Origin of the sequence: Streptomyces sp. NPDC025273 (assembly GCF_040638585.1) — a bacterium.
In the GTDB taxonomy this organism is placed as follows: Bacteria; Actinomycetota; Actinomycetes; order Streptomycetales; family Streptomycetaceae; genus Streptomyces; species Streptomyces cinereorectus.
In genome coordinates this window covers 1-115,343 of record NZ_JBEZYP010000019.1, presented here as the reverse complement: position 1 = coordinate 115,343, position 115,343 = coordinate 1, and the positions used below count along the sequence as shown (strand labels likewise).

The window sequence follows — 115,343 nt, the reverse complement described above, 5'->3', positions numbered from 1 at the left end:
TCGACCCCTACGACAAGCGCGCCAACCGCGACCCGCGCCCGGTCAAGGCGTTCGGCCGGTTCGCCCACGAGGCCGTCGTCATCGACCCCAAGCGCGGCCACGCCTACCTGACCGAGGACGCCTCGGGCCCCAACGGCCTGCTCTACCGCTGGGTTCCGCCGCACGGCTTCAAGCACGGCCGCGGCAAGCTGCGCACCCTCGCCGACGACGCGGGTGTCCTGCAGGCCACCAAGTGCTTCGACAGGAAGGGCGTGTTCGTCGACGACCTGTCCCGCGCCACGGAGATCGGCACGGTCTACGGCGTGGACTGGGTCGACGTACCCGACCGCGACGCGAAGACGGTCTCCGTGCGCAAACAGTTCGACGACACCCAGGTCACCCGCGCCCGCAAGCTGGAGGGCATGTGGTGGGGCGACGGCGGTGCCTACTTCGTCTCCTCGTACGCCCGGGGCGAGAGCCCGGTCGCACACGACGGCCAGGTCTGGTTCTACGACCCCAAGCGCCGCACGGTGACCCTGAAGGTGCTTCTCGGCGTCAACCCGGACCCTTCCGTGGACGGTGCCTTCGACAGCCCGGACAACATCACGGTGTCGCCCTACGGCGGCATCGTCATCTCCGAGGACGGCGAAGGGATCCAGCACCTCTTCGGTGCGACCGACAGCGGCCGCACCTACCCGATCGCCCGCAACGACCTCAACACGGGCACGGAGGACGACCCGTCCTACAGCGAGATCGCCGGAGTGACGTTCTCGCCGGACGGCAGGACGCTGTTCGCCAACATCCAGAACCCCGGCATCCTGCTCGCCATCACCGGCCCGTGGAAGCGTCAGCCGAACAGGCACTGACACGCCGCACCGTGCGGTACGCGGGAAATCCCCTCGCGTGCCGCGCGGTCGTCCTCCTGGAGTCGGGGTCACGCCCCTCCCGGTGCGAAGGCAGCGGCTCCTTCCTTTCCAAGAAATCACGCCGCAGCCGTCCTGATCTCGGGCACCCCCTTCGCCGTGCCTTCTCCCATGAATTCGGGTGAATTCTTCACATGGCACGCTTCAACACCCGCTCCATCAGGCCCCGCGGCACCTCGCCCGTGGAGTCCACCGGGCGCACCGCGCGTCATCACCAGGGCGCTGCGGGCCGCCGACGCCGATCCGGTGCAGTTCGGTACGGGCAGCTCCGCGATCGCGTACCGCCGGGGCGAGTCGGTGCTCAAGGTCCTGGAGCGCTTCGGCAGCCTGGGCGGCACCCACACCCGGGAGGCGGTCCGCCGGCACTACGAGGGGCACGACCGGGTGCTGATCGTCACCGACGAGCAGGCCTCGTACACCTCGCACGGGGACGCGATCGACGGCATCCCGGGGACCGTGCCGGTCTGCACCTGGAACCTCGCGGGGTACCGGGTCGGGCACGGGCCCTCGGGACGCGAGAACCGCCACACCTTCGGGGGGCTCTCCGACGCGGCGTTCCGCATGGTGCCCCTGCTGGAGGCGGGCAGGAGCGCCGACTGGCCCTGGAACGGCTGATTACGAATCCGGCACTACTGCCGTCCGGGAGCGGCCGGGCATGGCATTGGACGCTCGCAAGGCGCATACTCAATGTAATGAAACAGTCAGCCGGATCCCGGCGTCACCTGCCTTCCAGTCCCTTCAACCGCCCGGCCCAGGCGGCCCCACCGGTCGAATGCTTCGATGTGGGCGACAGGGTGTCGCACGACCAGTTCGGACTCGGCCGAGTCCTTGCTGTCGAGGGCGACAACGACGCAGTGCTCATCGACTTCTCGGGGCGACAGGGGAGGATCCTGAGCCCGTATTCCAAGCTGACCAAGCTCTGAGAGGGAAGACGAGCACGTACAGCGTCCGACCGGACACTCTCCGGACCCGGGGCACCTGAGGAGAAATCCACCAGGTGCCCCGGAAGCCGTTGCGGGGTGCGCGGGCGCTACAGGGCCTTCGCGGCGGGCTTCACCATGCCGCGGACGGTCCTCGACTTCACGAACTCGCCCATGGCGGTCATCTCCCACTCGCCGGAGAACTGCTTGATCAGCTTGGCCATGAACACACCGGTCTGCGGCTCCGCGCCCGTCAGGTCGAAGCGGACCAGCTCCTCGCCCGTGGTGCCGTCCATCAGCCGGCAGTACGCCTTGGCGACCTCGGTGAACTTCTGTCCGGTGAACGAGTTGACCGTGAAGACCAGACCCGTGGCGTCCGCGGGGATCCGGCCCAGGTCCACGACGATCACCTCGTCGTCGCCCGCGCCCTCGCCCGTGAGGTTGTCGCCGGAGTGCTTGATCGCGCCGTTCAGGATGGAGAGCTTGCCGAAGTAGCAGCTGTCCAGGTGATTGCGGTTGGGACCGAAGGCGATCACCGAGGCGTCGAGGTCGATGTCCTTGCCGCGGAACGCGGGCTCCCAGCCCAGACCCATCTTGACCTGCGAGAGCAGCGGCCGGCCGCCCTTGACCAGGGACACGGTCTGGTTCTTCTGGAGGTTGACCCGGCCCTTGTCGAGATTGATCTTGCCGGAGGCGGCAGGGGCGGGCGGCGCGGCGGGCGGGGCCGGGGGAGCGATCCGCGGGTCCACGGGGGAGGCGGCCGCCGGGGGAGCGGCGGGGGCGGCCGGCGCGACCGGCGCGGGCGTGGCCGCCGGGGCGGGCTCCTCCACCGAGACGCCGAAGTCCGTGGCGATGCCCGCCAGCCCGTTCGCGTAGCCCTGGCCGACCGCGCGGGCCTTCCAGACGCCGTTGCGCAGATAGATCTCGATGACCACCAGAGCCGTCTCGGAACCCAGCTGGGGCGGGGTGAAGCTGGCGAGCGCGCTGCCGTCGTCCGCGTTGCGCACCGTGGCGGTGGGCTCGATGCCCTGGAACGTCTGGCCGGCCGCGTCGGGGCTCGCGGTGACGACGATCTTCTCGATGCCGGGCGGGACCGCCGTGGTGTCCACCACGATCGCGTCGGGCGCCGAGCCACCGCCCGAGCGGTACGTCACGCCGGGGCCCGAGGGCTGGTTGTAGAAGATGAAGTCGTCGTCGGAGCGCACCTTGCCGTCGGCGGTGAGCAGCAGGCCCGAGACGTCGAGCCGCACCGGGGCGGCGACGTCCACCGCCACGCGGGCGGCGGAGAGAGGGATGTTCGAGCCGGGGGTCATTGCGGTCATGCACGGGGTAACGAACGACCCGGCTTTGCCGTTCCCTTACCTTCGGGCAGGTGCCCCGTACGGCTCAGCGCCCGCCCGCGGCCCGGTTGCGCGGGTGGTCGCGGGCGGTGCGTTCGTTCCCGTGCTTGTAGGCGCCGGTCCAGCGGGCCATGACCAGCTGGGCGTCGCCGGACACCACCTCGGCCAGGAACCGCTCCGCACGGCCGCCGCGCAGGGTGCCCGCGGGGCGGCCGTGGTGGGTGATCGTGACGCTCGTGTCGCCGTGCTGTTCGTACCGGAATCCGGAAGGTCTGGGCATGGTCCGTATGGTGCCCGGGCCGACCGGCTCCCGTCGCGCGAATTGCGCGCGCCGTGTCAGTACGGCCAGATGGGCGGGTCCGTGACGAAGTGGCCGCCGACGTGGGCGTGCTCGGGGTTCCCCGGATCCAGCTCCCCGTGTGCGGCGACGAGCTTGTCGGCGTACTGCTCCGAGTCGTCCCGCGGCGCGTAGCCGAGGGACCTGGCCGTCGTCAGGTCCCACCACAGGCGGGTGTTGTCGGAGGACCCGTAGACCACGGTGTGCCGGACGTCCGGGGCGGTCAGGGCCGCGTGGAAGAGGCGCGCGCCGTCGCCGGGGCTCATCCAGACGGAGAGCATGCGGACCGACGTCGGCTCCATGAAGCAGGAGCCGATGCGCACGGAGACGGTCTCCAGGCCGTGCTTGTCCCAGTAGAACTGGGCGAGGTCCTCGCCGAAGGACTTCGACAGCCCGTAGAAGGTGTCCGGACGGTGGGGGGTGTCCACCGGGATCAGCGGGTCGCCGGCCGACGGGCGCGGGGTGTAGCCGATGGCGTGGTTGGAGGAGGCGAACACGACGCGCCCGACGCCCTCCTCGCGCGCGGCCTCGTAGAGGTTGTAGGTGCCCTCGATGTTGGAGCGGAGAATCTTGTCGAACGAGGCTTCCAGGGAGATGCCCGCGAGGTGGATGATCGCGTCGACACCCCGCACGGCTTCCCGCAGTGCGTCCTTGTCGCCGAGATCGGCGGTGACGGCGTCCGGTTCGCCCTCGATGGGGGTGACGTCGAAGAGGCGGAGCTCATAGCCGTACGCGGGCAGCAGCCCCCGCATCAGGGTGCCGAGGCCGCCTGCGGCGCCGGTGAGCAGGACGGTGCGGGGAGCGGGCATACGGAGATCTCCTCGGTGCGGGCGCAGGGCGCGGGCGCGGCGTACGCGGACGACGGTGCTGTGCGGTGCGTCCGGACGCCGGGTGCGCGTGGCACGCGGGCTTCGGCGCACCGAAACGCGTCAAATCCATGGATGACATTCACATGCATGGACAAGCTAAGAAGTTCCGGCGGATCACGTCAAGTGTCACCCGGAGTCGGCGGCTTCGCGCCCGGGTCGGGTGTTCTCGTCTTGACCTGCGCCGCGCGGCTGGCTTAGCGTGACAGCGTTCATAAGTATGGACGCCGATCAGAATTGTGCACGTCTGAATCTGCTCAGGGAGCGCCCGTGACCTCAGCCCCCCTTGCCGCCCGACTCACCGATGTCGCCGGGCCGCTCTTTTTCCCCGTCAGCGCCTACGGGCCGGACGGCGCCGTCGACCTCGACACCTTCCGCACGCATGTGCGCAACGGCATCGACGCCGGCGCCGCGGCGGTGTTCGCCTGCTGCGGCACGGGCGAGTTCCACGCGCTGACCCCGCAGGAATTCCGCGCCCTCGTCGCCGCGGCCGTCGAGGAGACCGCCGGACAGGTGCCCGTGGTCGCGGGCGCCGGCTACGGCACGGCGCTCGCGGTCCAGTACGCGCGACTCGCCGAGGAAGCGGGTGCGGACGGACTGCTGGCCATGCCTCCGTACCTCGTCGTCGCCGGCCAGGAAGGGCTGCTGGGCCACTACGCCGCACTCGCCGCGGCCACCGGCCTGGAGACGATCGTCTACCAGCGCGACAACGCCGTCTTCACCCCCGAGACCGTCCTCGCCCTGGCGCGGACCCCCGGGATCATCGGCCTCAAGGACGGCTACGGCGACCTCGACCTGATGCAGCGCACGGTCAGCGCCGTGCGCGCCGGACTGCCGGGCCACGACTTCCTGTACTTCAACGGGCTGCCCACCGCCGAGCTCACCGGCCTCGCCTACCGGGGCATCGGCGTCACGCTCTACTCCTCCGCCGTCTTCGCCTTCGCGCCCGGCATCGCGCTGGCCTTCCACCGGGCGCTGGACTCCGGCGACGACGCTCTCGTCAACGCCCTCCTCGACCACTTCTACCGGCCCCTCGTCGAACTGCGGGCCAAGGGCCACGGCTACGCGGTGTCGCTCGTGAAGGCGGGTGTCCGGCTGGCGGGCCTGGACGTCGGTGAGGTGCGCACCCCGCTCACCGAGCCCCCGGCCGCGCACATCGAGGAGCTGACCCGGATCATCGCGGACGGCCGCGCCCTGCTGGAGAAGCACGGCCAGGAGCAGGGGGAGCGCGGGTGAAGACCTCCGCCTTCCTCTACCCCTGGGACGTCGTCGGCGATCCGGACGCCGCCACGCGCCTCGCTGACCTCGGCGTCCAGCAGGTGACGCTCGCCTCCGCCTACCACTCCACCCGCGCCCTGACTCCACGCCACCCCGGCCGCCGGATCGTCACCGCCGAGCACGCGGCGGTGCTCTACCCGCCGGACCACGGGCGCTGGGCGGGACGCGGGCTGCACCCGTACACACAGTCCTGGGTCCCGGGCGACGACCCGTACGCCGAGGCCGCCGCGGCCCTGGCCGGCGCCGGTCTCCAGGTGCACTCCTGGGTGGTCCTCGCGCACAACTCCCGCCTGGGCGCCGAGCATCCGGGCACCTCCGTGGTCAACGCCTACGGCGACCGCTACCCATGGGCGCCGTGCATCGCGCAGCCCGCCGTCCACACGTACCTCGTGGACCTGGCGGCGGAGGCGGCCGTGCGCCCCGGGGCGGCGGGCACCGAGCTGGAGTCCTGCGGCTGGTACGGCTTCGCCCATCTGCACGCCCACGACAAGACGTCGGGGGTCGGCCTCGGGGACGCGGCGCAGTACCTGATGTCGCTCTGCTTCTGCGCCGCGTGCCGGGCCGGATACGCCGGGAAGGGGCTGGACGCGGACGAGCTGCGCGCAGCGGTGCGCGACGCCCTGGAGCCCGCCTGGGCCGGACCTGGCTCCCGGGGGACCGGCTGGTCAGGAGTCGAGGAGCTGCTCGGCGCGGGTCCCGCCGGAGCCACCCGGCAGTGGCGCGACCAGGTCGCCAGGGGACTCCAGGAGGCGGCCGTGGCGGCGGTCCGGCGGACGGCGCCCGGCCCGGACTTCCAGGTCCTGCTGCACGCCGATCCCGCCTCGTACCGGGCGGGCGCCAACGTCGGGGTGGACCCGGCGCACATCCTGGCCACGGCGGACGGCGTGGTGCTGCCCTGCACCGGCGGTGACGCGGCCCGCGAGGCCGTGCTCGGGCCGTTCGCCGGGCTCCGTGGGGTGCTGGCCGCCAATTTCGGTGTGGTCACGGGCATGGGCGGCAGCCCCGGCACGCTGGAGCGGGACGCCGCGCACGCGCGCTCGCTCGGTGCGACCGAACTGCGCCTGTACCACGCGGGACTGGCCTCCGGACCGGACCTCGACGCCGTCGGCCACGCCCTCTCGCGCATCGGCGGGTGACGGCCGGCCGGCAGGGGCGCCCGCCGGCCGCCCCTGCCGCCCCTGCCGGCCCGCGACCGGCGCCGCCGCCGTGGCGCGAGCACCGCCGGCGCCGCCGGACTGCCCGGCCGGTCGGCGACGTGCCCCGGATCCCGCGGCCGGCCACCTCGCCGACGTACCGGATCCTGAGACGGCCACCCCCGTCAGGCACGGCGGGGCCGTCCGGTCGCCTCCCGCTCCGCGCACCGGCACCGGCCACCCCGAACGGCCGTGACCTGCGCACTCCCCTCCGGAGCGCGTCCTACGGGCCCGGTCCGGCGGCGTAGCGCGCCCCGGCGGCTCGGGCGGACGCCTGAGAACTACACCCAAACATCTTTTGTCAGAAGCGTTGACGAAACATTCAGGACCGCTCTAGCTTCATCGCGTCGTACTTCGTACGTCATATATGAGACGCGATACGCGAGATGCGAGAGCCCTTCACCCATGACCTTTGCGCCTGCCCCGATTCCGTCCCGGACCCAGTACGTGCTGGAGGCGATCAAGCACGCCATCCTCACCGCGCAGCTGAGACCGGGACAGGCGCTCGTCGAGACCGAACTCGCCGCGCAGTTCGGGGTGTCGAAGACCCCCGTGCGGGAGGCGCTGAAGACGCTCGCCGGCACCGGGCTCGTGGTCATGAGCCAGTACAAGGGCGCCACCGTACGGCTCGTGGACGCGGCCATGGCCCGGGAGGTGTACGACGTGCGCCTGCTCCTGGAGCCGGAGGCGCTGCGCCGCTCCATCACCCGCAAGTCCTCGCTGGAGGCGGCCCAGGAAGCCCTGGAGCGGGCCGACACCGCGGTCGACAAGGCCGACAGGTCGCTGGCCAACCGGGACTTCCACCGGGCCCTCTACCTCCCCTGCGGCAACCCGCTGCTCTCCCGGATGCTCGACGAGATCCGCGACCAGGCCGCCCTCGTGTCGACCGTGGCCTGGGCGACCAACCCGTCCTGGGAGCGGGAGGCGGCCGAGCACCGGGAGATCCTGCGGCTCGCCCTCACCGACGACGCGGAGGCTGCCGTGAGGGCTCTGCACGACCACATCGCATCGTTCGTGCGCCGCGCGTTCCCCGACGACGAAGACGGGGGTGACACGGCGTGAACCACCAGCTGGACCTGAACCACCAGCACCTCGACGAAAGGCCAGTCCGCATGGACCTCTCCCCGCTGAAGGCGGCCCTCGCAGACGTTGTGGCGATCCCGGTGACCCCGTTCGCCGAGGACGGAGGCATCGACACCGCGGTGCACCGCGCCCTGCTGCGAAGACTGCTCGACGGTGGAGTCCGCATCGTCACCCCGAACGGCAACACCGGCGAGTTCTACGCGCTGACCCCGGACGAGCGGCGCACCGTCACCGAGCTCACCCTCGACGAGACAAGTGGCCGGGCCACCGTCCTGGTGGGCGTCGGCCACGACGTGCCCACCGCCGTCGCCGCCGCCGAGCACGCCAGGGACGCGGGCGCCGAGATGGTGATGGTGCACCAGCCGGTGCACCCCTACGTCGCGCAGGACGGCTGGGTCGACTACCACCGGGCCATCGCCGAGGCCGTTCCTGAGCTCGGCGTCGTCCCCTACATCCGCAATCCGCTGCTCGCCGGTGAGCGGCTCGCCGAGCTCGCCGACAGGTGCCCCAACGTCATCGGTGTGAAGTACGCCGTCCCGGACGCCGCCCGCTTCGGTGCCTTCGCCCGGGACGCCGGGCTGGAGCGGTTCGTCTGGGTGGCCGGGCTCGCCGAGCTCTACGCCCCCTCCTACTTCGCCACCGGCGCCACGGGGTTCACCTCCGGCCTCGTCAACGTCGCCCCCGGTGTCTCGCTGACGATGCTGGAGGCGCTGCGGGCCGGCGACTACACGGCGGCGATGAAGGTCTGGGAACAGATCCGCCGCTTCGAGGAACTGCGCGCCGACCGGCAGTCCGCCAACAACGTGACCGTCGTCAAGGAGGCCCTGGCCTCGCTCGGCCTGTGCCGGCGCGACGTCCGCGCACCGAGCCGGGTCCTGCCCGAGGCGCAGCGCGCCGAGGTCGCGAACCAGGTCGCCGGGTGGTCCGTATGACCGGGACCGAAGGCGCCCGCATCACCCCCCAGGAGCTGCGCAGCCACCAGTGGTACGGAACGGACGGGCTCCGCTCGTTCAGCCACCGGGCCCGCACCCGGCAGCTCGGCTACCTCCCCCAGGAGCACCTGGGCAAGCCGGTCATCGCGATCCTGAACACCTGGTCCGACATCAACCCCTGCCACGTCCACCTGCGTGACCGCGCTCAGGCGGTCAAGCGGGGCGTCTGGCAGGCCGGCGGCTTCCCGCTCGAATTCCCGGTCTCCACGCTCTCGGAGACCTTCCAGAAGCCGACCCCGATGCTCTACCGCAACATGCTGGCGATGGAGACGGAGGAGCTGCTGCGCTCCTACCCCGTCGACGGCGCCGTGCTGCTGGGCGGCTGCGACAAGTCGACGCCCGCGCTTCTCATGGGCGCCGCGTCCGTCGACCTGCCGACCGTCTTCGTGCCCGCCGGGCCGATGCTGCCGGGCCACTGGCGCAACGAGGTCCTCGGCTCCGGCACGGACATGTGGAAGTACTGGGACGACAAGCGGGCCGGGCTGATCGGCGACTGCGAGATGGCCGAACTGGAGAACGGGCTCGCCCGCTCGCCCGGCCACTGCATGACGATGGGCACCGCGTCCACCCTGACGGCCGCCGCCGAGGCGCTGGGCGTCACGGTGCCGGGCGCCTCCTCCATCCCGGCCGTCGACTCCGGTCACGACCGGATGGCCGCGGAGTCGGGCCTCCGTATCGTCGAACTGGTGTGGCAACAGCTGACGTTGTCGAAGATCCTCACCGCCGACGCGTACGAGGACGCCGTCGCCACCGTCCTCGCGCTCGGCGGCTCCACCAACGCCGTCATCCACCTGATCGCGATGGCGGGCCGCTCCGGGGTGAAGCTCACCCTGGACGACTTCGACCGCATCGCCCGCACCGTCCCGGTGCTCGCCAACCTCCGCCCCGGCGGCGCGTACCTGATGGAGGACTTCCACTTCGCCGGCGGGCTGCCCGGATTCCTGGCGCGGCTCACCGACGTACTGCACCTGGACCGCCCCACCGTCGCGCACACCACCCTGCGCGAACAGCTCGACGGGGCGCTGGTGCACAACACCGACGTCATCCGGGAGCGGGACAACCCCCTGGCCGAGGAGGGCGGCGTGGCGGTGCTGCGCGGCAACCTCTGCCCCGACGGCGCGGTCATCAAGCACATCGCCGCCGAGCCGCACCTGCTGCGCCACACCGGACCCGCGGTCGTCTTCGACGACTACAGGGAGATGCAGCGCACCATCAACGACCCGGCCCTGGCCATCACCCCGGAGCACGTGCTGGTCCTGCGCAACGCCGGCCCCAAGGGCGGTCCCGGCATGCCCGAGTACGGCATGCTGCCGATCCCGGACTACCTGCTGAAGCAGGGTGTACGGGACATGGTGCGGATCTCCGACGCCCGGATGAGCGGCACCAGTTACGGGGCGTGCGTCCTGCACATCGCGCCCGAGTCGTTCGTCGGCGGGCCCCTCGCCCTGGTCCGCACCGGCGACCTGATCACCCTGGACGTCGAGGCGCGGCTGCTCCACCTCGGTGTTCCCGACGACGAACTGGAGCTGCGCAGGGCCCGGTGGACACCGCCGCCCGCACGGTACGGGCGCGGATACGGGGCGCTCTACCAGGACCAGATCACCCAGGCCGACACCGGATGCGACTTCGCGTTCCTGGCACGGCAGGGAGAAGTGCCCGACCCGTACGCGGGCTGACGGCCCGGAGGATTCCGCGCACCGTCTGTCCGGCCCGCCGAACGGCATGCGGTAAGCGCTTGCGCACTCCCTGCACCACACACGGCACCCCCAGCACTTCCCAGAGATCGGAGACGTGTCATGGCCCACACCGCCGCCGTGGCCACACCGCCGCCCGAGGCGCCCCGGCGCCGCTCGGCGAGCCCCCGCCGCCTGCCGTATCTGCTGATCGCGCCCGCGGGCCTGCTGATGCTGGGCTTCATCGCCTACCCGGTGATCAGCGTCTTCTACTACAGCCTGCAGAACTACAACGTCACCAAGCCGTGGCGGAACGGCTTCGCCGGCTTCGACAACTTCAAGCGGATCTTCACCGAGGACGACCAGTTCTGGTCGACGCTCGGCTTCAGCGCCCAGTGGGTCTTCACCCAGGTCACCCTGCAGCTCGCGCTCGGCCTCGCCCTCGCCCTGATCGTCAACCAGACCTTCGTCGGGCGCGGCATATCCCGGGCCATGGTCTTCTCTCCCTGGGCCGTGTCCGGTGTGCTGACCAGCACCATCTGGATCCTGCTCTACAACTCCTCGACCGGCTTCAGCCGCTACCTCGCGGACGCCGGGATCGGCGAGTACGGGACCTCGGTGCTCTCCGACACCGGGACCGTCTTCTGGGCGGCGACCATCTCCGAACTCTGGCGCGGTGTGCCCTTCTTCGCCATCCTCATCCTCGCCGACCTGCAGTCCGTCTCCAAGGAGCTGTACGAGGCGGCGTCGGTCGACGGCGCGGGCCGGATGCGGCAGTTCTTCCACATCACCCTCCCGCACCTGCGGGACGCGATCATCCTCGCCACGCTGCTGCGCGGTGTCTGGGAGTTCAACAACGTCGACCTGCTCTACACCCTCACCGGAGGCGGACCGGCCGGCGAGACCACGACCCTGCCGCTGTACGTCGCCAACACAGGCATCGAGGGTCACGACTTCGGCTACGCCTCCGCGCTCACCACCGTCGCCTTCGTGATCCTCCTCTTCTGCTCGATCGTCTATCTGCGCCTGAGCAAGTTCGGAGGCGACCACAAGTGACTGCCGCACTCGTAGAGAAGGACAACGCCACGCAGCGGTCCGCGCGGCACGGCGCCCCGCCGCCCCCCTCGCGCCGCCCGGCCAGGCGCGAGCGTGCCTTCGACGACGTACCGCGCTGGCAGATCTACCTGCCGCTCGGCCTCTACCTGCTCTTCACGCTCATCCCGTTCTACTGGATGTTCCTGTTCGCCGTACGGCCCGCCGGCTCCACGTCGCTGGTGCCCTGGCCGGTGACGGGGGACCACTTCTCCAAGGTCTGGAACGAGCGCAGTTTCGCCCTCTTCTTCCAGAACAGCATGATCGTCGGCGTCGCCACGCTGATCGCCACGACGCTGGTCGCCCTGGCCGGCGGCTACGCCCTGGCCCGGTTCGACTTCAGGATCAAGGGCGCCTTCATGCTGGCGCTGCTCTGCTCGCAGTTCATCCCGGGCGCGCTGATGCTCGTCCCGCTGTTCGAGATCTTCAAGAACCTCCAGATGATCAACTCCCTGGGGAGTGTCGTCATCGCGGAGACCGTCTTCCAGCTCCCCCTGTCGATCATCCTGATCAGCGGCTTCATCAAGAACGTGCCGGTCTCCCTGGAGGAGGCGGCCTGGGTCGACGGCTGCTCGCGCTTCAAGGCCTTCTGCGCGGTCGTCCTGCCGCTGCTGCGCCCCGGACTGATCGCCGTCGGCTCCTTCGCCTTCGTGCACAGCTGGAACCACTTCCTGTTCGCCCTGATGTTCCTCAGCGAGCAGGACAAGCAGACGATCCCGGTCGGCCTCAACACCCTGATCGGCGCCGACAGCGTCGACCTGGGCGCGCTGGCCGCGGGCGGAGTCATCGCCGCCGTACCCGTGGTGATCGTCTTCGCCTTCATCCAGAAGTGGCTCATCACCGGCTTCAGCGCCGGCGCCGTGAAGGGATGACGGACATGACCGCACGCCGCCCGCACACCGGGCGCCGCACCGCCGCCGAGGCCGCCCGTGAGGCCGGCGAGGGGAGGGCCCGATGAGCACGACACCGCTGCCCGTCGTCCTGGCCGGTGCCCGCGGCCACGGCCGCTGGCACCTCGCCAACCTCCGGCGCCTCCAGCACCAGGGCCTCGTCAGGCTGGCCGGGATCTGTGAGCTGAACCCGCTGACCGACGACGAACTCGCTTCCTTCGCCGGCGAGATGCCCGAGCAGTCCGCCGACTTCGGGGCGCTCCTGGACTCCACCGGCGCGCACGTCGCCGTCATCTGCACCCCCATCCCGACCCACACCGAGCTGGCCCTGACCGCGGCGTCCCGCGGCGTCCACCTCCTCCTGGAGAAGCCGCCCGCCGCGACCTGGGCCGACTACTCCCGGATGGCCGACGGGGTACGGGAGGCGGGCATCGCCTGCCAGGTCGGCTTCCAGTCCTTCGGCTCGCACGCCGTGCCCGCCATCAAGGAACTCGTACGCTCCGGAGCCGTCGGAACCGTGCGCGGCATCGGCGCCGCAGGCGCCTGGGTCCGCGACGACGCCTACTTCCGGCGGGCCCCCTGGGCCGGGCGCCGGAAGATCGGCGGGACCGACGTCGTCGACGGCGTCCTCACCAACCCGCTGGCGCACGCCGTGGCCACCGCACTGGAGATCGCCGGCCGCGGGACGGCGCAGGACGTGGTGTCCATCGAGACCGAGCTGTTCCGGGCCCACGACATCGAGGCGGACGACACCAGCTGCGTCCGCGTCACCACCACCGACGGGCTTCCCGTCACCGCCGCCGTCACCCTCTGCGCCGAGGAGGCCGGGGAGCCGTACGTCATCGTCCACGGCGACCGGGGCCGGATCACCTTCTGGTACAAGCAGGACCGCGTCCTGATCCAGCGCGCCGGACACGGACCCGAGGAGGCCGTGCACGGACGGACCGACCTCCTGGAGAACCTCGTCGACCACCTGGCGCACGGCACCGGACTCCTCGTACCGCCGGAGCGCACCGGCGCGTTCATGCGGGTCGTCGAGGCCGTACGCACCGCCCCCGAGCCCGTCGCACTGCCCGCCACCGCCTGGCACAGCCGGCCCGACGGGCCCGCCGGCGGGGTGCGGCGCGTCGTGCGCGGCATCGACGCCATGGTCGCCGCCGGTGCCGACACCCTCACCCTCTTCTCCGAACTAGGCGCCTCCTGGGCGCGACCCAGCGAGGTGAGCTCCCCATGACCACCGCACTCCTCAGCTGCGCCGGCCGCCCCGTCGCCCGCTACGGCTACGGGCCGGACCCGGACGGCCGCCCCTACCTCCACCCCGTCACCACCCTCGCCGGCATCCCCGTCACCGAGGAACGCCCCGCCGACCACATCCACCACCTGGGCGCCTCCGTCGCCGTACCCGACGTGGCCGGCCACAACTTCTGGGGCGGACGCACCTACGTCCGCGGCCAGGGCCCCACCGCGCTCGACAACCACGGGGTGCAGCGCCACCTCGGCTGGAAACTCCGCGACCCGGACGGCTTCGTGGAGGAACTCGGCTGGGAGGCCGACGGCACCGAACTGCTGCGCGAGCACCGCACCGTCGCCGTCGGCGAACTCTCCGGCACCGCCTGGGCGCTGGACTTCTCCTTCTCCCTCACCAACCGCGGCGGCACGGACCTCTCCATCGGCAGCCCCGCCACCAACGGCCGCCCCGGCGCCGGATACGGCGGCTTCTTCTGGCGCGCCCCCAAGGAGCCCGCGGCACCCGCCGTCTTCAGCGGAACCCACGACGGCGAGGAAGCGGTGCACGGCAGGGCCGCCGACTGGCTGGCCCTCGCCGGGGACGGCTGGACCCTGGTCTTCGCCGGGGCCACCGACGAGACCCGGCGCGACCCCTGGTTCGTGCGGACCACCGAATACCCGGGGGTCGGATCCTCCCTCGCGGCGGACCGCCGGCTGCCCGTCCCCGCCGGAGCCACCGTCGTCCGACGCGTCGTGACCGTCGTCGCGGACGGCCGGCTCGACCGGGACACCGCCGCCGCCTACGCCCGCAGGGCGGCAGCCGCATGAGCAGACCCTGGACGGCCGACCTCGGCGACGGTACGTACCGCAACCCCGTCCTGAACTCCGACTGGTCGGACCCGGACGTCGTGCGCGTCGGCGACGACTACTACCTCACCGCGTCGAGCTTCGGCCGCGTGCCGGGACTGCCCCTGCTGCACTCGCGCGACCTCGTCAACTGGACCCTCATCGGCCACGCGCTGCACCGCCTCGAACCCGCCGCCGACTTCGCCGTGCCCCGCCACGACCGCGGGGTGTGGGCCCCCTCGCTGCGTCACCACGCCGGACGCTTCTGGATCTTCTGGGGCGACCCCGACCACGGCATCCAGCAGATCAACGCCGAGGACATCCGCGGCCCGTGGAGCGCTCCGCACCTCCTCAAGGCGGGAAAGGGGCTCATCGACGCCTGCCCGCTGTGGGACGAGGAGACCGGCGAGGCCTACCTCGTGCACGCCTGGGCCAAGTCCCGCTCCGGGATCAAGAACCGGCTCACCGGCCACCGCATGAGCCCCGACGGACGTGAACTGCTCGACGAGGGCACGGTCATCGTCGACGCCGACACGATCCCCGGCTGGTTCACCCTGGAAGGCCCCAAGCTCTACCGCCACGACGGCCACTTCTGGATCTTCGCCCCCGCCGGGGGAGTGGAGACCGGCTGGCAGGGCGCCTTCCGGTCGCAGGACTTCACCGGTCCGTACGAGGAACGCGTCGTCCTGGCCCAGGGCCGCACCGACGTCAACGGCCCCCACCAGGGCGGCTGGGTGCGCACCACCGCCGGTGAGGACTGGTTCCTGCACTTCCAGGCGCGGGGGGCCTACGGACGGGTCGTCCACCTCCAGCCGATGCGCTGGGACGCGGAGGGCTGGCCCGTCATCGGCGACGGCGGCGCGCCCGTCCGGGTACACACCAAACCGGCTGCTCCCGAGCAGCCCGTGGAAGCTCCGGCCGTCGGTGACGACTTCCCCGGCGGCCGGTACGGCAGGCAGTGGCAGTGGACGGCCACCCCCAGGCCCGGCTGGACGGTCGAGCACGCCGGGGACGGACTGCGGCTCAGCTGCGTACGGACCGCGTACGCGCACGACCTGCGGGCCCTGCCCAACGTCCTGGTCCAGCGGCTGCCGGCCGAGGAGTTCGCCGTCGAGGCGGACCTCGTGCTGAACAGCGACGAGCCCGGCGCCAACGCCGGACTCGCCGTGCTGGGCGACGCCTTCAGCTGGATCGGGCTGGAGGCCGGGGCGGACGGAACGCCCCGGCTCGTGCACCGCTACGCCGAGGGCACCGCCGAACACGAGCGGGACGCCGCGCACGCCCGCGCGGCCCCCGGAGGAAGGGCACGGCTCCGCATCGAGGTCACCGCGGGTGCCCGCTGCCGCTTCCTCGCCGACACCGGCGACGGATTCCGGCCCTCGGGCCAGGTCTTCGCCGCCGCGCCGTGGCGCTGGGTGGGCGCCCTGCTCGGCCTCTTCGCCACCGCACCGGCCGGGACGGGCCCCGCCGGAACGGCCGAGTTCACCGCCTTCCGTACCGGCGGCTGACCCCGGGACCCCACCCGCGTCCCCCTACCGATCACCGCCCCCCACGGCACGTACCGAACAGCACCTGCGACACCAGTGATCCCACCGACAGAACCGAGAGAGAAGAGCCGACGATGACTATCTCGAAGACGCAGCGGGGGCGCGCCGCGGCAGCGGTCTCCCTGGCGGCCGCACTCGCCCTGACGGCCACCGCGTGCGGGGACGACGGCAGCAGCTCAGGCACGGAAGGCAGCGGCAAGGGCGAGATCACCTTCTGGGACAACAACGGCGGTCCACGCACCGCCATCTGGACCGAGATCATCAAGGACTTCGAGAAGAAGAACCCGGACATCAAGGTCAAGTACGTCCCGATCCCGATCGCCGACGTCCAGTCCAAGTACGACACCGCCATAGCGGGAGGCGGGCTGCCCGACGTGGGCGGCATCAGCACCGCCTACCTCGCGAACATCGTGTCGCAGGAGGCGCTCGAGCCGATCAACAAGCGGCTGGAGAAGTCCCCGCTGAAGGGGCAGCTCGTCGAGGGCATGGTCGAGAGCGTCAGAGCCGCGGCCGGCCGCGGCGACGACATGTACTCCATGCCCACCTCCGCCAACAACGGTGCCCTCTGGTACCGCACCGACCTGTTCGAGGCGGCCGGGCTGGAGGCACCCACCACCTGGCCCAAGTTCTACGAGGCCGCAGACAAGCTCACCGACACGAAGAACAACAAGTTCGGCTACACCATCCGCGGCGGGGCGGGCTCCATCGCCCAGGCCCTCGACGCCGTCTACGGCCAGTCCGGGATCACGTCGTTCTGGGACGGCGACAGGACGACGCTCAACGACCCGAAGAACGTCGAGGCGCTGGAGAAGTACGCCGCCCTCTTCAAGAAGACGACGCCGGCCGCCGACGTCAACAACGACTTCACCAAGATGGTCGCCCAGTGGGACACCGGCACCATCGGCATGCTGAGCCACAACCTCGGCTCCTACCAGGACCACCTGAAGGCGCTGGGCGAGGAGAAGTTCGCCGGCATCCCCGCACCCATCGGTGAGGGCGGCACCCGCGTCCAGGTCTCCAACCCCGTCGACGGGCTGGGCCTGTTCCGGTCGAGCAACAACAAGAACGCGGCCTGGAAGTTCATCGAGTTCGCCGCCTCGCACGAGTCGAACAGCAAGTGGAACGAGTCCGCGGGCGCCATCCCGGCCAACACCGAGGCGGCCAAGGACCCCTGGATCAACGAGACCGAGCCCACCGCGCTCGCCGCGAAGGCCCTCACCGACGGGTCCACCAAGATCGTCGACCTGCCGTACTACCTGCCCGACTGGAACAACATCAGCAAGGCGGACAACGAGCCCGAGTTCCAGAAGCTGCTGCTCGGCAAGGTCACGGCCAAGGCGTTCCTGGACAAGATGGCCGACGAGCTCAACGCCGCCAACAAGGAATGGCAGGAGCTGGGCAACGGCTGACCCGGCCGTCCCGAACGACCGCAACCCCGGTGACCGGGGGACCGGCGGCGGTCCAGGTCGCGCTCCGCCGCCGGTCCCCCTCCTCGTGCACCCCGTTCCGCACGCCCTCCGAGAGAGGCAGTCTCCCTGTGTCACTCACCCGCAGACGGACAGCGGCCGCGCTCGTCGCGCTGCCCCTCGCGCTCTCCGCCACCCCCGCGGCCGCATACGCCGGCGGGGGCAGGCCCCGGCCCCGGACCCTGCACATCGCGGGCGACTCCACGGCCGCCCAGAAATACTCCGACGCCGCACCCGAGACCGGCTGGGGCATGGCCCTGCCCTTCTTCCTCGGCCACCACCTCACGGTCGCCAACCACGCGGTGAACGGCCGGAGCTCCAAGAGCTTCATCGACGAGGGACGCCTCACCGCACTCCTGCGGGGCGTCCGACCGGGTGATCTCCTCCTCGTCCAGTTCGGTCACAACGACGAGAAGACCGAGGACCCGGCCCGCGGCACCGACCCCTACACCACCTACCAGGACTACCTCCGCCAGTACGTCGAGGGCGCCCGCGCCCGGCGGGCGGAGCCCGTACTGCTCACCTCCGTCGAGCGGCGGCGGTTCGCCGCCGACGGCACCGCGAAGCCCACCCACGGTGAATACCCCGCCGCGATGACCGCCCTGGCCGCCGAGGAGGGCGTACCCCTGATCGACGTCCAGGCGCTCTCCCTCGCCCGCTGGCAGGAGCTCGGCCCGGACGGCACCGAGGCCTGCTTCAACTGGCTGGAGCCCGGCGAGTCGCCCAACTACCCCGACGGCAAGCAGGACAACACCCACTTCAGGCCGCCGGGTGCCGTGGACGTGGCCCGGACGACCGCCCGCGCACTGCTGGACGGCGGTGTCCTCACCCCGCGTGACCTGCGCCGCCTCGACGAACCGGTCCCCACCGGGTGGATCACCTGGCCGCAGCCGGTCTGACGCGCGCAACCCGCTCCTTCCTCCTCCGTACGACAGTTAAGGATTCGCCATGCCCGCACGCATGCGTCACGTCCGAGCCATCGCCGTGGTGATGGGCTGTGCCTCGGTGGCCCTCGCCGTGAGCGTCCCCGCCCAGGCGGCCCAGCCGCGCCACGGCACGGGGATCGAGAGAGCCGTCCTTCCCGCCGGCGACGGCTGGGCCGCCGCCGGGGGATCCACCACGGGCGGCTCGAAGGCCACGCCCGACCACGTCTACACCGTGACCGACCGCGCCGAGCTGGTCGCCGCCTTCGAGGACGCCGGCGACGCACCGAAGATCGTCAGGATCGTCGGCACCATCCACGGCAACTCCGACGTCAACGGCACCCCGATCGGCTGTGAGGCCTACCAGCAGGACGGCTACACCCTGGAGAAGTACCTCGCGGCCTACGACCCCGAGGTCTGGGGCCGGGACGAGGTCCCGTCGGGTCCCCTGGAGGACGCCCGCGCGGCCTCCGCGAAGCTGCAGGCGGCAGCCGTCAACGTCCAGGTCCCGTCCAACACCACGCTCGTCGGCGTCGGCGAGGACGCCACGGTCATCGGCGCCGGCCTCCAGGTCAAGGGCGTCTCCAACGTCATCATCCGCAACATCTCCTTCGAGGACACCTACGACTGCTTCCCCCAGTGGGACCCCACCGACGGGGACGAGGGCGCCTGGAACTCCGAGTACGACAACCTCGTCGTCCACGGCTCCAGCCACGTCTGGGTCGACCACAACACCTTCAGCGACGGCGACCGCCCCGACGCCGGCCAGCCCCACTACTTCGGGCAGGTCTACCAGCAGCACGACGGCCTCTTCGACATCGTGCGCGGCGCCGACCTGGTCACCGTCTCGTGGAACGTCCTCGAGGACCACGACAAGACCATGCTCATCGGCAACAGCGACGGCGCCGGGGCGAGCGACCGCGGCAAGCTCCGCGTCACCCTGCACCACAACCTCTTCAAGGACGTGAAGGAGCGCGCGCCCCGCGTCCGCTTCGGCCAGGTCGACTCGTACAACAACCACTTCGTCGCCACCCGGGGCAGCGCCTACGGCTACACGTACGGCATCGGCGCCGAGTCCGCACTCGTCGCCGAGCACAACGCGTTCACCGTCGGACCGGACTTCGACAAGGCGACCATCCTCAAGAAGTGGTCCGAGTCCTCCCTCACGGCGGAGAACAACTACGTCAACGGGCGGAAGACCGACCTGATCGCCGTGCACAACGCGGGCGTGCCCACCGAGCAGCTCACCGAGGGCGCCGGCTGGACGCCCGAGCTGCGCACCCGGGTCGACCACCCGCTCGTCGTCCCCGTGCTCGTCGCCCTCAAGGCGGGAGCGGGCAGGACATCGGGCCGCTGACGACGCGCACCTGAGCCGGCCGGAGCGGCACCGCACTCTCCACCACCCCGGAGAACGCCGCTCCGGCCCACCCTCCCGCCCCCGTGAAGGAGTACCGCCATGCTCAGCCGACGCAGTGCCCTGTCCCTGCTCACGGGCGGGAGTGCCGCCCTCGCCCTCGGCGCCCCCGCCGCACACGCACACCCCGCACGCCCCCGCCCCTTCGGCCGCTACGGCTCACCGGCCCGCCGCCTCGACCCCCTGACGCTGTACGTGGACCCGCACGGCCGGGGCGACCACACCGACGTCCGGTCCGCCGTCGACGCGGCCACCGGCACCGGCCGCACCCTGGTGCTCGCTCCGGGCACCTACCGCGGGGCGGTCACCGTCGGCGCGGCCCTGACCGGCCTCACCCTGATCGGCGCGAGCGGCGACCCACGCGACACCGTCATCGTCCACAACCGGGCGGCCGGCACCCCCAAGCCCGACGGCTCCGGCACCTACGGCACCAGCGGCTCGGCCTCCGTCACCGTCCAGGCCGCCGGCTTCACCGCACACGACGTGACCTTCGCCAACGACTGGCTGCGCTCCGACAACCCCGGGTACACCGGCACCCAGGCCGTCGCGATCAAGGTCCAGGGCGACCGGTCGGCGTTCTACGGGTGCCGCTTCCTCGGCCACCAGGACACCCTGTACGCCGACTCCCCCGCGCTCACCGCGTTCGCCCGCCAGTACTACCGCGACTGCTACGTGGAGGGCGACGTCGACTTCGTGTTCGGCCGCGCCACCGCCGTCTACGACCACTGCCACTTCCGCACCCTCACCCGCACCGACCTCGCCTCCGCCCCGTACGGCTTCGTCTTCGCGCCCAGCACAGCCGGAGCCAACCCGCACGGCTACCTGGTCCTGCGCTCCCGCGTCACCAGCACCGCCCCCGACGCGTACTACAGACTCGCCCGCCCCTGGGTGCCCTCCTCGGACCTCACCGCCCGTCCGATGCTCACCGTCCGCGACAGCCGCCTCGGCGCGGGCATCGACGCGGTCACGCCGTACGCCACCATGTCCGCGGGCTTCCCGTGGCAGGACCAGCGCTTCGCCGAGTACCGCAACACCGGCAGGGGCGCGCGCGTCACCGTCCCCGCCGAACGTCCCCAGCTGAGCGACCAGGAGGCCCGCTCGCACACCCCGGCCGTGTACCTCGGCGACTGGCGCCCCTACGCGTGAGCGACGGCATCACGCAGCGGGTGCTGCCCGCGTTCCACGAGCAGCTCAAGGCCGGGCTGACCTTCCCGCTCGCCCGGGAGAACTCGGCGACGCGGGACTTCGCGGCCTGGCGCGCCGCGGCGCGCGCCAGGGCCGCGGAGGCACTCCTGCAGCCTCCAGGCCCCGGCCCCGAGCCCTTCGACCCGGTGACCGTCGACGAGCGCCCGGCCGGCCGCTTCACCGGCCGCACCGTGGAGTTCGCCCTCAGCCGGTACACGCGGGCCCGCGGCTCGCTGCTGCTGCCGCACGGCACCGGGCCCTTCCCCGCGGTGCTGCTGCTGCACGACCACGGGTCCGAATTCTCCATCGGCCGGGAGAAGGTCGTACGCCCCTGGGCGGACCCGGTCCGGCTCCCGCGCGCCACGGCGTGGGCCGGCGCCTGCTACGGCGGCCGGTTCGTGGGCGACGAACTGGCCGCCCGCGGCTACGCCGTGCTCGCCGTGGACACCCTCGGCTGGGGCGACAGAGGACCGCTCGCCTACGCCGACCAGCAGGCCCTGGCCGCCAACCTCTTCCAGCTGGGCACCTCGCTGGCCGGACTCACCGCCCACGAGGACATCCGCGCCGCCGCCTTCCTCGCCTCACTGCCCCAGGTCGACGAACGGCGGGTAGGGGCGCTGGGATTCTCCATGGGGGCGTACCGCGCCTGGCAGCTGTCCGCCCTCTCCGACGGCGTCCGGGCCGCCGCCGCCGTCTGCTGGATGACGGGCCTCAAGGACATGATGGTCCCGGGCAACAACACGCTGCGCGGCCAGTCCGCGTACTTCACGCTCCACCCGGGACTGCACCGCTACCTCGACATCCCGGACGTGGCGTCCCTCGCCGCCCCGAAGCCCGCCCTGTTCCACGCGGGCGGACAGGACCCGCTGTTCCCGGCGGCCGGGGTGGCGGGCGCGTTCGCGAAGATGCGCGCCGTCTGGGACGAACAGGGGGCCGGCGACCGGCTCACCACCACGGTGTGGCCGGAGCACGGCCACGTCTTCACGGCGGACATGCAGGACGTGGTGTACGCCTGGCTGGACACATGGCTCGGCGCCCCCGCCGCGACAGCCTGCCCGGCGGGGGCGCCTCGAACCACCGCCCTCTAGTCGTAGCTGAGGTCCGAAGCGGTGTAGCGGCAGTACGTGCCGTCCGGGCCGCTGCCGGTCTGCTTCGGCTCGGCGCCGGTGTTGTTGCCCGTGTAGCGGACACAGGGCTTGATCTTCTTGCTGCTGTCGCCGTGGATGCGGACCGAGCGCAGCGCGGCCGTGTCCCCGTAGTTGGTGTTGATGCCGACCAGGGACTTGCCCGGCGCCGTCACGTCCACGTCGTTGACGATGATGTCGCGCTTGTACTGCTTGGAGCAGTTGCCGCAGGACCGGACGAGCTTGCCGAAGTCCGCGACCTGGAACTTCGTGATGACCAGCTTGCCGGCCCCGTTGAACTGGAAGACCTTGTCGGAGGCCTTCCGGGCGCCGCCGCCGTACACCGTGTACACGGAGCCGGCCGACGTGCCCTTGAAGGACGCGGCGTCCTCGCCGACGTCCTCCCACCAGACGTTCTGCAGCGTGCAGCTGCCGGAGCAGTGGATGCCGTCCGCGGCGGGCGAGCCCAGGACGACGTTCTTGAGCGTCGCCCCGTCCTTCAGCTTGAAGATCGGGTCCTGGCCCTCGTCCTGGCCCCCGCTGCCGAGGTCACCGCTTCCGTAGAAGCGCTTCAGTCCGCCGTCGTACGTCCCCGAGACCTCGATGGTCGACGGGACGGCCTGGCTGCCCTTGGCCGTGGGCCAGGCGGGCACCGCGGCGGCGGCCGCGCCGGCCGGCTGGAGCATCACGTTGGTGGCCAGGGCGGCGCCGGTGAGGCCCAGCGCCGCTGTCAGCGCGGCGGCCGTACGGCGGCGGCCGGGGCGGCGCCGGTGGGTGGGCCGGAGTGCGGCTCGTTCCCTCATGGTCGGTGTTCCGTTCCTAGGGGGTGGGGAAGTGTTTCGCCTCCTGGTCGCCACCGCCCGGCGAAATGGTTGCCGCCGTTCCGGATCTTTTTCCCGGGCTCCGCGCTCAGCGGGACTCGGAGAAGTCGCCGCCCACCGCGGCCCGTCCACCGGCGGCGCGGGCCCGCACCGTGTAGTCGTCCCGCCCGGTGTCACGGCCGCCCTCCGCGTGGTTGTACTGCCCCGCGAAGGTGTGCGTGCCCGCGGGCACGCTCCGCCCCGGCTTCAGCGTCCACCGGTAGACGAGGAAACCGTCCTCCTCACGGGCCGACGCCGTGAAGTCCTTCGCCGGCAGGGAGCGCCAGGAACCGGTGGTGTTCACCCCGCCGTTCAGCGCGATCCGGAGCTCGACGGTGAGCTCCGGGAGCGGCTGCGTGGCCTTGACCGTCACATTGCTCTGCGCCCAGTACCTGTTGCTGTGGGGATCCGCCGAACCGTCCGACCACAGCGGCCCGTTCTCGGCGGGCAGCGCACCGCCCCGGGCCGGCTCCTGCGAGGCCGGTGCGGGCTGGACGGCCACCCGCCGGCCGCCCTCCGGCTCCCCGGACCCCGCCGAGGCGGCCGCGAACGCACCGGCCGCCAGCACCCCGCACACCGCCGCCGTGGCGCTCGCCACCCGCAGCCAGGGCCTCGGTGTGCGCGGGGCGTGCGGGACGCGGACCGGTGGCTCCCCGGCCATGCCGCGCTCGATCCGGGCCAGCATCCGTTCCCGGTCGGGGCGGTGCGAAGCGGCGGCGGTGTGCAGCCGCTCACGCAGGTCCTCGTCCATCAGTGCCTTCCTCCGGTGCGCTGCGCGGCGACGGCCACCTGAACCCGCGCGGCCGGTGACTCGGGTCCGAGCAGCCGTTGCAGTTCCGCCACACCGCGCGAGGTCTGGCTCTTCACGGTACCGACAGATATCCCCAGGACGAGTGCGGTGTCCCGTTCGGACAGGTCGAAGGCGTGACGCAGCACCACACACGCCCGCTTCCGGAACGGCAGCCGGCGCAGGGCCCCCTGGACGTCCACCACCGCCGACACGTCCGGGTCGTCCACGGCGTACCCGTCCCCGGCCCCGCGCGGTGCCCAGAACAGCGCGATCCTGCGGCGCTCACGCACGGCGCTGCGGATGCGCGTACGGGCCAGGTTGGCTACGACCCCCCGGGCGTACGCCACCGGGTGGTCGGCACCCCTGACCCGGTCCCAGCGGTGCCACAGCGCCATCAGCGCGTCGGCCGCCAGATCGTCCGCCGCGTCGGCCTCACCCGTCAGGAGATGGGCCAGCCGGGCGAGTTCGGCGTAGTGCGCCTCGAAGAACGCATGGAACTCGGCGGCAGCAGCATCGTCCACGACTGTGCCCACGGGTACCCCTTCTCTGCACATGGATCCCTGCACGCTCGAACGGGCTGTGTACGTTCACACTCCCGTCCGCGGGGACGAGAGCGTACCAACGCGCACCCCGGAGGCATCTCGGGGCGGGTGCGTATCCCATTAAGGCGCAACACCACGAAAACCTGAACCACCCGTGACGGGTGAACGATCCAGCTACCGTCACGGGTCACCGTGCGACGAGGAACGCCGCGCCGGGCGGAGCCGCACCCACGTGCGCGAGCTCCCTGCCCGGCCGCGCCGTTGCCGCTGACCTCCGAGCGGGCCGCCCCGAGTCCTCGACGACCACCGCGACCTGCCTGCCCGTCGGTTCGTCCTTAGCGTACGAGGTGAACCAGGTGTAAGGGCCTTGCTGTTGTCCACGCCGTTCCGCGCCGTGCCCGTGCCCTCCTCGGCGGCCGGGCGTCAGCCGGGAGTGATGAACCCCGACTCGTACGCCGCGATCACCGCCTGCGTGCGGTCGCGGGCACCGGTCTTGGCGAGCACCGCCGCCACATGAGTCTTCGCCGTGGCCGGTCCCACCGCCAGCCGTCCGGCGATCTCCGCGTTGGTCAGGCCGGACGCCATCAGCCGCAGCACCTCCGCCTCCCGCTCGGTCAGCCGCGCCACCCAGGCCGGCGCCGCGGCGGCCCGCCGCCTCCCGTACTCGGCGGCCAGCCCGCGCACCGCGGCGGGGAACAGCAGCGAGTCGCTGCGGGCCACCAGCCGCACCGCCTGGACCAGGTCCTCGGCCGCGGCCCGCTTCAGCAGGAAGCCCGCCGCCCCGGCGCGCAGGGCGTCGTACACGTAGGAGTCGTTCTCGAAGGTGGTGACGACGACGATCCGCGGTGGATCGTCCAGCGTGGCGAGGATCCGCTCGGTGGCGCGGATGCCGTCGATCTCCGGCATCCGCACGTCCATGAGCACCACGTCGGGCCGCAGCTCACGCACCACGGACACCGCCTCGGCGCCCGTGGCCGCCTCGCCGACGACCTCCAGGCCGGGTTCCGCCTCCAGGATCACGCGCAGTGCCGTACGGACCATGCGCTCGTCGTCGGCGAGGACGATGCGGACCGTGCCGTCGCTCATCGGTTCTCCTGTCCGGGGTGGTGCAGGGGGAGGCGGGCGGTGATCCGCCACACGCCGTCGGTGTGCGGACCCGAGCGGGCGCTGCCACCGAGCAGCACGGCGCGTTCGGTGATGCCGCGCAGTCCGCGCCCGCCGCCGGGACGGACCGCCGCCGCCTGACCGGGCAGCGGATTGTCCATGGTGAGCCGCAGTTCGCGCGCGTCCACCGCGATCCGCAGCTCCACCCGCGTACCGCTCCCGCCGTGCCGCAGCGCGTTGCTCAGACCCTCCTGCACGATCCGGTACGCCTCCCTGGACACGGCCTCCGGGACCAGCTCCGGGTCGCCCTCGGCCGTGTACGCCACGGGGACCCCGCAGTGTGCCAGCAGCGCGTCCAGGGCGTCGAGCGCGGGACCGTGCGCCTCGTCCTCGCCGCGCCGCAACAGGCCGAGCACGGCGTCGAGTTCGCCGACCGTGCGGCGCGTCGTCTCCTCGATGGCCGCCAGCGCCTCCCGTACGAACGCGGGGTCGCTGTCCAGGACCCTGCGGGCCGCACCCGCCTGGAGCGTGACGGCGCTCAGCGCATGGCCCACCGAGTCGTGCAGCTCCCGGGCGAGCCGGTTGCGTACCGCCAGATCGGCCGCCCGGCGCTCCGCCGCGGCCAGCCGGTCGTCGGGCGTCGGTCCCAGCAGCACCGGGGCCCGTCCGGCCAGCACGGCCCCGGCCACGGCGGCGCAGCCGGCCAGTATCAGCAGCATCGCGAGCCCGGCGAACGGCGCAAGGGCGAGGATCCAGGGCCGGTCCAGCGCCTCCGGCAGACCCAGCATCCGGGAGTTGCGCACCGCGGCGGAGAACGGCAGCGCCATCACGGTCAGCGCGAACGGGATCATCGCGAGTGTCAGCCCGCTGACGAGGCCGCCGAGCGCCACGTGCAGGGTGAACCAGCACGCGGCCCTGACCCGCGCCTGCCGGGTCCTGGCGGGACCGTCGGCGAGCACCCCTGGCGGGATCCCGCACAGGGAGCGGGCCGCCGCCACCGACAGCGGGCGTACGAGCGGGAAGAGACCGGTGAGCGCGGCCATCGGCAGCGCGAACGCGAAGGCGGCGAACTGGTCGGCGGGCGCGGAGAACACGTCGGCCCCGGAGCGGTACGAGCCGACGATCACCGTGCCCACCAGGAAGTACGGCATCAGCAGCGCGCCACCGATGATCAGATGCAGCCAGCGCAGCCGGGCCCGGCGCCCCAGGAGCAGGGTCACGGGCGGGGACCGGCGGTCTTCGCCGCGGCGGCGCGCTCCACGAAGAAGTACGCGCCCAAGGTGACGACGAGCATCCCGACCAGCATCTGCACAGCGTAGGTCACGCTCATCACGGGCGTGGGCAGGTCGGCCGTCTCCGCGATACCGGCGAGCGAGGCGACACTCAGCCAGCCGCCCGAGCAGGCCACCGCCCCGGAGCCGCCCCAGGCCAGCGCGAGCGGCACCTTGAGGGAGAGCCCGCCGGTGCGGCGGAAGGCGAGCAGCAGCACCCCCGCGACGGCGGTGGCCGCGAACACGGCGTCGAGCGCCTGGAGCGCGTAGAAGTCATCGGCGCGATCCGTGGCCGGGGTCCCGTTGAGGCCCGCGGTCGAACCCGCCGCCCAGAGCAGGTGCATCGTGGCGGGTACGACAGCGAGCAGCGAGGCGGCGACGGCGGCGGTGCGCAGGGCGGGGTCGGTGGGGCTCGTGGGCAGATCGCGCAGGGTGCCCTTCCAGAGGTGGCCCCAGCGGTCCCGTGCGTACAGGGCGAACAGTGCGCCCAGGGCCAGGCCCTGTACGACGAAACCGGGGTAGACGACGGCGAAGACCCAGTCGTCCAGGAAGGCTCGCGAGTCGGCGGACGCCGGACTCCTGCCGGTGACGGCGGCGACCAGCAGCTGCACCGGGAGGCCGGCCATGATCGGCAGGAGCAGCCCGCTCGCGATCCACATCGGCAGGACGAGCAGCCAGGCCCGCACGCGCCGGCCCCAGGCCTGGGTGAGCAGCAGGGCGAGGACGATCACGGCACCGTCCATCAGGACCGTCCCGGCGTTGGCCAGGGCCATCGTCATGCGGTGGTCGAGCAGCGCGCTGCCGTCCGGAATGCCGATCTCGCTGCCCGCGACCCAGGCGATCTTGAGCGAGAGATAGGGCAGGCAGGAGACGATCGCGAGGACGCGCAGCAGAACGCGGGCCCGGCCGGTGCGGACCGGCGGCGGGGTGTCGTGGATGCGGGGTGCGAGCCGTGTCTGTGTCATGGCACCCACGATTGCGCGCGGCGCCCGCCCGCACGTCCTGCGCGGCGACGATCCGTCTCCGCCGTACGGCGGAGACGCCCTCGGCCTTCCGGCGGGCGGCGGGCGTCGCGTCGGGCGGGCCGTGCCGGCGACCCGTGTCACGCGTTCCGTGTCAGGCGTCGAGCCGCAGGAGCACCTCGTCGGTCTCCTCGCCGCGCGCGTGGGCGTAGCCCCGGTCCGTGCCGGTCACGGTGAACCCGCACTTCTCCAGCACCCGCACCGAACCCGTGTTGTCGGCCGCCGCCCGCGCGAGCAGCGGACGCTCCGGTACGGCGTCGAGCAGCGCCCGCAGCGCGGCGGTCGCCAGCCCCTCGCCCCAGTGCGCCCTGTCCACCCAGTAGGTGACCTCGCGCTCGGCCGGCGAGCCGTACACCCCGACACTGCCGACCACCACGCCGTCGGCGAGCACCGTGCGCATGATCGTCGTGTCCGAGGCGCGGATGCGCTGCCAGTGTGCGTTGAACATGGCCCGGTCGCAGGGGTCGGCGCTGGTGAAGGCCGCCATCCGGGTCGCCTCCGGGTCGCTCATGAACGTGAAGAACAGCGGCAGGTCGCCGTCCCGCACCTCGCGCAGCGAGATGTGCACCGGTCAGAGCCTCCGGGTCGCGAGGGTCAGCCTGTCACGGGCGTCGAACAGGGCGTCCTTGACCATCTGTTCGTGCGCCGGCGTGAGCCGGGCGACCGGCACCGAGCAGCTGATCGCGTCGCGCGCCGGGGTGCGGTACGGGATCGCGACCCCGAAGCAGCGCAGCCCCAGGGTGTTCTCCTCGCGGTCCACCGCGTACCCCTGCTCGCGGATGTGGTGCAGCTCCTCGATCAGCTTCTCGCGGTCGGTCAGGGTGTGTTCGGTCAGTGCGGGCAGCGTCTCGGGCAGCATCTTGCGGACCTGCTCGTCGCTGTGGGTGGCCAGCAGGGCCTTGCCGAGCGAGGTGGAGTGGGCGGGCAGCCGACGGCCGACGCGGGTGAAGGGGCGCAGGTAGTGCTGGGACTGCCGGGTGGCGAGGTACACCACGTTCGTCCCGTCCAGGCGGGCCAGGTGGATGGTCTCCGTGGTGTCGTCGGAGAGCCGGTCCAAAGTGGGGCGGGCGGCGGCGACGACCTCGTCCCCGTCGATGTACGAGGTGCCGACGAGCAGGGCGCGCACCCCGATCCCGTAGCGCGTGCCCGTCGCGTCCGTCTCGACCCAGCCCAGCTCCACGAGTGTGCGCAGCAGCATGTAGAGGCTGGACTTGGGGTAGCCGACGGCCTCCTGCACAGCGGCCAGCGAGTGCATACCGGGGCGCCCCGCGAAGTATTCGAGGAGCTCCACCGTCCGTACCGCGGATTTGACCTGTGTCCCACCGGACTCGGCAACCGACATCGCCCTATGCCCCTTCCAGCCCTTTTGTACTGCCTGCGCACCACTGCGACTTCTTGCCAACCGGAACGCCCGGAAATAGAGTCCCTTGCGTATTCACGATCAGGAACGTTGTTCAGAATACCGAACAACTCTTGATGTGTGGCAGTGGACCGGAAGGAAACACGGTGGCAGCAGCACCAGTCTGGAGTGTCGACCCCCGAACCGGGAACCCGCGTGAGCAGGTTGCGGTGGAGGCTACAGCGGAGGAGGTCGACCGCGCGGTCCGGGCCGCGCACGCCGTGCGCGACACGCTGGCCGACCGCACGGTGCGCGCCGCGTTCCTGCGGACGGCGGCCGATCTGCTCGCCGAGGCGGGGGAGCACGTCATCGAGGCCGCCGACGCGGAGACCGCGCTCGGCCCGGCCCGCCTCACCGGCGAACTCATCCGCACGGCAGCGCAGTTGCGGGCCTTCGCCGAGGTCGTCGAGGAGGGCGCGTTCCTCGACATCCACATCGACCACGCGGACGGCAGCAGGACCCCGCCCTGGCCGGACCTGCGCCGCTACAAGATCCCGCTCGGTGTCGTCGCCGTCTACGCGGCGAGCAACTTCCCCCTCGCCTTCTCCGTCCCCGGCGGCGACACCGCGAGCGCGCTCGCCGCGGGCTGCCCGGTCGTCGTCAAGGCGCACCCCGACCACCCCGCCACGTCCGAGCTCTGCGCCTCGCTCCTGCGCAGGGCTGCCGCACGGCACGGCCTGCCCGAGGACGTGGTGAGCGTCGTGCACGGCTTCGACGCGGGCGTCGAGCTGGTCAAGCACCCCCTCGTCGGCGCGGCCGGGTTCACCGGTTCGATCCGCGGCGGCCGGGCCCTCTTCGACGCGGCGGCGGCCCGCCCCGTCCCGATCCCCTTCCACGGAGAGCTCGGTTCCCTGAACCCCGTCGTCGTCACCGCGGCGGCCGCCGCCGAACGCGGCGCGGAGATCGGCGCCGGGCTCGGCGGCTCCATGACCATGGGCGCCGGACAGTTCTGCACCAAGCCCGGCTTCGTCCTCGCCCCGTCCGGCGAGGCCGGCGACCAGCTGCTGAAGTCCCTCACCGAGGCGGTCAGCGACACCGGCGCCGGAGTCATGCTCGACCACCGGATGCGGGACGCCTTCGTCGCCGGAGTGGCCGAGCGGGCAGCGCTCCCGGACGTGGACGCCCCCGTCACCCCGGGCGCGGGCAGCGAGCACACCGTCTCCGCGGGCTTCCTCACCGTCCCCGCCCAGCGACTCGCCGAGGAAGGCCCGCACGACGCGCTGCTGGAGGAGTGCTTCGGCCCCGTCACCGTCGTCGCGCGCTACGACTCCGAGGCCGAGATCACCGCCGTCCTCTCCCGCCTCCCCGGCAACCTCACCGCCACCCTCCAGATCGCGACCGAGGAGGCCGACGGCAGCGCGGCCGGCCTCCTCTCGGCGCTCACCCCACTGGCCGGACGCGTCCTGGTCAACGGCTGGCCGACCGGCGTGGCCGTCGCCCCCGCACAGCACCACGGAGGCCCCTACCCGGCCACCACCTCCACCTCCACGTCGGTCGGCGCCACGGCGATCGAACGCTGGCTGCGCCCGGTCAGCTACCAGTCGACCCCCGACGCCCTGCTGCCGCCGGAGCTGCGCGAGGACAACCCGCAGGGTCTGCCGCGCCGGGTCGACGGGCGGCGCGCATGACCGAGCGACTCCCGGAACTGCCCTTCGCCCTGGAGGCGTTCGGCCCCGAGGGCGGATGGGCGTACGAAGCCGGCGTGCTCACCGGCCGGGCGGGCGCCCGGCAGGACCGCTTCGTCCCGCCGGACGGCGACTCCCTGGAGCCAGCCTCCGACGCCCCGCGGCTGCTGGGCGTCGTGCCGGAGGGCGACTTCCGGCTGTCCGCCCGGGTGAAGGTGGCCTTCGCGGCGGCCTTCGACGCGGGGGTGCTCTACCTGCACGTCGGCGAACGGGACTGGGCGAAGCTCTGCTTCGAACTCTCCCCGGCCCGCCCGACGATCTGCACGGTCGTCACCCGCGGACACTCCGACGACGCCAACTCCGCAGAGGTGGAGGGCGACACCGTCTGGCTGCGGCTCAGCCGCACGGGCGACGCGTTCGCCTTCCACGCCTCGGCCGACGGTGAGAAGTGGACCTTCGTCCGCGTCTTCACCCTCGGTACGGAGCAGGAACGGGCCTCGGTCCGCGCCGGGTTCCTGGTCCAGTCGCCCACGGGTGACGGGTGCGAGGTTGCGTTCGACCGGATCGAGTACCGGCCCACCGGCCTCGGTGACCTGCGCGACGGCAGCTGAGCCCGGACCGGGTATCCGGTACTCGGAACCAGGGGACGGTCCGGCAGCAGGAGCCGGCTGCTGCTGATCGTCCTCACCGCCGCGTGCCGGTGCGTGACGTACGGCGACGGGTGCTCCGAGGGGCGTCCCGGCGGGAGTGACCACGGCACTCTTCGCTGCGTCGGCCCTGTTCGCATCCTGGAACCCGTCCCCCGGCGCGGGTCCGCGCGCTAACCGCCGGCCGTGTACCGCACGAAGTGCGCCCAGGGGGCGGGGGAGACGCTCAGGTGGGGGCGGGTGACGTCCTTGGAGTCGCGTACGAGGACGGTGCGGCCGGTGGTGGCGACCTCTACGCATTCGCCGCCCTCGTTGGAGCTGTAGCTGCTCTTCGACCACGAGAGAGCGCTGAGGTTCTGCACGTGTGCGTCGGCAATCATCGCTCTTCCAGCAACCTTTCGATCAGGACCAAGGACTCACGGGGGGTGAGTGCCTGAGACCGAATACATCCGTACCGTGCGGTCAGGATACGGACCTCCTCCACGTCGGTGATCAGTCGACTGATGTTCTGTACCTCAAGGTAGCCGACCTGTGGTCTGCCGGCCGGAGTGAGCAGGATGAACGGCCCACCCATGCCTGCGTGTTCGGGGCGGTCCAGCGGCATCACCTGGAGCTCCACGTTGCGCAGCCGCCCGAGCCGGATCAGCTCCTTGAGCTGCCCCTCGTGGACCTCCCACTCACCTGTCGGGCGGCGGAGGGCGGCCTCCTCGATCACGCAGCTCACCATGGGCGCGGGACGGCTCGTCAGCACTGACTGCCTGGCCAGCCTGGCCACTACGCGCTGCTCGATGGTCTCGTCCTCCAGCAAGGGCTTACGCATGGCGTACAGGGCGTAGGCGTGCTCAGCGGTCTGGAACAAGCCAGGAATGGTGTGGTTGCTGTAATAGGACAGCTCCACCGCCTCCGCCTCCAGCCGCGCGTAGTCCCGGAACCACGCCGGATGCTTCACCCGTGCCCGGGCCTTCGCCCGCGTCACGTCCTCCTTCGCGGCCCGCAGCAGCCCGCCCGCCCCCAGCGCGTCGTCCGCCGCGTCCAGGAACTCCGGCTGCGGCGTCCTGCGCCCGCACTCCAGCGAGCGGACCAGGTCCTCGCTGTACCCGAGCCGCTCGCCGAGCTCCCGCCGGGTGAGATCCGCCCGTTCACGGAGCAGCCGGATCTGGCGGCCGATCACACGGAACAGGTCCGCCGCGCCCTCCGAGTCGTCGTTCTACGAATCCGGACCGCTACGACTACGAGCGCGGCCGGGCGCTGATGACGGCCGAGGCGAACGCCGTGATCGCCGGCGTCCTGGACTCCGAACCCGATGCCGTGGTGCGCGTCGCCGACGCGCACGGGCCGTTCCGGAACATCCTGCCGGAGGACCTGGACCGGCGGGCCCGGCTGGTCCGGGGCAAGCCGCGCCCCCTGGGCATGCTCGGCGGGCTCGACGAGGGCACCGACGCACTGCTGCTCGTCGGCTACCACGCCCGGGCCGGTGAGGGGCCCGGCGTGATCGCGCACACCATGAGCGGCGACCTCCTCGACGTGCGCGTGTCCGGCCGGTCCATGGGCGAGATCGGTCTCAACGCCGCGATGGCAGGCCACCTCGGGGTGCCGGTCGTGCTGCTCAGCGGAGACGACGTCGCCTGCGCAGAGCTGCACGACTTGGTCCCCTCCGCCGTCACCGTCGCGGTCAAGGAGGCGATCGGTGCGGCGGCCGCCGTGACCCTGCACCCCCAGGAGGCCCGAGAGCGGCTGCGTACGGCGGCCGCCGAAGCGATCACGCGGAGCGCGCGGATCCCGCCGCTGACCCTCACGGGACCGGTGGACATCGAGGTCGACCTCAGCAGCCCGTTCTCGGTCGACCTGGCGACGTTGGTGCCCGGGGTCTCACGCGTCGGGGGCCGTACGGTCACCTTCACCGCCGCCGATTTCGCCGAGGCCTACCGCCTGGTCATGCTGCTCGTCCAGCTCGCGTCCATCAAGCCCGCCTGACCGGCAGCCCAGGTGGTCCGGCGGAAAGCCCTCGGATCGCGTCGCGCTGTATCGGGCGGCGGGGAATCAGTCGCCCCGGTCGAACGTTCAATGGGCGGCGGAGAGCGGCTCCGCACCCCTACGGCAGAGCTGGAGAGAAGAAGAGTCATGCGCGTCGAGATCTGGAGCGACATCGCCTGTCCCTGGTGCTACATAGGAAAGGCCCGCTTCGAGAAGGGCCTGGCCGGATTCGCCCACCGCGACGAGGTAGAGGTGGTCCACCGTTCCTTCGAGCTCGACCCAGGGCGTGCCAAGGGCGACACCGAGCAGGTGATCGGCATGCTGGCGCGGAAGTACGGGCGCACCCCCGAGGAGGCCCGCGGGATGGAGGCCAACGTCGCCGCGAACGCGCAGGCCGAAGGGCTCGGGTACCGCGCCGAAGGACGTGACCACGGCAGCACCTTCGACATCCACCGGCTGCTGCACCTGGCCAAGGCGCGCGGGCTCCAGGACGAGCTGCTGAGCCTGGCCTACCGGGCGAACTTCGCCGAGGAGCGCTCGGTCTTCGACGACGCGGTGCTGGTCGAGCTCGCCGTGGAGGCGGGGCTGGACGCCGACGAGGTCCGGGCGGTGCTGGCCGACCCCGAGGCGTACGCCGACGACGTGCGGACCGACGAGCGCGAGGCGGCCGAGCTGGGCGCGAACGCGGTGCCCTTCTTCGTGTTCGACCGGCGCTACGGGATCTCCGGCGGCCAGCCGTCGGAGGTCTTCGTCCAGGCGCTGGAGCAGGCGTGGAAGGACCGCCCGGTCAGCACGCTCACCCCCCTCGGCGGCGAGGCGGCGGCCTGCGACGCGGACGGTGCCTGCGAGGTCCCCCCGGGTGGGTCCGACGGGCACGCATAAGCACTCCTTGGGTATACCCCTTAACTCTTCGTGATTGACGAGAGGTTGAGGGGCGGTCAGGCTGGACGTATGGAGACGTCTACGATTCACCAGGTCACAGCCGCCGAGTTCGCACCGGAGACCACGTATCTCGACACGGCCGCCTGCGGTCTGCTGCCCCGCAGGACCGTGGAGGCCGTCAAGGAACTGGCCGACGACAACGCCGCGGGCCGCCGGGCCGGTGCGGGCAGCTTCGAGGCGGTGGACGGCGCCCGGGCCGGTTTCGCCCGGCTCGCCGGTGTCGCCCCCGACCGGGTCGCCACCGGCGGCTCCGTCGCCGCCCATGTGGGGCTCGTCGCCGCGTCGCTGGAGCCGGGCGCCGAAGTCCTTGCAGCTGAGGGCGAGTTCAGCTCGGTCGTCAGCCCGTTCGCCGTCCGCGGCGACCTGAAGATGCGGTACGTCCCGCTGGAGGAGCTGGCCGCGTCCGTACGGCCGGAGACCGCGCTCGTCGCCTTCTCGGCCGTCCAGTCCGCCGACGGCAGGATCGCCGACCTGGACGCGGTCCGGGCGGCCGCCGGTGCGCACGGTGCCCGGACCCTGCTCGACGCCAGCCAGTCGGCAGGCTGGCTGCCGCTGGACGCCGGGGCGTACGACTACACGGTCACCGGAGGCTTCAAATTCCTGCTGTGCCCCCGGGGCGCGTCCTTCCTGACCGTGACCGAGGAGGCGCAGGAGACGCTGCCCGTGCTGTACGCGGGCTGGGTGTCGGCGGAGGACCGCTGGAACAGCACGTACGGGCCCGTCCGGCAGCTGGCCGTCACCGCCAGGCGATTCGACGAACCGTCCGCCTTCCTCGCGTACCACGGGGCGGAACGCTCCCTGGAGCTGCTGGCCGAGGTCGGGGTCGACGCACTGCACGCCCATGCCACCGGGCTCGCCGCCCGCTTCCGCGCCGGGCTGGCCGGCACCGGGCACGAGGCGGTCCCGGGGGAGTCGGCGGTGGTCGCCGTGCCCGGACTCGGCAGCCGTGAACCCGAGCTGGCGCGGGCGGGGGTCAGGGTCTCGGACCGGGCCGGGAATCTGCGGGCGTCCTTCCACCTCTACAACACCGAGGCCGACGTGGACCGCGCGCTGGACGTGCTCGCCGGCTGACGCCCGCACGTGCCCGGCAGCCGTCACCCCGGGGCCGGGCCCGCCACGGGAGCGGCCCCGGCCGACACGGACGCCACCCCGGTACCGAGGGCACCAGGGGAGCCCGGACCGGCCGGCCCGACCGGCGGCGCTACGCCGAGTCCCGGCGGACCAGTTCGGTGGGGAGGATGACCGCGGCCGGGTCCTCCCCGCCGATCTGGGCCAGCAGCACCCGTACCATCTCGGAGCTGATCCGGTCCCACGGCTGGCGGACCGTCGTCAGCTGCGGGCGCGCCGCGAGCGCCGCGGGGGAGTCGTCGAAGCCGCCGACCGCGATGTCCTGCGGCACCCGGCGGCCCGCCTTCTCCAGTGCGGTCAGCACCCCCTGTGCCATCAGGTCGGACGCGACGAACACCGCGTCCGTGTCCGGTGCCCGCTCCAGCAGCAGCGAGGCCGCCGCCTCTCCGCCCGCACGGCTGTAGTCGCCCGGTACGACCAGCGCCTCGTCGTAAGGGAGCCCGCACTCGGCGAGCGTCGCCCGGTAGCCCGCCAGCCGCTCCACGCCGCCGGGGGTGTCCAGCGGCCCGGCGACCGTGGCGATCCGGCGGCGCCCCGACTCGTACAGGTAGCGCACCATGTCCCGGGCGCCGCCCAGGTCGTCCGCCGCCACATAGCTGACCTTCGACCCCTGGCCCGGGGGCTTCCCGCAGGCCACCAGCGGTACGCCGGCGTCGTGCAGCTGGGCGGCCACCGGGTCGCCGGAGTGGCTGGAGACCAGTAGCACCCCGTCCACGTGCCCGGCGATGTACCGCATGTTCCGGCGGCGTTCGGCCTCCGTCCCCGCGATCATCAGCAGCAGCGGGACGTCGTGCGCGGCGAGCGCCGTGGTGCAGCCGCGCAGCAGCACGTTGAAGTTCGGGTCCTCGAAGAACCGCTCCTGCGGCTCGGTCAGCAGGAACGCCACCGAGTCGGAACGGCCGGTGATCAGGGACCGGGCGTGCCGGTTCACGGTGTAACCGGTCCGGCGAATGGCGGACTGCACCGCGTCGAGTGCGGCCGGGCTGACGTTGTGGCCGCCGTTGAGCACCCGTGAGACCGTGCCCCGGGAGACCCCGGCCTCCCGTGCGACATCGTGGATCGTCGGCGGCCGGCGGCGTCCCGTGCCGTTCTGTTCTGTGCGGCTCAAGGTGCGTGATCTTTCATGGAGGAAGCCCTGTTGAGGAGTTGTCAGGACTTTACGGCGCCGGAGAGCAGGTCGAGGCTCCAGAATCGCTGGATCACGAGGAACAGCGCGATGAGCGGGATGATCGCCAGCAACGCCCCGGTGATGACCAGCGTGTAGAGCGCCGGGGTGTTCGAGCCCTGCTGCAGCAGTGTGTAGAGCCCCAGGGTCACCGGGAACTTCTCGTCGTCGCCCAGCATGATGTAGGGGAGCAGGAAGTTGTTCCAGACCGCCACGAACTGGAACAGGAACACCGTCACGAGCCCCGGCACCATCATCGGCAGCGCGATGGTCCGGAAGATCCGCCACTCGCCGCCGCCGTCCATCCGCCCGGCCTCGATCACGTCGGCCGGTACGGCGGCCGAGGCGTAGATCCGGGCCAGGTAGACGCCGTACGGGGAGAGGATCACCGGCAGCAGCACCGACAGGTACGAGTCGGTCATGTCGGCCTTGGCCAGCAGCAGGTACTGCGGCACGGCGAGGATCACCGGCGGCATCAGCACCCCGGCCAGCAGGATGTTGAAGACGGTCTCCTTCCCGCGGAAGCGGTACACGGCCAGCGCGTACCCGGAGACCGCGGACACCGCCGTGGACAGCAGGGCCCCCGCCCCGGCGTAGAAGGCGGAGTTGGCCATCCACTTCCAGTACACGCCGTCCCGGTACGCCGTCAGGTCGGCGACGTTGTCGGTGAAGCCGGAGCCGGGCAGGAAGGTGAAGGTGGAGAACAGCTCGCTGCCGGACTTGGTCGACGCGACCAGCACCCAGGCGACGGGCAGCAGGCAGTAGAGGGCGCCGAGGAGCAGCGCGGCCGTCGGGACGAGCGGGAACCGCCGGGGGCCGGTGGCGAGGGGCTGCGTACTCATCGGGAGTCTCCCTGCTTCGTACGGGAGTTGGCTGCTTTGAGGAAGCCGAAGGACAGGGCCAGGGTGGCCAGGGCGATGATGACCGCCTGCGCGGCCGCCGCGTAGATGTCGTTGTTGACGAAGGCGTCCTGGTAGACCTTCATCAGCGGACTCCAGGTGGTGGAGAGCGAGTTGGTCAGCGGCTTCAGGGTGGTGGGCTCGCTGAAGACCTGGAGCGTGGCGATGATGGAGAAGAAGAAGGTCAGGATCAGTGAGGGCGCCACCATCGGGATCTTGATCCGCAGCGCGATCTGCAGCTGCGAGCAGCCGTCCAGCCGCGCGGCCTCGAAGATCTCGGCGGGGATCGCCCGCAGGGACGTGTAGATCACGATCATGTTGAAGCCCGTGCCGCCCCACACCGCGATGTTGGCCAGGGACAGGTACAGCGGGCCGCCGTCCAGGAGGTCCGGCCGCGGCAGCCCCGCCTTGTCGAGCAGGTAGAGGAACGGGCTGACGTCGGGCAGGTACAGGAAGCCCCACATCAGCGCGGCGATGACCCCCGGGATCGCGTACGGCAGGAAGATCGCCAGCCGGGTGAAGCCGCGCAGCCGGACCCGCTCGGTGTCCAGCAGCAGGGCGAACAGCAGGGCCAGCCCGAGCATCACGGGGACGACGATCGCGCCGTACCCGAGGATGCGCAGCGCACCGTGCAGCAGCTCCGTGTCGGAGAGCGCGTCGGTGTAGTTGGCCAGGCCGGCCCAGATCTCGTCACGGGCACCCTTGCCGAGGCCGAGGCCCTTGACCTCGGTCCTGCGGAAGCTGAGATAGAGCGCGTAGCCGATGGGCAGGGCGAAGAAGAGCAGGAAGAGGACGGCTGCGGGGACCAGGAAGGCGTACGGGGCGCTCTTGACCCCGTACGGCCTCCTGCGGGGTGCGCGTGTCACTCGGAGACTCCGAAGCCCTGCTTCTCGAGGTCGGTGACCGTGGCGTCCTGCATGGCGGTCAGCGCGGCACCGAAGTCGGACTTCTCCTTGGCGGCCTTCGCGAAGTTGTCCTTGAACGCGGTGTACGCGACGTTCACGTTCGGGCCCCAGGCGGCGGGCGCGGTGCCCTGGGCGATCTTGGCGGCCTGGGTGTAGAAGTCCGGCTGGTTCGAGAAGTAGTCCGGGGCCTGGGACAGCGCCCCACCGGTCTGGGCGGCTGTCGCGGCGGGGTAGATGCCGCCTTCCTTGACGAGGGCGGCGAGCGCCGCCGGGTCCGTGTTCAGCCACTTCGCGAAGGTGGCCGCGGCCTTCTTGTTCCTGGAGTCGTTGGTGACCGCGGTGGAGGAGCCGCCCCAGCTGCCGGTGACGTTCTCGCCGGCCGTCCACTGGGGGAGCGGGGCCATCGCCCACTTGCCCTTCGTCTCGGGCGCCGCGGTGGTCAGGGTGCCCGGCGCCCAGACGGCGCTGACCCAGGCGACCTGCTTGCCGGTGTTGAGCGCCTTGTTCCAGGCCGGGGTGTACATCGGCTGGTTGTCGACGGCGCCCTCCTTGACCAGGCCGCCCCAGAAGTCGGCGACCTTCCGCGTGGCGGGGTCGTCGATCGCGACCTTCCACTTGTCGCCGCCGGTGGTCCACCACTGGGCCCCGGCCTGCTGGGCGAGACCCGCGAACAGGCCGGAGTCGTTGGAGGAGAACGTCGTGAGGTCCTTGTCCGGCGCCTTCTTCTTCAGTGCGCGGGCGGTCTCGGCGAACTCGTCCCACGTGGCGGGCACGGTCAGGCCGTACTGCTCGAAGAGGTCCTGGCGGTAGTAGAACATCAGCGGACCCGAGTCCTGCGGCACGGCGTACAGGGCGTCGGAGCCCAGCGTCGCCTGCTGCCAGATCCCGTCGGCGAACCGGCTCTTCGCGTCGCCCGCCTCCTCGGATATGTCGGCGAGGACGTCGTTGGAGACCAGGGTGGGGAGCGCCTGGTACTCGGCCTGGACCAGGTCAGGGGCCTTGTGCGCCTTGGCCGCCGTGATGATCTTGGTGACGAGGTCGTCGCCCGACGCCTGCTTCTTCACCGTGACCGTGATGCCGGCTTCCTTGCCCGGGCCCTTGTTCCAGAGGTCCGCGACCTTGTCCAGGCCGGGGGCCCAGGCCCAGTAGGTCAGCGAGGCGGGCCCGGCGGCGGCCTGCTCCTCGCCCCCGTCGTCCGACGAGCCGCAGCCCGTCAGCAGGGCGGTGGCGGCGAGCGTGGCGGCGGTGGTCACCGCGACGGTGCGGTATTTCATGGTTCTCCCCTGACGAGACCGGCGAGGCATCGGCCCAGTGGCCGAAAGGACGCTGTGAGCGTTCACAGTAGAGAAACGAAACCGACACTTGTCAATGGTTGTTGCTGTGCGGTTATGTTGGCCCTGCGCCGCCGAGAGTGTGTGTGCACGTTCCCAGAAGTTGTCCAAAAGAGCCAGGAGCTGTCCATGCCGCACTCAGAACCCGCTCCCGCCCCGGTCGGCCTGCACAAGCTGGCCTTCGGCGGCGACTACAACCCCGAGCAGTGGCCCGAAGAGGTCTGGCACGAGGACGTACGCCTGATGCGGGAAGCCGGCGTCACCATGGTCAGCGTCGGGATCTTCTCCTGGGCCCTGCTGGAACCCGAGCCCGGCAGCTACGACTTCGGATGGCTCGACCGCCTGCTGGACCTGCTGCACGTCAACGGCATCCGCGCCGACCTCGGCACCCCCACCGTCGCTCCGCCCGCCTGGTTCTACCGCGCCCACCCCGAGGCCCTCCCGCTCAGCCGCGACGGAATCCGCCTCGCCTTCGGATCACGCGGCGCGATCTGCCACAGCTCGGCGCCCTACCGCGCGGCCGCGGCGAACATCACCGAGCAGCTCGCCCGCCGGTACGCGAGCCACCCGGCCCTCGCGATGTGGCACGTCCACAACGAGTACGGAGTCCCCGTCAGCGCCTGTTACTGCGACAGCTGCGCCGTCCACTTCCGCCACTGGCTCGCCGGCCGGCACGGCTCCGTCGACGCGGTCAACGAGGCCTGGGGCACCGCCTTCTGGGGGCAGCGCTACCGCACCCTCGACGAGATCGACCCGCCCCGCGCCACGCCCACGGTCGGCAACCCCGCCCAGCAGCTGGACTACGCCCGCTTCGCCGACGCCACCATGCGCGAGAACTTCACCGCCGAACGCGACATCCTGCACCGGCTCGCCCCCGGCGTCCCCGTCACCACCAACTTCATGACCGCCCTCAGCCAGTGCGACTCCGTCGACTACTGGGCCTGGGGCCGCGAGGTCGACCTCGTCACCAACGACCACTACCTCATCACCGACGGCCGCCGGACCCACGTCAACCTCGCCATGGCCGCCGACCTCACCCGCTCGGTCGCGGGCGGAGCGCCCTGGCTGCTCCTGGAGCACTCCACCAGCGGTGTCAACTGGCAGCCCCGCAACCCCGCCAAGCGCCCCGGCGAGATGGCCCGCAACAGCCTCTCCCACGTGGCCCGCGGCTCCGAAGGGGCGATGTTCTTCCAGTGGCGCCAGTCCCGGCGCGGCGCCGAGAAGTTCCACTCCGCGATGGTCCCGCACGCCGGGACCGACTCCCGGGTGTGGCGCGAGGTGAGCGCGCTCGGCGCGGACCTCGGCCTGCTGGACGGCATCCGGGGCACCCGTACCGTCGCCGACGCCGCGATGCTCTGGGACTGGCAGTCCTGGTGGGCGCAGTCCCTGGAGTGGCGCCCCAGCGAGGACCACGACGCCCGCGAGCGCGCCGACTCGTTCTACGCCTCGCTGTACGACCAGCACCTCACCGTAGACTTCGCCCACCCGGAGGCCGACCTCTCCGCGTACCCCCTGGTCGTCGTGCCCGCCCTCTACCTCGCCACCGAGGAGACCGGCCGGAACCTGCGCCGCTACGTCGAGAACGGCGGCACCCTCGTCGTCTCGTACTTCTCCGGCATCGTGGACACCGACGACGCCGTGCACCCCGGCCCCTGCCCCGGCGTGCTGCGGGACGTCCTGGGCCTCACGATCGAGGAGTTCTCCCCCCTCGGCCAGGGCGAGACGGTCCGCCTGATCACCCCCGAGGGCGCCCCCGAAGGGCCGGACCTGACCGGCGACGTCTGGACGGACGTGGTGATCCCGCGCGGCGCCGGGACCGTCTGGTCCTACGCCGACGGCATTCCGGCCGGCCGCCCCGCCGTCACCCGCAACCGGCTCGGCAAGGGCACCGCCTGGTACGTCTCCACCCGGCTCTCCGGCCCCCACCTGGACACCGTCCTGGACCGGGCCCGCGCCGACGCCGGCATCGCGCCGCGCACCGGCCTCGCCCACGACGTCGAGGTCGTACGCCGTGCGGGGGAGAGCGGCACGTACCTCTTCGCGATCAACCACAGCGGCGCCGACACCGAGGTGGCGCTGGACGCCCCCGGCACCGAACTCCTCACCGGCGAGCCCGCCGCGGACCGTCTCGCCGTGCCGGCGGGCGCGGTGCGCGTCGTACGGCTCGACGGCTGAGGCGCACCCCCGCACGACACGGACGCACATCCCCGTTACCCGTTACCCCGCACAACGGTCGAAGGGACATCGACGATGTACGGAACGACGCACACCCGCGCGAGAGCGGCAGGAACGGTGGCCGCACTGTCCGGCCTGCTGTTCGCCGCACTCCCGGCCCAGGCCGCCCACGCGGCCGCCACCCCCGCCGACCCCGGCTTCGAATCGGGCGGCACCGGCTGGTCGACCTACTCGGCCGCCGGCCAGGACGCGGCCTCCTTCACCGAGGCGGGCGGCCGCACGGGCAGCACCAGGCTCAGCCACTGGTCCGCCTCGGCGTACAAGGTCGAGACCTACCAATACCTCACCGGTCTCACCGACGGTGCGTACACCCTCAGCGCCTGGGTGCGTTCGGGCGGCGGCCAGAACTCCGCCTACATAGCCCTGCGCAACTGCGGCGGCGCCGAGCAGCGCACCGACCTGCCGCCGACCGCCGACGGCCGCTGGATCCGGCTCGTCACCTCCGTCAGGGTGACCGGCGGTGCCTGCACGATCAGCCTCAACTCCGACGCGCACGCGGGGGAGTGGGCCAACTTCGACGACATCACCTTCACTCCCGGGAGCACCGGACTGGGCGTCAGGGGCGGTGACCTCTCCACCCTCCCGAAGAACGAGGCGTACGGCGCGAGGTACCGCGACGCGAACGGCACGGCCGGGGACGCGATGACCATCCTCAAGAAGTCCGGGATGAACTACGTCCGCCTCAAGGTCTGGGTGAACCCGGCCGACGGCTACAACGACAAGGCCCGCGTCCTCGCCATGGCCAAGCGCGCCAAGGCCCTCGGGATGAAGACGCTCATCGACTTCCACTACTCCGACGCATGGGCCGACCCCGGCAAGCAGATCAAACCCGCAGCCTGGGCGGGTCACAGCTACACGCAGCTCCGCGCGGACGTCTACCGCCACACGTACGACGTGCTGAACGCGCTCAAGGCCCAGGGCACCACCGCGGACATGGTGCAGATCGGCAACGAGACCAACGCCGGGATGCTCTGGCCCGAGGGGTCCACGGACAACTGGACCCAGCTGGCCGGCCTCCTGACCTCCGGAGCGAACGCGGCCAAGGCCGTCTCCTCCGGTACGAAGGTGGCGCTGCACCTCGCGGAGGGCGGCGACAACGCGGGCACCCGCTGGTGGTTCGACAACGCCGTGTCGCGGGGAGTCCCGTTCGACGTCATCGCCCTCTCCTACTACGGCTACTGGCACGGCTCGCTGTCCGAGCTCCAGACCAACCTCGACGACGCCGCGTCCCGGTACAAAAAGCCGGTGCTGGTCGCCGAGACCGCCTACGCCCACACCCTCGCGGACGACGACGGCCTGGAGAACAACGTGGCCACCGCCGGCCAGCTGGTCTCCGGCTACCCGGCGACCCCGGCCGGGCAGGCGGCGAACCTCCGGGACGTCATGAACGTCGTGGAGGCCGTCCCGGACGGACGCGGGCTCGGCGCCGTCTACTGGGAGCCGGCCTGGACCGCGGTCACCGGCAGCGGCTGGGACCCGGCCGACCCGTCGTCCGGCAACGCCTGGGAGAACCAGGCGGTGTTCGACTACGACGGGAAGCTGCTCCCGGCCGCGAAGTGGTTCTCCCACCGCTGACGGCTACAGCGGCGCACCGTGCCACCGCCATGTGGTGACCCGGTCGCGGCCCGGCAGCTCGGCGCGGCCGGTGGACCAGAGCAGGACGGCCCACCGGTCGGCGTCGTCCGGCGCGCCGGGGAAGAGGCGGGCCAGCACCCGGTCGCACAGGTCCGCGGGCGGCTTCCACGAGAGGGACAGGCCCTCGGCGACGTCATGGGTGTGCACGAGGGTCTCCACGATGCCCATCGCGGCGAAGCCCTCCGGGTCGGCGAGCCCGAACACATGGTGCGAGCGGACGTCCGGCGAGCTCGTCCGCACCATCGCCGTCAGCAGGGCACCGCTCGCCTCCAGGGTCTCCAGCAGCCCGGCGGACCCGGCCGCCGGGTCCGCGAAGACCGAGTTCGCCGGCCCGCCCTCGCGCTCCGCCGCATACCGGTAGGCCACCTCGGTACCGGTCGGCGGCTTCCGCGGGCCCAGCTGGACCGCGTACGCGAACAGGTCGTCGCTGAGATGCTCCAGGGTCTCCCAGCAGTCCCAGGCCAAGGATCTGGCCGGCACCCGCCAGTCGTCCGCCGGGGACCTCGCGAGGGTGTCGACCGCGAGACGGACGGCGAAGGCCACGTCGTCCGCGGTGACCGGCATCCGGGTCCCGCTCAGCGCCGCGCGTTCGGCAGCGCCGCACTCCACACAGAACTCGTTCCCCTCGGGATCGGCCATCGTCGCCCAGCCACGCCCATCGGGCTTGCGGTGGTCGCCGACCAGCGTGGCACCGAGGGCGAGCAGCCGCTCGACCTCCGCGTCGCGGCCGCGGTCCTCGGGACGCAGGTCGAGGTGGATCCGGTTCTTGGCGCGCTTGGGTTCGGGCACCGTGACGAAGAGCAGCGCCGCTCCCGGGGTCTCGACGAGTGCCTCGGGATCACCGGGCTCGTCCTCGTCGGAAACGGACGCGCCGAGCACCTCGGCCCAGAAGACGGCCAGTTCGTAGGCATCGGCGCAGTCGACGGTGATGTGCTGTACGTGCGAAGTCATGGCGCCACTGTCTCCGGTGCCCGGCGCCCGGTCCAGCTGGTTACGCCGGTGGGGGCGGGACGCCGTGCGTCCCGCCCCCACCCGAGCCGTACGCGGCCTACCTCACCGGCGTGAAGTCACGCGCCCCGATGAACTCGGGCCGCCGGACCGGGGCCGCGAAGGGCTCCTGGGCCGCGTTCTCCACACTGTTGAACACGATGAAGACGTTGCTGCGCGGGTACGGGGTGATGTTGTCCCCCGAGCCGTGCATGCAGTTGCAGTCGAACCAGGTCGCCGAACCGGCCCTGCCCGTGAAGAGCTTGATGCCGTGCCGGTCGGCCATCTTCGTCAGCGCCTCGTCGGACGGGGTGCCGGCGTCCTGCATCTGCAGGGACTTCTTGTAGTTGTCCTTCGGCGTCTCGCCCGCACAGCCGAGGAACGACTTGTGCGAACCGGGCATGATCATCAGCCCGCCGTTGGTGTCGTAGTTCTCGGTCAGCGCGATCGAGACGGACACGGTCCGCATGTTCGGCAGTCCGTCCTCGGCGTGCCAGGTCTCGAAGTCCGAGTGCCAGTAGAAGCCCGAGGCCCCGAAGCCCGGCTTCACGTTGATCCGCGACTGGTGGACGTACACGTCCGAGCCCAGGATCTGGCGGGCCCGGCCCACCACGCGCTCGTCGCTCACGAGCCGGGCGAAGACCTCGCTGAGCCGGTGGACCTCGAAGACGGACCGCACGCTCTGCGACTTCGGCTCGATGATCGAGCGCTCGTCGGCCCGGACCGCGGGATCGGCGATCAGCCGTTCCAGTTCCGCGTGGTAGCCGGCCACCTCCTCCGGCGTGATGATCTGGTCGACGGTGAGGAAGCCGTTCTGCTCGAAGCCCTGGAGCTCCTTCGCGGAGACCGGCCCGGGCGCACCCGGCGCGGACCAGATGACCGGGTCCTGGCGGGGAGTGGTCATCTCGGCGGCGCCGCGCGAGGGGTACAGGTCGGCGCGTACTTCGGTGGTCAAGGTTCAGCCCTCCTCTGTCAGCAGCGGGTAGACACCGTTCTCGTCGTGGTCCTCCCGTCCCGTGACGGGGGGGTTGAAGACGCACACGCAGCGGAAGTCGGTCCTGGGCCGCAGCGTGTGGTGCTCGTGGCCGTTCAGCAGGTACATCGTTCCCGGGGAGATCCAGTGCTTCTCGCCGGTCTCGTCGTTGGTGAGCTCAGCCTCGCCCTCGGTGCACAGCACGGCCTCGATGTGGTTCGCGTACCACATGGACGTCTCGGTGCCCGCGTACAGCACGGTCTCGTGGAGCGAGAAGCCCACCTTCTCCTTGGCGAGCACGATGCGCTTGCTCTCCCAGGTGCCGGAGGCGGCCTTCACATGCCGGTCGGTGTTCTCGATGTCACTGAACGATCGGACGATCACGGTGGGATGGTGCCTTTCTCTTCTGTACTGCTCAGGTGTGCCTGCCCCGGGGGCGTACCCCGGTCAGGCTGTCTCACGGACGGACCGGGCCAGCGTGCGCAGGCCCTCGTCCAGCTCCTCGGGGGTGATGGTCAGCGGCGGGAGCAGCTTGACGACCTCGCTCTGCGGGCCGGAGGTCTCCAGCAGCAGACCCAGCTCGAAGGCGCGGGCGCAGACGGCGGAGGCGCGCGCCGGGTCGGTGAACTCCATGCCCCAGACCAGGCCGCGGCCCCGGAACTGCGCGGTCGGCTCCTCGGCGCAGATCGCCAGGAGCGTCTGCTCCACCTGCTCGCCGCGGGCCAGGGTCTGCTTCTCCATCTGGCCGTCCGCCCAGTAGGCGTCGAGCGCGGCGGCGGCGGTGACGAAGGCCGGGTTGTTGCCGCGGAAGGTCCCGTTGTGCTCGCCGGGCTCCCAGACGTCCAGCTCGCCCTTGAAGAGGCAGAGCGACATCGGCAGACCGTAGCCGCTGATGGACTTCGACAGCGTGACGATGTCCGGGACGATGCCGGCCTCCTCGAAGGAGAAGAAGCCGCCGGTACGGCCGCAGCCCATCTGGATGTCGTCGACGATCAGGAGCATGTCCTGGCGGTGGCACAGGTCCTGGAGGGCGCGGAGCCACTCGGCGCGCGCGACGTTGATGCCGCCCTCACCCTGCACGGTCTCCACGATGACGGCCGCGGGCTTGTTGAGCCCGGATCCCTGGTCCTCCAGGAGCCGCTCGAACCAGAGGAAGTCGGGGACCTGCCCGTCGAAGTAGTTGTCGAACGGCATCGGGGTGCCGTGCACCAGCGGGATGCCGGCGCCGGCCCGCTTGAAGGCGTTGCCGGTCACGGCGAGCGAGCCGAGCGACATGCCGTGGAAGGCGTTGGTGAACGAGACGACGGACTCGCGGCCCTTGACCTTGCGGGCGAGTTTCAGCGCCGACTCGACGGCGTTGGTGCCGGTCGGGCCCGGGAACATCACCTTGTACGGCAGGTCACGGGGGCGCAGGACGACGTTCTCGAACGTTTCGAGGAACGCGCGTTTGGCCGTCGTGGCCATGTCCAGGCCGTGGGTGATGCCGTCGCGCTCGATGTAGTCGATCAGCGCGCGTTTCAGCACCGGGTTGTTGTGGCCGTAGTTGAGCGATCCGGCACCGGCGAAGAAGTCGAGGTAGGAGTGTCCGTCCTCGTCCGTCAGCCGGGCGCCCTGCGCGCGGTCGAAGACCGCGGGCCAGCTGCGGCAGTAGCTCCGAACCTCGGACTCCAGGGTCTCGAAGACACTCAGGGCGGGCGGGGTGATGGTCACTGGGAATCTCCTGGTCGTGGGGGGTGTGACGGGCGGCGGGTCAGGCATGCCCCGGGCGGGGGCGGGACCTACGCGTGGAACGGACCGATGCGGTAGAGCACTTCCGGCAGATGCGTCCCCTCGGGGAACAGCTCGCCGTCGAAGAGCACCTCGCGCTCCAGCGGTACGTCATGGCGCTGTGCGAAGGAGGTGAACAGCCGGTCGGACGCGGTGTTGTCCGGGGTGACGGTCGTCTCGACCGATGCCAGGCCCTGCTCGGCCGCGACCCGCGTGGTCAGCGCGTCCAGCAGGGTGGCGGCCAGCCCTTTACCGCGGTGGGCACGGTCGACGGCCACCTGCCAGACGACGAGCGTCTCGGGGCGGTCCGGACGGATGTACCCGGTCACGAAGGCGATCGGCCCGCCGGTCTCGTCGCGGGCGACCACGGAGGTCGCCGCGAAGTCACGGCACCACAGCAGGTAGCTGTACGAGGAGTTGAGGTCCAGGACCTCGGAATCGCGGGCGATGCGCCAGATCGCGGCTCCGTCCTCCACTCGCGGGGTGTCGATACTGAGGAATTCGCTTCGGGCACGTGCAATATCTGCTGGTGCGGCGGTCATGCGAATTGAATTTACCCAGCAAAAATCTAAATTGCATCGAAGCAGGGGGTTGGGTGAGCGGAGCCGCTGTGTTATCACGCGGGCGCGGACCGGGCTGGAGAGGGTGGCGCTTTATGCTCTTTTGGTCGGTACTTAAAGGGCGTAACGGTCACGATGTGGGGTTGGTCACACGTGTGTAACTCTTGTGAAATCCATCCGGACGGGTGCGGAGAGCGCGCCGAAACTGTGGCGTTTAGCGATAGGGAAAGCGGGCAGAAGAATACGGGGAGCTGCTCCGGATAAAGTAGCTCCCCGCAGGCGTCGAATTACTCGGCCGATGGCGGTCCGATAACGGTCCGATAATTCAGTCGTTCGGCCAGGTTTCCGAAACGGCCTCCCGGGCAGCCTCCGGATCGGCGTCCCGGCCGGTCTCGGCCAGCGCCGCCCCCAGAGCCGCCAGCGAGGCGTGCACGGCGCCCCGCGTGGCGTCCACGCCGTAGTGGTTCACCCGGATCATCTCCGCGGACAGCGCCCCGCCGCCCGCGATCAGCGGCAGCGAGGGGTCGGCCGCGAGAGCCTTCGCGACCAGCGCGGAGGCGTCCGTCCCCGCGGGCACACGCAGCGTCGTGGCGACCGGCGCCGCGTCGCGGGCCTCGTGGACGTACGGCTCCAGCCCGGCACCGAGAGCCAGCGCACCCGCCCGGGTCGCCGCGGCCGCCGAGGAGTGCCGCGCCGTCAGGGTGTCCAGGCCCTCCGCCTCGATCCGCTCCACGCATGCCTCCAGCGCCAGCATCTCCAGCTGGGCCGGGGCGTGCGGCAGCGCCTTGCGGCCCCCGTCGATCCAGCGGGCCTTCCAGTCCAGGAGGGACAGGTAGGAGTGCCGCGGAGCCTGCGGATTGGCGGCCATCCGCTCCCACGCCCGCTCGCTCACCGAGACCGCGGACACCCCGGCGGGGCCGCCCATCGCCTTCTGCGCACCGATGACGCACAGGTCCACGCCCCAGGCGTCCGGCAGCAGCGGCTCCGCGCCCACCGACGCCACGGCGTCCAGCATGAACAGCGCCCCGTGCGCCCGGACCACCTCGCCGATCTCCGCCACCGGGTTGGTGTTGCCGGTCGCCGCCTCGGCGTGCACCAGCGAGACGAAGTCGATCTCCGGATGCGCGGCCAGTGCCCGCGCGACCTGCTCGGCGGTGACCGCCGAGTGGAACGGCACGGCGAGGTCGACGACCTCCGCCCCGCAGTCCCGCAGCCAGTTGCCGAAGGTCTGGCCGTACGGCCCCGTGACGACGTTCAGCGCGGTCGAACCGGGCCGGGCACCGCCCCGGATGCAGCCTTCGAGGGGCAGCAGCGCCTCGCCCTGCATGATGACGACGTCCCGCTCGGTGGCGAGGAGGCCGGCCACCCGCCGCTCGATCGCCGCGAAATGCGCGGCGGTGAGCGGGGCGAGATCGAGGAAGGGGTGCGTCACGGTGGTGCTCTCTTCGGGTCGGTCGGTCCGCGGTCAGCGCTTGTCCCGAGAGTACCCAGCACCCCCCGGAGCCCCCGGCGGGCCGCCTCGTACAGTGCTGTCCATGAGGGATCACGAGGTGGCGCGGGTGCTGCGGATCGAGGGGCGGGTGCTCGCCGGCCCCGACGACGTGAGGGACGGGCTCTGGGCCGTCGACGGGCGGATCACCTACGAGCGGCCGCCGGGCGCGGACGACGCCGTGACACTCACCGGCTGGGCCCTGCCCGGCCTCGTCGACGCGCACTGCCACGTCGGTCTCGACCGCCACGGGCCCGTCGACGCGGCGACCAGCGAGAAGCAGGCCCTCACCGACCGGGAGGCGGGCACGCTGCTCATCAGGGACGCCGGGTCCCCCTCCGACACCCGGTGGATCGACGGCCGCGCGGACCTGCCGAAGATCATCAGGGCGGGCCGGCACATCGCCAGGACCCGCCGGTACATCAGGAACTACGCCCATGAGATCGAGCCCGGCGACCTGGTGGCGTACGTCGCCCAGGAGGCGAAGCGCGGCGACGGCTGGGTGAAGCTGGTGGGCGACTGGATCGACCGGGACGCCGGGGACCTGACCGCCTGCTGGCCCCGTGGCGAGGTCGAGGCGGCCATCGCCGAGGCACACCGGCTGGGCGCCCGGGTCACCGCGCACTGCTTCGCCGAGGCCGCCCTGCGCGACCTGGTGGAGGCGGGCATCGACTGCGTCGAGCACGCCACGGGGCTGACCGAGGACACCATTCCGCTCTTCGCGGAGCGCGGCGTCGCGATCGTCCCGACCCTGGTCAACATCGCCACGTTCCCGGACCTCGCGGCGGGCGGCGAGGCCAAGTTCCCCCGCTGGTCCGCCCACATGCGGCAGCTGTACGAGCGCCGCTACGACACCGTGCGCGCGGCGTACGACGCGGGGATCCCGGTCTTCGTCGGGACGGACGCCGGCGGCTCGCTCGCCCACGGCCTGGTGGCGGCGGAGGTCGCCGAACTGGTGAAGGCGGGCATCCCTCCCCTGGAGGCGCTCTCCGCGACGGCCTGGGGGGCACGGCGCTGGCTGGGCAGGCCGGTGCTGGAGGAGGGGGCCCCGGCGGATCTGGTGGTGTACGACGAGGATCCGCGGGCGGACGTACGGGTGCTGGCGGCCCCGCGTCGGGTGGTGCTCGACGGGCGGGTGGTCGGCTGACCGGCGGTGACCCCGGCGACGGGGAGCGGTGCCCGCACGCGTGGGCACCGCTCCCCGCCCGGCGCCGTCAGTCCGCGGCCCGCCGCGGCAGCCCCTGCAGCGCCAGGTCGAGCGCCTGCAGGAATCTGTTCGTCGTCACACGGTCGCGTACGGCCAGCCGCAGCCACTCGCCGCCCAGCCCGGGAAACGTGTCCCCGCGCCGTGCCGCGAAGCCCAGCGACCGCAGCCGCTCCCGCACCTCGTCCGCCCGTTCCAGCCGGAGCAGGACGAACGGTCCGGCGGCCGGCTCCACCACCCGTACCTCGCTGAACTCCGCGAGCCCGGCCAGCAGATGAGCCCGGTCCACCCCGACCCGGTCCGCCGCGTCGGCCGCCTCGACCAGCGCCCGCGGCTCCATGCACGCCTCGGCCGCCGCCAGCGCGGGAGAGGACACCGGCCACAGCGGCTGCGCCTCCTGGAGCAGGGTGACCGTCGCGGGATCCGCGAGTACGTAGCCGATGCGCAGCCCCGCGAGACCCCAGGTCTTCGTCAAGCTCCGCAGCACGACGAGCCCGGGGACGTCCGTGCGCCCGCACAGCGCCTCCCGCTCGCCCGGAACGGCGTCCATGAACGCCTCGTCGACCACCAGCGTCCGCCCGGGCCGCGCCAGTTGCTCCAGCACGCCCGCGGGGTGGAGCACGGACGTCGGATTCGTCGGATTGCCGACCACCACCAGATCCGCGTCCTCGGGCACCGCCGCGGGATCCAGCCGGAAGCCGTCCTCCGGCCGCAGCACCACCCGGCCGACTTTGTGCCCGGCCGCCCGCAGCGCCGCCTCGGGCTCGGTGAACTGCGGATGCACGACGACCGGTCTGCGGGCCGGCAGCGCCCGCGCGATCAGCACGAACGCCTCCGCCGCGCCCGCCGTGAGCAGGACCCGTTCCTCGGGCAGTCCGTGCCGTCCGGCGACCGCCGCCCGTGCCGGACGCCCGTCCGGATAGGCCGCCAGCGAGACCAGCGACGCGGCTATCCGCTCCCGGAGCCAGTCAGGGGGCGTACCGGTCCGCACGTTCACGGCGAGATCGGTCAGATCCAGGCCGCGTACTTCCGCGTCGCCGTGATGCCTCAGATCAGGCCCGGCGCTGTCGAGATGCTTCGTGTGCTTCGTGGGGGGCAGCATGGCAGCCATGGTGAACGGCCGGACGCGATTCGTCGACGCCGGGGTGCCGATCTGCAGGGACCGGCGAGCCACCGCGCAGGTGGCCGACGCCGACTTCCGCTTCGGGACCAGGAGTTGGTCCGCACCGGCCAGGGCGGCGGCCTCCGCGACGGACGGCGTCCCCACGGCGGCCAGCGGCGCCCCCGACGGGTTCGGTACGCGAACGGCCGCCAGCACCGCGGCCGTCCAGGACCGCACCGGCACCCCGAGCTCCGCCGCCGCACCGGCGATCCCCGGTTCGTCCGCCCTGGTGTCGAGCGTGGCCAGCTCCACCACATCGGCGACGGACAGCCCGGCCGCGCCCAGCGCCCCCCGGACCAGCGCGAGCACCTCCCCGGCCGGCACGCCCCGACGGGCACCGACGCCGACGACCAGCGCGGCACGGGTCACGAACGCAGTCCTTCCGGGAGGGAGGGAGGGAGGGAGGAACACAGGTAAGGGGGGCCTCAGGTGCGCGAACAGCGGTCAATCGGCTAGCAAGGCCCCATGGCGGTATTCGTCGCGCTCGGCGCGTTCCTGATGACCCTGGCGGGCGGCTGGGTCGCGCAGCGCGTCAGCGACCGCCGGCACCTGGTGCTCGGCTTCGCCGGAGGGCTGATGCTCGGCGTCGTCGGCCTCGACCTGCTGCCCGAGGCCGTGGAGGCCGCGGGCCAGGAGGTCTTCGGCGTCCCCGCCGCCCTGCTGCTGTTCGTCGGCGGTTTCCTGGTGGCCCACCTCGTCGAGCGTTCGCTGGCCGTACGCCAGGCGGCACACGGCGCGGGCGAGGAACGGGTGCCGCAGGTCGGGCTGACGGCGGCGGCCGCGATGGTGGGCCACAGCCTGATGGACGGCGTCGCGCTCGGCGCCGCCTTCCAGATCGGCGGTGGCATGGGCGCCGCCGTCGCACTGGCCGTCATCACCCATGACTTCGCCGACGGCTTCAACACGTACACGATCACCAGCCTCTACGGCAACGCCCGGCGCAAGGCGCTCCTGATGCTGTACGCGGACGCGCTGGCCCCGATCGTGGGCGCGGCGACCACCTTGCTGTTCACCCTTCCGGAGGAACTGCTCGGCGGCTATCTCGGATTCTTCGGCGGTGCGCTGCTCTACCTGGCCGCCGCCGAGATCCTGCCCGAGGCGCACCACGAGCACCCGGCCCGCTCCACGCTGCTGTGCACCGCCGCCGGAGTGGGCTTCATCTGGCTGGTGGTCGGCATCGCGGAGTGAACACGCCACGGCGCTCATGTGCGGCACCGCTCCACGAACCGCCGGGCCACAGCGGGCTCGGCCGCCCAGTGGGTGTGCAGATAGCTCGCGTGCACCCCCTGCTGCACGAAGCCCTCCACCCGCCGTTCCGGCTGGTGCAGGCCCCAGGCGGGCGTCGCACCCGCACCCGGCTCCAGCACCGTCCGGTGGAACTCGTGCCCGCGCAGCCGCGTCCCCGCCACCGCCAGCACGCTGTCGGAGACCGCCACCGCCTGCCGGTAGCCGAGCGTCAGCCGCTCGGACATCCGGGCCGACGCGTCCAGCACCCCGCACATCGGACGCCCGTCCAGCTCACGCGCCAGATACAGGAGCCCGGCGCACTCCGCCGCCACCGGGGCGCCGGACCTCGCCAGCTCGGTGACCGCCCTGCGCAGCGGCTCGTTCGCCGACAGCTCCGGCGCGTACACCTCCGGGAAGCCGCCGCCGATGACCAGCCCCGCCGTGCCCGCGGGCAGCTTCTCGTCGCGCAGCGGGTCGAAGACCACCACATCCGCGCCGGCCGCCGTCAGCAGCTCGGAGTGCTCCGCGTACGCGAACGTGAACGCGGCGCCGCCCGCCACCGCGACCACCGGCCGCGCCCCCTCCACGTCCTGCGGCTCCGGCTCCCACGCCGCGTCGGGCAGCGCGGGCGCCGTACGGGCCAGCGCCAGCAGCGCGTCCAGATCGCAGCCGGCCGCCACCCGCTCGCCCATCGCCCGTACGGCGTCGACGGCATCGGCCTGCCGCTCGGCCACCGGCACCAGACCCAGGTGACGCGAGGGCGTCACCACCTGCGGAGCCCGCCGCAGCGCCCCCAGCACCGGCAGGCCCGTCTCGTCGAGGGCCTCCCGCAGCAGCGCCTCGTGCCGGTCGGACGCCACCTTGTTGAGGATCACCCCGCCGATCCGCACCTCCGGATCCCAGGAGGCGAAACCGTGCACGAGCGCCGCGACCGAACGGGACTGCGACGACGCGTCGACGACCAGCACGACAGGGGCCCGGAGCAGCTTCGACACCTGAGCGGTCGAGGCCAGCTCACCCTGTCCCGAGGCGCCGTCGTACAGCCCCATCACGCCCTCGACGACCGCCAGACCGGCACCGGCCGCCCCGTGCGCGAACAGCGGGGCGATCAACTCCGGACCGCACATGTACGCGTCCAGATTGCGCCCAGGGCGGCCGGTGGCCAGCGCGTGGTAGCCGGGATCGATGTAGTCGGGCCCCACCTTATGCGGGGACACGACGAGACCTCGCCCGGCGAAGGCGGCCATCAGACCCGTGGCGACCGTGGTCTTGCCGGTGTTGGAGGCCGGTGCGGCGATGACCAGACGGGGAACACTCACCACTCGATGCCTCTCTGGCCCTTCTGGCCCGCGTCCATCGGGTGCTTGACCTTCGACATGTCGGTCACCAGGTCGGCGGCCTCGATCAGCTTCGCGGGAGCGTTCCGCCCGGTGATCACCACGTGCTGCGTGCCCGGACGGTCGCGCATCACCTCGATGACCTCGTCGGTGTCGATCCATCCCCAGTGCATCGGGTAGGCGAACTCGTCGAGCACGTACAGCTTGTAGGTCTCCGCCGCCAGGTCGCGCTTGACCTGCTCCCAGCCCTCGCGGGCCTTCTCCTCGTTGTCGGAGTTGTCGCCGTGGAGGCCCTTCTGGACCCAGGACCATCCCTCGCCCATCTTGTGCCAGGCGACGGTCCCGCCCTCGCCGCTCGCCCCGAGCACCTTCAGCGCGTTCTCCTCGCCGACCTTCCACTTCGCCGACTTGACGAACTGGAACACCCCGATCGGCCAGCCCTGGTTCCAGGCCCGCAGCGCGAGGCCGAAGGCGGCCGTCGACTTGCCCTTGCCGATGCCGGTGTGCACGAAGAGAAGGGGACGATTACGCCGCTGACGTGTCGTCAGTCCGTCGTCCGGTACCGATACAGGCTGTCCCTGTGGCATTACGCGGCCCTCCCGGCTGCTTGAACATCCTTGACCAGCCCGGCGATCGAGTCGGCCCGCAGCTCGTCGAGCGTGACCGCGGTGCCCCCCAGGTCCCGGGCGAGCTGTGCGGCGAGTCCGAGGCGCACGATCCCCGACTCGCAGTCCACGACGACGCAGGCCGTGCCCTCGGCGGCATGCAGCCGCCCCGCCCGCGCGGCGAGCGCCACCGGTTCGGGGCCACCCGTCGCCCGGCCGTCCGTCACCACGACGAGCAGCGGACGCCGCGACGGATCACGCAGCCGCTCCACGCGCAGCACGTCGTGCGCCCTCAGCAGCCCGGCCGCCAGCGGCGTACGCCCCCCTGTCGGCAGCGACTCCAGCCGCGCCGCCGCCGCGTCCACCGACGACGTCGGCGGCAGCACGAGCTCCGCGTCCTTGCCGCGGAACGTCACCAGACCCACCTTGTCCCGCCGCTGGTACGCGTCCAGCAGCAGCGACATCACCGCGCCCTTCACGGCGCTCATCCGCTGCCGGGCCGCCATCGACCCCGAGGCGTCCACCACGAAGAGCACGAGGTTCCCCTCGCGCCCCTCCCGCGTCGCCTGGCGCAGATCGTCACGCCGTACGACGAGCCCCCGCCCCGACCTCCCGCGCGCCCGCTGATGCGGCGCCGCCGCCTGCACGGTCGCGGCCAGGTGCAGCTTCGTCAGCGCCCCCTCCGGCCGCCGCGCTCCGGTGGTCCGCCCGTGCTCGGTACGGGCCCGGGACCGCCGCCCGGCCGCACCCTCGCCGAGACCGGGCACGCTGAGCATCTTCGTGCGGAACGGCTCCGAGGCACGTACGGGCCGCTGCTCCCCGCCCCCGGCGTGCGAGGGCCGCCCCGGCTCGTCGCCACCCTGCTCGGGACCGGCGTCAGGGCCCCGGTCCGGGGCGCCCGGACCGGAGTCCTGCGGAGGCACCCCGCCACCGTCACCACCGCCGGGCCCGTCGGGATCGGGCTCGTCGCCGCCTTCGCCCTCGTCGCCCGCCGCGTCCCTGAGCGTGTCGTCCAGCTTGTCCTCGTCGAGCCCCGGCGCGTCGAACGGATTGCGGCGGCGCCGGTGGGGGAGCGCGAGCAGGGCCGCCTGCCGCACGTCCTCGGCGGTGACCTCCTCACGCCCCGCCCACGCGGCCAGCGCGGTCGCGGTGCGGGCCATGACGATGTCGGCACGCATCCCGTCGACCTCGAACGCCGCGCACGTCGCCGCGATCTGCCGCAACACGCCGTCCCCGAGCACCACCCGGGGCAGCAGGACGCGCGCGGCGGCGATCCGCTCCCGCAACGCGGCCTCCTCCTGCGCCCACCGGCCGGCGAACCCGGCCGGATCGTCGTCGTACGCGAGCCGCCGCCGCACGACCTCGACCCGCTGATCGGTGTCACGGGAGGCCGCCACCTCGACGGTCAGCCCGAAGCGGTCCAGCAACTGCGGTCGCAGCTCGCCCTCTTCGGGGTTCATCGTTCCGACCAGCAGGAACCGCGCCGCATGCCGTACGGAGACGCCTTCGCGCTCGACGTACGAGGCACCCATGGCCGCCGCGTCCAGCAGTAGGTCCACCAGGTGGTCATGGAGCAGGTTGACCTCGTCCACGTACAGGATCCCGCGGTGGGCGTCGGCCAGGAGCCCCGGCTCGAAGGCCTTCACACCCTCCGAGAGGGCCCGCTCGATGTCGAGCGCGCCCACCAGCCGGTCCTCGGACGCCCCGACGGGCAGCTCCACCGTCCGCGCCGGCCGCGACACGCCGGTCCCGGTCTCGTGCGGGCCGTCGGGGCACGCCGGATCGGGCCCCACCGGATCACAGGAGAACCGGCACCCGGAGACCACCGCGACCTCCGGCATCAGCGCGGCGAGGGCCCGCACGGCGGTGGACTTCGCGGTGCCCTTCTCACCCCGCACGAGCACCCCGCCGACGGCCGGACTGACGGCGTTGAGCAACAGCCCCAGCCGTAGATCGTCCTGCCCGACGATGGCGGTGAAGGGATACGGGGTACTCACAGTGCCTCCTCTGTCACGTGCACAACTGCTCCTGCCACATCGGGCGTCCGCTCCGCGACGTCCGGTCCGTCCGGGGCCCGGGGCACGAAATCAAGCCCGTCCGGGGCGGAGCCCCGGTCGGGGGACGCCCCCACCACCGGTCCCGCCGCAGGCGCCCCCGGCGGTACGAACGGCAACCCCGTCGGCGCCCCCGTCTCGATCAGCCGCCACAACGCGTCCGTGTCCGCGTGCTCCTCGATCAGATCCCCCAGCCGGTCCAGCTGCTCCTCCCGCAGCGCGGAGAAACTCGTGTCCGGGGCCGCCACGAACCGCCGCCCCGCCGCCCGCGCCACCTCTTCGAGGAACCGCCGCCGGAACGCGTCGCTCTCCAGCGACCCGTGCCAGTGCGTCCCCCACACCGCGCCCACCCGGCACCCGTCCAGGAACGGCTCACCGCCGCGCACCTCGGCGACCCCGTGATGGATCTCGTACCCCTCCACCTGCTCCCCGAGCGCGGAACCCGCCGGCCGGGCCAGCACCTTCTCCCGGCCGAAGCGGACCCGCACCGGCAGCAGCCCGAGCCCGTCGACCAGACCCGCCCGCGACTCCACCTCGTCCTCGATCGACTCACCCAGCACCTGGAACCCGCCGCAGATGCCCAGCACCGGGCGCCCCTCGGCGGCCCGCCGCAGCAGCGCGTCGGCCAGCCCCCGCTCCCGCAGCCATCCCAGCGCCTTCACCGTGCCGCGGGTACCGGGCACGACCACCAGGTCCGCGTCCGCCAGCTCCTCGGCGCGGTCCACGAACCGCACCACCACACCCGGCTCGGCCGCCAGCGCGTCCACATCGGTGAAGTTCGACATCAGCGGCACGGCACACACCGCGACCCGCAGGACGTCCTCCCCGTGCGCAGGGGCGACGACCGACTCCCGGACGGCGCCGCGCATCGACACCCGCAGCCCGTCCTCCTCGTCGATGCCCAGACCATGGGCGAACGGCAGCACCCCGTACGTCCGGCGCCCCGTGAGCTCGTACAACATGTCCAGGCCGGGCTCCAGCAGCGACACGTCACCCCGGAACTTGTTCACGAGGTACCCCGCGACCAGCGCCTGGTCCTCGGCGGCCAGCAGAGCCGTCGTGCCGAAGAACGAAGCGAACACACCGCCCCGGTCGATGTCCCCGACGACCAGCACCGGGAAGCGCGCGGCCCGCGCGACACCCATGTTCACGATGTCCGTACGCCGCAGATTGATCTCGGCCGGACTGCCCGCCCCCTCGCAGATCACGGCGTCATACGTGCCCCGGAGCTGCTCCAGACAGTCCACGACCGTCCCGAACAGCGCCTCCTGCCGCCCCCCGTGATATCCGCGCGCACTCATCTCGCCGACCGGCTTCCCCATCAGGACCACCTGACTGGAACGGTCGCCCCCGGGCTTGAGCAGCACCGGATTCATCAGCGCGGTCGGCTCCACCCGGGCGGCCTGCGCCTGCATCGCCTGGGCGCGGCCGATCTCGGCACCCTCACGGGTGACGAACGAGTTCAGCGACATGTTCTGCGCCTTGAACGGCGCGACCTTCACCCCCCGGCGCACCAGCCACCGGCAGATCCCCGCCGTGACGACGCTCTTGCCCGCGTCCGAGGTGGTCCCCGCGACCAACAGCCCGCCGCCCGGTTCCCCGCTCATGCCCGACCCCTCCGTCCCGCGGCCAGCCGCCCGGCCACACACACGCCGAGGGCCAGCACACTCACGCGGCGCGACAGCCGCACCGCGCGTTCGATGTCCGTGACCCGCACGTCCCGGCCGGTGCCCCCGTTGAGCACGGGCCGGTGCTCGATCCGCCCGCCGTACGCCAGGGTCCCGCCGAGCCGTACGCCGAGTGCCCCCGCGAACGAGGCCTCGACCGGACCCGCGTTGGGGCTCGGATGCTTTCCCGCGTCGGCGCGCCAGGCTCGTGCGGCCGCGCGTGGGCTCCCCCCGGCGGCCACCGCGAGCGCGGCCGTGAGGCGCGCGCCGGGCCAGCCGGCGAGGTCGTCGAGCCGGGCCGAGGCCCAGCCGTAGCGCCGGTGGCGCGGCGACCTGTGGCCGACCATGGCGTCCAGGGTGTTGACGGCCCGGAACCCGACCAGGCCGGGTACGCCCCCCAGGGCACCCCACACCAGAGCCCCCACGACGGCGTCGGAGGTGTTCTCGGCGACGGACTCGACCACCGCACGGGCGATCTGCTGCCCGTCCAGGGAGTGCGGGTCCCGGCCGCACAGGTGCGGCAGCCGCTGCCGGGCCGTCTCGATGTCACCGGCGGCGAGAGCGCCGCCGATGGCACGGGCCTCGCGGCCCAGCGACGTACCGCCGACGACGGACCACGTGGCGGCGGCGGTCAGGGCCACGGCCGCGGCGGGACGGTCCCGTACGGCGCGGGCGGCCAGGGCGGCGGCGCCCGCGGCGCCTCCGGCGCAGACCAGCGCGTGCAGGGCGCCCCGGCCGCGGTGATCGCGCCACAGCAGGCTCTCGACGCCTGCCGCGACCCGCCCGAAGGCGGCGACGGGGTGTCCGCGCCGGGGATCCCCGAGGAGCAGATCACCGATCAGACCGGCGGCGGCGCCGTACGCGAAGATGCGGTCGGCTCGCACGGCTCAGCCGGCCGTCGCGCCTCGAAGGACCTTCGCCACGGGTGGCACAGGGACAGACGCTCGGCAGCCAGGCATGGCAGATGTCCTCACTCAGGGTCCGCGCCCTGGTTCGACGTGACCGGCGACGAGAGTCTCCTGGCTCCCGGATCCGCAGCACCCCGGCGTTCGGGTCCGCGGTGGCGGACCGAGACCTCCATGAGGGGCTGTTCCCCGGTGACAGTGGCGGGACCGCGCCGGATTCGCACCGGCTTCCTCTCCTGTCGCCGTAAACGGCTCCGGCAGTCCACCACGCCTCGCGAACGCCCGTCAACCTGCCGTTGACCTGCGAGGCTGCAGTGTGCGCAGACGCACATCGGGCCGGACACACAGGTGTGTGTCCGGCCCAGTGCGACCACGTGCGGTGGTCAGACGACGATCAGATAGATCCCGTACGTCACCGCTGCCGCGCACAGGGCGAAGCAGGCGTACGCGCCGGAGCGCGCCAGTACGGAGGAGCCGCCGCCCTGCGCCGTCGGCGCCTGCTTGGCGAGACCGATGATGCCGAGGGTGAAGAGGCCGACCAGTGCGACGGTGACCACGAGGCTGACGCCGAAGACGGAAGCGAGAGCTGCCCAGTCGATGTTCATGCGGATCTGTCCTTACACCGTGGCCGGTCGGGCCGGGTCGGCCGGGGTCCCGGCCGTCGGGGCCGGGGCCGGAATGGTGGTCTTGAGGTCCGGGACGCCGGAGCCGACGGGCGGCGGACTGACGGCCGCGATGGCGGTGGTGACGACACCCGCGGGCTCGGCGTCCGTCGCGTTGACGTTGGTGTGGTCGACCGGCTTGCGGCGCGACAGCATCCAGATGGCGGCGGAGCCCGTGACGAGGAGCACGGCGACCACGCCGACGCCCCAGGGGCCCTGCTGGGTGAGGAACTCGGCGCCCGCGCCGACCAGACCGGCGGCCGGCAGGGTCAGGCCCCAGGCGACGAACATGCGGGTGGCGGTGGACCAGCGGACCACGCCGCCCTTGCGTCCCAGGCCGGCGCCCATCACGGCACCGGAGCAGGACTGGGTGGTGGAGAGGGAGAAACCGAGGTGCGAGGAGGCCAGGATGACCGTGGCCGCACTGGTCTGGGCGGCGAAGCCCTGCGGCGGCCTGAGGTCGGTGAGGCCGCTGCCCATGGTGCGGATGATGCGCCAGCCGCCGAGGTAGGTGCCCAGCGCGATGGCGATACCGGCGGAGGCGATGACCCAGACGGGCGGGTTGGAGCCGGGGGCGAGGACGCCGCCGGTGACCAGGGCCAGGGTGATGATGCCCATCGTCTTCTGGGCGTCGTTGGTGCCGTGGGCGAGGGAGACGAGACCGGCCGAGGCGATCTGGCCGGCCCGGTAGCCCTTGGCCGTCGACTTCAGCTGGGCCTCGTCGGTGATCTTCCGGTTGAGGCGGTACGTCAGCTTCGTGGCCAGCAGAGCGGCCAGACCGGCGACGAGCGGGGCGGCGATCGCGGGCAGCAGGACCTTGGTGACGACGGTGCCGCCGTTGATGGAGGACCAGCCGGCCGACATCACCGCGGCGCCGATGAGGCCGCCGAAGAGTGCGTGGGAGGAGCTGGAGGGCAGGCCCACCAGCCAGGTCAGGAGATTCCACAGGATGGCGCCGACGAGCGCCGCGAAGATGACCTCGGTTCTGAGGCCGTTCTCATTGATGATCCCGCCGGAGATCGTCTTGGCGACCTCCACCGACAGGAACGCGCCGACGAGGTTGAGAACGGCGGACATGGCCACCGCTGTCTTGGGCTTGAGAGCGCCGGTCGAGATGGTGGTCGCCATCGCGTTGGCGGTGTCGTGGAAACCGTTCGTGAAATCGAACACGAGAGCTGTCACGACCACAATCGCAAGCAGCAGCGTGATGTGTTCCATTTACCCAGGCAATCGTTCGACGTCAGTGGCTGTAGGAACGTAAGCAACCTGGGTGAACGGAAGGTGAACTGAGCAGGGCGGTGTGGTGACCCCAAGCGCATGCGGACATTCCGCTTGTGTGCGCGAACGGTCGCCGGGACCCGTGCGGCGCGGCGGGTGCCGGGCTCCCGCGGGCTCGGCGTCCAGATGGACTGCCGCATATGCCCCATTGGGGAGACTTCGGTCACGTCACCGCAACAGCCCAGGGGGAACGGTCCGGTCGGCCTAGGATCTCCGCATGGACGACCAGGACCGGGACGCGATCGCACAGGCATGGGACGGCGTCGTCGCGACGGCCCGCAGGACGGCCGCGGAGGGGCTGGTCGTCGGCACCTCCGGCAACGTGTCGGCCCGGGTGGGCGGGACCGTCCTGGTCACCCCCACCGGGGTGCCCTACGACCGGCTGGGCCCCGGGGACGCGGTCGGCGTCGACCTCGAAGGGCGCCGGGTGCTCGGCGAGCTGGCCCCGACCAGCGAACTCCCCCTCCACCTGGCCGTCTACAACAGCACCGGCGCCGCTGCCGTCGTCCACACCCACGCCGTGCACGCCACCGCCGTCTCCACGCTCGTCACCGAGGTGCCGCTGGTGCACTACGCCGCCGCCGCCCTCGGGGGACCGGTCCGCACCGCCCCCTACGCGCGCTACGGGACACCGGAGCTCGCCGGCCACATGCTCGCCGCCCTGCGCGACCGCACCGGCTGCCTCCTGCGGAACCACGGGACCCTCACCTACGGGGACACCCTCGACGAGGCCTACGACCGCACCGCCCAGCTCGAATGGCTGTGCAGGCTCTGGCTCACCGCGAGCTCCGTGCCGGGCCGCAGCCCGGCGCTGCTCACCCGGGCCCAGCTGCGCGACGTCCAGGACGCCCTGGAGGACTACGGCCAGCCCGGCTGACCCGGCCCGGCACCGGACGGCCCTCCGCGGACCCGGCCCGGCACCGGACGGCCCCGTCCCGCTGGCAGCCCGCGCCACGGCCCGGGACACTGGAGCCGTGCGCCCGGCAACAGCGACGGCAGCAGCCGTCACCACGATCCTCGGCGTCGGAGCGGCAGCGGTCGCGGCCGGCCGGTACGCCAGCGACGCCGCCCTCGGCGCCCCGTCGCCCCACCCCTTCCCCGGAGACCGCAGACTCACCGTGCACGCCACGGCGGCCGGGCAGGTCACCCTGACCCGCTCCTTCGCCGCCCTGCGCCCCGGCACGTACGGACTGGCGGGCCGCGACGTCCACGCCGTCGTCGGACCGGTGACCGAACAGGCGCCGGAGGGCTCCGCCGACACCGTCGTACGGAGACTGGAACGCGTGGACCGCGGCAGCCTGGAACGGGGCACCAAGGTCCGCATGACCCCGTGGCTCCACACCGGCGACCCGCTCGGCGCCCTCGGCCTGGCGTACAAGGAGGTCGAGATCCCCGGTGAGCTGGGCTTCCTGCCCGCCTGGTTCGTACCCGGCGCCCGCGACACCTGGGTGATCACCGTGCACGGCCTCGGCACCACCCGGGAACACCCCCTGAACGTGCTGGGATTCCTGCACGAACAGCAGCTCCCCGTGCTCGACCTGGCCTACCGCGGCGACGCCGGCGCCCCCCGCTCCCCGGATGGACTCGGCCACCTCGGCGAGTCCGAATGGCGCGACCTCGACGCGGCCATCCGCTACGCCGTGCGCTACGGGGCCGAGAACGTCATCGTCCACGGCTGGTCCTGCGGTGCCTCCATGGCCCTGCACGCCGCCGTCAACTCCGCCCTCCGGGACCGCATCAGGGGCCTCGTCCTGGACTCCCCGGTCCTGGACTGGGAAACCACCCTGCGCGCCCTGGCCTCCGCCCGCGGCGTCCCCGCCGCGCTGCTGCCCCTCGCCGTCCGGGCGGCCCAGGGCCGGACGGGGCTGTACGGCGCGCCGCTCCTGGACACCTCGCTTCCTACGGCCCTGCACGCCCCGACCCTGATCTTCCACGGTCCCGACGACACCCTGGCCCCCTGGCAGCCGTCCCGTGACCTTGCCGAGCGCCGCCCCGACCTGGTCACACTGCACCCCGTACCGCAGGCTCCGCATGCGGCGATGTGGAATGCCGACCCGGACGGCTACGAAGAGGCACTCAGACGCTTCCTCACGCCCCTGATGTGAGGTGATGGGGTGGATCGGACCCGTTGACGACCGGGCCGAGGACCCTCCCGTACGCCGGCGATCCGGCTTCCGTTTGGGCTTTCGGGCCGTCAGAGGCAAGACTGCTCCTCGTGACGTCCCGTACCCCGCGCGACTCCAGGCTGCGACTTGTCCGCCCGCGACCCCAGGCGACCGCCCGCAAGGCCGTGACCACCCGGCGCACCAGGCCGGCCCCCCGTCCACCCGAGGGCACACCGCCCCCCGCGGAACTGGCCCGCCAGGCCAGGGCCGTACTGGCCGACGCCGTACGGATCGCCCACTGGGCCGCCGACGGCGCGAGCCCGGGTGCCTCCCCGCTCGCCGCACAGGCCCTCGAACGGGCCGCGGCGGCGCTGGACGTGTCCCCGGCCCAGGTGCAGGCCGGCTGGGACCGCGCCAGGCTCGCAGGTCTCATCGAACTCCACGGCGACACCGCCCGCCCGGGCTGGCGGCTGCGCGCCTGGCACCGTGACGACTCCGCCGTGCTCCGCGGCTGGGTGGCGCTCTTCGACGCCTGGTCGCTGGTCCACGCGGCGCCGGAAGGCATCGAGGCCACCGCGGTCGCCGAAGCCGTCGAGGCCGTACCCCAGGTGCTCTCCCTCCTGCAGCTCTCGGCCGGACCCGTCACGGTGCCCGCCCTCCTCGACCTCCTCGGCCAGCGCGTCGCGGAACTCCACGAGGAGCGCTGCGAGGTGCCGTACGGGCCGGGGCAGCAGCCCGGCCCCGGTCCCGCCGCCGGGCAGCCCGCGGATCTGAACGCGCTGCTGCTCGACTGGGCCCTGGAGGGCCTCGCGGCCGTCGGCGCCCTCACCCTCGGGGCCGGACACGCCACCCTCACCCCCCTCGGCAACTGGGCGGTCTGGGTCAAGCTGGAGCAGATCTGCGTCGCCGCCCAGAGTCCGGCCGGCAACATCGAGCAGTCCGCGGCCGACATGCTGCTCGGCTGCGCACGGCTCACCCCGGGCCCCGCCCGCGCCGAGTACCGCGCCTGGCTCGCCGCCCGGACCGTCGGCAGCGCCGTGGCCGAACTCCTGGCCGTCGCCCGTGGTGAGGACGCCCTGCTGCGCGGCCTCGCGTTCGAGGCGCTGCGCGTCGTCGGCGCCCCCGCCGAACCCGTGGTGCGCTCCGTCGTCAGCGAACCGCCGCTGCGCCCGTACGCCCTGCTCTGGCTCGCCGAGTACGAGGGCGCCGACCCGGACGACGCCCAGGACGTCCTCAGCCGCGAGGAAGCCACCTGGCTCTGGGTCGACACGGCGGCCGCCGTGGCCGATCACGGGGAGACGGGACTGCTGGTCCGCCATCTCGACTCCGCCGTCCAGGGCACCGTCCCCGCGCTGCTCGACGAGGTCAGAGCCATCGGACACCCGCGCACCGTCCAGGTGCTGGTCGCCCTGGCGGCCGCCCACCCGGACCCGGCCCTCGCCAAGGCCGTGCGCCGCGCGGCCTTCCAGGTGCACACCGGCGGCGTGTAGTCGCTGAACGGCCCCCGGGGGACGCGGTCAGCCCGCGGCCCCCGGGGAGTACGTCCCGAAGCTCCACACGTTGCCCTCCGCGTCCCGTGCCAGGTAGTCGCGCGAGCCGTAGTCCTGGTCCGTGGGCGGCATCAGGATCTCCACGCCGTGCTCCACCGCCCGCGCGTGGTGCGCGTCCACGTCCTCCACGACCACATAGACGCCCGAGGGCCCCGCCCCCGTCATCGCCTGGGCGAACACGCCCTCGCCCCCCTTGGAGCCGAGCATCACCCTGCCGTTGCCGCAGGACAGCTCCGCGTGGAGCACCCTGCCGTCGTCGCCCTCGTACACTGCTTCCCCGGTGAACCCCAGGGCCTGGGTCAGCACCCGGACCGCGGCCCTCGCGTCCTCGTACAGGACCGTCGGAAAGATCGTCGGTACACCGCCTGCGCCGGCCATCGCGCACACCCTCTTCCTGTGTCGTCCGCGGGTTCGTGGTGATCTGCGTCTCAGTCTTCCACCGGGTACCGCCGACGCGCGCCCGCACGGGGCGCCGATACGCGGAACGTGTCGCACCGGCTCGGACCGCCCGTGCGGAATCCGGTGGCAGCGGGCCCGCCGCGTATCGGCCGGGGCCGTGCAGTACGCCGTTTCATGTGGCCTGCCGCGGGGGTGCGGTGACGGACCGGAGCACGCGGAGTAGCAGGTGGACACCGCCGTTAGAATGGGCCTCATGGCAATTCTCCTTGTGCATTAGACGGCGTCGAGTCGTGACCCGTAAGTCCCTCCGCCGTCCATACCGCCCTGGAGTTTTTCCGTGATCACCGCTTCCGGCGTCGAGCTGCGTGCCGGCGCCCGCATCCTCATCGAGTCCGCCTCCTTCCGTATCGCCAAGGGCGACCGCATCGGCCTCGTCGGCCGCAACGGCGCGGGCAAGACCACCCTCACCAAGTGCCTCGCGGGTGAGGGGACCCCGGCCGGCGGCACCATCACGCGCGGCGGCGAGGTCGGCTACCTCCCGCAGGACCCGCGCACCGGCGACCTCGACGTCCTGGCCCGCGACCGCATCCTCTCCGCCCGCGGGCTCGACGAGATCCTGCGCAAGATGCGGGAGAACGAGGAGCGGATGGCGAACGGCAAGGGCGCCACCCGCGAGAAGGCCATGAAGCGCTACGAGCGCCTGGAGACGGAGTTCCTCACCAAGGGCGGATACGCCGCCGAGGCCGAGGCCGCCACCATCGCCGCCGCCCTGAGCCTGCCCGACCGGGTGCTCGGCCAGCCGCTGCACACGCTCTCCGGTGGTCAGCGCCGTCGTGTCGAGCTCGCGCGCATCCTGTTCTCGGACGCCGACACCCTGCTCCTCGACGAGCCCACCAACCACCTGGACGCCGACTCGATCGTCTGGCTGCGCGACTACCTCAAGAGCTACCGCGGCGGCTTCGTCGTGATCTCCCACGACGTCGAGCTCGTCGAGACCGTGGTCAACAAGGTGTTCTACCTCGACGCCAACCGGGCGCAGATCGACGTCTACAACATGGGCTGGAAGCTCTACCAGCAGCAGCGCGAGGCCGACGAGAAGCGCCGCAAGCGCGAGCGTCAGAACGCCGAGAAGAAGGCCGCGACCCTCAACGCGCAGGCCGACAAGATGCGCGCCAAGGCGACCAAGACCGTCGCCGCCCAGAACATGGCCAAGCGCGCCGACCGGCTGCTCTCGGGCCTGGAGGCCGTCCGGGTCTCGGACAAGGTCGCCAAGCTGCGCTTCCCCGACCCCTCCCCGTGCGGCAAGACCCCGCTCATGGCGGAGGGCCTGTCCAAGTCGTACGGCTCGCTCGAGATCTTCACCGATGTGGATCTCGCCATCGACAAGGGCTCCCGGGTCGTCATCCTCGGCCTCAACGGCGCGGGCAAGACCACCCTGCTCCGTCTCCTCGGCGGTGCCGAGAAGGCCGACACGGGCGAGATCATCCAGGGTCACGGCCTCAAGCTCGGCTACTACGCGCAGGAGCACGAGACGCTCGACCCGGAGCGCACGGTCCTGGAGAACATGCGCTCCGCGGCGCCCGACCTCGACCTCGTCGCGGTCCGCAAGACGCTCGGTTCGTTCCTGTTCTCCGGGGACGACGTCGACAAGCCCGCCGGCGTGCTCTCCGGTGGTGAGAAGACCCGGCTCGCCCTGGCGACCCTGGTCGTCTCCTCCGCCAACGTGCTCCTCCTGGACGAGCCGACCAACAACCTGGACCCGGCCAGCCGCGAGGAGATCCTGGGGGCCCTGCGGACGTACAAGGGCGCGGTCGTCCTCGTCACCCACGACGAGGGCGCGGTCGAGGCTCTCCAGCCGGAGCGGATCATCCTGCTGCCCGACGGGGTCGAGGACCTGTGGGGTGCGGACTACCGGGACCTGGTCGCCCTCGCCTGATCCCGCGGGAGGCGTCCTGAGCCCTCGGCGCCGGGTGATCCACCGTGTATGGATCATTCGGCCCATGTGTGATCCATCATCTGGGTGAACGGGTCTCGTACCCCGGCGCGGCGGCCGGTGCATACCTGCCGGCCGGCGCGTGTCCGGAGCCCGCATCTCCGTACGGCCCTGACCTGGCGGTTCTTCCCAGCACCCGTCCCGTGTGTCCCCGAGAGCCCTCAGAATTCTCGATTCCGCTTGTGTCGGACCGCTCCAGGGCGCCGTAACCGGTCGTACGGACCTTGCCGAATGGGTGGCCAGGAAGCCCGGTAGGGGTGATCATGAGAGTCCAGAGCGCACTTCCTTGAGGAGGCACGGGTGGCCGAGACTCTGAAGAAGGGCAGCCGGGTGACCGGCGCCGCGCGCGACAAGCTCGCGGCAGACCTGAAGAAGAAGTACGACTCCGGTGCGAGCATTCGGGCGCTGGCCGAGGAAACCGGCCGCTCCTACGGGTTCGTCCACCGGATGCTCAGTGAGTCCGGAGTCACGCTGCGAGGACGCGGCGGAGCGACTCGAGGCAAGAAGGCCGCTTCGGCCTGACGGCGGGCAGCGGTCCGGGGCGGGTGTGCATCCGCCCCTGGGGCTCACCGGAACACCGGGGGCCACCCGGTCGGCCATGAGGTCGTCCGGGTGGTTACTGTTCAGTTCAGTTACTTGCCAGTAAGTGCTGACTGCACCCGATCCGGAGGCACCCCATGACCTCGCTCGACTCTGTGCTCGACAAGGACGGCGTACGGCTCACCGTCGATGACGCGGTTGCCACGGTGACACTCACCAACCCGGCCAAGCGCAACGCTCAGTCTCCCGCTCTGTGGCGGGCGTTGGCGGAGGCCGGACGGGTACTGCCCGGCAACGTGCGGGTCGTCGTGCTGCGCGGCGAGGGCAAGTCCTTCTCCGCCGGCCTCGACCGGCAGGCGTTCAGCCCCGAGGGGTTCGACGGTGAGCCGTCCTTCCTCGACATGGCGCGCGGTTCGGAGCAGGAGCTCGACGCGACCATCGCCGAGTACCAGGAAGCGTTCACCTGGTGGCGCCGCAACGACATCGTGTCGATCGCCGCCGTCCAGGGGCACGCGATCGGGGCCGGCTTCCAGCTCGCCCTCGCCTGTGATCTGCGGATCGCCGCGGAGGACGTGCAGTTCGCGATGCGCGAGACCAGCCTCGGACTCGTCCCCGACCTCACGGGCACCCACCCCCTGGTGAGCCTCGTCGGGTACGCCCGCGCGCTGGAGATCTGCGCCACCGGCCGCTTCGTACACGCCGAGGAGGCCGAGCGCACCGGCCTCGCCAACCTCGTGGTCCCCGCCGGCCAGCTCGACGGGGCGGCCCGCGACCTGGCCGCCGCACTGCTCGCCGCCCCGCGTGACGCGGTCGTCGAGACCAAGGCACTCCTCAGCGGCGCCGCCTCCCGTACGTACGAGGAGCAGCGCACCGCCGAACGTGCCGCACAGGGCCGCAGGCTGCGCGACCTCGCCGGCGTCACGGACTGACCGGCGTCACGGACCGGCCGACGGGAAGCCCCGCCCCCCGCCCTCGTGCAGGGGGCGGAGCCGGTCCCGGCCCACCACCGCCGTGACCAGGACGGTCACCGTCGGGCTGCCGGGCACCGCTGCGGTCACCGCCTCGCGCACGGCCCGCGCCACGTCGAGCGCGCGGTGGTCCCCGGCCGTCGCCAGCTCCACCTGGACGTGCCCGGCGCCGGACCGCACCGCGCTGCCCAGCACCCGGGTCAGCGAGACGACCCCGGGCACCGCGGCGGCCGTCGTCGCGGCGACGCCGTCCGGCAGGACCTCCCGCACCTCGGCCGGGGACCGCTCACCACGCGCGGGCTCCTCGTCGAGCAGTTCCGTCACCCGGAGATCCACCTCGGCGACCACCAATCCCAGGCGCTCGCCCGCCGCCGTCAGCAGTGCCGACCGCAGCGCCTCGGCGGTGGCGGGCAGGGGCCGGCGTGCCGTCGCCGAGAACTCCGCCTCGATCCGCAGCGGACCCGGCGGCAGCGCGCTGGGCGGCCCGGGCACCACCGGCGCGGGAGCGCCGTCCGCGTCGGCCAGGGTGATCCTGAGCGTCTCCAGCACCGTGCCGGAGCCCGTCGCGGCGTCCCGCAGCACCTCTGCCGCCGCCCGTTCGGCGATCCAGGCACCGTCCGCGGTGCCGCCCAAAGGGAGCAGTCGGCCCAGGCCGAGTCTTTGGCGTACCGCGGCGGTCCATCCTTCGGCCCGGTCCGGGCTGTCAGCCGTTGTCATCACCCCAGCCTGCCGCATCCACGGCGCGAGACGGGGCAAGCGCACCTAATGTGGGCGACGGAAGTCCAGCAGTCCAACCTGCCCACGAAGGGAAGAGCGGCGATGAGCGAGACCCCGGAGCGGAACCGGCCCGACAACCCGAGCAGTGTGTCCGGCGGGGAGGACGGCAGGAAGAGCCCGCTCGCCAGGCGTGGCGGGGGAGACCCCGGCACCCGCGGCCGCACCACCATCGCCGACGGCGTGGTCGAGAAGATCGCCGGAATGGCGGCGCGTGACGTCGTCGGCGTCCACGCGATGGGCAGCGGTTTCTCCCGCACCTTCGGAGCGGTGCGCGACCGCGTCCCCGGCGGCAAGTCCGTGACCCGCGGCGTCAAGGCGGAGGTCGGCGAATCGCAGACGGCCATCGACCTGGAGATCGTCGTCGACTACGGCGTGTCGATCAGCGACGTGGCACGCGACGTGCGCGAGAACGTCATTGCGGCGGTCGAGCGGATGACCGGCCTCGAAGTGGTGGAGGTCAACATCGCCGTCAGCGACGTCAAACTGCCCGACGAGGACGACGACGAGCCGGAGCCCGAGCCGCGTCTCCAGTAGAACGCCCACCCGAGGTAGTTGAGGAGCACACGATGAGCATGGCTGTGGTCGGCCTCTTGGCCGGCATGGCGCTCGGTTTCGCCGGATACTTCGGTGGCTTCGGGGCCTTTCTGCTGGTGGCCGCGCTGGGCGCGGTCGGCTTCATCGCCGGCCGGTTCCTGGAGGGAGACCTGGAACCCGGCGACTTCTTCCGGAGCCGCCGGCGCGGCGACCGGCGCCCATGACGGGCGCAGTCGCCGCCGCGGAGCGCGGAGAGACCCGGATCGCCGACCGGGTCGTCGCGAAGATCGCCGCGCAGGCGGCGAAGGAAGCGGTCGACGAGCGCCCCGAGGCGGGTGCCGCGCCGCACGCCACGGTCACCGTGCACCGGGACACCGCCCGGGTCAGGGTCAGTCTGGAGCTCGGCTACCCCTGCGACATCGGCCGTCAGTGCCGGGCGGTGCGTCGGCGTGTCACCGAGCGGGTAGAAGCACTGGCGGGGATGGAGGTGCCCGAAGTGGCGGTGCAGGTCGAGCGGTTGCACCCCGCGGGAGCGGGCGCACCGGAGGGGAGCATCCGATGAGTGAGCCCCACGACCCGGGGGACAGCACGCGGCGCCTGCCCACGACCGGGCCCGAGCCGGACGGTGACGTGCGCACGATGGACCAGTCCGCGTCGGGCTCCTCCTACGAACCCGCCCCCGTGCTCGACCGCCCCGGCGGGCGGGCGGGCCGCTTCTGGTCCCCGCGCCGGATTCCCGCCGCCCTGGTGGCCCTGGTCGTCCTCGGTGGCGCCGGACTCCTCCTCTACGACGTGGCGGCCGTGCGGGCCGACCATCCGGCGATGCAGTGGCGGCGCACCCTGGCAGACGACCTGGCGAGCCGTCACCTCGACGACGTCTGGGTGCTCGCCGGCTCCGCGGCGGCGGCGGCCCTCGGCCTCTGGCTGCTCCTCCTGGCCCTCACCCCCGGACTGCGGGCGCTGCTGCCGATGCGCCGCGACCACGCCGGTGTCCGGGCCGGACTCGACCGTACCGCCGCCGCCCTGGTCCTGCGGGACCGGGCCGTCGAGGTGTCCGGCGTGCAGTCCGTACGGGTGAGGATGGGGCGCCGCAAGGCGACCGTGCGGGCCCTCTCGCACTTCCGTGAAATCGACGACGTCCGGGCGGACCTGGACACGGTGCTGAGCAGAGGTCTCGGAGAGCTCGGGCTGGCGAGACCGCCCGGCCTGTCCGTGCACGTCCGCCGTCCGGCGAAGAAGAGGTGAGCCGCGTGATCGGGACCGTCAACCGGGTACTGCTCGGCCTGGCAGGGCTGGTTCTCCTCGTCGTCGGCGGCGCCGTCCTCGCGACGGGGCTCGGCCTCTCCGTACCCTCCTGGTGGCCCTTCGACGGCAAGGACGACGTGCTGCTCAGCAGGGCCGACCGGTACCGGTGGCGGGACGAGGGCTGGTGGTGGCCCACCGTCATCGCCGTCCTGGCCGTCCTGGTGGTCCTCGCCCTGTGGTGGCTCCTCGCCCAGCTGCGCCGCGCGCGCCTCGCCGAGGTGCTGATCGACAGCGGCGACGGCGAGGGCGCGCTGCTGCGGGGCAAGGCCCTGGAGAGCGTGCTCGGGCGCGAGGCCGGCACCCTGGACGGGGTGTCCGAGGCCAAGGTCGGACTGACCGGCAGGCGCACCGCGCCGCAGGCCCGGATCCGGCTGCTGATGGAGCCGCACGCGGCCCCGGAGCAGGCCCTGCGCGGTCTCGCCGACGGGGCGCTGGCCCACGCACGGACCTCGGCGGGCCTGGACGAGCTGCCGGCCGAGGTCCGGCTCAGGGCGGTCAAGCACCGCGCGGAGCGGGTGAGCTGAGGACCTGCCCGGCAGCCCTCAGAATCCGTGGCGGGCGCCGCCGTCGACCGGCACCATGATGCCCGTCAGGTAGGAGGCCGCGGGGGAGAGCAGGAAGGCAGAGGTCTTCCCGAACTCCTCCGGGGTGCCGTAGCGGCGCAGCGGGATGCGCGCCTCGTTGGCCGTACGGGAGGCCTCCGCGTCCCCGGAGAGCGCGTCGAGCTCGCGCACGCGGTCCGTGTCGATGCGGGACGGCAGGACGCCGACGACCCGGATGCCGCGCGGTCCCAGCTCGTCGGCGAGGGACTTGGCGAAGCCGGCGAGGCCGGGGCGCAGTCCGTTGGAGACGGTCAGACCGGCGATCGGCTCATGCACCGACCCGGACAGGACGAAGCCGATGACACCGCCCTCGCCCAGCGCGGCGGCCGCCGTACGGGCCAGACGTACGGCGCCGAGGAAGACCGACTCGAAGGCGGACCGCCACTGCTCGTCCGTGTTGTCGGCCACGAAACCGGGGGCGGGGCCGCCGACGCTGATCAGGATGCCGTCCAGCCTGCCGAAGCGTTCCTTCGCGGTGTCCACCAGACGCTGTGCGGCCGCCGGGTCGGCGTTGTCGGCGACGAGACCGACCGCGTCCGGGCCCAGTGCGGCGGCGGCCGCCATGACCCCCTTCTCGTCCCGGCCGGAAATGATCACCTTCGCGCCGTCCGCGGCGAGAGCGTGCGCGGTGGCGTTGCCCAGTCCGCGGGTGGCACCGGTGACGACGTACACACGGTCCTTCAGTCCAAGATCCATGGCCCTATCCTGCCGCGTCCTCCCGGGCGAGGTCGACCGCGCTGTTCACGAGCCCGATGTGGCTGAACGCCTGCGGGTAGTTGCCGAGCTGGCGCCGGGTCACCGTGTCGTACTCCTCGGCCAGCAGGCCCACGTCGTTGCGCAGGTCCAGCAGCCGCTCGAAGAGCTCTTCCGCCTCCTGCTCGCGGCCCGTCCGCAGCAGCGCGTCGACCAGCCAGAAGGAGCAGGCGATGAACGCCCCCTCGTCGCCCGGGAGACCGTCCACGGACGCGCCCTCGGTGCTGTACCGGCGGATCAGACCGTCGCGGGCGAGCTCGCGCCGTACCGCGTCGACCGTGCCGATGACCCTCGGGTCGTCCGGTGGCAGGAAGCCGGTCCGTACGATGAGCAGCGTCGAGGCATCCAGCTCCAGGGACCCGTAGTACTGGGTGAAGGTGTTGCGCACGGGGTCGTAGCCCTTCTCGCAGACCTCCGCGTGCACGGCGTCCCGCATCGCCCGCCAGCGGTCGGCGTCGCCCGGCAGCTGCGGGTCCTCCTCCAGGCTGCGCACCGCGCGGTCGGCCGCGACCCAGGCCATGATCTTGGAGTGGACGAAGTGGCGGCGCTGCCCGCGGATCTCCCACAGGCCCTCGTCGGGATCGCGCCAGGTCGATTCCAGGAAGCCGAGCAGGCTGAGCTGCAGATTCCAGGCGTGCGGCTTGTTGCCGAGCCCCGCCTCGCGGGCCACCCTGAGCGAGTCGATGACCTCGCCGTACACGTCGAGCTGCCGCTGACGCACCGCCGCGTTGCCCGTGCGGACCGGCCGGGACTGTTCGTAGCCGCTGAGCCACGGCAGCTCCGTCTCGGGAAGTCTGCGCTCGCCCGCGAGCCCGTACATGATCTGCAGGGCCGCCGGGTCCCCCGCGACGGCGCGCAGCAGCCAGTCCCGCCAGGCCGCGGCCTCCTCCAGGTAGCCGGCCGAGATCATGGCGCCGAGCGTGAGGGTGGAGTCCCGCAGCCAGCAGTAGCGGTAGTCCCAGTTCCGTACGCCCCCGATCTCCTCCGGCAGCGACGTCGTCAGGGCCGCGACGATGCCGCCGGTGGGTGCGTAGGTGAGCGCCTTCAGGGTGATCAGGGAACGGAGCACCGCGTCCCGGTGCCTGCCCCGGTACGTGCACGTCGCCGACCACTGCGCCCAGTCGTCCAGGGTGTGCCCGAGCGCCTTGTACGGATCGATCAGCTTCGGGCGCGGGGAGTGCGAGGGGTGCCAGGTGAGGACGAACGCCACCTTCTCGCCCTCGGAGACCGTGAACGAGGAACAGGTGCTGAACTGCTGACCCCACGTCTTGACCGGCGGCTCGCTGCGCAGCCAGACCGAGTCGGGGCCGGCGACGGCCACCCGGTGGCCGTGGGAGCGGCGCATCCACGGCACCACGGAGCCGAAGTCGAAGCGCAGCCGCAGGACGGAGCTCATGTCGACGCTGCCGCTCACGCCCTCGATGATCCGCATGATGTCGGGTGACTCGTCGCGCTGCGGCATGAAGTCGATGACCTTGACCGTCCCGGTCCGGGTCTCCCAGAAGGTCTCCAGGACCAGGGAGTCGTCCACGTAGGCGCGCCGGGTGCAGGTGTCCGTGCTGTCCGTGCCCCGGGGGGCGATGCGCCAGTGGCCGTTGTCCTCGTCACCGAGCAGGGCCGCGAAGCAGGCGCCCGAGTCGAAGCGGGGCAGGCACAGCCAGTCGACAGAACCGTTCCTGCCGACCAGTGCGGCGGTCTGCAGATCACCGATGAGGGCGTAGTCCTCGATGCGTGGGGTCACGTTCTGGCGTCTTCCCGAACCGGGCCGTGGCTAAGCAGCGGGAACGTGTGCAACACGCCGGTGTGACGCGTCAGGCGGTCGCGGGCTCCGGCTGTCCGGCCGTCCCGGCGTCCTTCGCGGCCTGTTCGAGGTCGTGCTTCTCGCGGCGGGCGAGGATGACCCAGCCGACGGGGACCCCGGCGGCGAAGAGCCACCACTGCACGGCATAGGCCATGTGGGAGCCGATGGAGCTGTCGTCGGGAGCCGCGATCGTCTCGGGGCTGCCGTCGGCCGGCTCGGGGCCGGTCAGTTCGAGATAGCCGCCCAGGACCGGCCGGCCGAGCAGCTGTGACTGCTGGGAGCTGTTGATGAGCATGACCTGGCGGTCCGGCAGACCTTCCAGGTCCTTGATGCCACTGGCGCCTGTCGTCTCGTCGGCCTTGAGACGGCCGGTGACGGTCGTCTCGCCCTCCGGCGGGGCCGGGACCTCCGGGAAGGCCATCTGGTCGGCAGCGGCCGGGATCCAGCCGCGGTTGACCAGGACCGTGCCGCCGCCCTTGAGTTCCAGCGGGGTCAGGACGAGCACGCCGATGCTCTCGTCCCGGGAGGTACGGCGCCGTACGACCACCTCGTGCGCGGTGTCGAACGTGCCGGTGGCCGTCACCGCCCGCCAGTAGTCGGAGCGGGGAACCGTGTGGCCCGGCGAGGTGAGACGGTCCACGGGGACCGGATCGGCCTCCAGGTTCTTCGTGATCAGCGCGTTCTGCTCGACCCGGTGCTCATGCCGGTGCAGCTGCCAGAAGCCGAGCTCGACCATCGTGGGAATCAGGACGAGGACGAGGAGGGTGAGAATCACCCACTGCCGGGTCAACAGGAAGCGGTACACCCCATGACCGTACAACCGGGGTCATGGGGTGCGGCACGGAGGGGTCCCCCGTGCGCCCGGCTCGTCCCGTCACACTTTGTCCACGATGCCCGCCTCTCCCTCGGCGCGGGCGCAGTGGCCGCCGCAGTACCAGTGGCCGTCGGCCTCGACGCCCTGGCCGATGACCTGGACCCGGCAGTGCTCACAGATGGGCGCCATGCGGTGAATGGCGCAGGCGAAGCAGTCGAAGACGTGCACCGCGCCCTGCGCGTGCACTTCGAAGGACATCCCGTAGTCGTTTCCGCAAACCTCACAACGTGCCATGCGCCACAGGGTGGGACGCGCGGCGGCGGCGGGCGAGCGGATGCCGGGCGAGTCGCGCCGGGTTCACTCCGATGCGACGCTCAGGGGGACTGCGGGGGCACGGAGGCGGTCCTGGCCGGAGCCACGTCCCTCAACAGATGGGTGAAGGCGCTCTCCTCCAGGATGGGCGTGCCGAACGACTTCGCCTTCACCGTCTTCGAGGTCGCCGCGTCCGGATCGTTGGTGACGAGCAGACTCGTCAGCCGGGAGACGCTGGTGGCCACATGCAGGCCGGCCTCCACCGCGCGGTCCTCCAGGAGCTCGCGGTCGATCGAGGTGTCCCCGGAGAACGCCACCCGCATGCCCTGCATGAGGGGTTTGTCCGACTCGTACCGCCCCGGGTTCGGGTACGGGCAGGCGGGGCGCTTGCGTGAGGGGCGCCAGCTGTTCTGGCCGTGCGACGGCTGATGCCCGATGCGCGGGGTGACCGGCGAGTCGTACCACTCGGTCAGCGGACGGCACTCCAGCAGTGGCAGCCTCAGCTCGTCCCGGGCCGCCGCGTGCAGACTCGGCCGGAACGCCTCGGCCAGCACCCGCGCGTCGTCCAGCGCGTGGTGTGCGCGCTGCTGCACCACGCCGAAGTGCGCGGCCAGCGACTCCAGCTTGTGGTTGGGCAGCGGGAGCCGGAGCTCCTTGGAGAGGGCGATGGTGCACAGCCGCTGCTCGACGGGTGCGGTGACCGCCGCCCGCGCGTACTCCCGGGCGAGCATCGACCAGTCGAACGCGGCATTGTGCGCGACGAGCACCCGCCCGGCGAGCCGCGCGGACAGCTGTGCGGCGACCTCCGGGAAGAGCGGCGCGCCCGCCAGGACGTCGCTGGTCAGTCCATGGATCCAGACCGGTCCCGGATCCCGCTCGGGGTTGACCAGCGTGTACCAGTGGTCCTCGACGTCGCCCCGCGCGTCCAGGCGGTAGACGGCGGCGGACACTATCCGGTCGTCGCGGGCGAGTCCGGTGGTCTCCACGTCGACGACCGCGTACCCCTCGGGGTAGGCGGCCGGCCACTGCGTTGCGGTCTGACGGTCGTCGAGCATGGTCACAGAGAATACGGGCCGTGACTGACAGCTCCCTATTCGGGCGGTACGGATCAGCGAACCGGTGGTGGGCCCCGAGCAGTTGGCCGGCGGTGCCCGGAGGGCGGGTCGGGATGCGCCCGGAGCGGGTGCGGTGAGACGCTCCTGGGGTGACGGAGACACAGGCGCAGACCCACGACGAACCCCACGAGGGCGGACTCGGCACCCGGCTCAACTGGCTGCGGGCGGCGGTCCTCGGCGCCAACGACGGCATCGTCTCCACCGCGGGCCTCGTCGTCGGGGTCGCCGGGGCCACCGATGACCGCGGCACCCTGCTCACGGCGGGCCTGGCCGGGCTGCTCGCGGGGTCCATGTCGATGGCGGCCGGTGAATACGTGTCGGTGTCCACCCAGCGCGATTCGGAGGAGGCCGCGCTGGCCACGGAGAAGCGCGAGCTGGAGGATACTCCTGAGGCCGAACTCGTGGAATTGACAGGGCTGTTGAAGGAGAAGGGGCTCAGTGGCGAAGTCGCCCGTGAGGCCGCCGTCCAGCTCACCGAGCGCGACGCGCTGCGTGCCCACGCCGAGGTCGAGCTGGGCATCGACCCCGACGAACTGACCAACCCGTGGCATGCGGCGGGCGCGAGCTTCCTGGCGTTCACGGTGGGTGCCCTGCTGCCCCTGCTGGCCATCGTGCTGCCGCCCGTCCCGCTGCGACTGCCCGTCACGGTGGTGGCGGTGCTCGCGGCCCTCGCGCTCACCGGCTGGTGGAGCGCGAGGCTCGGCGAGGCGCCGGCGAAGCGTGCGGTGCTGCGGAACACGGCCGGGGGAGCGGTGGCCATGGCGGTGACGTACGGGGCCGGGGTGCTGCTGGGAGCCGCGGGGGTGTGAGGACGGGCCCCCGGGCACGCGGGCACCGCACCGGCCCGGCAGTTCGTCCCGCGGCGGCCGGGGTGAGAGCCCCGTGCGCAGGCGTTCCCGCCCCCGGTCGGTGGAATGTGCCGAAGGCTGCTGACAGCAGGTCTCGCATACTTGTCGGTAACAACGTCTAGCCCTGGCCCGCCGGCGGCCCTACGGTGCTGGCATGGAGCCGAACCTGCCCGATGTCGTGCTGTGGTCGATCCCGGCCTTCGTCCTGCTCACCGTCCTCGAAATGGTGGTCCACCGGCTTCACCCGGACGACGACGCTGCCGGGTACGACGCCAAGGACGCCGCCACCAGCGTCACCATGGGGCTCGGCAGTCTGGCCTTCGACCTGCTGTGGAAGATACCCGTCGTCGCGATCTACGCCGCGGTCCACGAACTGACCCCGCTGCGCGTCCCCGTCCTGTGGTGGACGGTCCTGCTGATGCTGCTCGCCCAGGACTTCTTCTACTACTGGTCCCACCGCGGCCACCACGTCATCCGGATCCTCTGGGCCTGCCACGTGGTCCACCACTCCAGCCGGAAGTTCAACCTCACCACCGCGCTGCGGCAGCCCTGGACCTCGCTGACCGTCTGGCCCTTCTACGTCCCTCTCATCGCCTGCGGGGTCCACCCGGCCGCGCTCGCCTTCTGCTCCTCCGTGAACCTCGTCTACCAGTTCTGGGTGCACACCGAACGGATCGACAAGCTGCCCCGGCCCCTCGAGTACGTGCTCAACACCCCCTCGCACCACCGGGTGCACCACGCCTCCCAGGGCGGCTACCTGGACCGGAACTTCGGCGGGATCCTGATCGTCTGGGACAGGATCTTCGGCTCCTTCACCGCCGAGACCGAGCGGCCCGTCTTCGGCCTCACGAAGAACATCGCCACCCACAACCCGCTCCGCGTCGCGACCCACGAGTACGCCGCCATCGCCCGCGACGTGAGGGCGGCGGCCACCTGGAGCGAGCGGGCGGGCCGGATCTTCCGCGGGCCCGGATGGCAGCCCGCGGGCCGGGCCGCCCGCGCCGCGGCCCGGCCGCCGCGCGCGACCGCCGAGCGTGCCGGATGAGTCCCCGCGCAGGGCTCGTCCGCCCGCTGCTCGTCGCCTTCCTCGCCGTCTCCGCCCTCCACCTCGCCGGGCTCCTGGCCGGCGCCGACGCCGCCCACCTGGTCACCAAGCCGCTGCTGATGCCCCTGCTCGCCGCCTACGCCGCCGCCCGGGGCGGCCCGCGGCCACTCATCGCCGCGCTGCTGTTCGGCTGGGGCGGGGACGTGCTGCTGATGCCCGGCGCGGACGCGGCCTTCCTCGCCGGGATGGGCTCCTTCGCCCTCGGCCACGTCTGCTACCTGTGGCTCTTCGGGCGGGCCCGCGCCTCGCTGCCGGCCGGACTCGCGTACGCCGCCCTCCTGGTGACCTTCGTCGTGCTCCTGTGGCCCGGTCTGCCGGGCGAACTGCGGATCCCACTGGCCGGCTACAGCCTGCTCCTCACCACGATGGCCTGGCGGGCCGGCTCCCTCGGCCGGTACGCGGCACTCGGCGGCGCGCTCTTCCTGCTCTCCGACGCGCTCATCGCGACCGGGATCGCCCACTGGCCGCAGCTGCCCGTCCACGACTTCTGGATCATGCTGACCTACCTGGCCGCGCAGTACCTGCTCACCCTGGGGGCGCTGGGAGATCGCAGGAACTCCACCGGCGCCGCCCCCGGGGCGTACCGTGACGGAGGTATCAGAATCTGACACGAGCGAGGACCCCGACGCATGCGCGCCACAGTGATCCATGCCCCCCACGACATACGGGTGGAAGAGGTGCCCGACCCGGCGATCCAGCAACCCACCGACGTGGTGCTGAGGGTTCTGAGGGCCTGCATCTGCGGCAGCGACCTGTGGGCCTACCGCGGCGCGGCGGCCCGGAAGCCCGGCCAGCGCATCGGCCACGAGTTCCTCGGTGTCGTCGAGGAGGCGGGCCCCGGGGTCGACGGCTTCGCCGTCGGTGACCTCGTCGTCGCCCCGTTCGTCTGGTCCGACGGCACCTGCACCTACTGCGCGGAGGGCCTCACCACCTCCTGCACGCGGGGCGGGTTCTGGGGCTCGGTCGGATCCGACGGCGGCCAGGGCGAGGCCGTCAGGGTCCCGTTCGCCGACGGAACCCTCGTCAGGCTCCCGGCGGGCGCCGCTTCCGACGACCGGCTGCTCACCGCGCTCCTGGCACTCTCCGACGTCCTGGGCACCGGACACCACGCCGCGATCGGCGCGGGCGTGAAGCCCGGCAGCACCGTCGCGGTCGTCGGTGACGGGGCGGTCGGCCTGTGCGGTGTCATGGCCGCCAAGCGGCTCGGCGCCGAGCGGATCATCGCGCTGGGCCGCCACCGGGCCCGTACCGACATCGCCCGCGCCTTCGGCGCCACCGACGTCGTCGCCGAACGCGGCGAGGCCGCCCTCGCCGCCGTACGGGAACTGACCCGGGGCGAAGGCGCCCACGGGGTCATCGAGGCCGTCGGCACCGAGCAGTCCATGCGTACGGCCATCGACATCGTCCGCGACGGCGGCTCCATCGGGTACGTCGGCATCCCGCACGGCAGCGCCACCGGACTCGACCTCGACGTCATGTTCGACCGGAACATCGCCCTGCGCGGCGGTGTCGCCCCCGTGCGCACGTACATTCCGGAACTGCTGCCCGACATACTGGACGGCACGCTCGACCCGTCACCGGTCTTCGACCTCACGGTCGCCCTGGACCAGGTGCCCGGGGGCTACAGGGCGATGGACGAGCGCACCGCGCTGAAGGTCCTCATCAAGCCGTAACCCTCCCGCGCACCTGGGGCCGGACGTGAACAGGGGCCGGGGACAGTGTCCCCGGCCCCTGTTCACATGGTGCTGCGGGTGCTACCGGCGGACCGCGTCCAGCGCGTCCACGACACCGGCTCCGTAGAAGCCGTTGTACTGCGTACCGCCTTCACAGACCGCGTCGACGGTGCCGTCACGATTGATGTCGTACGGGGCGCCGCACGCGGTGGCGTCGGCCTGGTGCGTCAGCAGGGCCTTCACCGCGCGCGCCGAGGCGTGCGGGTGCGTCGACTTGATCAGGGCCGCGACACCCGCGACGTGCGGGGACGCCATCGACGTGCCGGCCTTGTAGCCGAACCCGCCGCCGGGCAGCGTGGACAGGATCAGTCCGCTGGTGGCAGGGGCGTCGGGCGTCTGGTAGATCGTCGAGTCGCCGCCCGGGGCAGCCACGTCGACGACACCGAGACCGTAGTTGGAGTACGAGGACTTGAGGCCCTTCGCGCCGGTCGCGGAGACCGTCACGACGCCCGGGAGCTGCGTCGGGATGTCGGGGCACAGGCTCGGGTCGACGGTCCGGGTGACCGGATCGGTGTCGTTCGGGCTGCTCGCGTCCTCGATCGCGTCGGACGCCAGGTCGAACCGGGAGTTACCGGCGGCCGCCACGTTGACGGTGCCCTTGTTCTCCGCGTAACGGCTCGCGCGGGTGATCGCGTCGACCAGGGCGCCCTGGTCGGGATCGTTCTTGCAGTTGAACATCCACGGGTCGGTGTAATAGCTGTTGTTCGTCACGTCGACACCGTGGTCCGCCGCCCACATGAAGCCGCAGACGACGGCCTCTGTGTAGAACCAGCCGCCCGGCGTGGACACCTTGATGCCGGAGACCTTCACGCCCGGCGCGACACCGGTGACGCCCACGCCGTTCTTCGCCGCGGCTATGGTGCCCGCGACGTGCGTGCCGTGGTCGCTCTCACCGGCGGCCGGCCGCCAGGCGCCGTCCGTCGTGTCCGGCGCGCCGGACACGCAGTTCACCGATGCCGCGCGGTCGAAGTTCGGCGCCAGGTCGGGGTGGGTGTCGTCGACACCCGTGTCGATGACGGCGACGGTGACCTCGCTGCTGCCCAGCGACTCCTGGTGGGCCTTGTCCGCCTTGATGGCGGGCAGGTCCCACTGCAGGGGCTCCAGCGGGTCCTGGTCCGCCGCGGCGTCCGCCGCCGCGGACCGTGCCTGCTCGGCGGTGAGCGGCTGCTCGACCCCGATGTCCTTCGTGGCCTGCGGGAGGATCGGGCTGGTGCGCGTGGCCCCGGCCGACTGGACTCCCTTCGCCTTGCGGATCGCCGGGCCGAAGTCCGGGTTCTGCGAGTGGACGACGATGACACCGATCTTGTCGTACGAGGTGACGACGGTGCCGCCGGCCTTGGCTATCGCCTTCTTCACCTGCTTGACGGTGCCGTGACCGGCCCGCGTGTTCACGACGTACGACAGCTTGGGGCCGTCGGTCGACACCGCCGCGGTCGGCTCGTCCGCCGGAGCGGCCGTCGCGGTTCCCGGAAGGAAACCGAGCGACGCCGTGAGCGCCAGTCCGACGGGCAGCGTGAGTGCGCGTGTCCGTCTGGATGCCAGATGAGCCATGGGTTCTCCACATCATCCGTGCCTGCCACCGGACACACGTCGTGCCCGGTCGGGTACATGACGAGTGAAGCTATCGCTGATCATCCCGGTGGTTCAACAAATACGGGCAAGTGAGTTCGAGGTGTGACCTCCAGGACGCATCCGGGGACGTCCCTCCGAGAACGGCGAATCTGCGGTGAACCGCTTCGTCGCGCCCTCCGTGCCGTTGTCAGGGAGTCGCCGCCGGCCCCACGAGCAGAGGACTCCCCCGTGAATCCCACCGCCCCGACCACCGCACCCGCGTCGCGAGGAGAATCCGTGGCTACCGATGCACCGCCGCCCCCGGGCCGTACGGACGACAGTCCCGTCCAGCCCACGACCGAGGCATTCCTCGAGGCGCAGAACAGCGCGGAGTTCGCCGAACTGCGCCGCTCCCACCGCTCCTTCGCCTTCCCGCTGACCGTCGGCTTCATCGCCTGGTACCTGCTGTACGTGCTGCTGTCCAGCTACGCCGGTGACTTCATGGGCACCGTCGTCCTCGCCAACTTCAACGTGGCGTTCGTCTTCGGCCTCGCCCAGTTCGCCACCACGTTCCTCATCGCCTGGTTCTACTCGCGCCACGCCTCGAAGAAGCTCGACCCCAAGGCGGAGGCCATCAAGTCCCGTATGGAGGCCGACGCATGAGCGCCGTGTACCACTCGCACTCCGCGATCCAGCTCGCCGCGTCGTCCACGTCGGAGCACCGGCCGCTGATCATCAGCCTCTTCGCCGTCTTCGTCGCCGCGACCCTCGCCATCACCGTCTGGGCGGGCCGACAGACCAAGAGCGCCTCCGACTTCTACGCGGGCGGACGCCAGTTCACCGCCTTCCAGAACGGCCTCGCCGTCTCCGGCGACTACATGTCCGCCGCATCCTTCCTCGGCATCGCCGGTGCCATCGCGCTCTTCGGCTACGACGGCTTCCTCTACTCCATCGGCTTCCTCGTCGCCTGGCTCGTGGCCCTGCTGCTCGTCGCGGAACCCCTGCGCAACTCCGGCCGCTACACCATGGGGGACGTCCTCGCGTACCGGATGCGGCAGCGCCCGGTCCGTACCGCCGCGGGTGCCTCCACCATCGTCGTGTCGATCTTCTACCTGCTGGCCCAGATGGCGGGCGCGGGCGTCCTCGTCTCGCTGCTGCTCGGCATCACCAGCGACGCGGGCAAGATCCTCATCGTGGCGCTGGTCGGTGTCCTGATGATCGTCTACGTCACCATCGGCGGGATGAAGGGCACCACCTGGGTGCAGATGGTCAAGGCCGTGCTGCTCATCGCGGGCGCGCTGCTGATGACGTTCATGGTGCTCTGGAAGTTCGACTTCAACGTCTCAGACCTGCTGGGCACCGCGGCCGAGAAGAGCGGCCACGGCGCCGCCTTCCTGGAGCCGGGCCTCAAGTACGGCGCCACCGACATCTCGAAGCTGGACTTCATCTCCCTCGGCATCGCGCTCGTCCTGGGCACCGCCGGCCTGCCGCACATCCTGATCCGCTTCTACACCGTGCCCACCGCCAAGGCCGCCCGAAAGTCCGTCAACTGGGCCATCGGCATCATCGGCGCCTTCTACCTCATGACGATCGCCCTCGGCTTCGGCGCCGCGGCCCTGATCGGCCCGGAGGAGATCAAGGCGAAGAACCCGGCAGGCAACGCGGCGGCGCCCCAGCTCGCCGAGTACCTCGGCGGGGTGGGCACCACGGGCGGCGCCATCATGCTCGCCGTGATCTCGGCCGTCGCCTTCGCCACGATCCTCGCCGTCGTCGCGGGCCTCACCCTCGCCTCCTCGTCCTCCTTCGCCCATGACATCTACGCCAACGTCATCCGCAAGGGGCAGGCCACGGAGAGGGAGGAGATGCGCGCCGCGAAGTGGGCCACCGTCGCCATCGGCGTCGTCTCCATCGCGCTCGGCGCGATGGCCCGCGACCTCAACGTGGCGGGCCTCGTCGCACTGGCCTTCGCCGTCGCCGCGTCGGCCAACCTGCCGACCATCCTCTACAGCCTCTTCTGGAAGCGGTTCACCACCCAGGGCGCCCTGTGGTCCATCTACGGCGGACTCTTCTCGTCCGTCTTCCTGGTGCTGTTCTCCCCGGTCGTCTCCGGGAAGCCCAGCTCGATGTTCCCGGGCGTCGACTTCGCCTGGTTCCCGCTGGAGAACCCGGGCCTCATCTCCATCCCGCTGGGCTTCCTGCTCGGCTGGCTCGGCTCGGTCGTCTCCAAGGAGGAGCCCGACGCCGCGAAGTACGCCGAGCTCGAGGTCAAGTCCCTCACCGGCACCGGAGCCCACTGACACACACCCGCCGCACCGCCCACGGGGCCCCGTCGCAGAGACCTGCGACGGGGCCCCGTCGCAGCTCGTGCCGCACGGGAGTCCTCGATGTCACCGGTCTCGCGTAGTCTCGTATACGGCAGACCGTCATCGCGTACACCACCGGGGGAGGGGGCCCACAGTGCTCATCGACACCTACGGCCGGGTCGCCACCGACCTGCGTGTTTCACTGACCGACAAGTGCAATCTGCGCTGCACCTACTGCATGCCGGAAGAAGGCCTGCAGTGGCTCGCCAAGCCCGACCTGCTCACTGACGACGAGATCGTCAGGCTCATCCGTATCGCCGTCACCGATCTCGGCGTCGGCGAGGTCCGTTTCACCGGCGGAGAGCCGTTGCTGCGCCCCGGGCTCGTCTCCATCGTCGAGCGGTGCGCCGCCCTGGAGCCCCGCCCCAGGATGTCGCTCACCACCAACGGCATCGGGCTCAAGCGCACCGCCGCGGCCCTGAAGTCGGCGGGACTGGACCGGGTCAACGTCTCCCTGGACACCCTGCGCCCGGACGTCTTCAAGACGCTCACCCGCCGCGACCGCCACCAGGACGTGCTCGACGGACTCCAGGCCGCCCGCGACGCCGGGCTCACCCCGGTCAAGGTCAACTCCGTCCTCATGCCCGGACTCAACGACGACGAGGCCCCCGAACTGCTCGCCTGGGCCGTGGAGAACGCGTACGAGCTCCGCTTCATCGAGCAGATGCCGCTCGACGCCCAGCACGGCTGGAAGCGTGACGGGATGATCACGGCAGGTGACATCCTCGCCTCGCTGCGCACCCGCTTCACCCTTACCGCGGAGGGCGAGGAGACCCGCGGATCGGCCCCCGCCGAGCGATGGACCGTGGACGGCGGCCCGCATCGCGTCGGGGTCATCGCCTCCGTGACCAGGCCCTTCTGCCGGGCCTGCGACCGCACCCGGCTCACCGCCGACGGCCAGGTCCGCACCTGCCTCTTCGCCCGCGAGGAGACGGACCTGCGCGGCGCCCTGCGCTCGGACGCACCGGAGGAGGAGATCGCCAGGATCTGGCAGCTCGCGATGTGGGGCAAGAAGGCCGGCTCCGGACTCGACGACCCGTCCTTCCTGCAGCCCGACCGTCCCATGTCAGCCATCGGCGGCTGAGGACTCCCACTCCGCCAGCGGCACGACGTCCTTCAGGAACCCGCGCACCCCGAGGAACGAGGAGAGGTGCTCCCGGTGCTCGTCACAGGCCAGCCAGGTCTTGCGGCGCTCCGGGGTGTGCAGCTTCGGGTTGTTCCAGGCGAGCACCCACGCGGCATCGTCACGGCAGCCCTTGGCGGAACAGACCGGCGCACCGGTGGCGCTCTCGGCGGAAGTCTCGGGGAAGTTCACGACCTCAACCCTAGATCAGCCCCCGGAGCCCGTTCCCGACGCATCCCCGCCGGAGAAACGGCGACGCCGGGCAGCCACGGGGGGAGCTGCCCGGCGTCGGTCCGTCGCTCCGACGGGGGATGCGGAGCGCGTAGGAAGTATGTCACGCGGACCGTGGTGCGGCGCACGGGAACGTCATGATTGATCCAGCCCCCACCGAGCGCCGCGGGCCCGTCCCGGCTCAGCCGTTCCCCTGCGGATCCCCGGTGCCGCCCGACGCTCCGGTCTCCGGAGCCGGCTCCGCGGGACCGGCCGCGGAGGCCGTCCCGAGAGCGGGCCGCAGCGGCGCGGTCACGAACGTCGAAGGGAGCGAAGGGACGTTCTCCCGCCCCGCGTTGGCGATGACCACCGCGACGTAGGGGAGCAGCACGCCCAGCGCGAGCGCCACCACGGCCACATGCCGCTCGACGTTCCACAGGGTCGCGGCCAGCACCACGGAGACGGTCCGCACCGACATCGAGATGATGTAGCGCCGCTGCCTGCCGCGCACGTCGTCGGCGAGTCCCTGCCGGGCACCCGTGATCCGGAAGACCTCCGCGCCGTTCTGCTTCCGCAACATCTCCACCACCAGATCGCTGTGCCGGACCGCCCCGGACCGGGCCGCCCCTCACGGTACGCCCGGCATGCGCCGGGTTCGAGACCGGGGCGTCGTGCCGTCCGGCCGGGTCCGTACCACCGCGGCACGTACGGCCCTGTCCCGCATGCGCCGTACATCCGGCGGGCCGAGACTGGGCGAACGTGCGCACACCGCGCCGCACGAGGAGGCGATATGAGCTGGTTGTGGGCAATCATCGTGGGTCTGGTCCTGGGTCTGCTCGCCCGGGCCATCCTGCCGGGCAAGCAGGACATCCCCATCTGGCTGACGGCGGTGTTCGGCATCCTCGGCAGCATCCTGGGCAACGCCGTCGCGACCTGGATCGGCGTCAACGAGACCGACGGCATCGACTGGATGCGCCACCTGCTGCAGCTGATCGGCGCCGTGATCGTCGTCGGGGTCGGGGACATGCTCTGGCAGTCGATCAGGCGCAACCGCGGCAGCAGGCGCAGAACCTGACCCGCACCGCACCGCGGCCGGCCACGCGTGACGCGCGAGACCGGCCGCGGTGCGGTGGGCGTGCCGGCAGTCAGCCGGCCGTGACCTCGACGGCGGCGAGGTTCTTCTTGCCCCGGCGCAGGACCAGCCAGCGCCCGTGCAGCAGCTCCTCGCGGGCCGGGGCGGCCTCGCCGTCCGTGACCTTCGCGTTGTTCACGTACGCCCCGCCCTCCTTGACCGTGCGGCGGGCGGCCGACTTGCTGGCCGCCAGGCCGACCTCGACCAGGAGGTCCACCAGCGGGCCCAGCTCGCCGACCCGGGCGTGGGGCACCTCGGACAGGGCCGCGCCGAGCGTCGCCTCGTCCAGCTCACCGAGATCGCCCTGGCCGAACAGCGCCTTCGACGCCGCGATGACCGCCGCGCACTGCGCGCCGCCGTGCACCAGCGCCGTCAGCTCCTCGGCCAGCGCGCGTTGCGCGGAACGGGCCTGCGGGCGCTCCTCGGTGAGCCGCTCCAGCTCCTCGAGCTCCTCACGGCTCTTGAAGCTGAGGATGCGCATGTACGTCGAGATGTCCCGGTCATCCACATTCAGCCAGAACTGGTAGAAGGCGTACGGCGTCGTCATCTCCGGGTCGAGCCAGACCGCACCGCTCTCGGACTTGCCGAACTTGGTGCCGTCCGCCTTCACCATCAGCGGCGTCGCCAGGGCGTGCACCGTGGCATCCGGCTCCACGCGGTGGATCAGGTCGATCCCCGCCGTGAGATTGCCCCACTGGTCGCTGCCGCCCTGCTGGAGGGTGCAGCCGTGGCGCCGGTACAGCTCCAGGAAGTCCATGCCCTGCAGCAGCTGGTAGCTGAACTCCGTGTAGCTGATGCCCTCCTGGGACTCCAGGCGGCGGGCGACCGAGTCCTTGGTGAGCATCTTGTTGACCCGGAAGTGCTTACCGATGTCCCGGAGGAACTCGATCGCGGACAGGCCCGCGGTCCAGTCCAGGTTGTTCACCATCGTGGCGGCGTTCGGACCGTCGAAGGTGAGGAAGGGCTCGATCTGACCGCGCAGCCGACCGACCCAGGCGGCGATGGTCTCCGGGTCGTTCAGCGTGCGCTCCGCGGTCGGCCGCGGGTCACCGATCTGGCCGGTGGCCCCGCCGACCAGGGCGAGCGGCCGCAGTCCGGCCAGCTGGAGCCGGCGCATGGTGAGCACCTGCACCAGGTGGCCGACGTGCAGACTCGCCGCGGTCGGGTCGAACCCGCAATAGAACGTGACCGGGCCGTCCGCGAGAGCCTTGCGCAGTGCGTCCTCGTCAGTGGACTGGGCGAACAGCCCGCGCCACTTCAGCTCGTCGACGATGTCCGTCACGGTCTTTTCTCTCCTCGTGGGGTCGAGATGGGGTCGATGGAATGTGCGGTTCAGTCTAAGGGCTGTCCCGCAACTCCTGGCGGGCGCACGACGACAGCTACGGCACCTCGCCGCGTTGTCGGAACGCCCGAATACGTCCGGTATTCGGGCGTCCCTCCGCCTTGCGATGCACCGCATCTGACGCCGCGCGCTGATCCACCAGGAATTGCGGGACAGCCCTTAGGACGGTCAGACGCCCCGGCTGACCGAGCTCATATGGAAATCGGGGATGCGCAGCGCGGGCATGGCGGCACGGGTGAAGTAGTCGCCCCATTCGCGCGGCAGCGTCTTCTCCGTGCGCCCCGCCTCCGAGGCCCGGGACAGCAGCCCGACCGGCGACTCGTTGAACCGGAAGTTGTTCACTTCGCCGAGGACCTCGCCGTCCTCCACCAGATAGACCCCGTCCCGGGTCAGCCCGGTCAGCAGCAGCGTCGCGGGATCGACCTCCCGGATGTACCAGAGACAGGTCAGCAGCAGGGCCCGGCCGGTCGTCGCCGCCACCATCTCCTCCAGCGACCGCTCACCGCCGCCGTCCAGTACGAGGTTGTCCATGGACGGGGCGACCGGCAGGCCCGTCAGTCCGGCGGAGTGCCGCGTCGTGGTCAGCCGCTCCAGCCTGCCGTCCCCGATCCAGGTCGTCGGCGCGAGCGGCAGTCCGTTGTCGAAGACGGAGCCCCCGTCGCCGGAGGCGTGGGCGATCACGAACGGCGCGGACTCCAGCCCCGGCGCGTACGGGTCGCTGCGCAGCGTCAGCGGCAGCGCGGAGAGCGACTCGCCGAGCCGCGTGCCGCCGCCCGGCCGGGAGAAGACCGTCCGGCCCTCCGCGGCGTCCCGGGCGCCGGCCGACCAGTACTGGTAGATCAGCAGGTCGGCCACCGCGGTCGGAGGCAACAGTGTCTCGTAGCGTCCGGCCGGCAGCTCGATCCTGCGCTCCGCCCAGCCGAGCCGCTGGGCGAGCTCCGCGTCCACGGCCGCCGGGTCGACGTCCTTGAAGTCGCGGGTGGACCGGCCGGCCCAGGCGGACCGGGTGCGGTCGGGGGACTTGGCGTTCAGCTCCAGCGTCCCGTTCGGCTGGTCGTGGCGCAGCCGCAGCCCCGTCGACGTCCCCAGGTAGGTCGAGGTCATCTCGTGGTGGGCGAAACCGTACAGCTCACGGCCGCCGGAGCGCGCGCGGGCGAAGGCGTCGCCGAGCGCCGGGGCGAAGTCGGCGAAGACCTCGGAGCCCGTCTCGGCCGGCGCCTCCGTGAACGCCGCGGACGCCGGCACCCCGGACACCAGCGGCTGCGCGTCCTCGGCCGGACCGGCGCCGCGGGCGGCCGCCTCGGCGGCCCGTACGAGCGGTTCCAGGTCGTCGGTGGTGACGGCCGAACGCGACACCACACCGGACGCCGTCCCCTGCGCGCCGTCCACGGTCGCGATCACGGTCAGGGTGCGTCCCCGCGTGACCCCGTTCGTGGTGAGAGCGTTGCCGGCCCAGCGCAGATTGGCGGAGGAGTCCTCGTCCGCGATGACGACACAGCCGTCCGTGGTGGACAGCTCGAGCGCCCGCTCGACGATCTCGTACGGCTTGCTGACGCGGCTCATCGTCCGGCCTCCTGCGTCGTGTTGAGGATGTTCACGCCTCGGAAGAGGGCGGAGGGGCAGCCGTGCGAGACGGCGGCGACCTGGCCGGGCTGGGCCTTGCCGCAGTTGAACGCGCCGCCCAGCACATACGTCTGCGGGCCGCCCACCTTCTCCATCGAGCCCCAGAAGTCCGTGGTCGTCGCCTGGTACGCCACGTCCCGCAGCTGGCCCGCGAGCCTGCCGTTCTCGATCCGGAAGAACCGCTGGCCGGTGAACTGGAAGTTGTAGCGCTGCATGTCGATCGACCAGGACCGGTCGCCGACCACGTAGATCCCGCGCTCCACCCCGCCGATCAGGTCCTCCGTCGACAGCCCGCCGGGATCCGGCTGGAGCGACACGTTCGCCATGCGCTGTACGGGGACATGGCCCGGCGAGTCCGCGTACGCGCACCCGTTGGACCGGCCCAGGCCCGTCAGCTTCGCGATCCGCCGGTCCGTCTGGTAGCCCACCAGCGTGCCGTCCTTGACCAGGTCCCAGGACTGCGCCTCGACACCCTCGTCGTCGTACCCGATGGTCGCGAGCCCGTGCTCGGCGGTGCGGTCGCCCGTCACATGCATCGCGGGGGAGCCGTACGCGAGCCTGCCCAACTGGTCGAACGTGGCGAACGAGGTCCCGGCGTACGCCGCCTCGTAGCCCAGCGCCCGGTCGAGCTCGGTGGCGTGGCCGATCGACTCGTGGATGGTCAGCCACAGGTTGGACGGGTCGACGACCAGGTCGTACGTCCCCGCCTCGACGCCCGGTGCCCGCATCTTCTCGGCGAGCAGACCGGGGATCCGCTCCAGCTCCGCGTCCCAGTCCCAGCCGGTACCGGTGAGGTACTCCCAGCCCCGGCCCACCGGCGGCGCGATCGTCCGCATCGAGTCGAACTCGCCTGTGGCGCCGTCCACGGCCACGGCGGTGAGCTGCGGATGCACCCGCACCCGCTGCTGCGTGGTGACGGTGCCGGCGGTGTCCGCGTAGAACTTGTTCTCGTGGACGGTCACAAGCGAGGCGTCCACGTGCGCGACGCCGTCGGCCGCCAGCAGTCGCGAGCTCCACTCGGCGAGCAGCCCGGCCTTCTCCTCGTCCGGGACGGAGAACGGGTCCGTCTCGTACGCCGACACCCAGGTCCGCTCGCCGTGCACCGGCTCGTCCGCCAGCTCGACCCGCTCGTCGGACCCGGCCGCCGCGATCACCTTCGCGGACAGCTTGGCCATGGCGACGGCCTGCGAGGCCACCTTGGCCGCCGCGTCCATCGTCAGGTCCACCCCGGACGCGAACCCCCAGGCCCCGCCGTGCACCACCCGGACCGCGTACCCGAGATCGGTGGAGTCCGACCCTCCGGAGGGCCGCGCGTCCCTCAGCCTCCAGGAGGCGCTGCGCACCCGCTCGAACCGGAAGTCCGCGTGCGCCGCGCCGAGTGCACGCGCGCGGGCGAGCGCCGCGTCGGCGAGGGAACGCAGCGGCAGGGCCAGGAACGACTGATCTACCTCATGGGCCACGAAGGGCTCCCCTCCTTTGACAGTACTGGCAGTGAATCATGGAGCGCACGGTCACCGGGCGGCTACCGGTTTGCGGGCCGTGGGCACGCCGGACGGCAGTAGGCCAGGCCATCGAGGAAGCACTCGGCCTCCCCATGGACGCATTCGCCCGCCACCCCGGCGCGAAGTACAGCCAGCGGGAGTTCGCACGGTCCGCGCTGCGCACGCAGATGCACACGGTGCTGGACATGGAGAACGAGGAGAAGCTGTTCGCGGATGTGACCAACCGTGTTGCGTTCTGTCTGTTCACCTTCGGTGGCTCTGCCCGTGAGTACGAGCACGTCCGACTTGCGTTCCGGGCACGTCGGCCGGATCAGCTGGATGCACGGGAGTTCACACCGGATGCGGAAGGGTTCCGGCGGATCAACCCGAACAGCCGGACGGCTCCGGTGTGCGAGAGCCCGGAGCATTTCCGGATCCTCGACTGACTGGATGCTCGGATGGCGTGATGTGTGCCGCGCGTCGGACGACAGGACGGTCATCGCGTCCGTATTGCCACGAACGGCGGTGGGGCACACTCAGCCGCTATTCATGCCTGCACGCCTCTCAGTGCCCCTTGACGCCTTCCTTGTGAATCTGTCGTCCTTCATCCTGGACTTCGCAGCCAGGCAGAAGATGCAAGGCGCACACCTCACGTACACATACCTGGAGCAGTTGCCAATCCTCGCCCCGGACGAGTACGCGAAGCCCGTCACCTGGCTGGACGGCCAGTCGCCTGAGGCCTGGATTCGTGCACGTGTCCTCGAACTGACCTACACGTCATATGAGATGGGCCCCTGGGCCGCACACCTCGGCGACGAGGCTGCCCCCTTTGTCGGGGACGAAGACCGCCGCTTCCTCATGCGCGCCGAGCTGGACGCCGCGTACTTCCACCTCTACGGCATCGAGCGCAATGACCTTGACCTTGTCCTGGACAGCTTCCGCGCCTTTCGCAACAAGAAGCCGGAGCTCTTCCAGCGCACCAAGGACGAGATCATCCGTATCTACGAGGCCATGGCAACCGGCCCGTACGTCACGCTACTCACCCCGCCCCCGGGTCAGGGCCGCATACACAAGCCCGGCACCAGCCCGCTGACCCGCGTTGCCCCGCCCGCCCCTCCGGTCCGGCCCGCACCTGCGAGGAAGAGCAGCAAGCCGGTCATGGACGGCCACGTGGGCGGAGCCCTGTTCGGCCTGGACGAAGTGGAGGGCGTCGACATACAGCTCGACATCTTCGGGCGCGAGGAGTAGCCACACCCGCTCCCGTGCACAGCAACGGCCGCCCGCCCGGATACCCCGGTCGGGCGGCCGTCCGCATGTACCGCACCTGTCAGAACTCGTCGGCGAGTACACCTGCCCGAAACGCGGCCCACTCGGAGGCCGTGAAGCACAGGGGCGGGCGCTCGGGGTTCTTCGAGTCGCGTACGGCCCTGGCACCGCCGGGCAGCTCTGCGATCTCGACGCAGTCGTGCTCCGCGCCACTCGCGGACGCCTTGCGCCATATGGATTCGGAGAGGTCGTGCGCATACAGGTCTGCCTTCGGGCGGTTCACTTTCGGAGGCCTTCTTCCATCTCGGCGATACGCACGAGCGAGTCCTCCACTGACAGGGCAGTGGCTTGAATGTGCTGGAACGCCAGTGCGTAAGGAGCTGTGTCCTCGCCTTCAACGTATGTCGCGCCGGTGAGATTCTCCAGAACGACGACCTCCGACAACGGCTTGGCGAACGTGGCCAGGCTGAACCCACCCAGCAGGCCTGGGTGGGCAGTTGGGGTCATCGGCATGAGCTGAACAGTCACGTTGGGCATCTCCGAGGTATCCAGGAGCCGCCGCAACTGCTCGCGCATCGTGGCGGGTCGGGCGGCGAAACGTTGGTGAAGCGAGGCCTCGTGGATGATCGTCCACAGCTCCATCCGAGGGCTTGGCCGGGTCAGGACCGACTGTCTGGCCATCCGGACCTCCGCGAGCGCGGCGACCTCCTCAGGGCTCCGTGTCGTGGTGATCCCCGCAATGGTTTCCCGGGCGTAGGACGGAGTCTGGAGCAGCCCCGGGACGAGGAGTGGCGACCAGCTGCAGATTTTCTCGGCATCGGACTCAAGAGAAATGAAGTCGGCGTACGACGGGGAGACGATCCCCGAGTAGGTCTGCCACCAACCGCGCCTCCCGGCGTCCCTGGACAGGCTTTCCAAAGCGGCACGGGCTTCGGGATCGTCCACGCCGTAGACGTTGAGCAGGCACAGCAGGTCGGCGGGCCGGATGCCCAGCGTCGCGTTCTCGATCTTCGACATCTTCGGGGCCTTCCAGCCCACGGCCGTAGCGGCTTCATCAAGCGTCAGGCCGGCCTGGTTGCGCAGCTTGCGGAGAGTCATGCCGAGTCGACGACGGCGGACAGTCGGGACCAGGGGAGCGTTGGGCATGGCCGAAGTCTGCACTTCTCCGGGGCTCTCTGCCTCACCTTGGGAGGCGCGTAACCCGAACGGGTGGAAAGTTTTCACCGGTTATGGAAAGTGTGCGCTTCGGTGCGATCGTCGCTCATGGCGAGATGTTGAACGCATTGCGTCACTGTGATCGGCGCAACGAAGCGCCCCTGCCCGGAGGTTCACGTGCAACTCACTCCCCGACCCAGCGCCGCCCTCGGCCACTACCTCACCCCCACCCCACCGGCTTCTCCCTCCGCATGTCCGCCTCGCCCCGCAACCTCCGGGCCGTGCGCGGCCTCACCGAGGCGACGCTCCTCAACGCCGGCGTCACCCCCGACCTCGTCGACTCGGCCCAACTGGTCCTCTCCGAGCTGTACGGCAACGCGGTCCGTGCCTGCGGTGACTACGTGCCGCTGATCGCCGAGGTCGAGTCGGTGTCCGGCGGGGTCTGGGTCCGGCTCCATGACCCCGACCGGCGCCGCTTCCCGCGACGCGCGGGAGTGCGCCTAGGCCGTTTCGTTTGGATCACAGGCGGGTCGAGTGATGACGGTAGGTCCTGGGTGGCACCCTGGACCGATGCGACCTGCAACCGACGTCACCGAGCATGGCCTGCGGCATCTGCTCAATGAGTGGGATCCGCTCGGCGTCGCAGACGATGTGCAGGATGAGTACGACTGCATGCTCGCCCCGCTGCTCCAGCAACTCCGGTATGGCGGAAACCAGACAGAGATCGGCGATTACCTGCGGGGCGAGCTGGAGAGTCACTTCAGTCTGGATCCTCTGGGCCTGCGGCCGGAAGCAATGGCATCCCGAGTGATCTCTTGGTGGACAGCTGCCGACCAGGCGACGCGCCGCGGGAGTGGGCGTGGGGTCTGCCGCACTATCGGGTGATCTTGACCTCCGAACCTGCACCAGACCCGTTGGCCCGTGGTAGTGCCCGGCTTCACGAGGGGCCGGGCACCGCCACGGAGCCGATCGGTATCCCGCTCACAACCTGACGTCTGCGACGGCAAGCCAACCGTGCCTAGATGACACGAAGCTCGGGGCCGATCCCCATGCGGTCGAGGTCACTCACGAGCCTCCAATAAACGTCGCTCTCGTAGAAGCTCGCTGCATCGCCGTTCCCCTCAGTAGGGTCGATCTTGTCCATCTCGGGGACGTCGTAGGCCACCGTGTAACCGGCCTCCGCGTCGGTCCACTGGACCCGGACTACCATGTCCGCTGTGCCGATGTCGTAATTGTCGTTCCCGTAGTTCTTACCGATGTACTCGAACGGGTACGTGAACGTATAGCTGTCTTCCTTCTTGATCGACCGCAGGTAGTCCAGCTCGTTCTCGAAGCCATAGTTGTTCGACTCACTCCACATAGAAGGAGCGTAATGCTCTGCGACTCCGCCAGAGTCGACACCATGGGCCAGCAGGCAAAGCGCTCGTAGACCTCGACCCCAGTAGACGGTGCCTCCGCGCCGCGGTCCTGGAACACTCAGGGCATGCCACTCATCCGTGACATCGCCCAAGCCGACTACTCGGTGGTGGAGGAGCTGCTTTACTCGAACCACCTGGGAGACGGCAGGTTCTACGACCCCGAGGGCCTGGACGTCGTCGTGGCCGAGCTCCGCGGGCGTGTCGTCGGGGTCGCCGAGTTCCAGCTCCACTGCGACTTCGGGCACGACGAAGGCCGGGAGGCGCATCCCGGCGAGCAGACGTTCATCTTGACCATGGCCGTCGCTCATATAGAGCGTCGCGGCGGGGTCGGCCGGGCGCTTCTCACCGAGATCGCCCGCCGGGCCCAGGAAGCCGGCCACACGTTCCTGGCCCTGGTGCCGCAGGACGGCGCCAACGCGGCTGACCGGCAGGCGTTCTTCCGGGCGAGCGGGCTCACGCTCTGCGGCCCCGCCGGACCGGGCGCGGCATGGGGCTGCCCGGTCTCGGACATCCTCGCCGTGAAGGGCACCGCTAACGCCGCAGGTGAGTAACCCGCACCGTGCAGTGGCCGGAGCGGAACCGTGTCCGCCTTGCTGGTCGGGGAGTTGACCGGGCGAGGCGGGCCCGCTCGTACAGCGGGGCGGTGCGCTTGTGGGGCAGCGGGCGCAGCGCGGCCTGGTCCTCGGTGTCGCGTGGGTACGGGGCGCTCAGGTCGGCGGTTACCATCCGTCGGCCCGGGCGGGTGTAGCCGTCGGCGACCGTCAGCACGATCCTTCGTCCAGGCCGGGTTCGTGGGGGGGGGGGTGCCTCTATGACCTTCGTCAAGGCACCCCTGTCGGGTTTGGGGTGGTTCGGTCTTGCTGGGGTCATGCGGCGAGCTCGACGTCCGTGGGCGTGCGGGATTCGTAGAAGGTGCCGTCTCGGAGCATGGCGAACAGGACGCTGATGCGTTGGCGGGCGAGTCGGAGGAGGGCTTGGGTGTGGGTTTTGCCGCGGGCTCGCTGTTTGTCGTAGTAGGTCCGGGAGGCCGGATCGGCGTTCATGCAGGCGAAGGCGGAGAGGAACATGGCCCGCTTCAGCTGCCGGTTGCCGCCTCGGGGCGCGTGTTCGCCGTGGATCGAGGTTCCGGATTGTCGGGTGGTCGGGGCGAGGCCGGCGTAGGAGGCGAGGTGGGCGGCTGTGGGGAAGTTGGTGCCGTCGCCGACGGTGGTCAGCAGAACTGCGGCGGTCCTGACACCGACGCCGGGCATCGAGGTCAGGACCTGGGAAAGAGGGTGGGCCTCCAGCAGGGTGTTGATCTGGGCTTCCAGGGCCCGGCGCTGTTCGTGGACGGCGGCGAGCGAGCGGGCCAGGGACGGGACCACGATGTCGAGGGTGCCGGTGCCGGGAACGATCACGGTCTGCTCGTCCAGGGCGTCGAAGACGTCGTCGATCAGCCGTGCGGCCATGCGGGGGGCCTTGGGCCGGATCAGCTCGACGAGGCGGCGTCGGCCGGCTTTGCGCAGGGCGGCCGGGGAGCCGTGGCGTTCCAGGAGCCAGGTGACGGCCTGGTGGTCCAGGCGGGGCCCCAGGACGCGCTCCAGGCTGGGGTGGAACTGGGTGAGAAGTCCGCGTATTCGGTTGCTTGTGCGGGTGGCCTCGGCGGCCAGGTCCTGGTCGAAGCCGGTCAGCACGGTCAGCTCGGCGGTGATCTCGTCGGTCAGTTCGAGCGAGCGCAGGGTGTGCGGCATGGTTCGCGCGGCATCGGCGATGACGGCCGCGTCCTTGGCGTCGGTCTTGGCCTCGCCGGGGTAGAGGTCGGCGATCCGTCGCATCGCCAGGCCAGGCAGGTAGGCGACGCGGCAGCCGGCGTCGCGGGCGACGGCCAAGGGCAGGGCGCCGATGGAGGCGGGCTGGTCCACGATGACCAGCACGGTGCCGAACTTCGCGGTCAGCTTGTCGAACACGGCCCGCAGCTTCGGCTCGCTGTTGGGCAGCGGCTTGTCGAAGACCTTCTTGCCGGTCGGGGTGAGCCCGTGCCCGTGGTGGGCGGACTTGCCGACGTCCAGGCCGAGGAACACGCCCACGTCTTCGATCTCGAACATCGGACCCTTCCAGGGGGTTTGACGGTGCCGGCCTCGGCTCGGGTGTCGTGCTCGCGCATCCACGTTATGCAGACCTGCCGCCCGCGAACTGTCCGGCGTTGCGCCGGACCGGACGGTGGCCGGACCTCTGATCAGCGTCTCCGACGAACACCCCCGGACCCGGTGACACCACCCCCCAGGTCATGCCTTCGACAGGGGGACACAGTCATGCCGGGCCCGGAGGCCAGCGGCCCCGTTGCAGGACCGCGAAAAACATAACGGGGGGCCGCGCAGGGCGTAGGCGAGGTGGCGGCGTGCTTCGGCGAGCAGGTGGTGGCGTGCGAAGGCGCCGCGCGTCACGTACACCACGGCGACGACATCGACGGCCGCCAGGGCGATGTCGACCACCGGCCGCACCGCGCCCACACCGCCGTAGCTGAGGCCTGCGCCCGCTCTGCGAGCCGGTTCCCGCCATCGCCTGCGGAGCTCGGTCATCAACAGCAACTCGGTGCGCTTTGGCGAGCGGGTCTGGTCGGCGGCCTGGCAGGCCAGCGCGTAGCCGGCCTTCTCCCCCGGCGCGTGCCCCTGCCGCTCCTCGTACTTGTCCGTGAGGACGGACAGGGCATCCTTGATCTGCTGAGGCACTCGACAGCACCCTTTCTCAGCAGGCTGGTCAACTGGTCCGCGACGTGGCCGTAACCTGACGCTCGGGGAACGCCACTGGGCGCGTGACCTGTGGCCGGCAGAAGATGACACCGCAGCAGCTCGTCGCGCAGGGCCGCGGCGTGCCCTCCGACCGCCTCGGTCTTCCGGTTTCCGATGCCGTGAACACGAACCAGTGCCCCCGCGCCCCCTGACGCCCTCCGACCGAGCCCTCATTGTGCGGCATGACCGGGTCTGGCAGGCGCCGCCGGGCAGGAAAGGATCCTGCTCCCAGGTGACGCGCCACCCTGGCAAGCATCCACATGTGTTCTCGAGGCGGCAATCCCGTCGCGTGCGCGGCTTGGCACGAGGGCCGCAAGTGGGCGGGCCTGGGTTGAGGGGGCCCTTCCACGCCACGGTCTCAGCAGCACATCTCGCAGCTCACTGGGCTCTTTCAGAGTGGCCACTGATCGGGTGACGGTCTGGCGTCCCCCGCAACGCACGAGGCTCCTGAGCCGCGCTCAGTCACATCAGGCTCCCCTGTGGATGCAAGAAGCTCGGCCCCTACAGGTCGAATTCGATGTGCTCGACGTCGGTGAAACTCCACGAGGAGTCCGCCTGCCCCATCGGCCGCCGTCGCGGAAGTACGTCTCCTGGAGGGCTTCGGCGGCGATGTTCTGGAGATGTTGGTCGGTCGCGGGCTTCGAAGTGAGGCAATCTGAAGACCAGTTGTCGGACCAGTGGAAGTGTCGCGCCTCTCTCCGCTCTCGGCGGACGTCGTCAGCTCTCGCCACGGGGTTCGAGCATGCGATTCAGGAGATTGCCGGTGGCTTGCCGGACGTATGGGTTGCGGTGGTCCGAATCGTTGAGAGCAAGCGGCCAGTGGAAGGTCCCGGCGACGAAAACGAGGGTCCCCTGACGGTTCTCGCAGAGACTGGTGTTCTGCATGGCGCGCCCCCGGTTGCGGCTGTCGACGTAGGGGGATGCGGCAAGCAGGGTCTGCTTGGTGTCGGCGGGCTGCGGCATCGAGGGGTTGAAGCCGTCTGCTTCGACGGCGATCAGGTCCGGTATTTCATCTCCGTCCCGCAGGCCCGTTCCGGACCAGAACCAGTGCTTGCTCTCACTGACCACGAGGGGGGCGGGTTTTGCGAGGATGCCGTTGTACTGGACGCCCATCAGTCGCTGTTCGGCCTTGTGGTGCTTCTTGCCCAGGTGGCGCCATCGCACGGTCGGGCCGGCTTCGCCAGGTTCCGGGTCGGGTGCTTCCTTGTAGCAGGTCACGACGCGGGAGGGTCGGCCTTCGGCGGCTGCCTCGAGGCGTATGTGGAAGTAGATGTTGTTCGAGGCGAGGAATGCCAGGTGGGTTCCGGCGTCCACCGCGTCCTCGGCGCAGTCGCGCATCTGCTTGGACCAGTATTCGTCGTGTCCGGAGAAGACGATCGCGGTGTACTGCGAGGGGTCGATGCGCCCTTCGTGCAGATCGACGCTGGTCGCGTAGGTGATGTCGTATCCGGAGCTCTCCGCCCACCGTGCGGCGCTCATGTCCATATCGAACCAGCGGGGCAGGCCGAGCTGCATGTACGGCCGGTCGAAGGAGACCTTGAAGGCGCGTTCCGGGTTGCCGCCTATCTCACCGTCGGCGGTGTACCCCTTGTACAGGTTTTTCCCTGTGCGACCGTCGAGCGGCCACATGTTGTACGCCTGGTACGTGGTGAAGGGGACGATCATCAGGATGTCGGAGCGGCGGTCGGTGTCGCGGACGACGAAGGGCGTGTAGCTGCGGTGGCCGTCCTGTGAGGTGAAAACAGCCAGGAATATTCCCGACACCCAGGTCTTCGGTATCTCCAGCGTCCAGGAAACCGGCCAGTCGCAGGAGATAAGGCCGGTCTCCGGCTGCGCTTCGGGCTTCTTCTGCGGCTTGACTTTCACCGGTTCGCTGTTCAGGAGATGTCTGGCGCCGACAGCTCCGTAGTGCCCGATACGGTAGACCGATATGGTGCATTTCTGCACCACATGGGATGCAATGTGAAAGTCGATGGATTCGCCATGGCTGGCCGAGGTCGCCGATGCGTAGCCCTGGATCTGCGCAAGATCATCGGTCACGCCTTGGAGGCCGTCACGTCCCAACGGCCACCGGTCCGAACCGATAGCCTCGTTTTCCCGGACGACGGGATTGTTGCCGGTGCGTGCCGTCGGGCGCACGGGCAGCGGCTCGGCCTCTTCGCGCAGTCGATAACCAACGAAGCCGACTGCGCCGAGACTGATGGCTCCCAGTGCGGTACGACGAGACACCTTTGACACAAAATGCTCCGAGGCCTGGACGCCAGGCCTCACGCCTCTCGCGTCGATTCAAGGTGTGACCGGTGAGGCACGCAGCCTTCTGTGCGCTTCCTGTCAACAGTCGTTCATCGTATGCATGTACTACCCATGCCGAATAGAAAGCGCGGTGTGTTATGGGCCACACGCTGGGCGCGTGGCCCGCTCGCCACCGAGCCGTGAAGTAGACATGCCTGGCTGGCGGATGGGGTGGGGTTCTCCACCGAGGCCCCCACCCCGCCCCGTTCAGTCAGCTTCCGTAGCGCTCGACCACGTAGGAGCGTGGGTAGCTGTAGCCGGAGGTTACGCCCCAGCTGCTCACCGGCTTGGCGAACTTGCGGCCGGCGATCGCGGGCCACGTCCACGCTTTGATGCTGCCATCGTCGTAGCCGTAGAGCGCACCGAAGTCGTCGAGGCCGTCACCGTCGTAGTCGCCGATGACGATCGACATGTGATTGCGCCACATGCTGTCCGGCGGCGTCGTCCACGCTTCGGCTATGGAGCTGAAGGTGCCGGTGGCGCTGCTTGGCAGGACGTAGATGCTGTCGTGTCCGTCGGTGTAGTCGTACCAGAGGGCGATGTCGTCCCTGCCATTTCCGTCGAAGTCTCCTGCATGGACCGTTGTCTGGTCCCAGGCGCCCCAGGTTGTACTGGTCCAGGAGCCCACGGGGTCACTGAAGCCGCCCGTGGGTGTGGCGAGGAACGTCCAGATCTTGTTGCTGCCGTCGGTGTAGCCGTGGAAGACGGCCAAGTCGTCCCGTCCGTCACCGTTGAAGTCACCGGTGACTGGTTTGTCCTTTGATCTGGACCAGCCTCCTGCGGGGCGGGTCATCGAGGGGAATGGGGCGTTGAAGCCGCCCTGCACGTTCGAGGTGAAGGTCCAGAGGGTGTCACTGCCGTCGGCGTAGTCGTACCAGGCTGCGACGTCGTCCCGTCCGTCGCCGTTGAAGTCACCGCTGCTGACGGTCATGCGCTGGAAGTTCCAGTTGCCGGCTGCGACCTTCCAGGAGAGTAGCGGTGCTGCGAACTTGCCGGTTGTCGTTCCCAGCCAGGTCCACAGGGCGACTTGGCCGTCGTCGTAGCCGTAGACGGTCACCACATCTCCGATGCCGTCTCCGTTGTAGTCGCCAGTGGTGCGCTTCATTCGGCTGGCTGTCCAGCCTGTGGCGACGTTCCACCCGGTGAGCGGGTTCTTGAACGTGCCGTCGGAGTTCGTCAGGAAGGTGTGAATGGTGTCCGACGCGTCGGCGTGGTCGTACCAGTCGGCCATGTCACTGCGACCGTCACCGTTGTAGTCGTGTCGCTGCGCGGTTCCGGTGCTCCACAGAGTCTGGTTCTTGGCATTGTGGATGACGAGGTTTCCGCGGTCCTGGAGGAGGGCGTAGCCCTCTCCGGTGAGACCCGGCGCTTCGGGGCTCCACAGGACGGTGCTGCCGTCGGCGGAGTAGACGGCAAGGCTGCCGTTGGTGAGGACGCGGGCGGTGGCTCCGCTGTTGCCGGCGGTTCCGGTGGACCATAGGACTTTGCCTGCGTTGGAGGTGATGACGAGGTTTCCGTCGGCCTGCATGAGGAGTTTGGCGGCGTTGGAAGTGACGGACTGGCCGCTGGTGAGGGTGGTGCCGGGCGGGATCTGGCGTCCGCCGTTCACGCCGTCGATGGGAAACTGGGAGCCGAGGCCGGTGTAGTTGGTGCCGGTTTTGATTCCTGGCCAGCCGACGAGGGTGTTGTCCTTCTTGCGTGCCCAGATGTCGGGTATGCCGTCGCCGTCTGCGTTGCCGTCGCCGTTGCCGTCTCCGTCGAGGTCTCCGGAGGAGCCGATGGTGGGGTAGAGGCTTTGGGGCATGGTTCCGGTGGCGATCTTCACACGGCTGGATGCGGCGCCCCAGGTGGCAGCATCGAGAGCCCCGTTGGCGTCGGCCTTGCCGTAGGAACGATAGAGGTCACCGGTGGCATTCGCTCGTAGGAGCAGGTCAGGGAGACCGTCGCCGTTGAGGTCGCCAGGAGCGATGAGGGTGAATTTGTCCCAGTCGGATTCACCCACGAGGATCGGGTGTGGGCGCACCTTGTCGAGTTGGCTGGAGCGGTTGCCGTAGTAGACCCATAGGTAGCGGCCTTGCTTGACGAGGACGTCAGCGTAGGAGTCTTTGTTGAGGTCTGCGTCGGTGGCTATCTGCTCCGCGTTGTACCAGTGGTCGTCGCCGGCCCATCCCTCCTCTCCCTTGCACCGGCCGGATGTGCGGGGTACAGGGCATGACACGGTCAATTGGGTGTAGTTTTCCCGGTCGATGACACCCTGTCCGTTGTTGGGGTAGAGGCGGAGCTTGTTCTTGCTGTCGTTTTCGTTGTACTCGAGAGCGATGAGGTCGTTGTATCCATCCTGGCCCCAGTCCCCGTTGAAGGTGACCTGCTGGGCGGGAAAGGCGCCGCCCCCGTTGGTCGCTGCGGAGAACTTTCGGCTGCCGCGGCCCGCGTAGGTGAGCAGTGTGCCGTTGGTGTCGGTATTCCAGATGTCCTTGAAGCCGTCGCCGTTGAGGTCGCCGGGCTTGTCGCGCTGCTGAGCGCGTGTGGCGTAGTAGAGGTAGGTGGCGGTGTCGGATCGGTTGCCTGCCGCGTCAACGCTGTACGCGTAGACCATGTGGGGGCCGTAGGACGGGGGTACGACCAGGCCGGTTGCCGCGCTCGCGGGTGTTTCGTGGACTTCAGGGTCGCTGTCGGTCCACCAGTGGTAGGTGGTGACGTCCGCTACCCCGTTGGCTGCGAACGTGAACGTTCCCTCGGATCGGGCGGGTCCGGTCTGTGTGGGCCACCCCGCGTCACCGTTGGGGTAGATGTTGCCTTGCGAGGCGATGACGGGCGGCTTGCTCGGACGGACGCGGTCCAGGCTGAATTTGCAGGTGGTGCTCCATCCGGAGTAGGCGCCATCGGAGTCCTTGGCGCGCACCTTCCAGGTGTAGTCGCCGGTGGGTGTGCTGGGAGAGGGCAGTACGACTGTGGCGACGTGCCCCTTGATTGCGGGGATCGTGGTGTCGACGACCGGTGCGGTCGTGCCCGTCTTGAATGCCTGAAATTGTGCGGAGAGGTTCCCGCCGTCGGGGTCGTCGATCTTGGCGTGCAGGCTGACGGTGGCGTTGCCGATGAGGCCGCCGGCGGTGCAACTGGTTCGAGGGTTGGTACCCAGGCCACTGGGGGTCTTGGGGGGCTTGTTGTACTTGATTTCCAGAGTGGCGGTCTTGGGGTCGAACCGCTTCCAGCCGAGGGTCTCTCCTTCGTCGCCTGCGTACAGGCCGAGGGTGACGCTGGCGTCGTTTCCTGCAGCGGCTGTACGTACCGCGCTGGTGGCGTTGAACTCGAGATTGCCTGCCGGGCAGTCGGGGCCCCAGCCCTTGGCGTCGTTGACGACGTCCAGGGCTGAGCCGATCTGGCCTGGCTGATTGACCCAGGTGGTCTTCTTGGAGATGTCGCCGACCTGGAACAGCTTGACGGGCTGCGCCGTGCAGGACCAGGACCAGGTGTTGCGGATGCGGAAGGTGGCGCTCTTGATCTGAGCGCCAGTCACGTCGCTGGTGTCGAGCTGAAAGAAGGAGCGCGAGATGCGGTCCGATCCGCCTGTCTCCTCCTCGTAGCCGACCCGCACATCCCCCTTGGCGTCCCAGTACGAAAGGGTGGGGTGCGCCTTGTAGACGCGCGTCCAGTGCTGCCACTCGCCCCAGGCCCAGCTCGGATCGATGTACACGGGGTACGCGGTCTCATCACCGGTCAGCAGAGCCTGGTCCGGGGTGATGGTCAGGGTGTCGCCGGTGACTGTGGTGTCCATCTGTGCGTCTTCGGCGCCGGCGCCTGGCTCGAAAGCGTCACCTGGAGCGAATTCGGCTGCGGCTGCTGCGAGCCGTTGCTCAGCGGAAGCCGGCAGCTGCCCGGCCAGTGTGCTGGAGTCCCACATGAGAGGCGCGGGACTCGTGAACACGGTCTGGCCGGCGGGGTCGGTGGCGACCAAGGTGCCGGTGTCCGCGTCCTCGGCCACGTTCAGGCCGACGGTGTCCATCGCGAACTGCAGTTCGGCCAGGTCGGGGTTCTTGGCTGCCGCAGCCGTCTTGACGACCAGGAGCTGGGAGAAGCCTTCGACGTCGGCCTTCAGTTGCAGATCGACTCCGGGGAGTATCTCGGTGTAGGTGGCGACATTGGAGTTCAGCGTCGGCTTCGGCAGGGCCGTCGGCCAGGTGAGTGACAGCGTGCGGCCGTCCTTGACGCCCGACAGCATCGGGCCGGCTCCTCCTCCGGAGAACTTCACGGCCACGGACGATGCCTTGGGTACGACGGATCCGTCTGCCGCGAACTGAAGTGTCGGGTCGGCTGCTACCCACGCGCCGTTCCGCCACAGCCGAACGGCCGTCCCGTGCCGCTTCACGGAGAACGAACCGTCGGGCAGGGCCCAGGTGTCACTCGCCTCCGTGCGAGCGGATATCAACTCCACCGGCTGGCCTGAGGATTGCGCATCCTGAAGCGCCTTGTCCTCTTCGCTCACAGACCCGTCGGCCCCGGGGTCAGACGCCGCCGCGGCCGCCTGAGCGACGCGGTCCGCAGCCTCCGCCGCGCCAGGAGGCATCCCGGATATCAGGATCCCGCCAGCGGCGAGAACACACAGCAAGCGGGACCTCCACCCCCCTGGCGAAGCCCCACCCCATCGTGATGTGGACACGACCCACTCCCCTTTTTCTAGCATCCAGATTTCGCCCAGACTCTATAGGCGGGCACCGCTCCTTTTCGTCAAGCATCCCGATCGGGCAGAAACACAATTACCAATAGAAGTGTGAATACAGGGTGAAGACGGGCACTAGGGATCGCATCGGATCTACAGAAGAACCCACCCTGACCAGGCATTTCCACCATCACCTCGGGGTCACGAGTCCTCCATGGGCCTTTATCGGCCATCTGGTACACCCAGGCGCATTCACTAGCCACGCAAGCAACTCCGCATTCCTGTTTCCGGCGATTCCTGTTACTGTTCGGCCGATATTTTCTCGGGCGGTTGGGCGAGGGGTGGGGGCGTGAGCCGGATCGGCACGCGTGGGTGGACGGGGGCCTTGGCTCTCGCGGTGGTCGTCGGACTGCTGCCGGCAACTGCCGTAGCAGCAGCGGCAGAAGCCAAGGGGGCGAACCTTCCGAAGCTGAAGCAGCCGCCGGCTGTATCAGTGAAGGAGATGACCGCCGGGGGGACGAAGTCCCGTGGCGACCGTGCTCCGAAGTGGAAGACACCGAAGGTCACTTGGCCAGCCCCAGGCAGTGCCACGGTCGACCTGAAGGCTGGGGCTTCCGGCACCGCCCCCGAGCGCGCCGGCTCTCTCCCGGTCGCCCTTCGTCCCGCACCGTCCAAGACACCGAAAGCGGCGCCGTACTCCGCCAAGGTCAAGGTCAACGTCCTGGACAGGAACGCGGCGCGTAAGGCGGGCGTGGAGGGCATCCTGCTTACCGTCGGCGCCGCGGATGCCGGTCCCGAGGCTGGCAAGGCGCAGGTCCAGGTCGACTACAAGTCCTTCCGCGGGGCCTATGGCGGTGACTGGGCTGCCCGACTGCGTCTGGTGCAGCTGCCTGCGTGCGTGCTGACCACTCCGGACAAACCCGTTTGCCGGATCAGTACACCTCTGACGACGACGAACAACACCGAGGCGGGCACACTCACCGCGACTGTGCCCGTGTCAGGGACTGCCACGCCCTCCCCGGGCGTGAAACGCGCCGCTGCTGTCACCGTACTCGCGGCCGCGGCAGAGGACTCGGGCCCGACGGGCAACTACAAGGCGACGTCGCTGCAGTCGTCCGGCTCGTGGAGTGCCGGAGGATCGACCGGCGCGTTCAACTGGTCGTACCCGATCGGTGTGCCTGCGGTGCCGACAGGCCTTCAGCCCAGCATCTCACTGGACTACACCTCTCAGTCGGTGGACGGCCGTACCGCCGCCGCGAACAACCAGCCGAGCTGGCTCGGCGACGGCTGGAACTGGGAGCCCGGCTATGTCGAGCGTCGCTACAAGCCGTGCAACGACGACAAGGACGGCGGGACCAACACCACGAAGGTCGGAGACCTGTGCTGGTTCAACAACAACGCCACCATGTCGCTGGGAGGCAAGAGCACCGAACTGGTCTACGACAGTGTCAAAGGCTGGCACCCTGCGACGGACTCGGGCGAGAAGGTCGAAAAGCTGACCGGTGCGTCCAACCCGGACAAGGGCACAGCAGGTGTGGACGGCGCGGGTGAGCACTGGAAGATCACCACGGCAGACGGCACCCAGTACTTCTTCGGCCTGAACCAGCTCCCCGGCTGGAGCAACAAAGGAACTACCGACAAGGCTGATGACGACCCGGTAACCAACTCGGTTCTGACGACCCCGGTCTTCGGAAACCAGAGTGACGAGCCCTGCTACAACGCCTCCTTCGCCTCGGCCTGGTGCCAGCAGGCCTGGCGGTGGCAGCTCGACTACGTCGTCGACCCCCACGGCAACGCGATGGCCTACTACTGGAATGCCGAGGCCAACAACTACGGTCTCAACGTCTCCGAGACGACCGGCAAGGCCACCGTCACCCCGTACGACCGGGGCGGCTACCTCGACCACATCGACTACGGTCTGCGATCCAACAGCGTCTACACGGCCAAGGCCATGGGCCAGGTCAAGTTCGACGTCGCCGAACGATGCCTCACCAGCTGCGGCACGTTCGACGAGGCAAACGCGAAGAACTGGCCGGACGTACCCTTTGACCAGTACTGCAAGGACGCGGCCACCGAGTGCAAGAGCCAGTACTCCCCCACGTTCTGGTCTCGCAAGCGCCTCACCGGAATCACCACCAAGGTCCTCACCGGCGGCGCCTACAAGGACGTCGACACCTGGGCTCTGAAGCAGGCCTTCCCGCCGTCCGGTGACGGTGTGTCCACACCCATGTGGCTGGACTCCATCACCCGCACCGGCAAGGCCGGCGGTTCCGTTCAGCTGCCGGCCGTCACCTTCAGCGGCGTTCAAAAGCCCAACCGCGTCGACAAGCTCGGGGACGGACTCGCCCCGTTCATCCGCCTTCGCATGTCCCAGATCACTACGGAAAGCGGCGGAACGATCGGGATCGACTACCTCGATCCTGAGTGCACCACCAGCAGCCTGCCGCCCACGGATGCCTCGAACACCACCCGCTGCTACCCGGTCAAGTGGGCCTACGAGGGCGAAACGGCCAAACTGGACTGGTTCAACTCCTACGCCGTCCAGCGCGTCACCGAAGGCGACAACCTCGCCGAATCCCCAGACACCGTCACCGAGTACACCTACCTCGGTGGTGCCGACTGGGCCAAGAGCACCGACGAGTTCACCAAAGCAGACGACCGCACCTACTCCATCGCCCGCGGGTTCTACCGGGTACAGGTCCGCAAAGGCACAGCCCTCGACCCGAAGACGCTGAGCGAGTCCCGATACTTCCGGGGCATCGACGGCGCCGACGTCAAGGACTCGACCGGGGCAACAGTCACCGACCGGGAACAGTTCGCCGGCATGCTGCGGGAAACCGCCACGTACAACGGCGACGGCGGGGCCCTGGTCAGCGCCACCTCCTACACCCCGTGGCGCTCCAGCAAGACCGCCGTCCGCACCCGCAGCGGCCTGCCCGACCTCGAGGCCTACCTGACCGGGACCGAAGCGGAAGAAACACGTACAACGGTCACCGGTGGCAGCCGCACGACCAAGGTCACGCGCCACTTCGACGAGTACGGCAAGGTCGACTGGACCAGCTCACTCGGCGACGTCTCCAAGGACGGCGACGAGCAGTGCCTCACCACCACCTACGCCCGCAACACCGCAAAATGGATACTGGAGACCATCTCCCGCGCCGAAACCGTCTCAGTGGCCTGCGGCGAGCCGGTAACCCGCCCCGACGACGTCATCGATGACGTCCGCACCCACTACGACGGCGGTATCTTCGGCGCAGCGCCGACCCGCGGGCTGATCACCAAGGTCGAGCAGATCAACGGCTCCGGTGTCGGCTACAGCACCACTGGCTCCACCCCCAGCACCTGCGGCGTAGCCCAGAACGAACTCTGCTACGACATCTACGGACGCGCTCTCGCATCCGCCGACGCCAACAACAAGATCACCAAGACGACGTACAGCCCTGCCACCGGCGAAGCCCCGACAAAGGTCGTCGCCACCAACCCGCTGGGCCACACCGAGACCACCGTTCTCGACCCCCTGCGCGGGCAGCCCCTCACCGTCACCGACGCCAACGACAAGGTGACCAGCAGCGCGTACGACGCTCTCGGACGGCTGACCAAGGTCTGGATCCCCACCCGCTCCGCCCAGACCTACCCGAACGCACCGAGCTCCGCCTTCACCTACCTCGTCCGAAACGACGGTCCCGTCGTCGTCACCACCAAGACTCTCGACCACAACTCCGAGTACCGCACCGGATACACCTTCTACGACGGCATGCTCCGCTCACGCCAAACGCAGGAGACCTCCCCCGACAAGGCCGGCCGCCTCGTCTCCGAGACCTTCTACAACACACGTGGCGAAGCAGTACGCAGCTCCGGCCGGTACTTCGCCACCGGCGCCGCGGAGCCGGTACTGGTGACCGGCCAGGAAACCAAGTACCCCTCCTCCACCGAAACGGTCTTCGACGGAGCGGGCCGGCCCACGACGGTCATAGCCAAGCGGTTCGGCGACGAGACCAAGCGGACCACCACCACCTACACCGGTGACTCCACCACCGTGATTCCCCCGGCGGGCGGGACCGCGACCACGGCCCTGGTCGACGCTCTGGGACGGACCACCGAACTCAAGCAGTACACCGACGCTGCGCGCACCACGTCACAGTCCATCAGCTACGACTACAACCCGCAGGGCCGCCTGAAGCAGGTGACCGACCCGTCCGGCGCCAAGTGGACGTACGCCTACGACACCCGGGGCAGGGCCACCACCACCACCGACCCCGACAAGGGACAGACCACCACCGTCTTCGACGCCAGCGACCGACCCACCGACGTCACCGACGCCCGCGACATCACCCTCCACACCGACTACGACGCCCTGGGCCGGAAAACGGCCCTCAAGAAGGGCAGCACCACGCTCGCCTCCTGGGCGTACGACACCGTGGCCAAGGGCCTGCCCTCCTCCGCCACCCGCTACAGCGGCGGCAACGCCTACGTCAACGAGATCACCGAGTACAACAGCCTCGAGCAACCCGTCGGGATCGCCGTCACCATCCCCGACAGCGAGGGCGCCCTGGCCGGCACCTACGAGTGGTTCAACTTCTACGACGACAACACCGGCCTCCTCATGGAGACCGAGCACCCCGAGATCGGCGGCCTGCCCGCCGAATCTGTGTCCAACGCGTACAACACCAGCGGCCTCCTCGACTCCGTCTACGCAGGCGACGACCCGCTCATCTCGTCCAGCACCTACGACCACTACGGGCAGAACACCCGCCAGCAATACGGGGAGTTCGGCCGGCAGCTCTTCGTCACCAACGAGTTCGACGACCACACCGGCAACCTCACCCACAGCTACACCGACCGCGAGGCCGCACCGCAGCGGATCGAAGACACCGGCTACACCTACGACCCCGCCAACAACCTCCTGGCCATCGCCACCGCATACGGGCAGGACACCACCCGCACCACCGACACCCAGTGCTTCACCCTCGACGCCCTGCGGCGCATCACCGAAGCCTGGACCAACACCGGCACCCAGTGCGCCCAGACGCCGGCCCCGTCCGTCGTCGGCGGTCAGGACGCCTACTGGACCAGCTACACCTACGACGCCGTCGGCAACCGCAAGACCGAAACCCAGCACAAAACAGCATCAGGGCCGGCCGCCGACACCCTGCGCACCTACACCGCGCCCGCAACCGGCACGCACCAGCTTCCTGCCGTCGCCCAGACAGGAACTGACGCGCACACCGAGACCTATACCTACGACGAGGCGGGCAATACCAAGGGCCGCAAGTTCGGCAACGACGCCACCCAGACCCTGGAATGGGACGACGAAGGCCACCTCAAAGCCCTCACCAAGGTCACCGACACCACCAGCTACCTCTACGACGCAGACGGCCAACGCCTGACCCGTAAGGACAGCACCGGCACCACCCTCTACCTCCCCGCAGGAAACGAACTCCACCTCGACAAGTCCGGCAAGGCAACCGGAACCCGCTACTACAGCCCTGCCGGCGACAACCTCGCCCTGCGGACCGGCAACAAGCTCACCTTCACCCTCACCGACCACCACAACACCACAACCACCCAGATCACCAACGACGCCGCACAAACCGTCACCCGCCGCAAAACCACCATCTTCGGCGCACCCCGCGGAACACAGCCCACCAACTGGATCGGCGACAAAGCATTCGTCGGCGGCACCACCGACCAAGACACCGACCTCACCCACCTCGGCGCACGCGAATACGACCCCCGCACAGGCCTGTTCATCAGCGTCGACCCCCTCATGGACCTGACTGACTCCCAGCAGATCCACGGCTACACCTACGCCAACAACAACCCCGTAACCCTCACCGACCCCACCGGCACCCGCCCAGACGGCGCCTGCGGCGGCTCAAGCAGCCAATGCAACGGCCATACAGAAACATTCACAAAGACTGAGGGCGGAGGCTGGGATTACGACAACCCCGCATACGATGACTCACTGACCGATAACGACATCATGTCATTGACCAACGCCGAGAATTCGGCACTCTATGACATTAGCAACAAAGTTTTCGCGCACTTCGGCGGAAAATCCGATGTAACCCGCTGGATGGAAGCATTCTGGAGCGAATATCGCCCCACCTCCCCCTGGGCAGATACCCGAGCCCGTGAAGCATACGCCACAGCAATGGGCGTCTGCCATGACCTCGGATGCTCGGACGATCTCAGGAACTACTTCTGGGACACGCACCTCACTGGCGTAGTCGAGACGTATGGCATCAGCGACGGCGGCGGCATGGGCGGGCTCCCCGGCATGGCCAGGACTATGCGATCCGGAAAAGCTTCCAGCGCGCAAGCCTCGGGATGCAGGTGTTTCCTCGCCGGCACCGAAGTACTCATGGCCGACGGCACAACAAAGGAAATTGAGGACGTACGCGCCGGGGACGAAGTCCTCACCACTGACCCCGAGACAGGAAAATCCGCAAAACGACGAGTCACCAAACTCATCGTCACCGAGGACGACAAGCAATTCAATGAACTGACAATATCCACCCCCGACGGCGAAACAAAGCTGACCGCCACCCACGAACACCCCTTCTGGTCACCCAGCCAGAACCGATGGATCGCCGCCAGCAAACTCACCACTGGCACCACGCTTCTGACCGACGACCTCATCACCGTCACCGTCAAAGCGAACCGACCCTTCTCACAGCACGCCCGCACCTACAACCTCACAATCGACGACTTCCACACGTACTATGTGCTGGCAGGTCAGACACCAGTACTCGTTCACAACAGCAACTGTGACGTCTCGGATCTGGCTTCGAAGATCGATGTTGAGAACATTTCGATGACCAAGACCGTCGAAAATCACACCTGGGACATTGCTGGTACTCGGGACGTCGATGCCCCGAACTTCGGTAAGGCGGCACGTCCTTACATGAACGGCAATAACGGGATGCTCCTTCGGGAAATCATGGGGGGATCTGCGCCCAGGATGGATTCCCGTGGCGCTCCTGGGGTTGTCGAGTGGAGAACGCCCGGAGCGATGAATGGAAGCAACGGGATCTGGGAGCTCAACATCGACGCAAATTCCAACAGAATCGTCCACTTCCTCTTCAAGAGCACAAAAGGCTAGACCGAAATGAAATTCTCCATCCAAGACGGATCTCCTCTTGAGGGTGTCCTCACCTACGACGAGTCCGAGTACGGATTCTCCTTCAGTGCGCAGAGCGGGGAGTCGTTGAGCGAGAGGCTCGGCTCGGAAGGGGTTGCGAGTGTGCTGATCGGCACGCTCCAACTTGAGGTCGATATTGAGTCCCAGGAAGTCCTGTTCGCCTGGGGATACTTCCCGAACGTGCGGGGTGTGGTGGCCGAGTTGACTGCTCCACAGTTCAAGCCCGGGCGGGTATTCATCTCGTCGGATCACTCTTTCGAGCCTGGGGTTTCTTTCGAGGTTCCTGGAGACAGGTGGCGGGTTTCGTACGATCCTTCCTCCGGGTGGGTCGCCATTCGTCTGAACGATCCCGCCGATGCTAAGTTCGTCCAAATCGCTAGCGGAACTGTCTTGGGCGTCGACAACGGTAATCTGGTGTCGGTCTGGCTTAATCCGGTTTTTGCGGAGTGACAGGAGCTGAGGCTTACGGGTAAGAAGAAGATCCGTTAGCGTCGGCAAAAATGAGGCCCCGCCAGGTGCGCCCTGGCGGGGCTTCTGCATGCGGTGACGGCAGTAGTTGACGGCAACGTCAGCGGACGGTGGCTGCGCACAGCGGCGAGTCGCCGCCGTCGCGGGTCGACTCGTCATTGGCAGGGCCGTCAAGGGCGGTGCTGAGAGTGTCGATGGCGTCGCGCTGAAGGTGGAGCCGGACGTGGGCGTAGACGGTGGCGGTGACGCCGATGTGGGCGTGGCCGAGGAGTTCCTTGATGACGACGAGTTCGACGCCCTGTTCCAGGAGCAGGGTGGCGGTGGAGTGGCGGAGGTCGTGGAAGCGGATGCGGCGGAGGAGCGTGGTGAAGGCGCGGGTGAGGTTGGTTGGGTCGATCGCTCTGCCCTGCGCGGTGGCGAACACGTGCCCGCTGTCCTGCCACATGGGGCCTGCGGCTTCCCGTTCGCGCTGTTGCTGCTCGTGGTGGTGCTTCAGCGAGTGGAGGCAGCGGGTGGGGAGGGCGATGCGGCGCTCGGAGGCACGGGTCTTGGTGGGCAGCGTGGTGAGCCCGCCTGCGGTGGTGCGTTGCAGTGTTCGGCGGATTGCGGCGGTGCCCGCGTTGAGGTCTAGGCAGTTTCGTTTGGATCATCGGGCTGACCAGAGGAAGATGCCTGCGATGTGGAGTCCGGCCAGGTAGATGGTCGCGGTCTTCTCATAGCGGGTGGCGATACCCCGCCACTGCTTCAAGCGGTTGATGCAGCGTTCGACGGTGTTGCGCTGCTTGTATGCCTCGCGGTCGAAGGTGGGCGGCCTGCCGCCCCGGCTGCCGCGCCGCAGCCGGTGGCCCCGCTGATCGGCCGGAACGGGAATGACCGCCCGGATACCGCGCTTGCGCAGGTGCTCGCGGATGGCGCGGGAGGAGTACGCCTTATCGGCCAGGACCACATCTGGCCTGGTGCGGGGCCGTCCTCGCCGTCGAGGGACGCGAAGGCGAGCCATGACGTGAGCGAAGGCGGGTGCGTCACCAGCCTGTCCAGCGGTGAGCACGAAGGCCAGCGGCCGGCAGTGGGCATCAGAGGAGCCGTTGTCCTATCGATCTTGAGTGCGGTGTGATCGAAAGTGGCTGCCGGGGCGGGTGAACCTGGTGGTGTCCGTGCATGAGGACAGGGCCTCTGGTGCAGTTCGGAGTTGTCGAGACGCCGAGTACGCCAGGAGGCCCTGTTGTCTATGTTGTACGCGGTCGAGGGCGAGGATCTCAACTCGTCGGTCGTGTCGTGCGATTGTCTCGCTCACCGGTTCGGGAACGCGGCTGATCAGCCCGGCCGGGCGCCGGTGTACAGCACGGATCTGACGGATGCCGAGTGGCGGGAGATCCGTCCGCTGCTGCCGGTGCCGGGGTGGCTGGAGGGTCGGGGCGGACGTCCGGAGGGCTATTGCCACCGCCAGATGCTCGATGCTGTCTTCTACGTCCTGGACAACGGGATCAAATGGCGGGCGATGCCGGTGGACTTCCCCGCCTGGGACCGGGTCTACGCCTTCTTCCGGCGATGGCGCGAGGCCGGGCTGATCGCCGAGCTCCACGACCGGCTGCGCGGGAAGGTCCGCGAGCGGGCCGGGCGGGAAGCGGAGCCGACGGCCGCGGTCATCGACTCGCAGTCCGTGAAGGCCGACGCGGTCGTCGGCGCCGGCAGCCGGGGCTACGACGGAGGCAAGAAGATCAACGGCAGGCGCCGGCATCTGATCTGCGACACGGTCGGCCTGCTGCTGATGATCAACGTGACCGCGGGCGATGTCACCGACCGCCAGGCGGCCACCGACATGCTGCCCGCCCTGCGTGAGCGGTTCCCCACGATCACCAGACTATGGGCCGACGGAGGCTACACCGGAACCCTGATCACCTGGGCCCTGGCCGTCCTGTATCTCGTCGTCACCGTGATCAAACGCAGCGACGACACGTCCGGCTTCGTGGTGCTGCCCCGCAGGTGGGTGGTGGAGCGGACGTTCGGCTGGCTGATGCGCTCACGCCGCCTGGCCCGCGACTACGAACGGCGGCCCGACACATCCGAGGCGATGATCCTGTGGTCGATGACCATGCTCATGACCCGCCGCCTCGCAGCCCCGGCACGAGCGTGAACCGCCCCGACGGTTCCTTGACCAGCCAGCCCCGCTCCGCCATCCGAACCGCCTTCGACCGCACCCCCTCGACCTTCGCCGGCACACGCTCCAGGCCGAGCGCCGAAGCGATCTCCCCGCAGGTCAACGCCACCGGAGAGGCGGCCAGGACCCCGACGATCCGCTGATAGTCCGGCGACAGCCCCGACACCTCAACGCCTTCACCCCTGACCGGCACCACCGACCCCCGCACCCTCCCGCCCTTCCCCTTCCCAGTCGGCGTCCCCGTCCCCGTCCCCGTCGGCGTCGGCGTCGGCGTCGGCGTCGGCGTCGG

The 115,343-nt window shown here is 70.7% G+C and carries 103 protein-coding genes, 4 pseudogenes and 1 riboswitch (1 of these 108 running past the window's edge); of the genes and pseudogenes, 54 read left to right on the top strand and 53 right to left on the bottom strand.

What is annotated here, in order from left to right; genetic code table 11:
* From AB0F38_RS26485 to AB0F38_RS26475, 3 genes and pseudogenes are all read left to right on the top strand, one after another.
* On the top strand, nt 1-845 hold the 3' portion of the coding sequence (locus AB0F38_RS26485) for an alkaline phosphatase PhoX (RefSeq protein ID WP_361898321.1). 613 nt of this gene lie to the left of the window's left edge; the window shows 845 of its 1,458 coding nt (coding positions 614-1,458); its start codon lies off the left edge, out of view; its stop codon occupies nt 843-845.
* Between the two features lie 276 nt (nt 846-1,121).
* A pseudogene (locus tag AB0F38_RS26480) lies at nt 1,122-1,517 on the top strand (TROVE domain-containing protein); the annotation flags it as partial.
* Nucleotides 1,518-1,594: 77 nt separating this feature from the next.
* Complete coding sequence (locus tag AB0F38_RS26475) at nt 1,595-1,825, top strand: hypothetical protein (protein ID WP_014156926.1); 231 nt, start codon at nt 1,595-1,597, stop codon at nt 1,823-1,825.
* A gap of 107 nt (nt 1,826-1,932) precedes the next feature.
* On the opposite strand, the gene AB0F38_RS26470 is transcribed toward AB0F38_RS26475, so the two are convergent.
* The 3 genes from AB0F38_RS26470 to AB0F38_RS26460 all read right to left on the bottom strand — a co-directional run bounded on the left by AB0F38_RS26470 (nt 1,933) and on the right by AB0F38_RS26460 (nt 4,308).
* On the bottom strand, nt 1,933-3,144 hold the full coding sequence (locus AB0F38_RS26470; RefSeq protein ID WP_361898265.1) for a TerD family protein: 1,212 nt from the start codon (nt 3,142-3,144) through the stop codon (nt 1,933-1,935).
* A gap of 64 nt (nt 3,145-3,208) precedes the next feature.
* A complete protein-coding gene (locus tag AB0F38_RS26465) occupies nt 3,209-3,442 on the bottom strand; it encodes a hypothetical protein (protein WP_361898262.1) in 234 nt (77 codons plus the stop codon).
* A 56-nt stretch (nt 3,443-3,498) separates the two neighbouring features.
* Nucleotides 3,499-4,308, bottom strand: a complete 810-nt coding sequence (locus tag AB0F38_RS26460; protein ID WP_361898259.1) for an NAD(P)-dependent oxidoreductase — start codon at nt 4,306-4,308, stop codon at nt 3,499-3,501.
* Between the two features lie 327 nt (nt 4,309-4,635).
* Here AB0F38_RS26460 and AB0F38_RS26455 point away from each other — a divergent pair, with 327 nt between their 5' ends.
* The 15 genes from AB0F38_RS26455 (at nt 4,636) to AB0F38_RS26385 (ending at nt 22,262) form a co-directional block, all read left to right on the top strand.
* Nucleotides 4,636-5,601, top strand: a complete 966-nt coding sequence (locus AB0F38_RS26455) for a 5-dehydro-4-deoxyglucarate dehydratase (RefSeq protein WP_361898256.1) — start codon at nt 4,636-4,638, stop codon at nt 5,599-5,601.
* Complete coding sequence (locus AB0F38_RS26450) at nt 5,598-6,779, top strand: hypothetical protein (protein WP_361898253.1); 1,182 nt, start codon at nt 5,598-5,600, stop codon at nt 6,777-6,779. Before AB0F38_RS26455 ends, AB0F38_RS26450 begins: the two co-directional genes overlap by 4 nt.
* A 462-nt stretch (nt 6,780-7,241) precedes the next feature.
* Nucleotides 7,242-7,898 (top strand): GntR family transcriptional regulator, encoded by a 657-nt coding sequence (locus AB0F38_RS26445; RefSeq protein ID WP_361898250.1) that lies wholly within the window; start codon nt 7,242-7,244, stop codon nt 7,896-7,898.
* A gap of 50 nt (nt 7,899-7,948) precedes the next feature.
* Nucleotides 7,949-8,851, top strand: coding sequence for a dihydrodipicolinate synthase family protein (locus tag AB0F38_RS26440; protein WP_361898318.1), 903 nt, complete (start codon nt 7,949-7,951; stop codon nt 8,849-8,851).
* Nucleotides 8,848-10,587 carry an L-arabinonate dehydratase gene (gene araD / locus AB0F38_RS26435; protein WP_361898248.1) on the top strand — a complete coding sequence of 580 codons (1,740 nt, stop codon included), beginning with the start codon at nt 8,848-8,850 and terminating at the stop codon, nt 10,585-10,587. The genes AB0F38_RS26440 and araD overlap by 4 nt, the downstream gene beginning before the upstream one ends.
* A gap of 120 nt (nt 10,588-10,707) precedes the next feature.
* On the top strand, nt 10,708-11,640 hold the full coding sequence (locus tag AB0F38_RS26430) for a sugar ABC transporter permease (protein ID WP_361898245.1): 933 nt from the start codon (nt 10,708-10,710) through the stop codon (nt 11,638-11,640).
* Complete coding sequence (locus tag AB0F38_RS26425) at nt 11,637-12,548, top strand: carbohydrate ABC transporter permease (RefSeq protein WP_361898242.1); 912 nt, start codon at nt 11,637-11,639, stop codon at nt 12,546-12,548. Before AB0F38_RS26430 ends, AB0F38_RS26425 begins: the two co-directional genes overlap by 4 nt.
* Nucleotides 12,549-12,630: 82 nt before the next feature.
* Nucleotides 12,631-13,800: a Gfo/Idh/MocA family oxidoreductase gene (locus AB0F38_RS26420; protein ID WP_361898239.1), complete on the top strand. Its 1,170-nt coding sequence runs from the start codon at nt 12,631-12,633 to the stop codon at nt 13,798-13,800.
* The gene (locus AB0F38_RS26415) at nt 13,797-14,621 is read left to right on the top strand and encodes a PmoA family protein (RefSeq protein WP_361898237.1); all 825 of its coding nucleotides are present in this window, start codon (nt 13,797-13,799) and stop codon (nt 14,619-14,621) included. Before AB0F38_RS26420 ends, AB0F38_RS26415 begins: the two co-directional genes overlap by 4 nt.
* A complete protein-coding gene (locus tag AB0F38_RS26410) occupies nt 14,618-16,147 on the top strand; it encodes a family 43 glycosylhydrolase (RefSeq protein ID WP_361898234.1) in 1,530 nt (509 codons plus the stop codon). Before AB0F38_RS26415 ends, AB0F38_RS26410 begins: the two co-directional genes overlap by 4 nt.
* A gap of 113 nt (nt 16,148-16,260) precedes the next feature.
* Entirely contained in the window at nt 16,261-17,595 is a 1,335-nt protein-coding gene (locus AB0F38_RS26405; protein ID WP_361898232.1) for a sugar ABC transporter substrate-binding protein, read from the top strand.
* Nucleotides 17,596-17,723: 128 nt separating this feature from the next.
* The gene (locus AB0F38_RS26400; RefSeq protein WP_361898229.1) at nt 17,724-18,551 is read left to right on the top strand and encodes a rhamnogalacturonan acetylesterase; all 828 of its coding nucleotides are present in this window, start codon (nt 17,724-17,726) and stop codon (nt 18,549-18,551) included.
* Between the two features lie 49 nt (nt 18,552-18,600).
* Entirely contained in the window at nt 18,601-19,932 is a 1,332-nt protein-coding gene (locus AB0F38_RS26395; protein WP_361898226.1) for a pectate lyase, read from the top strand.
* A gap of 99 nt (nt 19,933-20,031) precedes the next feature.
* Nucleotides 20,032-21,135, top strand: a complete 1,104-nt coding sequence (locus AB0F38_RS26390; RefSeq protein WP_361898223.1) for a pectinesterase family protein — start codon at nt 20,032-20,034, stop codon at nt 21,133-21,135.
* Entirely contained in the window at nt 21,132-22,262 is a 1,131-nt protein-coding gene (locus AB0F38_RS26385) for a dienelactone hydrolase family protein (protein ID WP_361898220.1), read from the top strand. The genes AB0F38_RS26390 and AB0F38_RS26385 overlap by 4 nt, the downstream gene beginning before the upstream one ends.
* Here AB0F38_RS26385 and AB0F38_RS26380 read toward each other — a convergent pair.
* From AB0F38_RS26380 to AB0F38_RS26345, 8 genes are all read right to left on the bottom strand, one after another.
* Nucleotides 22,259-23,101 (bottom strand): pectate lyase, encoded by an 843-nt coding sequence (locus AB0F38_RS26380; RefSeq protein ID WP_361898217.1) that lies wholly within the window; start codon nt 23,099-23,101, stop codon nt 22,259-22,261. The genes AB0F38_RS26385 and AB0F38_RS26380 overlap by 4 nt on opposite strands.
* A gap of 106 nt (nt 23,102-23,207) precedes the next feature.
* Complete coding sequence (locus AB0F38_RS26375; RefSeq protein WP_361898214.1) at nt 23,208-23,909, bottom strand: hypothetical protein; 702 nt, start codon at nt 23,907-23,909, stop codon at nt 23,208-23,210.
* Nucleotides 23,909-24,481 carry a SigE family RNA polymerase sigma factor gene (locus AB0F38_RS26370; RefSeq protein ID WP_361898211.1) on the bottom strand — a complete coding sequence of 191 codons (573 nt, stop codon included), beginning with the start codon at nt 24,479-24,481 and terminating at the stop codon, nt 23,909-23,911. Before AB0F38_RS26370 ends, AB0F38_RS26375 begins: the two co-directional genes overlap by 1 nt.
* A gap of 432 nt (nt 24,482-24,913) precedes the next feature.
* A complete protein-coding gene (locus tag AB0F38_RS26365; RefSeq protein WP_361898208.1) occupies nt 24,914-25,576 on the bottom strand; it encodes a response regulator transcription factor in 663 nt (220 codons plus the stop codon).
* Nucleotides 25,573-26,814 carry a histidine kinase gene (locus AB0F38_RS26360; protein WP_361898205.1) on the bottom strand — a complete coding sequence of 414 codons (1,242 nt, stop codon included), beginning with the start codon at nt 26,812-26,814 and terminating at the stop codon, nt 25,573-25,575. The genes AB0F38_RS26365 and AB0F38_RS26360 overlap by 4 nt, the downstream gene beginning before the upstream one ends.
* Nucleotides 26,811-27,830 carry a hypothetical protein gene (locus AB0F38_RS26355; RefSeq protein ID WP_361898203.1) on the bottom strand — a complete coding sequence of 340 codons (1,020 nt, stop codon included), beginning with the start codon at nt 27,828-27,830 and terminating at the stop codon, nt 26,811-26,813. The genes AB0F38_RS26360 and AB0F38_RS26355 overlap by 4 nt, the downstream gene beginning before the upstream one ends.
* A gap of 151 nt (nt 27,831-27,981) precedes the next feature.
* Complete coding sequence (locus AB0F38_RS26350; protein ID WP_361898200.1) at nt 27,982-28,455, bottom strand: GNAT family N-acetyltransferase; 474 nt, start codon at nt 28,453-28,455, stop codon at nt 27,982-27,984.
* Between the two features lie 3 nt (nt 28,456-28,458).
* On the bottom strand, nt 28,459-29,229 hold the full coding sequence (locus tag AB0F38_RS26345; protein ID WP_361898197.1) for an IclR family transcriptional regulator: 771 nt from the start codon (nt 29,227-29,229) through the stop codon (nt 28,459-28,461).
* 164 nt (nt 29,230-29,393) lie between these two features.
* Here AB0F38_RS26345 and AB0F38_RS26340 point away from each other — a divergent pair, with 164 nt between their 5' ends.
* Entirely contained in the window at nt 29,394-30,914 is a 1,521-nt protein-coding gene (locus AB0F38_RS26340; protein WP_361898194.1) for an aldehyde dehydrogenase (NADP(+)), read from the top strand.
* Nucleotides 30,911-31,522 carry a DUF1349 domain-containing protein gene (locus AB0F38_RS26335; protein ID WP_361898192.1) on the top strand — a complete coding sequence of 204 codons (612 nt, stop codon included), beginning with the start codon at nt 30,911-30,913 and terminating at the stop codon, nt 31,520-31,522. Before AB0F38_RS26340 ends, AB0F38_RS26335 begins: the two co-directional genes overlap by 4 nt.
* A 209-nt stretch (nt 31,523-31,731) precedes the next feature.
* Here AB0F38_RS26335 and AB0F38_RS26330 read toward each other — a convergent pair whose 3' ends face one another.
* On the bottom strand, nt 31,732-31,938 hold the full coding sequence (locus tag AB0F38_RS26330; RefSeq protein ID WP_361898190.1) for a DUF397 domain-containing protein: 207 nt from the start codon (nt 31,936-31,938) through the stop codon (nt 31,732-31,734).
* Nucleotides 31,935-32,729, bottom strand: coding sequence for a helix-turn-helix transcriptional regulator (locus tag AB0F38_RS26325; protein WP_361898187.1), 795 nt, complete (start codon nt 32,727-32,729; stop codon nt 31,935-31,937). The genes AB0F38_RS26330 and AB0F38_RS26325 overlap by 4 nt, the downstream gene beginning before the upstream one ends.
* A gap of 80 nt (nt 32,730-32,809) precedes the next feature.
* Here AB0F38_RS26325 and AB0F38_RS26320 point away from each other — a divergent pair, with 80 nt between their 5' ends.
* From AB0F38_RS26320 to AB0F38_RS26310, 3 genes are all read left to right on the top strand, one after another.
* Nucleotides 32,810-33,532 (top strand): M55 family metallopeptidase, encoded by a 723-nt coding sequence (locus AB0F38_RS26320; RefSeq protein WP_361898184.1) that lies wholly within the window; start codon nt 32,810-32,812, stop codon nt 33,530-33,532.
* A 147-nt stretch (nt 33,533-33,679) separates the two neighbouring features.
* Nucleotides 33,680-34,414: a DsbA family oxidoreductase gene (locus AB0F38_RS26315; RefSeq protein WP_361898181.1), complete on the top strand. Its 735-nt coding sequence runs from the start codon at nt 33,680-33,682 to the stop codon at nt 34,412-34,414.
* Between the two features lie 69 nt (nt 34,415-34,483).
* Complete coding sequence (locus AB0F38_RS26310) at nt 34,484-35,545, top strand: aminotransferase class V-fold PLP-dependent enzyme (RefSeq protein ID WP_361898178.1); 1,062 nt, start codon at nt 34,484-34,486, stop codon at nt 35,543-35,545.
* A 130-nt stretch (nt 35,546-35,675) separates the two neighbouring features.
* Here AB0F38_RS26310 and AB0F38_RS26305 read toward each other — a convergent pair whose 3' ends face one another.
* Genes AB0F38_RS26305 through AB0F38_RS26290 form a run of 4 tightly spaced genes read right to left on the bottom strand, consistent with a single transcriptional unit; the run spans nt 35,676 to nt 39,845 of the window.
* On the bottom strand, nt 35,676-36,710 hold the full coding sequence (locus AB0F38_RS26305) for a LacI family DNA-binding transcriptional regulator (protein WP_361898176.1): 1,035 nt from the start codon (nt 36,708-36,710) through the stop codon (nt 35,676-35,678).
* Between the two features lie 41 nt (nt 36,711-36,751).
* The gene (locus AB0F38_RS26300; protein WP_361898174.1) at nt 36,752-37,609 is read right to left on the bottom strand and encodes a carbohydrate ABC transporter permease; all 858 of its coding nucleotides are present in this window, start codon (nt 37,607-37,609) and stop codon (nt 36,752-36,754) included.
* Entirely contained in the window at nt 37,606-38,532 is a 927-nt protein-coding gene (locus AB0F38_RS26295; RefSeq protein ID WP_361898171.1) for a sugar ABC transporter permease, read from the bottom strand. The genes AB0F38_RS26300 and AB0F38_RS26295 overlap by 4 nt, the downstream gene beginning before the upstream one ends.
* Complete coding sequence (locus AB0F38_RS26290) at nt 38,529-39,845, bottom strand: extracellular solute-binding protein (protein ID WP_361898168.1); 1,317 nt, start codon at nt 39,843-39,845, stop codon at nt 38,529-38,531. Before AB0F38_RS26290 ends, AB0F38_RS26295 begins: the two co-directional genes overlap by 4 nt.
* Before the next feature lie 186 nt (nt 39,846-40,031).
* Here AB0F38_RS26290 and AB0F38_RS26285 point away from each other — a divergent pair, with 186 nt between their 5' ends.
* Entirely contained in the window at nt 40,032-42,077 is a 2,046-nt protein-coding gene (locus AB0F38_RS26285; protein WP_361898165.1) for a beta-galactosidase, read from the top strand.
* A gap of 75 nt (nt 42,078-42,152) precedes the next feature.
* Nucleotides 42,153-43,712, top strand: coding sequence for an arabinogalactan endo-1,4-beta-galactosidase (locus tag AB0F38_RS26280; protein ID WP_361898162.1), 1,560 nt, complete (start codon nt 42,153-42,155; stop codon nt 43,710-43,712).
* Nucleotides 43,713-43,715: 3 nt separating this feature from the next.
* Here the strand turns inward: AB0F38_RS26280 and AB0F38_RS26275 are convergent, their stop codons facing one another.
* The 6 genes from AB0F38_RS26275 to AB0F38_RS26250 all read right to left on the bottom strand — a co-directional run bounded on the left by AB0F38_RS26275 (nt 43,716) and on the right by AB0F38_RS26250 (nt 49,491).
* Nucleotides 43,716-44,723 (bottom strand): VOC family protein, encoded by a 1,008-nt coding sequence (locus AB0F38_RS26275; protein WP_361898159.1) that lies wholly within the window; start codon nt 44,721-44,723, stop codon nt 43,716-43,718.
* Nucleotides 44,724-44,820: 97 nt separating this feature from the next.
* Nucleotides 44,821-45,714, bottom strand: a complete 894-nt coding sequence (gene thpD / locus AB0F38_RS26270; protein WP_361898156.1) for an ectoine hydroxylase — start codon at nt 45,712-45,714, stop codon at nt 44,821-44,823.
* A 3-nt stretch (nt 45,715-45,717) separates the two neighbouring features.
* The gene (locus tag AB0F38_RS26265) at nt 45,718-46,116 is read right to left on the bottom strand and encodes an ectoine synthase (RefSeq protein ID WP_361898153.1); all 399 of its coding nucleotides are present in this window, start codon (nt 46,114-46,116) and stop codon (nt 45,718-45,720) included.
* Nucleotides 46,117-46,179: 63 nt separating this feature from the next.
* Nucleotides 46,180-47,442, bottom strand: coding sequence for a diaminobutyrate--2-oxoglutarate transaminase (ectB, locus tag AB0F38_RS26260; protein ID WP_361898151.1), 1,263 nt, complete (start codon nt 47,440-47,442; stop codon nt 46,180-46,182).
* A gap of 68 nt (nt 47,443-47,510) precedes the next feature.
* Complete coding sequence (ectA, locus tag AB0F38_RS26255) at nt 47,511-47,975, bottom strand: diaminobutyrate acetyltransferase (protein ID WP_361898148.1); 465 nt, start codon at nt 47,973-47,975, stop codon at nt 47,511-47,513.
* Between the two features lie 409 nt (nt 47,976-48,384).
* The gene (locus tag AB0F38_RS26250) at nt 48,385-49,491 is read right to left on the bottom strand and encodes an aminotransferase class V-fold PLP-dependent enzyme (RefSeq protein WP_361898144.1); all 1,107 of its coding nucleotides are present in this window, start codon (nt 49,489-49,491) and stop codon (nt 48,385-48,387) included.
* Nucleotides 49,492-49,618: 127 nt separating this feature from the next.
* On the opposite strand from AB0F38_RS26250, the gene AB0F38_RS26245 reads away from it, so the two are divergent.
* Complete coding sequence (locus tag AB0F38_RS26245) at nt 49,619-50,695, top strand: amidohydrolase family protein (RefSeq protein WP_361898316.1); 1,077 nt, start codon at nt 49,619-49,621, stop codon at nt 50,693-50,695.
* A 67-nt stretch (nt 50,696-50,762) separates the two neighbouring features.
* Here the strand turns inward: AB0F38_RS26245 and cobC are convergent, their stop codons facing one another.
* A complete protein-coding gene (gene cobC / locus AB0F38_RS26240; protein ID WP_361898141.1) occupies nt 50,763-52,283 on the bottom strand; it encodes an Rv2231c family pyridoxal phosphate-dependent protein CobC in 1,521 nt (506 codons plus the stop codon).
* Between the two features lie 96 nt (nt 52,284-52,379).
* Here cobC and AB0F38_RS26235 point away from each other — a divergent pair, with 96 nt between their 5' ends.
* Entirely contained in the window at nt 52,380-53,102 is a 723-nt protein-coding gene (locus AB0F38_RS26235) for a ZIP family metal transporter (RefSeq protein ID WP_361898138.1), read from the top strand.
* A 14-nt stretch (nt 53,103-53,116) separates the two neighbouring features.
* Here AB0F38_RS26235 and AB0F38_RS26230 read toward each other — a convergent pair whose 3' ends face one another.
* The 7 genes from AB0F38_RS26230 to AB0F38_RS26200 all read right to left on the bottom strand — a co-directional run bounded on the left by AB0F38_RS26230 (nt 53,117) and on the right by AB0F38_RS26200 (nt 61,589).
* Nucleotides 53,117-54,463, bottom strand: coding sequence for a cobyrinate a,c-diamide synthase (locus AB0F38_RS26230; RefSeq protein ID WP_361898135.1), 1,347 nt, complete (start codon nt 54,461-54,463; stop codon nt 53,117-53,119).
* Entirely contained in the window at nt 54,457-55,065 is a 609-nt protein-coding gene (gene cobO / locus AB0F38_RS26225; protein ID WP_361898132.1) for a cob(I)yrinic acid a,c-diamide adenosyltransferase, read from the bottom strand. The genes AB0F38_RS26230 and cobO overlap by 7 nt, the downstream gene beginning before the upstream one ends.
* The gene (locus tag AB0F38_RS26220; protein ID WP_361898129.1) at nt 55,065-57,080 is read right to left on the bottom strand and encodes a putative cobaltochelatase; all 2,016 of its coding nucleotides are present in this window, start codon (nt 57,078-57,080) and stop codon (nt 55,065-55,067) included. Before AB0F38_RS26220 ends, cobO begins: the two co-directional genes overlap by 1 nt.
* Nucleotides 57,077-58,744 (bottom strand): cobyric acid synthase, encoded by a 1,668-nt coding sequence (locus tag AB0F38_RS26215; protein WP_361898126.1) that lies wholly within the window; start codon nt 58,742-58,744, stop codon nt 57,077-57,079. The genes AB0F38_RS26220 and AB0F38_RS26215 overlap by 4 nt, the downstream gene beginning before the upstream one ends.
* Complete coding sequence (locus tag AB0F38_RS26210) at nt 58,741-59,688, bottom strand: cobalamin biosynthesis protein (protein WP_361898123.1); 948 nt, start codon at nt 59,686-59,688, stop codon at nt 58,741-58,743. The genes AB0F38_RS26215 and AB0F38_RS26210 overlap by 4 nt, the downstream gene beginning before the upstream one ends.
* A 128-nt stretch (nt 59,689-59,816) precedes the next feature.
* Nucleotides 59,817-59,944, bottom strand: a riboswitch (cobalamin riboswitch).
* A 148-nt stretch (nt 59,945-60,092) separates the two neighbouring features.
* Nucleotides 60,093-60,314: a hypothetical protein gene (locus AB0F38_RS26205; RefSeq protein ID WP_361898120.1), complete on the bottom strand. Its 222-nt coding sequence runs from the start codon at nt 60,312-60,314 to the stop codon at nt 60,093-60,095.
* 12 nt (nt 60,315-60,326) lie between these two features.
* A complete protein-coding gene (locus tag AB0F38_RS26200) occupies nt 60,327-61,589 on the bottom strand; it encodes an inorganic phosphate transporter (RefSeq protein WP_361898117.1) in 1,263 nt (420 codons plus the stop codon).
* A 277-nt stretch (nt 61,590-61,866) separates the two neighbouring features.
* On the opposite strand from AB0F38_RS26200, the gene AB0F38_RS26195 reads away from it, so the two are divergent.
* The 3 genes from AB0F38_RS26195 to AB0F38_RS26185 all read left to right on the top strand — a co-directional run bounded on the left by AB0F38_RS26195 (nt 61,867) and on the right by AB0F38_RS26185 (nt 65,244).
* Complete coding sequence (locus tag AB0F38_RS26195; RefSeq protein ID WP_361898115.1) at nt 61,867-62,526, top strand: class II aldolase/adducin family protein; 660 nt, start codon at nt 61,867-61,869, stop codon at nt 62,524-62,526.
* Nucleotides 62,527-62,623: 97 nt separating this feature from the next.
* Entirely contained in the window at nt 62,624-63,754 is a 1,131-nt protein-coding gene (locus AB0F38_RS26190; protein WP_361898112.1) for a hypothetical protein, read from the top strand.
* A 185-nt stretch (nt 63,755-63,939) separates the two neighbouring features.
* Complete coding sequence (locus AB0F38_RS26185) at nt 63,940-65,244, top strand: hypothetical protein (RefSeq protein ID WP_361898313.1); 1,305 nt, start codon at nt 63,940-63,942, stop codon at nt 65,242-65,244.
* Nucleotides 65,245-65,271: 27 nt separating this feature from the next.
* Here AB0F38_RS26185 and AB0F38_RS26180 read toward each other — a convergent pair whose 3' ends face one another.
* A complete protein-coding gene (locus AB0F38_RS26180; RefSeq protein ID WP_361898110.1) occupies nt 65,272-65,682 on the bottom strand; it encodes a VOC family protein in 411 nt (136 codons plus the stop codon).
* 358 nt (nt 65,683-66,040) lie between these two features.
* On the opposite strand from AB0F38_RS26180, the gene AB0F38_RS26175 reads away from it, so the two are divergent.
* From AB0F38_RS26175 to AB0F38_RS26165, 3 genes are all read left to right on the top strand, one after another.
* A complete protein-coding gene (locus tag AB0F38_RS26175; RefSeq protein WP_361898107.1) occupies nt 66,041-67,639 on the top strand; it encodes an ABC-F family ATP-binding cassette domain-containing protein in 1,599 nt (532 codons plus the stop codon).
* A 357-nt stretch (nt 67,640-67,996) separates the two neighbouring features.
* Nucleotides 67,997-68,218 (top strand): helix-turn-helix domain-containing protein, encoded by a 222-nt coding sequence (locus AB0F38_RS26170; RefSeq protein WP_006123601.1) that lies wholly within the window; start codon nt 67,997-67,999, stop codon nt 68,216-68,218.
* Nucleotides 68,219-68,373: 155 nt separating this feature from the next.
* Complete coding sequence (locus AB0F38_RS26165; RefSeq protein ID WP_361898104.1) at nt 68,374-69,165, top strand: enoyl-CoA hydratase/isomerase family protein; 792 nt, start codon at nt 68,374-68,376, stop codon at nt 69,163-69,165.
* A gap of 6 nt (nt 69,166-69,171) precedes the next feature.
* On the opposite strand, the gene AB0F38_RS26160 is transcribed toward AB0F38_RS26165, so the two are convergent.
* A complete protein-coding gene (locus AB0F38_RS26160; protein WP_361898101.1) occupies nt 69,172-69,921 on the bottom strand; it encodes a hypothetical protein in 750 nt (249 codons plus the stop codon).
* A 102-nt stretch (nt 69,922-70,023) separates the two neighbouring features.
* Here AB0F38_RS26160 and AB0F38_RS26155 point away from each other — a divergent pair, with 102 nt between their 5' ends.
* Genes AB0F38_RS26155 through amaP form a run of 5 tightly spaced genes read left to right on the top strand, consistent with a single transcriptional unit; the run spans nt 70,024 to nt 72,344 of the window.
* Nucleotides 70,024-70,515, top strand: a complete 492-nt coding sequence (locus AB0F38_RS26155) for an Asp23/Gls24 family envelope stress response protein (RefSeq protein WP_361898098.1) — start codon at nt 70,024-70,026, stop codon at nt 70,513-70,515.
* Nucleotides 70,516-70,547: 32 nt separating this feature from the next.
* Entirely contained in the window at nt 70,548-70,739 is a 192-nt protein-coding gene (locus tag AB0F38_RS26150) for a hypothetical protein (RefSeq protein ID WP_361898096.1), read from the top strand.
* Complete coding sequence (locus tag AB0F38_RS26145; protein ID WP_361898093.1) at nt 70,736-71,077, top strand: Asp23/Gls24 family envelope stress response protein; 342 nt, start codon at nt 70,736-70,738, stop codon at nt 71,075-71,077. The genes AB0F38_RS26150 and AB0F38_RS26145 overlap by 4 nt, the downstream gene beginning before the upstream one ends.
* Nucleotides 71,074-71,760 carry a DUF6286 domain-containing protein gene (locus tag AB0F38_RS26140; protein WP_361898090.1) on the top strand — a complete coding sequence of 229 codons (687 nt, stop codon included), beginning with the start codon at nt 71,074-71,076 and terminating at the stop codon, nt 71,758-71,760. Before AB0F38_RS26145 ends, AB0F38_RS26140 begins: the two co-directional genes overlap by 4 nt.
* A 5-nt stretch (nt 71,761-71,765) precedes the next feature.
* On the top strand, nt 71,766-72,344 hold the full coding sequence (gene amaP, locus AB0F38_RS26135) for an alkaline shock response membrane anchor protein AmaP (protein WP_361898087.1): 579 nt from the start codon (nt 71,766-71,768) through the stop codon (nt 72,342-72,344).
* Nucleotides 72,345-72,362: 18 nt separating this feature from the next.
* Here the strand turns inward: amaP and AB0F38_RS26130 are convergent, their stop codons facing one another.
* From AB0F38_RS26130 to AB0F38_RS26110, 5 genes are all read right to left on the bottom strand, one after another.
* On the bottom strand, nt 72,363-73,118 hold the full coding sequence (locus AB0F38_RS26130; protein ID WP_361898084.1) for an SDR family oxidoreductase: 756 nt from the start codon (nt 73,116-73,118) through the stop codon (nt 72,363-72,365).
* A gap of 4 nt (nt 73,119-73,122) precedes the next feature.
* Nucleotides 73,123-74,916 (bottom strand): glycoside hydrolase family 15 protein, encoded by a 1,794-nt coding sequence (locus AB0F38_RS26125; protein ID WP_361898081.1) that lies wholly within the window; start codon nt 74,914-74,916, stop codon nt 73,123-73,125.
* 70 nt (nt 74,917-74,986) lie between these two features.
* Complete coding sequence (locus AB0F38_RS26120; RefSeq protein ID WP_361898079.1) at nt 74,987-75,781, bottom strand: SURF1 family protein; 795 nt, start codon at nt 75,779-75,781, stop codon at nt 74,987-74,989.
* A 69-nt stretch (nt 75,782-75,850) separates the two neighbouring features.
* On the bottom strand, nt 75,851-76,084 hold the full coding sequence (locus AB0F38_RS26115; RefSeq protein ID WP_361898076.1) for a hypothetical protein: 234 nt from the start codon (nt 76,082-76,084) through the stop codon (nt 75,851-75,853).
* Between the two features lie 80 nt (nt 76,085-76,164).
* Nucleotides 76,165-77,163, bottom strand: coding sequence for a DEDDh family exonuclease (locus AB0F38_RS26110; RefSeq protein ID WP_361898073.1), 999 nt, complete (start codon nt 77,161-77,163; stop codon nt 76,165-76,167).
* A gap of 143 nt (nt 77,164-77,306) precedes the next feature.
* Here AB0F38_RS26110 and AB0F38_RS26105 point away from each other — a divergent pair, with 143 nt between their 5' ends.
* The 4 genes from AB0F38_RS26105 to AB0F38_RS26090 all read left to right on the top strand — a co-directional run bounded on the left by AB0F38_RS26105 (nt 77,307) and on the right by AB0F38_RS26090 (nt 80,843).
* Nucleotides 77,307-78,026: a VIT family protein gene (locus AB0F38_RS26105; RefSeq protein WP_361898071.1), complete on the top strand. Its 720-nt coding sequence runs from the start codon at nt 77,307-77,309 to the stop codon at nt 78,024-78,026.
* Nucleotides 78,027-78,219: 193 nt separating this feature from the next.
* The gene (locus AB0F38_RS26100; protein WP_361898069.1) at nt 78,220-79,110 is read left to right on the top strand and encodes a sterol desaturase family protein; all 891 of its coding nucleotides are present in this window, start codon (nt 78,220-78,222) and stop codon (nt 79,108-79,110) included.
* Nucleotides 79,107-79,778, top strand: coding sequence for a lysoplasmalogenase (locus AB0F38_RS26095; protein ID WP_361898067.1), 672 nt, complete (start codon nt 79,107-79,109; stop codon nt 79,776-79,778). The genes AB0F38_RS26100 and AB0F38_RS26095 overlap by 4 nt, the downstream gene beginning before the upstream one ends.
* Nucleotides 79,779-79,799: 21 nt before the next feature.
* Nucleotides 79,800-80,843 (top strand): zinc-dependent alcohol dehydrogenase family protein, encoded by a 1,044-nt coding sequence (locus AB0F38_RS26090; protein ID WP_361898064.1) that lies wholly within the window; start codon nt 79,800-79,802, stop codon nt 80,841-80,843.
* Nucleotides 80,844-80,924: 81 nt separating this feature from the next.
* Here AB0F38_RS26090 and AB0F38_RS26085 read toward each other — a convergent pair whose 3' ends face one another.
* A complete protein-coding gene (locus tag AB0F38_RS26085) occupies nt 80,925-82,454 on the bottom strand; it encodes a S8 family serine peptidase (RefSeq protein WP_361898062.1) in 1,530 nt (509 codons plus the stop codon).
* A gap of 297 nt (nt 82,455-82,751) precedes the next feature.
* Between AB0F38_RS26085 and AB0F38_RS26080 the strand changes: the two genes are divergently transcribed.
* The 3 genes from AB0F38_RS26080 to moaA all read left to right on the top strand — a co-directional run bounded on the left by AB0F38_RS26080 (nt 82,752) and on the right by moaA (nt 85,901).
* Nucleotides 82,752-83,117, top strand: a complete 366-nt coding sequence (locus tag AB0F38_RS26080) for a DUF485 domain-containing protein (RefSeq protein WP_361898059.1) — start codon at nt 82,752-82,754, stop codon at nt 83,115-83,117.
* Nucleotides 83,114-84,751 carry a cation acetate symporter gene (locus AB0F38_RS26075; protein ID WP_361898057.1) on the top strand — a complete coding sequence of 546 codons (1,638 nt, stop codon included), beginning with the start codon at nt 83,114-83,116 and terminating at the stop codon, nt 84,749-84,751. The genes AB0F38_RS26080 and AB0F38_RS26075 overlap by 4 nt, the downstream gene beginning before the upstream one ends.
* A gap of 160 nt (nt 84,752-84,911) precedes the next feature.
* The gene (moaA, locus tag AB0F38_RS26070; RefSeq protein WP_361898054.1) at nt 84,912-85,901 is read left to right on the top strand and encodes a GTP 3',8-cyclase MoaA; all 990 of its coding nucleotides are present in this window, start codon (nt 84,912-84,914) and stop codon (nt 85,899-85,901) included.
* On the opposite strand, the gene AB0F38_RS26065 is transcribed toward moaA, so the two are convergent.
* A complete protein-coding gene (locus AB0F38_RS26065; RefSeq protein ID WP_361898051.1) occupies nt 85,884-86,132 on the bottom strand; it encodes a hypothetical protein in 249 nt (82 codons plus the stop codon). The two genes, moaA and AB0F38_RS26065, sit on opposite strands and share 18 nt — an antisense overlap.
* Nucleotides 86,133-86,352: 220 nt before the next feature.
* Entirely contained in the window at nt 86,353-86,730 is a 378-nt protein-coding gene (locus tag AB0F38_RS26060) for a DUF3099 domain-containing protein (protein WP_361898048.1), read from the bottom strand.
* Nucleotides 86,731-86,940: 210 nt separating this feature from the next.
* On the opposite strand from AB0F38_RS26060, the gene AB0F38_RS26055 reads away from it, so the two are divergent.
* Nucleotides 86,941-87,225, top strand: a complete 285-nt coding sequence (locus tag AB0F38_RS26055) for a GlsB/YeaQ/YmgE family stress response membrane protein (RefSeq protein ID WP_361898045.1) — start codon at nt 86,941-86,943, stop codon at nt 87,223-87,225.
* Between the two features lie 70 nt (nt 87,226-87,295).
* On the opposite strand, the gene tyrS is transcribed toward AB0F38_RS26055, so the two are convergent.
* The 3 genes from tyrS to AB0F38_RS26040 form a co-directional block, all read right to left on the bottom strand.
* Nucleotides 87,296-88,564 carry a tyrosine--tRNA ligase gene (tyrS, locus tag AB0F38_RS26050; protein WP_361898042.1) on the bottom strand — a complete coding sequence of 423 codons (1,269 nt, stop codon included), beginning with the start codon at nt 88,562-88,564 and terminating at the stop codon, nt 87,296-87,298.
* A gap of 228 nt (nt 88,565-88,792) precedes the next feature.
* On the bottom strand, nt 88,793-90,187 hold the full coding sequence (locus AB0F38_RS26045) for a metallopeptidase TldD-related protein (protein WP_361898039.1): 1,395 nt from the start codon (nt 90,185-90,187) through the stop codon (nt 88,793-88,795).
* Entirely contained in the window at nt 90,184-91,707 is a 1,524-nt protein-coding gene (locus AB0F38_RS26040) for a TldD/PmbA family protein (RefSeq protein WP_361898036.1), read from the bottom strand. Before AB0F38_RS26040 ends, AB0F38_RS26045 begins: the two co-directional genes overlap by 4 nt.
* 134 nt (nt 91,708-91,841) lie before the next feature.
* Here AB0F38_RS26040 and AB0F38_RS26035 point away from each other — a divergent pair, with 134 nt between their 5' ends.
* Nucleotides 91,842-92,174, top strand: coding sequence for a hypothetical protein (locus tag AB0F38_RS26035; protein WP_361898033.1), 333 nt, complete (start codon nt 91,842-91,844; stop codon nt 92,172-92,174).
* Between the two features lie 142 nt (nt 92,175-92,316).
* Nucleotides 92,317-92,976, top strand: coding sequence for a hypothetical protein (locus AB0F38_RS26030; RefSeq protein ID WP_361898030.1), 660 nt, complete (start codon nt 92,317-92,319; stop codon nt 92,974-92,976).
* 79 nt (nt 92,977-93,055) lie between these two features.
* Here the strand turns inward: AB0F38_RS26030 and AB0F38_RS26025 are convergent, their stop codons facing one another.
* Nucleotides 93,056-93,277: a DUF397 domain-containing protein gene (locus AB0F38_RS26025; protein WP_361898028.1), complete on the bottom strand. Its 222-nt coding sequence runs from the start codon at nt 93,275-93,277 to the stop codon at nt 93,056-93,058.
* Nucleotides 93,274-94,140: a helix-turn-helix transcriptional regulator gene (locus AB0F38_RS26020; RefSeq protein ID WP_361898025.1), complete on the bottom strand. Its 867-nt coding sequence runs from the start codon at nt 94,138-94,140 to the stop codon at nt 93,274-93,276. The genes AB0F38_RS26025 and AB0F38_RS26020 overlap by 4 nt, the downstream gene beginning before the upstream one ends.
* A 579-nt stretch (nt 94,141-94,719) precedes the next feature.
* Between AB0F38_RS26020 and AB0F38_RS26015 the strand changes: the two genes are divergently transcribed.
* Nucleotides 94,720-95,034 carry a hypothetical protein gene (locus AB0F38_RS26015; protein WP_361898022.1) on the top strand — a complete coding sequence of 105 codons (315 nt, stop codon included), beginning with the start codon at nt 94,720-94,722 and terminating at the stop codon, nt 95,032-95,034.
* A gap of 133 nt (nt 95,035-95,167) precedes the next feature.
* Here the strand turns inward: AB0F38_RS26015 and AB0F38_RS26010 are convergent, their stop codons facing one another.
* The gene (locus tag AB0F38_RS26010; protein WP_361898019.1) at nt 95,168-95,509 is read right to left on the bottom strand and encodes a hypothetical protein; all 342 of its coding nucleotides are present in this window, start codon (nt 95,507-95,509) and stop codon (nt 95,168-95,170) included.
* A gap of 123 nt (nt 95,510-95,632) precedes the next feature.
* Between AB0F38_RS26010 and AB0F38_RS26005 the strand changes: the two genes are divergently transcribed.
* Entirely contained in the window at nt 95,633-96,118 is a 486-nt protein-coding gene (locus AB0F38_RS26005) for a GNAT family N-acetyltransferase (RefSeq protein ID WP_361898016.1), read from the top strand.
* A 315-nt stretch (nt 96,119-96,433) separates the two neighbouring features.
* Here AB0F38_RS26005 and AB0F38_RS26000 read toward each other — a convergent pair whose 3' ends face one another.
* The 4 genes and pseudogenes from AB0F38_RS26000 to AB0F38_RS25985 form a co-directional block, all read right to left on the bottom strand.
* Complete coding sequence (locus tag AB0F38_RS26000) at nt 96,434-97,651, bottom strand: IS110 family transposase (RefSeq protein WP_361898013.1); 1,218 nt, start codon at nt 97,649-97,651, stop codon at nt 96,434-96,436.
* 258 nt (nt 97,652-97,909) lie between these two features.
* Nucleotides 97,910-98,269 (bottom strand): annotated as a pseudogene (locus tag AB0F38_RS25995) (conjugal transfer protein TraA); the annotation flags it as partial.
* Nucleotides 98,270-99,052: 783 nt separating this feature from the next.
* A complete protein-coding gene (locus AB0F38_RS25990; protein WP_361898010.1) occupies nt 99,053-100,564 on the bottom strand; it encodes a N,N-dimethylformamidase beta subunit family domain-containing protein in 1,512 nt (503 codons plus the stop codon).
* 274 nt (nt 100,565-100,838) lie between these two features.
* On the bottom strand, nt 100,839-105,110 hold the full coding sequence (locus AB0F38_RS25985; protein WP_361898007.1) for an FG-GAP-like repeat-containing protein: 4,272 nt from the start codon (nt 105,108-105,110) through the stop codon (nt 100,839-100,841).
* 523 nt (nt 105,111-105,633) lie between these two features.
* Here AB0F38_RS25985 and AB0F38_RS25980 point away from each other — a divergent pair.
* Both AB0F38_RS25980 and AB0F38_RS25975 read left to right on the top strand, forming a co-directional pair.
* Entirely contained in the window at nt 105,634-112,389 is a 6,756-nt protein-coding gene (locus AB0F38_RS25980; protein WP_361898004.1) for a polymorphic toxin-type HINT domain-containing protein, read from the top strand.
* 6 nt (nt 112,390-112,395) lie between these two features.
* Nucleotides 112,396-112,878, top strand: coding sequence for a hypothetical protein (locus AB0F38_RS25975; protein ID WP_361898001.1), 483 nt, complete (start codon nt 112,396-112,398; stop codon nt 112,876-112,878).
* Between the two features lie 118 nt (nt 112,879-112,996).
* Here the strand turns inward: AB0F38_RS25975 and AB0F38_RS25970 are convergent.
* Nucleotides 112,997-113,527 (bottom strand): annotated as a pseudogene (locus AB0F38_RS25970) (site-specific integrase); the annotation flags it as partial.
* A gap of 15 nt (nt 113,528-113,542) precedes the next feature.
* Nucleotides 113,543-113,962: pseudogene (locus AB0F38_RS25965) on the bottom strand (IS5 family transposase); the annotation flags it as partial.
* A 162-nt stretch (nt 113,963-114,124) separates the two neighbouring features.
* Here AB0F38_RS25965 and AB0F38_RS25960 point away from each other — a divergent pair.
* Nucleotides 114,125-115,030, top strand: a complete 906-nt coding sequence (locus tag AB0F38_RS25960) for an IS5 family transposase (protein ID WP_361898311.1) — start codon at nt 114,125-114,127, stop codon at nt 115,028-115,030.
* Nucleotides 115,031-115,047: 17 nt separating this feature from the next.
* The gene (locus AB0F38_RS25955) at nt 115,048-115,197 is read left to right on the top strand and encodes a hypothetical protein (protein ID WP_361897998.1); all 150 of its coding nucleotides are present in this window, start codon (nt 115,048-115,050) and stop codon (nt 115,195-115,197) included.
* Nucleotides 115,198-115,343 lie beyond the last annotated feature (146 nt).

Coding starts and splice junctions, on each gene's coding strand:
- AB0F38_RS26475 (WP_014156926.1), top strand. CDS start 1,595: ATGAAACAGTCAGCCGGATCCCGGCGTCACCTGCCTTCCAGTCCCTTC.
- AB0F38_RS26470 (WP_361898265.1), bottom strand. CDS start 3,144: ATGACCGCAATGACCCCCGGCTCGAACATCCCTCTCTCCGCCGCCCGC.
- AB0F38_RS26465 (WP_361898262.1), bottom strand. CDS start 3,442: ATGCCCAGACCTTCCGGATTCCGGTACGAACAGCACGGCGACACGAGC.
- AB0F38_RS26460 (WP_361898259.1), bottom strand. CDS start 4,308: ATGCCCGCTCCCCGCACCGTCCTGCTCACCGGCGCCGCAGGCGGCCTC.
- AB0F38_RS26445 (WP_361898250.1), top strand. CDS start 7,242: ATGACCTTTGCGCCTGCCCCGATTCCGTCCCGGACCCAGTACGTGCTG.
- AB0F38_RS26440 (WP_361898318.1), top strand. CDS start 7,949: ATGGACCTCTCCCCGCTGAAGGCGGCCCTCGCAGACGTTGTGGCGATC.
- araD (WP_361898248.1), top strand. CDS start 8,848: ATGACCGGGACCGAAGGCGCCCGCATCACCCCCCAGGAGCTGCGCAGC.
- AB0F38_RS26430 (WP_361898245.1), top strand. CDS start 10,708: ATGGCCCACACCGCCGCCGTGGCCACACCGCCGCCCGAGGCGCCCCGG.
- AB0F38_RS26420 (WP_361898239.1), top strand. CDS start 12,631: ATGAGCACGACACCGCTGCCCGTCGTCCTGGCCGGTGCCCGCGGCCAC.
- AB0F38_RS26415 (WP_361898237.1), top strand. CDS start 13,797: ATGACCACCGCACTCCTCAGCTGCGCCGGCCGCCCCGTCGCCCGCTAC.
- AB0F38_RS26410 (WP_361898234.1), top strand. CDS start 14,618: ATGAGCAGACCCTGGACGGCCGACCTCGGCGACGGTACGTACCGCAAC.
- AB0F38_RS26405 (WP_361898232.1), top strand. CDS start 16,261: ATGACTATCTCGAAGACGCAGCGGGGGCGCGCCGCGGCAGCGGTCTCC.
- AB0F38_RS26395 (WP_361898226.1), top strand. CDS start 18,601: ATGCCCGCACGCATGCGTCACGTCCGAGCCATCGCCGTGGTGATGGGC.
- AB0F38_RS26390 (WP_361898223.1), top strand. CDS start 20,032: ATGCTCAGCCGACGCAGTGCCCTGTCCCTGCTCACGGGCGGGAGTGCC.
- AB0F38_RS26380 (WP_361898217.1), bottom strand. CDS start 23,101: ATGAGGGAACGAGCCGCACTCCGGCCCACCCACCGGCGCCGCCCCGGC.
- AB0F38_RS26375 (WP_361898214.1), bottom strand. CDS start 23,909: ATGGACGAGGACCTGCGTGAGCGGCTGCACACCGCCGCCGCTTCGCAC.
- AB0F38_RS26365 (WP_361898208.1), bottom strand. CDS start 25,576: ATGAGCGACGGCACGGTCCGCATCGTCCTCGCCGACGACGAGCGCATG.
- AB0F38_RS26355 (WP_361898203.1), bottom strand. CDS start 27,830: ATGACACAGACACGGCTCGCACCCCGCATCCACGACACCCCGCCGCCG.
- AB0F38_RS26345 (WP_361898197.1), bottom strand. CDS start 29,229: ATGTCGGTTGCCGAGTCCGGTGGGACACAGGTCAAATCCGCGGTACGG.
- AB0F38_RS26335 (WP_361898192.1), top strand. CDS start 30,911: ATGACCGAGCGACTCCCGGAACTGCCCTTCGCCCTGGAGGCGTTCGGC.
- AB0F38_RS26330 (WP_361898190.1), bottom strand. CDS start 31,938: ATGATTGCCGACGCACACGTGCAGAACCTCAGCGCTCTCTCGTGGTCG.
- AB0F38_RS26320 (WP_361898184.1), top strand. CDS start 32,810: ATGACGGCCGAGGCGAACGCCGTGATCGCCGGCGTCCTGGACTCCGAA.
- AB0F38_RS26315 (WP_361898181.1), top strand. CDS start 33,680: ATGCGCGTCGAGATCTGGAGCGACATCGCCTGTCCCTGGTGCTACATA.
- AB0F38_RS26310 (WP_361898178.1), top strand. CDS start 34,484: ATGGAGACGTCTACGATTCACCAGGTCACAGCCGCCGAGTTCGCACCG.
- AB0F38_RS26300 (WP_361898174.1), bottom strand. CDS start 37,609: ATGAGTACGCAGCCCCTCGCCACCGGCCCCCGGCGGTTCCCGCTCGTC.
- AB0F38_RS26290 (WP_361898168.1), bottom strand. CDS start 39,845: ATGAAATACCGCACCGTCGCGGTGACCACCGCCGCCACGCTCGCCGCC.
- AB0F38_RS26285 (WP_361898165.1), top strand. CDS start 40,032: ATGCCGCACTCAGAACCCGCTCCCGCCCCGGTCGGCCTGCACAAGCTG.
- AB0F38_RS26280 (WP_361898162.1), top strand. CDS start 42,153: ATGTACGGAACGACGCACACCCGCGCGAGAGCGGCAGGAACGGTGGCC.
- AB0F38_RS26275 (WP_361898159.1), bottom strand. CDS start 44,723: ATGACTTCGCACGTACAGCACATCACCGTCGACTGCGCCGATGCCTAC.
- AB0F38_RS26235 (WP_361898138.1), top strand. CDS start 52,380: ATGGCGGTATTCGTCGCGCTCGGCGCGTTCCTGATGACCCTGGCGGGC.
- cobO (WP_361898132.1), bottom strand. CDS start 55,065: ATGCCACAGGGACAGCCTGTATCGGTACCGGACGACGGACTGACGACA.
- AB0F38_RS26215 (WP_361898126.1), bottom strand. CDS start 58,744: ATGAGCGGGGAACCGGGCGGCGGGCTGTTGGTCGCGGGGACCACCTCG.
- AB0F38_RS26205 (WP_361898120.1), bottom strand. CDS start 60,314: ATGAACATCGACTGGGCAGCTCTCGCTTCCGTCTTCGGCGTCAGCCTC.
- AB0F38_RS26200 (WP_361898117.1), bottom strand. CDS start 61,589: ATGGAACACATCACGCTGCTGCTTGCGATTGTGGTCGTGACAGCTCTC.
- AB0F38_RS26195 (WP_361898115.1), top strand. CDS start 61,867: ATGGACGACCAGGACCGGGACGCGATCGCACAGGCATGGGACGGCGTC.
- AB0F38_RS26180 (WP_361898110.1), bottom strand. CDS start 65,682: ATGGCCGGCGCAGGCGGTGTACCGACGATCTTTCCGACGGTCCTGTAC.
- AB0F38_RS26165 (WP_361898104.1), top strand. CDS start 68,374: ATGACCTCGCTCGACTCTGTGCTCGACAAGGACGGCGTACGGCTCACC.
- AB0F38_RS26160 (WP_361898101.1), bottom strand. CDS start 69,921: ATGACAACGGCTGACAGCCCGGACCGGGCCGAAGGATGGACCGCCGCG.
- AB0F38_RS26155 (WP_361898098.1), top strand. CDS start 70,024: ATGAGCGAGACCCCGGAGCGGAACCGGCCCGACAACCCGAGCAGTGTG.
- AB0F38_RS26150 (WP_361898096.1), top strand. CDS start 70,548: ATGAGCATGGCTGTGGTCGGCCTCTTGGCCGGCATGGCGCTCGGTTTC.
- AB0F38_RS26145 (WP_361898093.1), top strand. CDS start 70,736: ATGACGGGCGCAGTCGCCGCCGCGGAGCGCGGAGAGACCCGGATCGCC.
- AB0F38_RS26140 (WP_361898090.1), top strand. CDS start 71,074: ATGAGTGAGCCCCACGACCCGGGGGACAGCACGCGGCGCCTGCCCACG.
- AB0F38_RS26130 (WP_361898084.1), bottom strand. CDS start 73,118: ATGGATCTTGGACTGAAGGACCGTGTGTACGTCGTCACCGGTGCCACC.
- AB0F38_RS26115 (WP_361898076.1), bottom strand. CDS start 76,084: ATGGCACGTTGTGAGGTTTGCGGAAACGACTACGGGATGTCCTTCGAA.
- AB0F38_RS26100 (WP_361898069.1), top strand. CDS start 78,220: ATGGAGCCGAACCTGCCCGATGTCGTGCTGTGGTCGATCCCGGCCTTC.
- AB0F38_RS26095 (WP_361898067.1), top strand. CDS start 79,107: ATGAGTCCCCGCGCAGGGCTCGTCCGCCCGCTGCTCGTCGCCTTCCTC.
- AB0F38_RS26090 (WP_361898064.1), top strand. CDS start 79,800: ATGCGCGCCACAGTGATCCATGCCCCCCACGACATACGGGTGGAAGAG.
- AB0F38_RS26085 (WP_361898062.1), bottom strand. CDS start 82,454: ATGGCTCATCTGGCATCCAGACGGACACGCGCACTCACGCTGCCCGTC.
- AB0F38_RS26075 (WP_361898057.1), top strand. CDS start 83,114: ATGAGCGCCGTGTACCACTCGCACTCCGCGATCCAGCTCGCCGCGTCG.
- AB0F38_RS26060 (WP_361898048.1), bottom strand. CDS start 86,730: ATGTTGCGGAAGCAGAACGGCGCGGAGGTCTTCCGGATCACGGGTGCC.
- AB0F38_RS26055 (WP_361898045.1), top strand. CDS start 86,941: ATGAGCTGGTTGTGGGCAATCATCGTGGGTCTGGTCCTGGGTCTGCTC.
- AB0F38_RS26045 (WP_361898039.1), bottom strand. CDS start 90,187: ATGAGCCGCGTCAGCAAGCCGTACGAGATCGTCGAGCGGGCGCTCGAG.
- AB0F38_RS26035 (WP_361898033.1), top strand. CDS start 91,842: ATGGACGCATTCGCCCGCCACCCCGGCGCGAAGTACAGCCAGCGGGAG.
- AB0F38_RS26020 (WP_361898025.1), bottom strand. CDS start 94,140: ATGCCCAACGCTCCCCTGGTCCCGACTGTCCGCCGTCGTCGACTCGGC.
- AB0F38_RS26015 (WP_361898022.1), top strand. CDS start 94,720: ATGCGACCTGCAACCGACGTCACCGAGCATGGCCTGCGGCATCTGCTC.
- AB0F38_RS26010 (WP_361898019.1), bottom strand. CDS start 95,509: ATGTGGAGTGAGTCGAACAACTATGGCTTCGAGAACGAGCTGGACTAC.
- AB0F38_RS26005 (WP_361898016.1), top strand. CDS start 95,633: ATGCCACTCATCCGTGACATCGCCCAAGCCGACTACTCGGTGGTGGAG.
- AB0F38_RS26000 (WP_361898013.1), bottom strand. CDS start 97,651: ATGTTCGAGATCGAAGACGTGGGCGTGTTCCTCGGCCTGGACGTCGGC.
- AB0F38_RS25975 (WP_361898001.1), top strand. CDS start 112,396: ATGAAATTCTCCATCCAAGACGGATCTCCTCTTGAGGGTGTCCTCACC.
- AB0F38_RS25960 (WP_361898311.1), top strand. CDS start 114,125: ATGTTGTACGCGGTCGAGGGCGAGGATCTCAACTCGTCGGTCGTGTCG.